The organism is Massilia sp. PWRC2, from assembly GCF_049896725.1.
In the GTDB taxonomy this organism is placed as follows: domain Bacteria; phylum Pseudomonadota; class Gammaproteobacteria; order Burkholderiales; family Burkholderiaceae_D; genus JAFCUW01.
In genome coordinates, this window is sequence record NZ_JAFCUW010000005.1 from 158299 (window position 1) to 271447 (window position 113149).

Annotated in this window: 96 protein-coding genes, 6 tRNA genes and 1 pseudogene (2 of these 103 running past the window's edge); 57 read left to right on the plus strand and 46 right to left on the minus strand. The window is 64.8% G+C overall.

All coding sequences use genetic code 11. The annotated features are described in order from the left end of the window. The 22 genes from rpoE to ACP7BZ_RS12080 form a co-directional block, all read left to right on the plus strand. A protein-coding gene (gene rpoE / locus ACP7BZ_RS11975; protein ID WP_426113352.1) for an RNA polymerase sigma factor RpoE crosses the window boundary here: on the plus strand, positions 1-534 show its 3' portion. 69 nt of this gene lie to the left of the window's left edge; 534 of the gene's 603 nt are visible here — the last part of the coding sequence; its start codon lies off the left edge, out of view; it ends in the stop codon at positions 532-534. A 78-nt stretch (positions 535-612) separates the two neighbouring features. Continuing rightward, entirely contained in the window at positions 613-1056 is a 444-nt protein-coding gene (locus tag ACP7BZ_RS11980) for a sigma-E factor negative regulatory protein (RefSeq protein WP_426113354.1), read from the plus strand. Then, positions 1053-1565, plus strand: coding sequence for a GNAT family N-acetyltransferase (locus ACP7BZ_RS11985; RefSeq protein WP_426113356.1), 513 nt, complete (start codon positions 1053-1055; stop codon positions 1563-1565). Before ACP7BZ_RS11980 ends, ACP7BZ_RS11985 begins: the two co-directional genes overlap by 4 nt. Positions 1566-1678: 113 nt before the next feature. Next, entirely contained in the window at positions 1679-3172 is a 1494-nt protein-coding gene (locus ACP7BZ_RS11990) for a Do family serine endopeptidase (protein WP_426113358.1), read from the plus strand. Next, positions 3172-3465: a glutaredoxin family protein gene (locus tag ACP7BZ_RS11995; RefSeq protein WP_426113360.1), complete on the plus strand. Its 294-nt coding sequence runs from the start codon at positions 3172-3174 to the stop codon at positions 3463-3465. Before ACP7BZ_RS11990 ends, ACP7BZ_RS11995 begins: the two co-directional genes overlap by 1 nt. A 315-nt stretch (positions 3466-3780) precedes the next feature. Beyond that, positions 3781-5571, plus strand: a complete 1791-nt coding sequence (lepA, locus tag ACP7BZ_RS12000; protein WP_426113362.1) for a translation elongation factor 4 — start codon at positions 3781-3783, stop codon at positions 5569-5571. Beyond that, the gene (gene lepB, locus ACP7BZ_RS12005; RefSeq protein WP_426113364.1) at positions 5571-6485 is read left to right on the plus strand and encodes a signal peptidase I; all 915 of its coding nucleotides are present in this window, start codon (positions 5571-5573) and stop codon (positions 6483-6485) included. The genes lepA and lepB overlap by 1 nt, the downstream gene beginning before the upstream one ends. A gap of 39 nt (positions 6486-6524) precedes the next feature. Next, the gene (locus ACP7BZ_RS12010) at positions 6525-6938 is read left to right on the plus strand and encodes a DUF4845 domain-containing protein (protein ID WP_426113366.1); all 414 of its coding nucleotides are present in this window, start codon (positions 6525-6527) and stop codon (positions 6936-6938) included. A 28-nt stretch (positions 6939-6966) separates the two neighbouring features. Further along, positions 6967-7821: a ribonuclease III gene (gene rnc / locus ACP7BZ_RS12015; RefSeq protein ID WP_426113368.1), complete on the plus strand. Its 855-nt coding sequence runs from the start codon at positions 6967-6969 to the stop codon at positions 7819-7821. Then, positions 7818-8753, plus strand: a complete 936-nt coding sequence (gene era, locus ACP7BZ_RS12020) for a GTPase Era (RefSeq protein ID WP_426113370.1) — start codon at positions 7818-7820, stop codon at positions 8751-8753. The genes rnc and era overlap by 4 nt, the downstream gene beginning before the upstream one ends. Then, on the plus strand, positions 8719-9597 hold the full coding sequence (gene recO / locus ACP7BZ_RS12025) for a DNA repair protein RecO (protein ID WP_426113372.1): 879 nt from the start codon (positions 8719-8721) through the stop codon (positions 9595-9597). The genes era and recO overlap by 35 nt, the downstream gene beginning before the upstream one ends. A 19-nt stretch (positions 9598-9616) precedes the next feature. Further along, positions 9617-10393, plus strand: a complete 777-nt coding sequence (gene pdxJ, locus ACP7BZ_RS12030; protein ID WP_426113374.1) for a pyridoxine 5'-phosphate synthase — start codon at positions 9617-9619, stop codon at positions 10391-10393. 5 nt (positions 10394-10398) lie between these two features. Next, entirely contained in the window at positions 10399-10794 is a 396-nt protein-coding gene (gene acpS, locus ACP7BZ_RS12035; protein WP_426113376.1) for a holo-ACP synthase, read from the plus strand. Between the two features lie 10 nt (positions 10795-10804). Then, positions 10805-12703, plus strand: a complete 1899-nt coding sequence (gene uvrC, locus ACP7BZ_RS12040; RefSeq protein ID WP_426113378.1) for an excinuclease ABC subunit UvrC — start codon at positions 10805-10807, stop codon at positions 12701-12703. Positions 12704-12906: 203 nt separating this feature from the next. Beyond that, on the plus strand, positions 12907-13491 hold the full coding sequence (gene pgsA / locus ACP7BZ_RS12045; RefSeq protein WP_426113380.1) for a CDP-diacylglycerol--glycerol-3-phosphate 3-phosphatidyltransferase: 585 nt from the start codon (positions 12907-12909) through the stop codon (positions 13489-13491). 90 nt (positions 13492-13581) lie between these two features. Further along, a tRNA-Gly gene (locus ACP7BZ_RS12050) sits at positions 13582-13657 on the plus strand. A gap of 73 nt (positions 13658-13730) precedes the next feature. Next, positions 13731-13806: transfer RNA gene (locus ACP7BZ_RS12055), tRNA-Gly, on the plus strand. Between the two features lie 83 nt (positions 13807-13889). After that, a tRNA-Gly gene (locus ACP7BZ_RS12060) sits at positions 13890-13965 on the plus strand. Between the two features lie 83 nt (positions 13966-14048). Next, positions 14049-14122: transfer RNA gene (locus ACP7BZ_RS12065), tRNA-Cys, on the plus strand. 132 nt (positions 14123-14254) lie between these two features. Further along, positions 14255-14584, plus strand: a complete 330-nt coding sequence (locus tag ACP7BZ_RS12070; RefSeq protein ID WP_426113382.1) for a hypothetical protein — start codon at positions 14255-14257, stop codon at positions 14582-14584. A 314-nt stretch (positions 14585-14898) separates the two neighbouring features. Further along, complete coding sequence (locus tag ACP7BZ_RS12075) at positions 14899-15717, plus strand: hypothetical protein (RefSeq protein WP_426113383.1); 819 nt, start codon at positions 14899-14901, stop codon at positions 15715-15717. Between the two features lie 182 nt (positions 15718-15899). Then, positions 15900-16085 (plus strand): hypothetical protein, encoded by a 186-nt coding sequence (locus ACP7BZ_RS12080; protein ID WP_426113385.1) that lies wholly within the window; start codon positions 15900-15902, stop codon positions 16083-16085. 66 nt (positions 16086-16151) lie between these two features. Here the strand turns inward: ACP7BZ_RS12080 and ACP7BZ_RS12085 are convergent, their stop codons facing one another. Then, positions 16152-17135 carry an aldo/keto reductase gene (locus tag ACP7BZ_RS12085; RefSeq protein ID WP_426113387.1) on the minus strand — a complete coding sequence of 328 codons (984 nt, stop codon included), beginning with the start codon at positions 17133-17135 and terminating at the stop codon, positions 16152-16154. Positions 17136-17303: 168 nt separating this feature from the next. Continuing rightward, complete coding sequence (locus tag ACP7BZ_RS12090) at positions 17304-18833, minus strand: CoA-acylating methylmalonate-semialdehyde dehydrogenase (protein WP_426113389.1); 1530 nt, start codon at positions 18831-18833, stop codon at positions 17304-17306. Between the two features lie 109 nt (positions 18834-18942). Between ACP7BZ_RS12090 and ACP7BZ_RS12095 the strand changes: the two genes are divergently transcribed. Next, the gene (locus ACP7BZ_RS12095; RefSeq protein WP_426113391.1) at positions 18943-19899 is read left to right on the plus strand and encodes a LysR family transcriptional regulator; all 957 of its coding nucleotides are present in this window, start codon (positions 18943-18945) and stop codon (positions 19897-19899) included. On the opposite strand, the gene yjfF is transcribed toward ACP7BZ_RS12095, so the two are convergent. The 4 genes from yjfF to ACP7BZ_RS12115 are packed head-to-tail and all read right to left on the minus strand — an operon-like array spanning position 19891 to position 24460. Further along, positions 19891-20874 (minus strand): galactofuranose ABC transporter, permease protein YjfF, encoded by a 984-nt coding sequence (yjfF, locus tag ACP7BZ_RS12100; protein ID WP_426113393.1) that lies wholly within the window; start codon positions 20872-20874, stop codon positions 19891-19893. The genes ACP7BZ_RS12095 and yjfF overlap by 9 nt on opposite strands. Then, a complete protein-coding gene (locus ACP7BZ_RS12105) occupies positions 20871-21965 on the minus strand; it encodes an ABC transporter permease (RefSeq protein ID WP_426113395.1) in 1095 nt (364 codons plus the stop codon). The genes yjfF and ACP7BZ_RS12105 overlap by 4 nt, the downstream gene beginning before the upstream one ends. Beyond that, entirely contained in the window at positions 21962-23488 is a 1527-nt protein-coding gene (locus tag ACP7BZ_RS12110) for a sugar ABC transporter ATP-binding protein (protein WP_426113397.1), read from the minus strand. The genes ACP7BZ_RS12105 and ACP7BZ_RS12110 overlap by 4 nt, the downstream gene beginning before the upstream one ends. Positions 23489-23497: 9 nt before the next feature. Beyond that, the gene (locus tag ACP7BZ_RS12115; RefSeq protein ID WP_426113399.1) at positions 23498-24460 is read right to left on the minus strand and encodes an ABC transporter substrate-binding protein; all 963 of its coding nucleotides are present in this window, start codon (positions 24458-24460) and stop codon (positions 23498-23500) included. A 337-nt stretch (positions 24461-24797) separates the two neighbouring features. Here ACP7BZ_RS12115 and ACP7BZ_RS12120 point away from each other — a divergent pair, with 337 nt between their 5' ends. The 5 genes from ACP7BZ_RS12120 to ACP7BZ_RS12140 are packed head-to-tail and all read left to right on the plus strand — an operon-like array spanning position 24798 to position 29371. Then, complete coding sequence (locus ACP7BZ_RS12120) at positions 24798-26453, plus strand: EAL domain-containing protein (RefSeq protein WP_426113401.1); 1656 nt, start codon at positions 24798-24800, stop codon at positions 26451-26453. Next, entirely contained in the window at positions 26450-26701 is a 252-nt protein-coding gene (locus tag ACP7BZ_RS12125) for a hypothetical protein (protein WP_426113403.1), read from the plus strand. The genes ACP7BZ_RS12120 and ACP7BZ_RS12125 overlap by 4 nt, the downstream gene beginning before the upstream one ends. Beyond that, entirely contained in the window at positions 26698-27537 is an 840-nt protein-coding gene (locus ACP7BZ_RS12130; RefSeq protein WP_426113405.1) for an HDOD domain-containing protein, read from the plus strand. Before ACP7BZ_RS12125 ends, ACP7BZ_RS12130 begins: the two co-directional genes overlap by 4 nt. Then, positions 27534-28874, plus strand: coding sequence for an HD domain-containing phosphohydrolase (locus ACP7BZ_RS12135; RefSeq protein WP_426113407.1), 1341 nt, complete (start codon positions 27534-27536; stop codon positions 28872-28874). Before ACP7BZ_RS12130 ends, ACP7BZ_RS12135 begins: the two co-directional genes overlap by 4 nt. Continuing rightward, the gene (locus ACP7BZ_RS12140) at positions 28871-29371 is read left to right on the plus strand and encodes a response regulator (RefSeq protein ID WP_426113409.1); all 501 of its coding nucleotides are present in this window, start codon (positions 28871-28873) and stop codon (positions 29369-29371) included. The genes ACP7BZ_RS12135 and ACP7BZ_RS12140 overlap by 4 nt, the downstream gene beginning before the upstream one ends. On the opposite strand, the gene ACP7BZ_RS12145 is transcribed toward ACP7BZ_RS12140, so the two are convergent. Further along, positions 29358-30659, minus strand: a complete 1302-nt coding sequence (locus ACP7BZ_RS12145; RefSeq protein ID WP_426113411.1) for an ATP-binding protein — start codon at positions 30657-30659, stop codon at positions 29358-29360. The genes ACP7BZ_RS12140 and ACP7BZ_RS12145 overlap by 14 nt on opposite strands. Before the next feature lie 145 nt (positions 30660-30804). Here ACP7BZ_RS12145 and ACP7BZ_RS12150 point away from each other — a divergent pair, with 145 nt between their 5' ends. After that, the gene (locus ACP7BZ_RS12150) at positions 30805-31551 is read left to right on the plus strand and encodes a transporter substrate-binding domain-containing protein (RefSeq protein WP_426113413.1); all 747 of its coding nucleotides are present in this window, start codon (positions 30805-30807) and stop codon (positions 31549-31551) included. A gap of 22 nt (positions 31552-31573) precedes the next feature. On the opposite strand, the gene ACP7BZ_RS12155 is transcribed toward ACP7BZ_RS12150, so the two are convergent. Both ACP7BZ_RS12155 and ACP7BZ_RS12160 read right to left on the minus strand, forming a co-directional pair. Continuing rightward, complete coding sequence (locus ACP7BZ_RS12155; protein WP_426113415.1) at positions 31574-32161, minus strand: isochorismatase family protein; 588 nt, start codon at positions 32159-32161, stop codon at positions 31574-31576. Between the two features lie 163 nt (positions 32162-32324). Then, entirely contained in the window at positions 32325-32906 is a 582-nt protein-coding gene (locus tag ACP7BZ_RS12160; protein ID WP_426113417.1) for an ankyrin repeat domain-containing protein, read from the minus strand. A gap of 328 nt (positions 32907-33234) precedes the next feature. On the opposite strand from ACP7BZ_RS12160, the gene ACP7BZ_RS12165 reads away from it, so the two are divergent. Both ACP7BZ_RS12165 and ACP7BZ_RS12170 read left to right on the plus strand, forming a co-directional pair. Then, positions 33235-33783, plus strand: coding sequence for a RidA family protein (locus ACP7BZ_RS12165; RefSeq protein WP_426113419.1), 549 nt, complete (start codon positions 33235-33237; stop codon positions 33781-33783). A gap of 134 nt (positions 33784-33917) precedes the next feature. Continuing rightward, complete coding sequence (locus tag ACP7BZ_RS12170; RefSeq protein WP_426113421.1) at positions 33918-36395, plus strand: TonB-dependent receptor plug domain-containing protein; 2478 nt, start codon at positions 33918-33920, stop codon at positions 36393-36395. Between the two features lie 184 nt (positions 36396-36579). On the opposite strand, the gene ACP7BZ_RS12175 is transcribed toward ACP7BZ_RS12170, so the two are convergent. Continuing rightward, positions 36580-36978 (minus strand): c-type cytochrome, encoded by a 399-nt coding sequence (locus tag ACP7BZ_RS12175; RefSeq protein WP_426113423.1) that lies wholly within the window; start codon positions 36976-36978, stop codon positions 36580-36582. Beyond that, complete coding sequence (locus ACP7BZ_RS12180; RefSeq protein ID WP_426113425.1) at positions 36975-38603, minus strand: flavin monoamine oxidase family protein; 1629 nt, start codon at positions 38601-38603, stop codon at positions 36975-36977. Before ACP7BZ_RS12180 ends, ACP7BZ_RS12175 begins: the two co-directional genes overlap by 4 nt. A gap of 208 nt (positions 38604-38811) precedes the next feature. Between ACP7BZ_RS12180 and ACP7BZ_RS12185 the strand changes: the two genes are divergently transcribed. Next, positions 38812-39345: a sugar O-acetyltransferase gene (locus tag ACP7BZ_RS12185; RefSeq protein WP_426113427.1), complete on the plus strand. Its 534-nt coding sequence runs from the start codon at positions 38812-38814 to the stop codon at positions 39343-39345. Positions 39346-39501: 156 nt separating this feature from the next. Here the strand turns inward: ACP7BZ_RS12185 and ACP7BZ_RS12190 are convergent, their stop codons facing one another. The 8 genes from ACP7BZ_RS12190 to ACP7BZ_RS12225 all read right to left on the minus strand — a co-directional run bounded on the left by ACP7BZ_RS12190 (position 39502) and on the right by ACP7BZ_RS12225 (position 47760). Further along, the gene (locus ACP7BZ_RS12190) at positions 39502-40305 is read right to left on the minus strand and encodes a hypothetical protein (protein WP_426113430.1); all 804 of its coding nucleotides are present in this window, start codon (positions 40303-40305) and stop codon (positions 39502-39504) included. A 52-nt stretch (positions 40306-40357) separates the two neighbouring features. Next, positions 40358-40801: a hypothetical protein gene (locus tag ACP7BZ_RS12195; RefSeq protein WP_426113432.1), complete on the minus strand. Its 444-nt coding sequence runs from the start codon at positions 40799-40801 to the stop codon at positions 40358-40360. Positions 40802-40923: 122 nt separating this feature from the next. Beyond that, a complete protein-coding gene (locus ACP7BZ_RS12200; protein ID WP_426113434.1) occupies positions 40924-41778 on the minus strand; it encodes a CsgG/HfaB family protein in 855 nt (284 codons plus the stop codon). After that, the gene (locus ACP7BZ_RS12205) at positions 41775-42209 is read right to left on the minus strand and encodes a curli assembly protein CsgF (RefSeq protein WP_426113436.1); all 435 of its coding nucleotides are present in this window, start codon (positions 42207-42209) and stop codon (positions 41775-41777) included. The genes ACP7BZ_RS12200 and ACP7BZ_RS12205 overlap by 4 nt, the downstream gene beginning before the upstream one ends. 14 nt (positions 42210-42223) lie before the next feature. Further along, on the minus strand, positions 42224-42712 hold the full coding sequence (locus tag ACP7BZ_RS12210; protein ID WP_426113438.1) for a CsgE family curli-type amyloid fiber assembly protein: 489 nt from the start codon (positions 42710-42712) through the stop codon (positions 42224-42226). 409 nt (positions 42713-43121) lie between these two features. After that, positions 43122-43736, minus strand: a complete 615-nt coding sequence (locus ACP7BZ_RS12215; protein ID WP_426113440.1) for a hypothetical protein — start codon at positions 43734-43736, stop codon at positions 43122-43124. 413 nt (positions 43737-44149) lie between these two features. Next, positions 44150-44494 carry a hypothetical protein gene (locus tag ACP7BZ_RS12220; protein ID WP_426113442.1) on the minus strand — a complete coding sequence of 115 codons (345 nt, stop codon included), beginning with the start codon at positions 44492-44494 and terminating at the stop codon, positions 44150-44152. Further along, positions 44491-47760 (minus strand): winged helix-turn-helix domain-containing protein, encoded by a 3270-nt coding sequence (locus tag ACP7BZ_RS12225; RefSeq protein ID WP_426113444.1) that lies wholly within the window; start codon positions 47758-47760, stop codon positions 44491-44493. Before ACP7BZ_RS12225 ends, ACP7BZ_RS12220 begins: the two co-directional genes overlap by 4 nt. Positions 47761-48026: 266 nt before the next feature. Between ACP7BZ_RS12225 and ACP7BZ_RS12230 the strand changes: the two genes are divergently transcribed. Both ACP7BZ_RS12230 and ACP7BZ_RS12235 read left to right on the plus strand, forming a co-directional pair. Then, positions 48027-48794: a hypothetical protein gene (locus ACP7BZ_RS12230; protein ID WP_426113446.1), complete on the plus strand. Its 768-nt coding sequence runs from the start codon at positions 48027-48029 to the stop codon at positions 48792-48794. Positions 48795-48799: 5 nt separating this feature from the next. Continuing rightward, entirely contained in the window at positions 48800-49486 is a 687-nt protein-coding gene (locus ACP7BZ_RS12235; protein ID WP_426113448.1) for a hypothetical protein, read from the plus strand. 42 nt (positions 49487-49528) lie between these two features. Here the strand turns inward: ACP7BZ_RS12235 and ACP7BZ_RS12240 are convergent, their stop codons facing one another. Next, complete coding sequence (locus tag ACP7BZ_RS12240; RefSeq protein WP_426113450.1) at positions 49529-49990, minus strand: hypothetical protein; 462 nt, start codon at positions 49988-49990, stop codon at positions 49529-49531. Between the two features lie 243 nt (positions 49991-50233). Between ACP7BZ_RS12240 and ACP7BZ_RS12245 the strand changes: the two genes are divergently transcribed. Beyond that, positions 50234-51703, plus strand: a complete 1470-nt coding sequence (locus tag ACP7BZ_RS12245; protein WP_426113452.1) for an iron-containing redox enzyme family protein — start codon at positions 50234-50236, stop codon at positions 51701-51703. 126 nt (positions 51704-51829) lie between these two features. Next, the gene (locus ACP7BZ_RS12250; RefSeq protein WP_426113454.1) at positions 51830-52495 is read left to right on the plus strand and encodes a response regulator; all 666 of its coding nucleotides are present in this window, start codon (positions 51830-51832) and stop codon (positions 52493-52495) included. 135 nt (positions 52496-52630) lie between these two features. Here ACP7BZ_RS12250 and ACP7BZ_RS12255 read toward each other — a convergent pair whose 3' ends face one another. The 3 genes from ACP7BZ_RS12255 to ACP7BZ_RS12265 all read right to left on the minus strand — a co-directional run bounded on the left by ACP7BZ_RS12255 (position 52631) and on the right by ACP7BZ_RS12265 (position 59295). Continuing rightward, positions 52631-55462, minus strand: coding sequence for a response regulator (locus ACP7BZ_RS12255; protein ID WP_426113456.1), 2832 nt, complete (start codon positions 55460-55462; stop codon positions 52631-52633). Positions 55463-55691: 229 nt separating this feature from the next. After that, positions 55692-56138, minus strand: a complete 447-nt coding sequence (locus ACP7BZ_RS12260; protein WP_426113458.1) for an Hpt domain-containing protein — start codon at positions 56136-56138, stop codon at positions 55692-55694. After that, positions 56131-59295, minus strand: coding sequence for an ATP-binding protein (locus tag ACP7BZ_RS12265; protein WP_426113460.1), 3165 nt, complete (start codon positions 59293-59295; stop codon positions 56131-56133). The genes ACP7BZ_RS12260 and ACP7BZ_RS12265 overlap by 8 nt, the downstream gene beginning before the upstream one ends. Positions 59296-59733: 438 nt before the next feature. On the opposite strand from ACP7BZ_RS12265, the gene ACP7BZ_RS12270 reads away from it, so the two are divergent. From ACP7BZ_RS12270 to ACP7BZ_RS12290, 5 genes are all read left to right on the plus strand, one after another. Beyond that, positions 59734-60381 (plus strand): ANTAR domain-containing response regulator, encoded by a 648-nt coding sequence (locus ACP7BZ_RS12270; protein WP_426113462.1) that lies wholly within the window; start codon positions 59734-59736, stop codon positions 60379-60381. A gap of 293 nt (positions 60382-60674) precedes the next feature. Beyond that, complete coding sequence (gene paoA / locus ACP7BZ_RS12275) at positions 60675-61346, plus strand: aldehyde dehydrogenase iron-sulfur subunit PaoA (RefSeq protein WP_426113464.1); 672 nt, start codon at positions 60675-60677, stop codon at positions 61344-61346. Further along, positions 61343-62299: an FAD binding domain-containing protein gene (locus ACP7BZ_RS12280; protein WP_426113466.1), complete on the plus strand. Its 957-nt coding sequence runs from the start codon at positions 61343-61345 to the stop codon at positions 62297-62299. Before paoA ends, ACP7BZ_RS12280 begins: the two co-directional genes overlap by 4 nt. A gap of 5 nt (positions 62300-62304) precedes the next feature. Further along, positions 62305-64506 (plus strand): aldehyde oxidoreductase molybdenum-binding subunit PaoC, encoded by a 2202-nt coding sequence (gene paoC, locus ACP7BZ_RS12285; RefSeq protein ID WP_426113468.1) that lies wholly within the window; start codon positions 62305-62307, stop codon positions 64504-64506. Between the two features lie 319 nt (positions 64507-64825). Further along, a complete protein-coding gene (locus tag ACP7BZ_RS12290; protein WP_426113470.1) occupies positions 64826-67273 on the plus strand; it encodes an ATP-binding protein in 2448 nt (815 codons plus the stop codon). Here ACP7BZ_RS12290 and ACP7BZ_RS12295 read toward each other — a convergent pair. The 3 genes from ACP7BZ_RS12295 to ACP7BZ_RS12305 all read right to left on the minus strand — a co-directional run bounded on the left by ACP7BZ_RS12295 (position 67270) and on the right by ACP7BZ_RS12305 (position 70508). Further along, positions 67270-68772, minus strand: a complete 1503-nt coding sequence (locus ACP7BZ_RS12295; RefSeq protein WP_426113472.1) for a DUF3443 family protein — start codon at positions 68770-68772, stop codon at positions 67270-67272. The two genes, ACP7BZ_RS12290 and ACP7BZ_RS12295, sit on opposite strands and share 4 nt — an antisense overlap. A gap of 35 nt (positions 68773-68807) precedes the next feature. Beyond that, positions 68808-69287: a DUF2844 domain-containing protein gene (locus ACP7BZ_RS12300; protein ID WP_426113474.1), complete on the minus strand. Its 480-nt coding sequence runs from the start codon at positions 69285-69287 to the stop codon at positions 68808-68810. A gap of 114 nt (positions 69288-69401) precedes the next feature. Further along, positions 69402-70508, minus strand: a complete 1107-nt coding sequence (locus ACP7BZ_RS12305; RefSeq protein ID WP_426113476.1) for a branched-chain amino acid aminotransferase — start codon at positions 70506-70508, stop codon at positions 69402-69404. Positions 70509-70813: 305 nt separating this feature from the next. Between ACP7BZ_RS12305 and ACP7BZ_RS12310 the strand changes: the two genes are divergently transcribed. The 3 genes from ACP7BZ_RS12310 (at position 70814) to ACP7BZ_RS12320 (ending at position 75494) form a co-directional block, all read left to right on the plus strand. Beyond that, a complete protein-coding gene (locus tag ACP7BZ_RS12310; RefSeq protein WP_426113478.1) occupies positions 70814-73042 on the plus strand; it encodes a hybrid sensor histidine kinase/response regulator in 2229 nt (742 codons plus the stop codon). A 101-nt stretch (positions 73043-73143) separates the two neighbouring features. Further along, entirely contained in the window at positions 73144-74304 is a 1161-nt protein-coding gene (locus ACP7BZ_RS12315; protein WP_426113481.1) for an ACT domain-containing protein, read from the plus strand. Positions 74305-74339: 35 nt separating this feature from the next. Further along, on the plus strand, positions 74340-75494 hold the full coding sequence (locus tag ACP7BZ_RS12320; protein ID WP_426113483.1) for an aminotransferase class V-fold PLP-dependent enzyme: 1155 nt from the start codon (positions 74340-74342) through the stop codon (positions 75492-75494). A gap of 69 nt (positions 75495-75563) precedes the next feature. Here ACP7BZ_RS12320 and ACP7BZ_RS12325 read toward each other — a convergent pair whose 3' ends face one another. The 7 genes from ACP7BZ_RS12325 to ACP7BZ_RS12355 form a co-directional block, all read right to left on the minus strand. Beyond that, on the minus strand, positions 75564-76949 hold the full coding sequence (locus tag ACP7BZ_RS12325) for an FAD-binding oxidoreductase (RefSeq protein ID WP_426113485.1): 1386 nt from the start codon (positions 76947-76949) through the stop codon (positions 75564-75566). A 70-nt stretch (positions 76950-77019) separates the two neighbouring features. Beyond that, positions 77020-78840 carry a glutathione-regulated potassium-efflux system protein KefC gene (gene kefC, locus ACP7BZ_RS12330; RefSeq protein ID WP_426113487.1) on the minus strand — a complete coding sequence of 607 codons (1821 nt, stop codon included), beginning with the start codon at positions 78838-78840 and terminating at the stop codon, positions 77020-77022. After that, positions 78830-79465, minus strand: a complete 636-nt coding sequence (locus tag ACP7BZ_RS12335) for an NAD(P)H-dependent oxidoreductase (RefSeq protein WP_426113489.1) — start codon at positions 79463-79465, stop codon at positions 78830-78832. The genes kefC and ACP7BZ_RS12335 overlap by 11 nt, the downstream gene beginning before the upstream one ends. Before the next feature lie 67 nt (positions 79466-79532). After that, positions 79533-79667: a hypothetical protein gene (locus ACP7BZ_RS12340; RefSeq protein WP_426113491.1), complete on the minus strand. Its 135-nt coding sequence runs from the start codon at positions 79665-79667 to the stop codon at positions 79533-79535. Between the two features lie 186 nt (positions 79668-79853). Continuing rightward, positions 79854-81407, minus strand: a complete 1554-nt coding sequence (locus tag ACP7BZ_RS12345; protein WP_426113493.1) for a diguanylate cyclase — start codon at positions 81405-81407, stop codon at positions 79854-79856. Between the two features lie 202 nt (positions 81408-81609). Next, positions 81610-82338, minus strand: a complete 729-nt coding sequence (locus tag ACP7BZ_RS12350) for an SOS response-associated peptidase (protein ID WP_426113495.1) — start codon at positions 82336-82338, stop codon at positions 81610-81612. A gap of 71 nt (positions 82339-82409) precedes the next feature. Continuing rightward, a complete protein-coding gene (locus ACP7BZ_RS12355) occupies positions 82410-83645 on the minus strand; it encodes a pyridoxal phosphate-dependent aminotransferase (RefSeq protein WP_426113498.1) in 1236 nt (411 codons plus the stop codon). A 149-nt stretch (positions 83646-83794) separates the two neighbouring features. On the opposite strand from ACP7BZ_RS12355, the gene ACP7BZ_RS12360 reads away from it, so the two are divergent. From ACP7BZ_RS12360 to ACP7BZ_RS12370, 3 genes are all read left to right on the plus strand, one after another. Next, positions 83795-86122, plus strand: a complete 2328-nt coding sequence (locus ACP7BZ_RS12360; RefSeq protein ID WP_426113500.1) for a heavy metal translocating P-type ATPase — start codon at positions 83795-83797, stop codon at positions 86120-86122. A 37-nt stretch (positions 86123-86159) separates the two neighbouring features. Continuing rightward, positions 86160-88724, plus strand: coding sequence for a transglycosylase domain-containing protein (locus ACP7BZ_RS12365; RefSeq protein WP_426113502.1), 2565 nt, complete (start codon positions 86160-86162; stop codon positions 88722-88724). A 198-nt stretch (positions 88725-88922) separates the two neighbouring features. Beyond that, positions 88923-89288 (plus strand): hypothetical protein, encoded by a 366-nt coding sequence (locus ACP7BZ_RS12370; protein ID WP_426113504.1) that lies wholly within the window; start codon positions 88923-88925, stop codon positions 89286-89288. 116 nt (positions 89289-89404) lie between these two features. Here ACP7BZ_RS12370 and ACP7BZ_RS12375 read toward each other — a convergent pair whose 3' ends face one another. The 3 genes from ACP7BZ_RS12375 to ACP7BZ_RS12385 form a co-directional block, all read right to left on the minus strand. Further along, positions 89405-90367, minus strand: coding sequence for a cation diffusion facilitator family transporter (locus ACP7BZ_RS12375; protein WP_426113506.1), 963 nt, complete (start codon positions 90365-90367; stop codon positions 89405-89407). Between the two features lie 225 nt (positions 90368-90592). Continuing rightward, positions 90593-91849: a DEAD/DEAH box helicase gene (locus tag ACP7BZ_RS12380; RefSeq protein WP_426113508.1), complete on the minus strand. Its 1257-nt coding sequence runs from the start codon at positions 91847-91849 to the stop codon at positions 90593-90595. Between the two features lie 57 nt (positions 91850-91906). After that, positions 91907-92050 carry a hypothetical protein gene (locus ACP7BZ_RS12385; protein WP_426113510.1) on the minus strand — a complete coding sequence of 48 codons (144 nt, stop codon included), beginning with the start codon at positions 92048-92050 and terminating at the stop codon, positions 91907-91909. Positions 92051-92281: 231 nt separating this feature from the next. Between ACP7BZ_RS12385 and ACP7BZ_RS12390 the strand changes: the two genes are divergently transcribed. The 4 genes from ACP7BZ_RS12390 to ACP7BZ_RS12405 all read left to right on the plus strand — a co-directional run bounded on the left by ACP7BZ_RS12390 (position 92282) and on the right by ACP7BZ_RS12405 (position 96564). Next, on the plus strand, positions 92282-93535 hold the full coding sequence (locus ACP7BZ_RS12390) for a sensor histidine kinase (protein ID WP_426113513.1): 1254 nt from the start codon (positions 92282-92284) through the stop codon (positions 93533-93535). Then, positions 93532-94329, plus strand: a complete 798-nt coding sequence (locus ACP7BZ_RS12395; RefSeq protein WP_426113515.1) for a LytR/AlgR family response regulator transcription factor — start codon at positions 93532-93534, stop codon at positions 94327-94329. Before ACP7BZ_RS12390 ends, ACP7BZ_RS12395 begins: the two co-directional genes overlap by 4 nt. A 151-nt stretch (positions 94330-94480) precedes the next feature. Continuing rightward, positions 94481-95041 carry a hypothetical protein gene (locus tag ACP7BZ_RS12400; RefSeq protein WP_426113517.1) on the plus strand — a complete coding sequence of 187 codons (561 nt, stop codon included), beginning with the start codon at positions 94481-94483 and terminating at the stop codon, positions 95039-95041. Between the two features lie 203 nt (positions 95042-95244). Next, on the plus strand, positions 95245-96564 hold the full coding sequence (locus ACP7BZ_RS12405; RefSeq protein WP_426113519.1) for an NAD(P)/FAD-dependent oxidoreductase: 1320 nt from the start codon (positions 95245-95247) through the stop codon (positions 96562-96564). 31 nt (positions 96565-96595) lie between these two features. Here the strand turns inward: ACP7BZ_RS12405 and ACP7BZ_RS12410 are convergent, their stop codons facing one another. Continuing rightward, positions 96596-97336 carry a sensor histidine kinase gene (locus ACP7BZ_RS12410; RefSeq protein WP_426113521.1) on the minus strand — a complete coding sequence of 247 codons (741 nt, stop codon included), beginning with the start codon at positions 97334-97336 and terminating at the stop codon, positions 96596-96598. Positions 97337-97527: 191 nt separating this feature from the next. Here ACP7BZ_RS12410 and ACP7BZ_RS12415 point away from each other — a divergent pair, with 191 nt between their 5' ends. Both ACP7BZ_RS12415 and ACP7BZ_RS12420 read left to right on the plus strand, forming a co-directional pair. Then, positions 97528-97983 (plus strand): hemerythrin domain-containing protein, encoded by a 456-nt coding sequence (locus tag ACP7BZ_RS12415; protein ID WP_426113523.1) that lies wholly within the window; start codon positions 97528-97530, stop codon positions 97981-97983. A gap of 129 nt (positions 97984-98112) precedes the next feature. Next, entirely contained in the window at positions 98113-98511 is a 399-nt protein-coding gene (locus ACP7BZ_RS12420) for a hypothetical protein (protein WP_426113525.1), read from the plus strand. Positions 98512-98586: 75 nt separating this feature from the next. Here ACP7BZ_RS12420 and ACP7BZ_RS12425 read toward each other — a convergent pair whose 3' ends face one another. The 3 genes from ACP7BZ_RS12425 to ACP7BZ_RS12435 all read right to left on the minus strand — a co-directional run bounded on the left by ACP7BZ_RS12425 (position 98587) and on the right by ACP7BZ_RS12435 (position 103614). Next, positions 98587-99567, minus strand: coding sequence for a diguanylate cyclase domain-containing protein (locus ACP7BZ_RS12425; RefSeq protein ID WP_426113527.1), 981 nt, complete (start codon positions 99565-99567; stop codon positions 98587-98589). A gap of 204 nt (positions 99568-99771) precedes the next feature. Further along, entirely contained in the window at positions 99772-102642 is a 2871-nt protein-coding gene (locus ACP7BZ_RS12430) for an ATP-binding protein (RefSeq protein ID WP_426113529.1), read from the minus strand. Between the two features lie 138 nt (positions 102643-102780). Beyond that, positions 102781-103614, minus strand: a complete 834-nt coding sequence (locus tag ACP7BZ_RS12435; protein WP_426113531.1) for a response regulator — start codon at positions 103612-103614, stop codon at positions 102781-102783. A gap of 370 nt (positions 103615-103984) precedes the next feature. Between ACP7BZ_RS12435 and ACP7BZ_RS12440 the strand changes: the two genes are divergently transcribed. The 3 genes from ACP7BZ_RS12440 to ACP7BZ_RS12450 all read left to right on the plus strand — a co-directional run bounded on the left by ACP7BZ_RS12440 (position 103985) and on the right by ACP7BZ_RS12450 (position 106954). Then, positions 103985-104215 carry a hypothetical protein gene (locus tag ACP7BZ_RS12440; RefSeq protein ID WP_426113533.1) on the plus strand — a complete coding sequence of 77 codons (231 nt, stop codon included), beginning with the start codon at positions 103985-103987 and terminating at the stop codon, positions 104213-104215. A gap of 220 nt (positions 104216-104435) precedes the next feature. Continuing rightward, positions 104436-105056, plus strand: coding sequence for a YfiR family protein (locus tag ACP7BZ_RS12445; RefSeq protein WP_426113535.1), 621 nt, complete (start codon positions 104436-104438; stop codon positions 105054-105056). After that, on the plus strand, positions 105056-106954 hold the full coding sequence (locus ACP7BZ_RS12450) for a hybrid sensor histidine kinase/response regulator (protein ID WP_426113537.1): 1899 nt from the start codon (positions 105056-105058) through the stop codon (positions 106952-106954). The genes ACP7BZ_RS12445 and ACP7BZ_RS12450 overlap by 1 nt, the downstream gene beginning before the upstream one ends. Positions 106955-107116: 162 nt before the next feature. Here ACP7BZ_RS12450 and ACP7BZ_RS12455 read toward each other — a convergent pair. The 4 genes from ACP7BZ_RS12455 to ACP7BZ_RS12470 all read right to left on the minus strand — a co-directional run bounded on the left by ACP7BZ_RS12455 (position 107117) and on the right by ACP7BZ_RS12470 (position 109079). Beyond that, a tRNA-Arg gene (locus tag ACP7BZ_RS12455) sits at positions 107117-107193 on the minus strand. Then, complete coding sequence (locus ACP7BZ_RS12460; protein WP_426113539.1) at positions 107171-107476, minus strand: hypothetical protein; 306 nt, start codon at positions 107474-107476, stop codon at positions 107171-107173. Before ACP7BZ_RS12460 ends, ACP7BZ_RS12455 begins: the two co-directional genes overlap by 23 nt. 270 nt (positions 107477-107746) lie before the next feature. Further along, positions 107747-108748: a substrate-binding domain-containing protein gene (locus ACP7BZ_RS12465; protein WP_426113541.1), complete on the minus strand. Its 1002-nt coding sequence runs from the start codon at positions 108746-108748 to the stop codon at positions 107747-107749. A 254-nt stretch (positions 108749-109002) separates the two neighbouring features. Further along, positions 109003-109079 (minus strand) — tRNA-Arg (locus tag ACP7BZ_RS12470). A 282-nt stretch (positions 109080-109361) separates the two neighbouring features. On the opposite strand from ACP7BZ_RS12470, the gene ACP7BZ_RS12475 reads away from it, so the two are divergent. Beyond that, positions 109362-110507: an alpha-hydroxy acid oxidase gene (locus tag ACP7BZ_RS12475; protein WP_426113543.1), complete on the plus strand. Its 1146-nt coding sequence runs from the start codon at positions 109362-109364 to the stop codon at positions 110505-110507. Between the two features lie 4 nt (positions 110508-110511). Here the strand turns inward: ACP7BZ_RS12475 and ACP7BZ_RS12480 are convergent, their stop codons facing one another. Next, positions 110512-111483, minus strand: a complete 972-nt coding sequence (locus ACP7BZ_RS12480) for an NAD(P)-dependent oxidoreductase (protein ID WP_426113545.1) — start codon at positions 111481-111483, stop codon at positions 110512-110514. Between the two features lie 181 nt (positions 111484-111664). Then, positions 111665-113149: pseudogene (locus tag ACP7BZ_RS12485) on the minus strand (DEAD/DEAH box helicase); its annotated part runs 2882 nt beyond the window's last position; the annotation flags it as partial.

Consider the following 113149-nt stretch of genomic DNA (forward strand, 5'->3'; position numbering starts at 1 on the left):
AACCTGCTTGTCGCCAAGTATCAGCGACGGCTGTTGCGGCTGGTGACGCGCCTCGTGCACGATTCAGCGGAGGCGGAAGATGTTGTTCAAGAAACGTTCATCAAAGCGTACCGGGCCCTGCGGCACTTCCGCGGTGATTCCGCATTTTATACCTGGCTTTACCGAATCGGCATCAACACGGCCAAAAACTTCCTGGTCACCCAGGGGCGGCGCACACCCACCTCGACCGAATCGGACACTGACCACGCCGAAGGCTTTGACGACGCCGACAGTCTGCGCGACATCAACACCCCGGAATCCATCATGGCCAGCAAGCAAATCGCTTTTACCGTCAATGCCGCCATGGAAGCCTTGCCGCTGGAATTGCGCACTGCCATCGTGCTGCGCGAAATCGAAGGGCTCAGTTACGAAGAAATCTCGGAAGTCATGGCCTGTCCCATCGGCACGGTGCGCAGCCGGATATTTCGTGCACGCGAAGTGATCGCGGAAAAATTACGGCCGTATCTGGAGTTGACGGGAGAAAAGCGGCGCTAGTATTACAATGCAAATGCAAGCTTGGCAATTATCATATTGGCAATGGTTCGATTGATCCTGGACGTGATGGAAATCCTGATGGACGCACACAAAAAAATTCGCGAACACATCTCAGCCCTGAGCGATGGCGAACTGTCGACGAGTGATCTGGAACTCGCCTCGGCAGCGCTGCGCTCGGCCGACGGAGAACTGGCCTGGCTGGCCTACCACCGTATCGGCGATGTGCTGCGCGGCCAGCAGGCGCCCGAGTTTTCGCCGGGATTTAACGCGCGACTGGCTGCGCGACTGGCCGGCGAGCCGGTACCGCAGCGGCGCGCGGCCGCCGGGTCACAGCTCAATTCACCGCTCGATTCACAGCGCAATTCACAGCTCGACTCACAGCGCAATTCACAGCTCGACTCACAGCGCAATTCACAGTCTGCCTCCTTGCCCGCCGTGCAGCCTGGCGTGTCGCCGTCCACCCAGGTCGGCAGCAGTCTGTCTGCTGACGGCGCCGCCAGCGTTGTCAGTACGACTTCATGAGCGGGGGTGTCATCACGGTGCGCCCCACCGTCGCCACCGACTGGCCCGCACTCAGGCAATTGCGCCTGGCCGCATTGCTGGAGTCGCCGCATGCGTTTGGCGTTTCGCACGCCGAGGCGCTTGCCAGCAGCGACGACGCCTGGCTGGTGCGCGCCGCCGGCAGCGGGGCTGCGACTTTTTTTATGGTCTTTGACGACGATCAGGCCGTCGGTATGGCAGCCGCCGTTGCCACCAGTCCAGGTCGCCTTGGCCTGATTGCCATGTGGGTCAGCCCCCACCGGCGCGGCGCCGGCGCCGACGGCGGTCGCATGGCCGACCAGTTGATCGCTGCGATCAAGGCCCACAGCTTGAAGCAGGGCGCCCTCGAACTGACCCTGGAAGTGGCGCCCGACAACCATCGCGCGGTGGCACTGTATGCGCGCCATGGCTTTCGCTTTGTGCCGCACGTCGAGCCATTGGCCAGCCAGCCGCAGATCTTCGTGCAACGAATGGCATGGACTGCCGGCTGAACCGGGGGCGTTGGGGCTGGCGGCATCCTGGCAGCCAGTTCGCCGTGTAGGCGCGACAATAAGGCAATTTTGCCTTACCATTGAACAATGTTCTTCTCGATTTCACGGATGCTATGACCACTGACCACCTTGCCCGTCGCACCATCATTTCCACTTTGCTCTCGACTGCATTGAGCGCCGCCCTGGCGCTGGCGCCGGCCGCGCCAGCGTTTGCCGCAGCAGCCCCTGTCGCCACCCCGGTGGTCACGGGATTGCCCGACTTTACCGACCTGATCGACAAGGTGGGGCCGGCCGTGGTGAATATTCGCACCACCGAAAAAATCAAGGCGGGGCAGGGCCAGCCTGGCGAAGAAGAAATGCAGGAATTTCTGCGCCGCTTTTTTGGCCAGGGCGGGCAGGGCACGCCCGGTGCGCGTAATCCGCGCCGCCGCGCGCCCCAGCCGGAGCAGGAAATCCAGCGCGGGATCGGCTCTGGCTTCGTCATTTCTGCCGACGGCCTGATCCTCACCAATGCGCATGTGGTCGAAGGTGCCGACGACGTCATCGTCACCCTCACCGACCGTCGCGAACTCAAAGCCAAGGTGCTGGGTGCCGACAAGCGCACCGACGTCGCCGTGCTCAAGGTCGACGGCGCCAACATGCCGTTTTTACGGATCGGCGACTCGAATAAAATCCGCGTGGGCGAATGGGTGATTGCCATCGGCTCGCCCTTTAACCTGGAAAATTCCGTCACCGCCGGCATCATCTCGGCCAAGGCGCGCGACACCGGCGACTATTTGCCCCTGATCCAGTCCGACGTCGCCGTCAATCCCGGCAACTCGGGCGGGCCGCTGATCAATATGCGCGGCGAAGTGGTCGGCATCAATTCGCAGATCGCCACCCTGTCAGGCGGCTACAACGGCATCTCGTTTGCCGTACCAATTGACGAGGCGATCCGCGTGTCGGACCAGTTGCGCAAGTCGGGCAAAGTGGCGCGCGGCCGTCTGGGCGTGCAGATTGGCGAAGTGAGCAAGGATGTGGCCGAGTCGCTGGGGATGGGCCGCGCGCGCGGCGCCGAAGTGTCGCTGGTCGAAGCGGGCGGTCCGGCCGACAAGGCTGGCATCCGCACCGGCGACATCATTCTAAAATTTAACGGCACGGCCATCGAAAAAAGCGCCGATCTGCCGCGCCAGGTGGGCGCCAGCACCATTGGCAGCAAGGCCAGCGTGACAGTCTGGCGCAAGGGCCAGCAGGTTGACATCCCCGTCACCATCGCGCTGCTGGAAGAAGACAAGGCGGCCGCCAAGCCGGTGCCGAAAAAGCCGAAAGCGGAGGCGGTCGCCAATGCCCTTGGTTTGCATGTGTCGAATTTGACGGATGCGCAGAAAAAAGACATGAAGATCGATGGCGTGCTGGTCGACGCCGCCGAAGGCGCGGCGGCGCAGGCCGGCGTCAGCGCCGGCGACATGATTTTGCAAATCAATAATGTCGAAGTGAAAGAGGCCAGGCAATTTAACGAACTCGTCGCCAAGCTCGATCCGAAAAAGCCGGTGGCTCTGCTGGTGCGGCGCGACAATCCGCAAGGCGCCGCAACGACCGCGTATCTGGTCATTCGTCCCCGTTCCTGATGGTGCGGCAGCCGCGCTTTACCCTCTACAGCCGCAGCTACTGCCACCTGTGTGACGACATGCTGGCGGCGCTGCAGGCAATGGCGCCGGCCGGCCAGCCCTTCGACGTGGCCGTCATCGATATCGACAGCGACGCCGACCTGCTGGCGCGCTTCGACGAGCTGGTGCCGGTGCTGTATGGCGGTGATGGCGCCGCGCCGGGTGCGGGGCTGCGCCTGTGCCACTATGTCCTCGACCAGGCAGCGGTGAGCCGCTGGCTGCACGCGCCTGATTCGATGCGCCAGCGCGCATAATTGCGCGGTCGCAGTGGCCTCGATTGCTTAATTGCACATATTGGCCACAGCCTCGGCGGTATTAACCGGGCTTTCTACCCCGAAATCCGGTAAAATGCGAGGGTCGGAAAGGCTGGCGCCGCGTACAACGCTGAGCTGGCAGCTTCCCTCGCAGCTTTTCTCGCAGCTTCTTCGCTTGATTGGGCGCTCGTCCGGGATTGGCCATGCACATGGCGCGGCCCCGCGGAGCGCTTTTTTCGTTGCGCCGCGGGTCGCCTGATTCCGGCAATTGCGCCTGGCGCCGTCGCCTCCTCATCTTGGTCTTTGAATTTGTTAATGAACAACATACGTAACTTCTCCATCATCGCCCACATTGACCACGGCAAATCGACCCTGGCCGACCGTATCATTCAAATTTGCGGCGGCCTGTCCGACCGCGACATGGAAGCCCAGGTACTCGATTCGATGGATCTCGAACGCGAACGGGGCATCACCATCAAGGCGCAGACGGCCGCGCTGCACTACAAGGCGCGCGACGGGGTGGTGTACAACCTGAACCTGATCGACACGCCCGGCCACGTCGACTTCAGCTATGAAGTGTCGCGTTCGCTGTCGGCCTGCGAAGGTGCGCTGCTGGTGGTTGACGCCTCGCAAGGAGTGGAAGCGCAGACGGTGGCGAACTGCTACACCGCGCTCGACCTCGGTGTCGAGGTGGTGCCGGTCCTCAACAAGATCGACTTGCCGCACGCCGACCCGGCCAACGCCATCAAGGAAATCGAAGACGTCATCGGCATCGATGCCACCGATGCCGTGCAATGCTCGGCCAAGAGTGGCCTCGGCGTCGAGGACGTGCTCGAGCGCCTGATCGAGCGTGTGCCGGCGCCGAAAGGCGATCCGGAGGCGCCGCTGCAGGCACTGATCGTCGATTCCTGGTTCGACAATTATGTCGGCGTGGTAATGCTGGTGCGGGTCATCAACGGCACCCTCAAGCCAAAAGAAAAAATCCTCCTGATGGCGTCAGAATCGACCCAGCTGGTCGAATCGGTCGGCGTGTTTTCGCCGCGTTCGCAGCCGCTGCCGCAACTGTCGGCTGGTCAGGTCGGCTTCGTCATCGCCGGTATCAAGGAACTCAAGGCCGCCAAGGTGGGCGACACCGTCACCCACGCCGCCAAGCCGGCGCCGGCGCCTTTGCCTGGTTTTAAGGAAGTGCAGCCGCAAGTGTTCGCCGGCCTGTTCCCGGTCGAAGCGAACCAGTACGACGCCCTGCGCGATTCGCTGGAAAAGCTCAAGCTGAACGACGCCGCCCTGATGTACGAGCCGGAAGTATCGCAGGCGCTGGGCTTTGGCTTCCGCTGCGGCTTCCTGGGCCTGCTGCACATGGAAATCGTGCAGGAACGCCTCGAGCGCGAGTTCGACATGGACTTGATCACCACCGCACCCACCGTGGTGTACGAGGTGGAACTGCGCGACGGCAGCATCGTCAAGGTCGACAATCCGTCGAAGATGCCAGAGACCACCAAGATCCTCGAGGTGCGTGAACCGATCGTCAACGTCAACCTGTACATGCCGCAAGAGTATGTCGGTTCCGTGATCACGCTGTGCGTGGGCAAGCGCGGCGTGCAGCAAGACATGAGCTACCACGGTCGCCAGGTCAAGCTGGTCTACGAAATGCCGATGGCCGAAATCGTTCTCGACTTCTTCGACAAGCTCAAGTCGACCTCGCGTGGCTATGCCTCGATGGATTACGAGTTCAAGGAAAACCGCGCCGCCGACGTCGTCAAGGTCGACATGCTGATCAACAGCGAAAAGGTCGATGCGCTGGCCATCATCGTGCACCGCTCGAACGCCACGTACCGCGGCCGCCAGGTGGCGGCCAAGATGCGCGAGCTGATTCCCCGCCAGATGTTCGACGTCGCCATTCAGGCCGCCATCGGCGTGAACGTGATTTCGCGCGAAAACGTCAAAGCCTTGCGCAAGAACGTGCTGGCCAAGTGCTATGGCGGCGATGTCAGCCGCAAGAAAAAACTGCTGGAAAAACAAAAAGCCGGCAAAAAACGCATGAAACAAGTGGGCTCGGTGGAGATCCCCCAAGAAGCTTTCCTGGCAATCTTACAAGTGGATGACTAATGACGCTGCAAACCATTTTGGGCAACTTCGCCCTGATCCTGTTCGTGTTGATGGTCTTCACCGGGGTGATCTGGTGCGTCGACCGTTTTGTGCTGGCGCGCCAGCGCCGCGTGGCCGCCGATGCGGCGCTCAAAGCGCTCGATGCCCGTAACGCCCGCCTGACGGCCGAGGGCATCAAGGCCGACAACAGCAACCGTGCCGCCATCGAAGCGGCGATCCTGCGCCAGCCGACCTGGGTCGAGTATTCGGGCAGCTTTTTTCCCGTGATCGCCCTGGTGTTTGTCTTGCGCTCCTTCCTGTATGAGCCGTTCAAGATTCCATCGTCGTCGATGGTGCCGACCTTGCTGATCGGTGATCTGATCTTGGTAAACAAGTTCTCCTACGGCATACGCCTGCCCGTATTGAACAAGAAAGTCATCGAAGTGGGCGACCCCCAGCGCGGCGACGTCATGGTGTTTAAGTATCCAAAAGACATGACCCAAGATTACATCAAACGGGTCATTGGCGTACCGGGTGATAAAATCAGCTATGAAAACAAGCACTTGACGGTCAACGGCAAGCCGGTCGAGTACGCAGCGATGGACGACTACCTGGAAGAAGAAAGCCTGGAGTTGCGCCAGCAATACAGCGAAGCGTTGCCCAATACCACGCACCGCATCCTCACCATGCGCAGTCGTCGCGCCTTCGATCCGTCCCAGGTTGACAACTTTCCGCATCGCGATGCGTGCATTTATACCGAGGAGACGTTTACTTGCACCGTTCCTGAGGGCAATTACTTTATGATGGGCGACAACCGCGACAACAGCGCGGACAGCCGCTACTGGGGCTTCGTTCCCAACAAGAACATCGTGGGCAAGGCATTTTTTGTCTGGATGAACCTGGGGAATTTCAAGCGCATCGGTAGCATTCATTGATTCATTGATTCATTGACTCATCTGGTAAAGGGGTATTTGATGCACACATCGACCTTGCTTGTTTCCCTGCGCAAACAGCGTGGTATTTCGCTGACGGGCTTGATTTTCGTGCTGGCCTTGCTTGGCTTCATCGGCGTGACGGGCATGAAAGTATTTCCAGCTTTGCTCGAATACAAGTCATCGACCGACGCCATCAAGGCAGCCAAGGCCACCAATGGCACGCCGGAGGAGATGCGTCAAAGCTTTAACCGCTTTGCGGACATCAATCGCATCGACTCGATTACTGGCAAGGATTTGCTGATCAGCAAGGAAACTGGCGACACGGAAGTCAGTTTTGCCTACCAAAAGAAAATTCCCCTGTTCGCCAATGCGAGCCTGCTGCTCGACTTTGCTTCTACCACCGCCCGCAGCGGCATCAACCCGGCGGCGGCGGCAGCGGCCGATCCCAAATAGAAACCTGGAATAAGCGACACTGATCACGATGAATTTAACGTTATTGCAATCCCGCTTGGCTTACACGTTCCAGGATGCTGGCCTGTTGCAGCAAGCCTTGACGCATCGCAGCCACAGCAGCTTGCATAATGAACGCCTCGAGTTTCTGGGTGATTCGGTGTTGAACTGCGTGGTCGCCTCGGTGCTCTACGAGCGCTTTGGCAGCATCGACGAAGGCGACCTGTCGCGCCTGCGGGCCAATTTGGTCAAGCAACAGTCGCTGTATGAAATTGCGCAAAAGCTGGAACTGTCGCAATTCCTGCGGTTGGGCGAGGGCGAGCTCAAATCGGGCGGCTTTCGGCGCCCGTCGATCCTGGCCGACACCCTCGAAGCGCTGCTGGGAGCGATTTTTCTCGACAGTGGTTTTGAGGCGGCGCGCACGGTGATCCGGGCGTTTTATATCCCCATTCTCGATTCGGTCGATCCGCGCACGCTGGGCAAGGATGCCAAAACCCTGCTCCAGGAATTCTTGCAGAGCAAGAAAATCTCGCTGCCCACTTACAATGTCGTCGCCACCCATGGCGCCGCCCACAGCCAGGAATTCGAGATCGAATGCCTGGTGCCAAAACTCAATATCCAGGTCTACGGCCGTGGCGGCAGCCGCCGCGCGGGCGAACAGGCCGCCGCCAAGCTGGCGCTGGAAGTGGCGGAGCAAGCCCTTCTGAAGAGCCCGGCGGCAGCGCGCAAGGCCAAGCCCCGTGCGGCCCAGCTCAAGCTGGCCGGTATTGCCACCATCCAGACCGACGGCGCCGTCGACAGCACCCCCGAGCCCAGGCCCAAAGCCCACGGCAACATCGACGGCAAGACCGCCCCACACCCGCATCCAGAATCGAAGCCGGCATGAACACCTCCAGTACTGACACCAGCAATACCAGCAACCCCGACAGCAGCACCGATAACTTCCGCTGTGGGTATATCGCCATCGTCGGCCGTCCGAATGTGGGCAAGTCGACCCTGATGAACGTCTTGATCGGCGCCAAGGTGTCGATCACCTCGCGCAAGGCGCAGACCACGCGCCACCGCATCACCGGCATCCAGACCGTCGACGATGCCCAGTTTATCTATGTCGACACCCCGGGTTTTCAGACGCGGCACTCGAACGCGCTGAATAAAACGCTCAATAAAACCGTCACCAACACGCTCATTTCTGCCGACGTCATTTTGTATCTGGTGGAGGCGGGCACCTTTGGTCCGGCCGATCAGCAAGTGGTCGACCTGTTGCCCAACGAAGTGCCGGTGATCCTGGTGATCAACAAGTCCGATCGCGTCAAGGACAAGGCGGCGCTGATGCCGTTTGCCCAGCAGATCGCCGCCAAGCACAATTTTGCCGCCATCGTCCCCGTCTCGGCCAAGCTGCGCTTCCAGGTCGACGCCCTGCAGGAAGAAATCAAGCGCCGGCTGCCGGAGAACGCGCCCATCTTCGGACCCGATGACATCACCGATCGCAGCGAGAAATTCCTGGCTGCCGAAATCGTGCGCGAAAAAGTGTTCCGTCTGGTGGGCGATGAATTGCCCTACACCAGCACAGTGATCATCGAACAGTTCGAACAGGAAGGCGACCTGCGGCGTATTTTCGCCGCCGTGCTGGTCGAGCGCGACACCCATAAAGCCATGTTGATCGGTAATAAAGGGGCGCGCCTGAAAGAGATTTCCACGCAGTCGCGGCTGGATATGGAAAAATTATTTGGCGGCCCCGTGTACCTGGAAATCTGGGTCAAGGTGAAGTCGGGCTGGGCCGATAATGAAGCGGGCCTGCGCGCCTACGGTTACGAATAAAGCGAGCAAGGCCGTGGCCACGCGCCTGGACCAGAGCGCTGCCGGCGCTGCCCTGACCGTAGCCCGGACGGCCACCACGGCCCCGCTGGCCGCAGCGCCAGCGCCGCCACGGCGGCCCCGCGCGCTGCCGCGCGACCGCATCAATGGCCAGCCTGGCTTTGTCCTGCACAGCTACCCGTACAAAGAAACCAGCCTGATCGTCGACCTGTTCACGCGCGATTTCGGCCGCATCGGTGTGGTCGCCAAGGGCGCCAAGCGGCCCCATTCCAAGCTGCGCGGCGTACTGCAGACCTTTCAGCCGCTGTCGAGCTCCTGGAGCGGGCGCAACGAGCTGCGCACCCTGATCGACGCCGAGTGGGTCGGTGGCATGTTGCCGCTCGAACGTAACGCCTTGCTGTGCGGCTTTTACCTCAATGAACTGCTGGTCAAACTACTGGCGCGCGACGATCCCCATCCGGCCCTGTTCGACCAGTACGTCGATACCCTCAATCAGCTGGCCCACAATGAACCGGCACAAGTGGTCTTGAGAAAATTCGAACGGGCCTTACTTAAGGAGACAGGGGTCGCTGCCAATCTGTCCCGTTGCGCGCCGTCTGGCGAAGCGGTGGTGGCGGGGGTGGAGTACGTCGTCGATCCCGAGCGCGGGCCGCGACTGGCCGCGGCGGCACCGAGTGGCTGGCCGGTAGTCGATGGCCGCACTCTGCTCGATATCGAGGCCAACCGCTACGAGGAGCCGCAGACCCAGGCGCAAAGCAAGTTGCTGATGCGTTTTCTGCTGGCCCACCAGCTCGGTGGCGCTCCCCTTAACACGCGCCAGATCCTCATCGATTTGATGCAGCTTTAACGACCATGAAAGAATCACCATGAGCTTTCTTCAGCCTGCCGGCGCCGTCATCGACCTCGGCGTCAATATCGACCATGTCGCCACCTTGCGCAATGCCCGTGGCACCATCTATCCGGATCCGCTGCGCGCGGCCCTGCTGGCCGAGCAGGCGGGCGCCGACGTCATCACCCTGCACCTGCGCGAAGACCGCCGCCACATCAAGGATGCCGATGTGATCGCCATCCGCCCGCAGCTGATGACGCGCATGAACCTGGAAGCGGCAGTGACCCAGGAAATGATCGATTTTGCCTGCACGATCCGCCCCCAGGATGTCTGCCTGGTGCCGGAGCGGCGCGAAGAAGTCACCACCGAGGGCGGGCTCGACGTGGTGCGCTATTACCGCCAGGTGGAGGCGGCCATCAAGCAGCTGCAGGGCGAGGGCATTCGCGTGAGCCTGTTCATCGATGCCGATGAAGCGCAGATCAGCGCTGCCGCCGAACTGGGCGCAGCGGTGATCGAATTGCACACGGGGCGGTATGCCGATGCTGACGGCGCCGTGCTGGCTGCCGAACTGGAACGGATCCGTGTCGGCGCCCGCTTTGCCGTCGCCCGCGGCCTGAAGGTCAATGCGGGGCACGGCCTGCATTACAGCAATGTGCAGGCGATCGCTGCGCTGGACGATATCGGTGAACTCAATATCGGTCACGCCATCGTCGCCCATGCGGTGTTTGCCGGTTTTGAAAATGCGGTGCGCGAAATGAAGGCGATCATGGTAGCGGCCCGGCTCGGCCTGCACGCGGGCAGGATCGGCGGGTGAGTGCGATGGCGATTTACGGCATCGGCACCGACATCGTGCAGATCGGCCGCATCGAAGCGGCGCTCAGCCGTAACGAGCGCTTTGCCGAAAAGGTGCTGGGACCGCAGGAGCTGGAAAAATTCAGCCGGCGGCGCGCCAAGAATGCCTTGCGCGGCCTGCGCTTTCTGGCGACCCGGTTTTCTGCCAAGGAAGCGTTTTCCAAGGCGATCGGTCTGGGCATGCACATGCCGATGACCTGGCGCAGCTGCCAGATTCTCAACGAAGCCGGTGGCAAGCCGGTGATCGTTTGCAGCGGTGCCCTTGAACAATTTATGCAGCAACAGCAGCTCAGTGCCCAGGTGACCATCAGCGACGAGGCCGAATACGGCGTCGCCTTCGTCATCGTCACCCGCCACGGCTGAAGAGGAAAGCATGTCCGACGTCCCAGAAATTGCGCCGGCGCCGCCGGCCGCTGCCAGCGCCGCGCCCGCCCCCCGCGCACAGGTACTGGCCACGGTGGCCAAGCTGCCCGCGCTGCCGGGCGTGTACCGCTATTTCGATGCCAATGATGCGGTGCTGTACGTCGGCAAGGCGAGGAATCTGAAAAACCGCGTCTCCAGTTATTTCCAGAAAAATCTGTCGAGTCCGCGCATCGCCCTGATGGTCGAGCGCATCGCCCGGCTGGAAACGACGGTCACGCACAGCGAGGCCGAAGCGCTGATTCTCGAATCGAACCTGATCAAGACGCTCAAGCCGCGCTACAACATCCTGTTTCGCGACGATAAATCGTATCCCTATTTAAAAATCACCGGCGGCGCCGTGCCGCGCATGGCGTATTACCGCGGTGCGCTGGACAAGAAGAACCAGTATTTTGGACCCTTTCCCAGCGCGTGGGCGGTCAAGGAATCGATGCAAATCCTGCAAAAGGTGTTCCGCCTGCGCACCTGCGAGGACAGCGTCTATTCGAACCGCACGCGGCCCTGCCTGCTGCACCAGATCGGCCGTTGTAGCGGGCCGTGCGTCAAGTTGATCGACGAAGCCGATTACCAGCGCGACGTCGACAATGCCGGTAAATTCCTGCGCGGCCGCCAGACCGAAGTGATGGCCGACCTCGATGCCAAGATGCACGGCTTTGCCGCCGAGCTCAAATTCGAGCAGGCCGCCGCCGTGCGCAATCAGATCCAGTCGCTGGCGCGCGTGCTGCACCAGCAAAGCATGGAAACGACCGGCGACGCCGATGTCGACATCATCGCCGTGGTGGTGCAGGGCGGACGCGCCTGCGTCAACCTGGCCATGGTACGCGGCGGCCGTCACCTCGGTGACCGCGCCTACTTTCCCACCCAGGTGGCTGAGGCGATTGGCGAAGAGAGCATCGACGTCGAAGTGGTGGCGGCCTTCATGGCCCAGCATTACACCGACAAATTCATTCCTTCCTGCCTGATCCTGAACATCGAGTTCGACCAGCCGGCGCTGATGGTCGCCCTGCAGGAGCAGTGCGGGCACCGCATCAACCTGATTTTTCAGCCGCAGGGGCAGCGCCGCCAGTGGCTCGAGCTGGCGCAAAAGAACGCCGATATTTCGCTGGCCCGCTTGCTCTCCGAACAGGGGTCGCAACAGTCGCGCACGCGCGCGCTGGCCGAGGCGCTGGCGCTGGACGGGGCCGACCTCGACAGCCTGCGCATCGAGTGTTTCGACATCAGTCACACGATGGGTGAAGCGACCCAGGCCTCGTGCGTGGTATTCCACCACCACGCCATGCAGAACGGCGAATACCGGCGCTACAACATCAACGACATCACGCCCGGCGATGATTACGCTGCCATGCGCCAGGTGTTGATGCGGCGCTATGAAAAAATCGCCGCCGCCATGGCCACCGGCGACGCCGTCATGCCCGACATCGTGCTGATCGATGGCGGCAAGGGCCAGATTGAAATGGCGCGCCAGGTGTTTGCCGAGCTGGGCCTCGACATCAGCCTGATCGTCGGCGTCGCCAAGGGGGAGGGCCGGCGGGTGGGCCTGGAAACCTTGCTGTTCGTCGATGGCCGGCCGGCGCAGGAACTGGGCAAGGAATCGGCGGCGCTGATGCTGGTGGCGCTCATTCGCGACGAGGCGCACCGCTTCGCCATCACCGGCATGCGCGCCAAGCGCGCCAAGACGCGCCAGACCTCGCGCCTGGAAGAGATCGAGGGCATCGGCGCCAAGCGCCGCCAGCGCCTGCTGGCGCGCTTTGGCGGGCTGCGCGGGGTGGTCGACGCCAGCGTGGAAGACCTCACTTCGGTCGAGGGTATCTCGACGCAACTGGCGGAAGAAATTTATCGTCAGCTTCATTGAAGACCGCCGCTGCGCCCGCCAATGGCTCGTGCGAGTGCGCTGTACAAGCGCGAACTGGTTTAAACGGCAAGAGCGCGGTAGACTAGCGGCGCAAGCGTTTTCAACAATCATCGGCTCACCTAGTCGTGCGGCGGCGCAGCATGCCGCGATGTCGCCGCGAGCCACGTTTTTTTGCTTTTCGTACCGCTCAACCAGCTCACCCTATGCCTTTTAACATTCCCATTCTGCTGACCTGGCTGCGGGTTGCCCTGATTCCCCTGGTAGTTGGCGTCTACTACCTGCCGATCCACTGGCTGCCGCGCTCCGACCAGGACCTGGCCGCCACTCTGGTGTTCATCATTGCCGCCGTCACCGACTGGTTCGACGGTTTCCTCGCGCGCCGCTGGAACCAGACCTCCGCCTTCGGCGCCTTCCTTGACCCGGTAGCCGACAAGCTGATGGTCGCCGGCGCGCTGCTGGTGCTGGTCCATCTCGACCGTGTCGACCATTTCATTGCCTTCATCATCATCGGCCGTGAGATCGCCATTTCCGCCCTGCGCGAGTGGATGGCGCAGATTGGCGCCTCACGCTCGGTTGCCGTCAGTTCGCTGGGCAAGATCAAGACCGCCATGCAAATGACGGCCATCCCCATGCTGCTGTTTCACGACATCGTCTGGGGTTGGATTGACACCCAGTTGCTGGGCGAAGCATTCATGATTGTCGCTGCCGTGCTAACGGTATGGTCGATGTTTTATTATTTGCGCCTGGCGTGGCCGATGATCAAAGAGAAGGGCGGCGCCCCGCTGTAAGAGGCGGGCGGCGGCCGCCAAAAAAACATCGGCGGCCATCGCCTTGACAGCGCTGTCAGATGATCTATAATGCGTGCCTGTTGTGACGAAGCGGGAGTAGCTCAGTTGGTAGAGCGCAACCTTGCCAAGGTTGAGGTCGAGAGTTCGAGACTCTTCTCCCGCTCCAAAATAACAGAAACGTTGTACAGGTTGTCCTTGGAAATAAACATCTTTTCTGCGATAATCGTTGTCTTGCAAATGCGGGAGTAGCTCAGTTGGTAGAGCGCAACCTTGCCAAGGTTGAGGTCGAGAGTTCGAGACTCTTCTCCCGCTCCAGTGTTTTTACTGGTGCGTATGCAAGATAAAAATGTGGTAAGTGTAGTAAATAAAATAAACGAAGTAAATAGTTAGGCTCCAATGCGGGAGTAGCTCAGTTGGTAGAGCGCAACCTTGCCAAGGTTGAGGTCGAGAGTTCGAGACTCTTCTCCCGCTCCAGAATTCTACAGAGGGAAGCCTGGCTTCCCTTTTTGTTGAGGCGCGCCAAACAGGGCGTTTCATATGCAGTTAGTATCATCTCTGGCGAGGTAGCAAAGAGGTTATGCAGCGGCCTGCAAAGCCGTTTAGACGGGTTCGATTCCCGTCCTCGCCTCCATAAAATCAATGACTTAGCTGATTCTGAGCTAGTCTGAGCAGGGTTGGCACCACACGAAAAGTGTGGTGCACCATACCCCAAACAACCATTTGGTCGTTCACCCGCTCCGCTGGCAGCCATACCATCGGGAGTATGGCGTCGATCAAAAAAACTCCCTCCGGCAGTTTCCAGATCAGGATCACCAGCAAGCTGTTGCCGAAAGCTTGCTGGGCGACCTTCGATACGTATGAACAGGCCGACAGTTATGCCCGGCAGCTCGAGGGCTTGCTGGCGCAGGGCGTTGTCCCGGCATCGCTGCTGACGACGAACAGGAGAGCGCGCGAAACATGGAGTGTGCCCCGCTGCGTCGCCAAGTACATCCGCCACAATGACGTGCCCCTGTCCGACGTGAAGCTGCTCGACACCGTCGTGCCAACGATGCAGATGCTGAACACTTCCGGACTGACGTACGACTGGGCCTAGGCCTGGGTGCGCCAGATGAAGCGTGAAGGCAACCTGGCGCCGTCGACTATCCGCCACCGTGTCGGCGCGCTGTCACGCTGTTTTGACTGGCTCACGCGCAAGCACGCGGAGTTGCTGCCGCAAAATCCGCTGAAATTGCTCAGGCGCGGTTACCTACTCGGACGAGGACCGGCGCCATCTGGAGGCCCTTGGAAGGGTCGCCAAGCACGATGTGGAGCGAGACCGCAAGAGCATGCTGGGGAGCAGGTTTATAGGGGCAGTGCTTGTCATAGCGCTTGGACCCGGCGTCAAACCACGACAGGCAATCGCTGGCGATGACCGCACACAGCGCCGTTTTGTTACTGCACGGATTGCACGAAAAATGTAACCGCGTTCCCATGCGTGCTGATTTGACAGCCGCGCGCGCGAATACGACGATGGAAACACAGCGGCGCCTTCGCGCCTTGCACCAGCAACGCCAATTCACCACAGTCGATGCAGTCAACTTCGGGGAGCCGCGCATGAGCAACGATCCGTTCATTGAAATCATCAATCAACTGCTGCAAGGCCTGGTCAGCCAGCTCAATGGCCAGCTCGGTGCGGCCATACGGGGGGGGGACCCTCTCCAGAACGTTGCATCGGGCTCGGCCAGCATCGGCATCGGCACGGCACATTATGCCGTGTCCCACCTCACCGGCGTGTCGTCGGTGCAGCTGCAGGATATGGTTGTCAGCAAGCTGACGCCGTCTGCCACCAGCATCACCGGTGAGCTCAACTTCCACGCGGTACTGACCAGCGCGCTCGCGGCAAATGCCGGCGGCGACCTGCGCGTGCTGTTCGCCAACCCCGGCATTTCAGGCAGCCTGCGCATCGACAATCCCACTGTCGCCGGCAGCGCGGCGTTCGAGGCGTCGGTCAACGGCGACCAGCTGTGCCTGAACAGCGTCTCTGGCATGAGCGCCCATTTCAGTTACGGCAGTGCCAGCATCTGGATCAACGGCCTGGGTCCTCTCAACCACCTGCTCGCGCCGCTGGAAAACCTGATTCTCGATGCAGCCAAGGGCGCCATCGGCGACTTGATCTCGTCGCAAATCAACAGCCTCGTGGGTGCGCAGATCAGCAGCTTGCTGCCGCATCGGGTGACGATTCAATGACGCTGCGCATCGAACCGCTGGCCCGCAGCCCTGGCAGCGCCGACCCGCGATCCGGCGAGGCAGTATTGCAAGTGGCGCTGGCGCCCCAGCAGCGCTTCAACTGCTGCTGTGGCTGTATCACCTGGGCGCCGCCGGCGGTTTATAGCGATACCTTATGACGGTAAGAGACGCTGGCTTGGCGCATGCGATACCCCGACCTGGCCAACGCCGATGGGGCGGCGCTGGCCAATCTGCTCAAGGGCCTGGGCGCGGCGGCCGCCGAAGTGCAGAGCGCATTGGTGGCGATCGGCTACACCCTGGCGCAGGTGAAGGACTGGGTTGGCGCTGCCTTTGGCTGCGCCGTCAACCAGGCGTCCAACCTGCTGTAATGAGGGCCGCTGGCGGCCATCAGCATGCGTAGCGAGCGCACACCGCCAGCGACGCGCAGCTGCGGTTCAGTATGGCCCGCGAATGGCGTCATGCACATCGCTGCGGTAGAGCGCGGCCAGCGCCTGCTGCAGGGCCGCCGGCAGGGGCGCCACGCTGGCAGCGGCAACGTTGGCGTGCACCTGCTCGGGCCGGCTGGCACCGGGGATCACCACCGAGACGGCCGGGTGGTCGAGAATCCAGCGCAGCGCCATCTGCGCCATGGTCATCCCGGCCGGCACCAGTGCGGCCAGCTGTTCGGTGGCGGCGATGCCCGTTTCCAGGGGCAGGCCGGCAAAGGTTTCGCCGACGTTGAACAGGGCGCCGTCGCGGTTGAAATTGCGGTGGTCGTCGTCGCCAAAGGTGGTGCTGCGCGTGATCATGCCGCTTAGCAGGCCGCTGGCCAGCGGCAGCCGCACGATGATGGCCACCCCCTGCGCCGCCGCACGGGGCAACAGGACCTCGGCCGGTTTTTGGCGAAAGATGTTGAAGATGATTTGTAGCGAGCTCAGCTCGCTTTGCTCGAGGCATAGCATGGCTTCATCGACCGACTCGACGCTGGCACCCCAGCGGCGGATCAAACCGGCCTGCTGCAGCTCGCGCAGCCAGTCGAATACGTGGCCCTGGCGCAGCACCGCGGTGGGTACGCAGTGCAGCTGGGTCAGGTCGAGGCAGTCGAGCTGCAGCCGTTCGAGCGAGCGCAGGGTGGCTTCGCGCAGCGCCTCGCGGGTGTAGTGGTCGGGGTAGATGCCGGCGCGGCCGAGCTTGCTTGCGACGACCAGGCTGCCATCGCGCTGCTGTTGCAAGAAACGGCCGATCGAACGCTCGCTGGCGCCATCGCCGTAGACATCGGCGGTGTCGATGAAGCGCACGCCACTGTCGTACGCTGCTTGCAGGATGTGTTGGGCGATATCGTCGTCCCAGTGCTTGTTCCAGCCGCCGCCCAGCTGCCAGCAGCCCAATCCAATTTCTGGCACGCGCAAGCCGGCGCGGCCCCAATTTCGCTGTTGCATCACTCCCCCCCAGGGTTGCCGTGTTATTTAAAAAGATAAGATTACCTGAACGATAATTTGGCGGGAAGGGCCGATGCATCATGTAGGGATGCACAAATGCGACAGGCACCGTGCGGTGTCTGTCGCATTGTTGCTTAAGTCAATCGTATTACTGACCAGACAGCGCCTTTATTTCGATACCGGCATGGCGAAGTCAGCACCCGTGCGGATGCCATTCGGCCAGCGCTGCATGACCGATTTCTGCCGCGTGTAAAAGCGCACGCCATCTTCGCCATACGCGCAGGTGTCGCCAAAGTTGCTTCGCTTCCAGCCGCCGAAGCCATGCCAGGCCATCGGCACCGGCAGCGGCACATTGATCCCCACCATGCCCACTTCGATGTGGCGGGCAAATTCGCGCGCCGTGTGGCCGTCATTGGTGTAGCAGGCCACGCCGTTGGCAAATTCATGGGCGTTGACCAGCGCCACCGCCTCGTCGAAACTGGCCACGCGCACGCAACTGAGCACGGGTCCAAAGATTTCTTCGCGGTAGATGCGCATGTCGGCGGTCACATGGTCGAACAGCGTCGGGCCCGTAAAAAAGCCGTCTTCGCAGCCAGCCACCGTGAACTGGCGGCCATCGACCACCAGCGTGGCGCCTTCGGCGACGCCGCTGTCGACATAGCCTTCGACGCGCAGCTTCGCTTCGCGGGTCACCAGTGGCCCCATTTCGGCGCTGCCATCCATGCCGTCGCCCACCTTCAGCAAGCGCGCGCGCTGCGCCAGCAGGGCCACCACCTGGTCGCCGATGGCGCCCACCAGCACCGCCACCGAGATCGCCATGCAGCGCTCGCCCGCCGAGCCGTAGGCCGCGCCCATCAGGGCATCGACTACCTGCTCGGGATCGGCATCGGGCATCACCACCATGTGGTTCTTGGCGCCGCCCAGCGATTGCGCGCGCTTGCCGTGGCGCGCCGCGCCTTCCTGGATGTATTGGGCAATCGGCGTCGAGCCGACAAAGCTGATTGCCTTGACGTCAGGGTGTTCGAGCAGGGCGTCGACCGCCGTCTTGTCACCCTGGATGACGTTGAAGACGCCCGCTGGCAGCCCCGCTTCGGTGAGCAGGTCGGCCATGAACAGGGCGGCGCTGGGATCGCGCTCGCTGGGCTTGAGAATAAAGCTGTTGCCGGCGGCGATGGCGATGGGGAACATCCAGCATGGCACCATGCACGGAAAATTGAAGGGGGTGATGCCGGCGACCACGCCGAGCGGCTGGCGCAGGGTCCAGTTGTCCATGCCGGTGCTGACCTGGTCGGTGAAGGCGCCCTTGAGCAGTTGCGGAATCCCGCAGGCAAACTCAATGATGTCGATGCCGCGCGAGACTTCGCCCTGGGCATCGGCAAACACCTTGCCGTGTTCGGCCGTGATGATCGCCGCCAGCGTGTCGCGCTGCTCGTTCATCAGTTGCAGGAAGCGGTTCATCACGCGCGCGCGGCGGATCGGGGGCATGTCGCCCCATTCGCGTGCGCTGGCGCGGGCAATCCGCACGGCGTCGTTGACTTCGTCGGTGCTGGCCAAGGCCACCTGGCGCGCGACCGCGCCGGAGGCCGGGTTGTAGACCGCCTGCGTGCGCCCGCTGCTGCCAGCGATGCGCTGCCCGCCCACGTGGTGGCCGACCAGGGCGTCGCTGGTGTACGGTGTGATCGATGTGCTGCTGTTCATGGCGCGGTCCTGTCAGTCAATGTGAATACACTATTCTGCGAGCTGGGACGAGGCTGGTCAATCCGGTTACACTTGATTCATTGTTCGCTTGAACTTGACAATCAACGCCATGGAATCCAAACAAATTGCCGCCCTGTGGTTGCATATACACTCGCTCGGGGTGCTCGCCGCCAGTGGCACCTTTACTGCGGCGGCGCAGCGCCTCGGCATCACCAAGTCGGCCATGAGCCTGCGCATCGCGGAACTGGAACGGGGCGCCGGGGTGGCACTGGTCCAGCGCACCACCCGCAGCGTGCGCTTGACCGAGGCGGGCCAGCAGCTGGTCGACGCCACCGTCGCCCCATTTGCCAGCATCGAGCATGGCTTTGCCAGCGTGCGCGACCTGGCGGCCGCGCCCAGCGGGGTGCTCAGCGTGACCGCGCCGGTAGCGCTGGGACGCCAGCAACTGGTGCCGCGCATGGCGGCGTTCCTGCGCCAGTATCCGCAGGTGCGCATCGAACTGGAGTTGTCCGACCGCTTGAGTTCACTGGCGCGCGATGGCTTTGATTTGGCGATCCGCCATGCCGATGTCGCCCCCGATACCCACGTCGCCTGGACCCTGTGCGACAGCGCCGCCGTGCTGGTCGCTTCGCGTGCCTATCTGCGCCAGCACGGCACGCCCGCCGCGCCGGCCGACCTGGCCGATCACGCCTGCCTGCCATATCTGCGGCGCGGCGATACCCCCAGCTGGCGTTTCGAACCGCTGCGCGGCAAAGGTGCCCACGTCAGTGTGGCGGTCAGCGGCGTCTTTTCGACGAATAACAGCGAAGCGCTGCGCGATGCCGCCCAGGGTGGCCTGGGGATTGCGCTGCTGCCCGACTTTAGCGCGCAGGCGGCGCTGGCCAGCGGCAAGCTGGTGGCGCTGCTGCCGGGCTGGCGGCCGGTGGGGGCGTTCGGGCAGCGCCTGTTTGCACTGCGTCCCTACAGCCAGTACGTGCCGCGCGCGGTGCGCGCGTACGTCGACTTTCTGCGCGCCGAACTGCAGGACGGTTTTGTCATGCCGGCGTCGCCGGCGTCCTCAAGCTGACGGTTGGCTGGCGCCCAGCAGGCGCTGCACCACGCAAAACACAAACAGCAGGGCGCCGATGACGATCTTGGTCCACCACGAGCTGAGGGTGCCGTCGAAGGCGATCAGGGTTTGTATGACGCCCAGCACCAGTACCCCTGACAGGGCGCCGGCGATGTATCCATAGCCGCCGGCCAGCAGGATGCCGCCGATGACCACCGCCGCAATCGCATCGAGTTCGGCGCCATGCGCATGCAAGCCATAGCCCGACAGCATATAAAAGGCGAACAGCACACCGGCGCCGGCCGCGCACAAGCCGCTCAATCCATACACCAGCACCCGCGTGCGGCCGACGGCCATGCCCATCATCAGCGCCGACTGCTCGCTGCCGCCGATAGCGTAGACGGCGCGGCCGAAGGCGCTGTATTGCGCCAGCCAGACGGCGCCGGCCAGCAGCAGCAGCGCCACCAGCGCGCCGGGCGAAATAAAACCGCCCGGCAGCGCCAGCTGGCTGCGCGACATGGCAACGAACAGCGGGTCGTCGATGGTGATCGATTCGATGCTGACCAGGTAGCACAGCCCGCGCGCGAGGAACATGCCGGCCAGCGTGACGATGAACGCTTGCAGCCGAAAATAATGGATCAGCGCTCCCATCGCCGCGCCAAAGCCCGCCCCCAGCAGCAGCACCACGGCGATCACCAGCGGCGCCGGCCAGTGCGCTACCTGCAGCAGCGCCGCGCACAGCATGGTCGCCAGGGCCAGCACCGCGCCCACCGACAGGTCGATGCCGCCCGAGAGAATCACAAAGCCCATGCCGACCGCCAGCAGCACCAGGTAGGCATTGTCGATCAACAGGTTGTAGAGAACCTGGCTGGACAGAAAACCAGGGTAGGCGAGGCCGCCGGCGATGACGATCACCAGCAGCAGCAGCAGCGTCACCAGCGAGGTGAAATACGCAGAAGCGGGCCAGGCGCGCACGCGGGCGAGGGCGTTCATGACACGCTCCCGGTCGTCAACAGATGGCGCAACTGGGCCGACTGCGACAGACACACCAGGAACACCACCACTGCCTTGACCACCATGTTCACTTCGGGCGGCACACCCAGCGCGTAAATCGTATAGGTCAAGGTCTGGATGATCAGCGCGCCGATCACGCTGCCGCCCAGGCTGAAACGGCCGCCCGCCAGCAGGGTGCCGCCGAGGGTGACGGCGAGGATGGCATCGAGTTCGAGCAGCAGGCCGGCGTTATTGGCGTCGGCGCTCTTGATGTTCGAGCAGATCATCAGGCCGGCCACGCCGGCGCACAAGCTGCAAAAGAGGTAGACGAAAAAGGTCAGGGCGGCGGTGCGCACGCCGGCCAGCCGCGCCGCCACCGGATTGAGACCGATCGCCTCGATGAACAGGCCCAGCGCGGTTTTATGCACTAGCAGCGCGGTCGCTGCCAGTACCACGGCGACGATCGACAGCGAAAACGGCAGGCCACCCAGATACCCGCTGCCGATAAAAAAGAACGGTCGATAGTAGACGGTGATGATCTGGCCGTCCGACAGCAGTTGCGCCAGCCCGCGTCCGCCCACCATCAAGATCAGGGTGGCGACGATCGGTTGCAGCTTCAGACCGGCCACCAGCAAGCCGTTCCAGGCACCGCACAGCAGCGCCGCGCCGAGGGCGGCGGCCAGGGCCCAGCCCATTGGCACGCGGCTGGCAGCGCCGCTGGCGCCGCCGGCCACCATGGCGCCGCCGATCAGCATGGCTGCCACGCTGCCCGACAGGGCGACCACGGCGCCCACTGAAATATCGATGCCGCGCGTGGCGATCACCAGCGTCATGCCGATCGCTGCCAGCATCAGCGGCGCGGCGCGGTTGGCGATGTCGATCAGGCTGCCGTACAGGTGGCCATCGCGGATGGTCAGGTCGAAAAAGCCGGGCACCAGCAGCAGGTCGATCAGCAGCAGCGCCGCCAGCGCCACCAGCGCTCGCGCCAGCCGGTGCTGCAGGTGGCGTGACGCGCTTGCAGTCCAGCCGGCGCTGAACCTGGCAGTCCATTTCGCCAAGGTGCGTGGCTGGCTCACGACGGCGCCGCTCATGCCGGCTGCGCCGCGATGGCGTGCAGCACGCTCGATTCGTCGAGCTCACCGCGCACATAGCTGCCGCGCGCCTGGCGGTCGCGCAGCACGATCATGCGGTCGGACCAGCGCAGCACTTCCGGCAGTTCCGACGAAATGAACAGCACCGCCATGCCGTCGCCGCACAGGCGGCAAACGAACGCCATGATTTCCAGCTTGGCCTGGACGTCGATGCCGCGCGTCGGTTCATCGAGAATCAGCAGGGCAGGGGCGGTCGCCAGGGCGCGCGCCAGCAGGGCTTTTTGCTGGTTACCGCCCGACAGCGTGCCGATGGGCGTATCGATGCTGGCAGTCTTGATGCCGAGGCGCTCGACATACTCGCGCGCCAGCGCCTGCTGGCGGCGCAGCGGAATCGGCCGCAGCATGCCGCGCTTGGCTTGCAGCGCCAGCATCAGATTGTCGCGCACCGACAGTTCGAGGATCGCCCCTTCGCGCTTGCGGTCTTCCGAACAGAAGCCGATACCATGTGCAATCGCTTCGCGCGGCGCGGCAAACGGCTGCGCGCGGCCATGTATGTCGATGCTGCCGCCATCGGCGCGGTCGGCGCCGAACAGCAGGCGCGCCGTCTCGGTGCGGCCGGAGCCGAGCAGGCCGCACAGGCCCAGCATCTCACCGCGGCGGATGTCGATATCGAGTGGCGCCAGCATGCCTTTTTTTGTCAGGCCGCGCGCGCGCAGCAGGATCGGCGCCGCGTCGCTGCCAGCGGCTGGCGCAAAACCCGGTAAGGCCGGCGTCAGCGGCGCCGCCACCGTTCCCACCATCTTGTTCACCAGCGCCAGCCGGGTCAGGTCACGGACGCGGTATTCGCCTTCGCGCTCGCCATTGCGCATGACGGTGATGCGGTCGGAGATGGCGTAGGTCTGTTCCAGAAAATGGGTGACGAACAGGATCGCCATGCCTTGATCGCGCAAGCGGCGCAGCACGCCAAAGAGCAGCTGCACTTCGGCTTCATCCAGGCTGGAAGTTGGTTCATCGAGAATGAGCACGCGCGCCGAGGTGGCCAGCGCGCGGCCGATCGCCACCAGCTGCTGTAGCGCCAGCGGTAAGCGCGCCAGCGGCGCGCTGACGTCGATGTCGAGCCGCAGCTGCGCCAGCACGATGCGTGCGTGGCGCCGCATGGCGCCCCAGTCGAGCATGCCGAAGCGGCGCGGATAGCGGCCGATGAACAGGTTTTCGGCGACCGACAGGTTGGGGCACAGGTTCACTTCCTGATACACGGTGCTGATGCCGAGCGCCTGCGCCGCTTGCGGCGAACGGGGGGCGATCGGCACGCCATCGAGCAACATGCTGCCGCGCTCGGGGGGGGACAGACCCGTGAGCACCTTGATCAGGGTCGATTTGCCGGCACCGTTCTGTCCCATCAGCGTGTGCACTTCGCCGGCATACAGGTTCAGGCCGGCGCCAGACAAGGCTTGCACGCCGGGAAATTGCTTGTCGATGCCGGCCAGCGCCAGCACGGGCGCTGCCTGGTGGGGCTGAACCATGGCAACGCCTCAGTAGCGGCGGTTGGGAAATTCCCTGGCGGCCTGCTCGGCTGGGAACACCCCCTCGACCACGGTGATGCGTTTCGGCACGGGTTTGCCGGCCACCACATCGCGGGCAATTTGCATCAACTGCGGACCCAGCAGGGGATTGCACTCGATCGTCACATTCAGTTTGCCCGCCATCATTGCCTCGAACGCCCCTTTGACGCCATCGATGGAAATGATCAGGATGTCCTTGCCCGGCTTCATGCCGGCTTCTTCGATGGCCTGGATGGCGCCGATCGCCATGTCGTCGTTGTGGGCATACAGCACATTGATGTTGTTGCCCTGCGCTTTCAAAAACGCCTCCATCACTTCCTTGCCTTTGGCGCGGGTAAAGTCGCCGGTCTGCGAGCGGATGATGGTCAGATTCGGATTGCCCTTGATGACTTCGGCAAAGCCGGCCTTGCGGTCGATCGCCGGCGCCGAGCCGACCGTGCCTTGCAGCTCGACGATATTGTATTTCTTGCCCGGCGTTTTGGCCGCCTGCTGCAGCAGCCAGCGCGCCGCCAGCCGGCCTTCTTCGACGAAGTCCGAGCCGATGAAGGTGGTGTAGAGCGACTTGTCGGTGACGTTGACGGCGCGGTCGGTGAGGATCACGGGAATCTTGGCGGCCTTCGCTTCGCGCAGCACCGTCTCGAAGCCCGACTCGACCACCGGCGAAAAGGCGATGACGTCGACCCGCTGGGCGATAAAGGAGCGGATCGCCTTGACCTGGTTTTCCTGTTTTTGCTGGGCATCGGCAAATTTCAGGTTGACCCCGTCCTTGCCGGCGGCCTCCTTGATCGACGCCGTATTGGCCGTGCGCCACTCGCTCTCCGCGCCCACCTGGGAAAACCCCATGGTCAGCGGGGTAGCGCCCAGTGCGGGCAAACAGGTGGCGGCGGCAGCGCTGGCGGCCAGGCGCAACATCGTTCTGCGGGTAACTACCATGGTGTGTCTCCTTTATTTTTTGTACAACAATCTTAGGAGGCCGCCCGATCACCGTCCAATCACAATTTTCGCCGGGTGGATGCCACTTCCGGTATCGGCGTGCTTTTTTGCACGCTGCCACTGGCAGGCGAAAAATCGCGTCTTGATGGCTGGTTGAGGCAGCTAAAAACCCGAACAGTGACTTTTTGTTGTACTGACCCGCTTCAATTCGTGGCTTTTGAGCAACAATTGGTGGCTTGAAGACACCCATTTATCGACAGGGCTGGCATGATGATTGTTCAGCAAATCAGGGCGGGCCAAGGGCATCGCCTGGTTTGTAAAATCAACGGGACATCCAATGCGGGCAGCGCAGCAGCAGGTCGCAATCGAATCGAAGGCCGCTGCCGCGCTGCCGGCGGCGTGCGAGCCGCTTGCGCAAGCGGACCTGTGTCTGCGCTATGAGCCGGTGGTCGGTTTGCACAGCGGTGCGCTCGACAGCCTCGAAGTGCGCGTGGGCTGGCAACATCCGCAGCTGGGACTGCTCTCTGCCGCTCAGTGCGCGGCGCAGGCGCGCGCCGGCAGATTGCCGTTGCCGCCGCCGGCCTGGATGTTGCAGCAATTGTGCCGCGATCTGCAGGCGTGGCGCCGGCAGGCCCATCCCACCTTGCGGGTGGCGCTCGACCTGCTGCCGGACGAATTCTGCGATCCCCTGTTCGGGCCGGCGCTAATCGAGATGCTGGTGTGCTTCGACTTGCCAGCCGATGCGCTGACGCTGGAAATGAATGAAGCGGCGCTGGCCCATGCTGGTTCGCAGTGCGCGGCGCGGCTGGCGCAGTTGCGTAGTCTGGGCCTGTCGCTGACACTCGACGAGTTCGGTAGCGGACCGGCGTCACTGCGCAATTTGCGCTGCGATGCCTTCGACGCCGTCAAGATCGCCGCTGATGTGGTCAGCGCCGCCGCTGCCGACGGCATGGACGGCGCCCTGTGGAGCGCCGTCATCGCCATGGCGCACCAGCTGGGCATGAAAGTGGCGGCCGAAGGAGTGCAGACGGCCGCCCAATGCGCTTTTCTCAGTCACCCTGTGCGCCATCACCAGTGCGACCAGCTGCAGGGACCGGTTTTTTCCGGCCCCCTGTGCGTGGCCGAACTGAACCTGCTGCTGGCCAGCGGGCGCACGCTGGCGCCGCAATTTTTACACACGCGCACGCGGGCGCGCCGCCTGATGCTGGTCGATGACGAGCCGAATATCCTGGCAGCGCTGCAACGGCTGCTGCGGCGCGATCAATACCAGATCGTGCTGGCCAACAGTGGCGCCGAAGGTCTGGCCATGCTCGCCGCCAACAGCGTCGATGTAATCGTTTCCGACCAGCGCATGCCCGGCATGCTGGGGGCCGACTTTCTACGCAAGGCACGCGCTATCTGCCCGGACAGCATCCGCATAATGTTGTCCGGTTATACGGAACTGCAATCGGTCACCGATGCCGTCAATGAAGGGGCGATCTTCAAGTTTTTGACCAAGCCATGGGACGACGAACAGTTTCGCGGCCATATTGCCGAAGCTTTCAGGATCAAGGAAATCGCCGATGACAATCAACGCCTGCACTTCGAGGTACGCAGCGCCAACCATGAACTGGCGGCGGCCAACCGCAAGCTTGAACAGCTGTTACGCGAAAAGCAAGAGCAGATCAGCCTCGACGAAATCACCCTGAATGTGGCGCGTGAATTGATGCAGCATTTGCCGCTGCCCATCATCGGCCTCGATGACAGGGGCATGATTGCCTTTCTCAATCGCAGTGCCGAACAGCTGTTGTCGACTGCCGGCGCACTGCTGGGCAAGGGCGCGGCGCTGGTGTTGCCGTACCTGTTGGCCGATGGCGCCTTGGCTGGCGCAGCATCGAGCCACCGCACCGACATCGCTGGCACGGCATATCGCGTGTTGCACTATAGGATGGGTCAATGCTCGGCCTCGCGCGGCAGTCTGCTGGCCCTGATCAGCGACAACGGCACGCCATGAACGAGCCACTGCCGGCCAGCGCCATCGCGCCCGATCGGGCCGCCTGCGTCGGCGCCAGCATGGCACCCATGACAAACGCGGCGGCGCCGCTGGCCACGCTACAGCTACAGCAACAGCAACAGCAACAGCAACAGCAACAGCAACAATTGCTGCGGCTGGCGCACCTGTTTCGCCACCTCGACGGCGACCCCGCCGCCGCGCTGCTGCTGCAGTGCCTGCGCCACTACCGCTGCAAGGACCTGCCATGATCGACCCCAGCGCCGTCAGCGCCCGCGTGGGCGAACTGCCCTGCCTGCCGCAGCTGGTGATGGAGCTGCAGCAAAGCATGCAAAGCGATGACATCGATGCCCACGCGCTGGCGGCGCGCATCACGCTCGACAGCGCGCTCGCTGCCAAGATTTTGCAACTGGCCAATTCGTCGTTCTATGGCGTATCCAACAGGATCACCACCGTGCAGCAGGCCGTCTCGGTGCTGGGCTTTCACAGCATCCGCACCTTGTTGACCACCTGCTCGATCACCAGCAGTTTTACAGCCGACGAGGCCGGTGCGCGCCATTTCACGGAGTTCTGGCGCCATGCGATTGCCACCGCCGTGTGTGCGCGCGTGCTCGCCCCGCACCTGGCACTGCCTGCCGAAAACGCCTTCACGGCCGGCTTGTTGCACGATATAGGGATACTGGTGCTGGTCACCGAGTTCCCGGTCGAATACCAGCAGGTGCTGGCCTACCGCAAGGCGCACGACAGTCTGCTGATCACGGCCGAGCTGGCCGTGCTGGGCATCGACCACGCGCGCGTCGGTTGCGCGCTGGCTGCCCACTGGCGCTTTCCGGCGGCGATCGAAGATGCGGTCGGCGGCCATCACCAGGACGGCTTTGCCGGCCAGCCGCTGACCCTGACTGGCTTGATCTGCCTGGCCAGCATCGTCGCCCACGCGCTCGACCTCTCTGGCAGCGACGCCGAGCAGGTGCCGCCGCTGCCGCTGCTGTTGTGGCAGGCGGTGCCCTTGAGTGACAGCGGCTGGCAGCAGGTGTTTGCTGACATCGATGCCCTGTTCGATGAGCTTTGCCAAATGTTGCTGCCATGAGCGCCGCCGCGTCCTTGCCCTTGGCCGTGCCGGCGCCGAGCGCGGGCGCGGTGGTGCTGTGCGTCGACGACGAGCCAAATATCCTGTCGTCGCTGCGCCGGCTGTTGCGCGGCCAGGGTTACCGCATCTTGCTGGCCGAGAGCGGCGCGGCTGCCCTCGCCATCCTCGAACAGGAGCCAGTCGACGTCATCATTTCCGACATGCGCATGCCGCAAATGAATGGCGCCCAGCTGCTCGCCAGGGTGTGCGCCCGCTGGCCCGGCACCATGCGTCTGCTGCTGACCGGCTATGCCGAAATCCAGGCGATCCAGGATGCCATCAACGAGGGAGAGATCTACCGTTACATTACCAAGCCGTGGGTCGATGTCGACATCCTGCTGGTGGTGCGGCACGCCCTCGAACGGCGTCAGCTGGAGCAGGAAAAAGCGCGGCTGGAAGCGCTGACGGTGCAGCAAAATGATGAACTCAAGGCGCTCAACCAGAGTCTCGAAGCGAAGGTGGAAGCGCGTACCCGGCTGCTCAAAGCCCAGCATGAGGCGACCGTGGCCGCTAACAAAAAGCTGCACCACAACTTCGTGACGACGATTAAGATTTTTTCAAGCATGATCGAGCAGCGCTCCCAGTCTGTCTCGGGCCATACGCGCCAGGTGGCCGAGCTGGCCGGCCAGATGGGCGTGGTGCTGGGCCTGGCGCCACAAGAGGGCCAGGACCTGGCGATTGCGGCCCTGCTGCACGACCTCGGCAAGATCGGTTTTAGCGACGCCCTGCTGAGGACGCCACTGACGGCCCTGCACGGCGAGACGCTGGGACAGTTTCGCAAGCATCCCGTGCGTGCGCAAGAGTTCCTCATGCCGCTGGAAGATTTGCGCGGCAGCGCCGCCATCTTGCGCTGCCAGCTCGAGCGCTTCGATGGCAATGGTTTTCCCGACGGTCTGGCCGGCTTTGCCATCCCCATCGGCGCCCGCATCCTGGCGCTGGCCATCGATTACTACAACCTGCAGCAGGGCGCCATGGTGCAGCGCCACCTGCGTGCCGACGAAGCCCTCACCCTGGTCCTCGACGCCAGCGGCAAGCGCTACGACCCGCAGGTGGTGGCGGCGTTCCGCCAGGTGGTCCAGGGCCAGGAGAGCAGCGTCAGCGCGGACGTCGAGATGCTGTCGGGCGAACTGCTGCCTGGCATGGTGCTGGCGCGCGACCTGCTCAATCGGGAGGGCCTGATGTTGTTAGCCAATGAACACGTGCTGGACGCGCACATCATCGAGCAAGTCCGGGATTTTGAAAGCAAGAGCCGCTGCCGGCTGGCGATCTGGGTACGCACCACGAAGGGGCAAGCATGAACAAAATCTTGTTGGTCGACGACGACGCCGGCATCTTGAGCGCGCTGCAGCGCACCTTGCGCCAGATGTTCCTTGGCCAGTCACTGCAAATTGAAACCTTCACCAATCCCATCGATGCCCTCAACCGCATCTGCGTGTGCGATTTCGACCTGATCATCTCCGATTACATGATGCCGCAGCTCAGTGGCGCCGAACTGCTCGAAGCGCTCAAGGAAGTCGCCCCCGACACCGTGCGCATCATGCTGTCGGCGTCGAGCGACTTTAGTACCGTGCTGAGCACCATCAATCAGGCGCAGGCGTTCCGCTTCATGCTCAAACCGTGGGACCCCGTCGAGCTTGAACTCAATGTGCGCCAGGCGCTGGCGCTGCGTGCCAGCCTGATGGCAGGCAAGGCCAGCACTGACACGCCGCAGCAGCGCGAGGCGGCCCGGCTGGAAGCGGAAGAGCCGGGCATCATGCAGGTGCGGCGCGATGCGGACGGTGCTATTTTGCTGTAACTGCCAGCACCGGCAGGTGCACCGTAAAGCGGGTGCCCACGCCCAGTTCCGAGGCGACCTCGATACGGCCGCCGTGGCGCTTGACGATGCCGTACGACAGCGACAAGCCCAGGCCAGTGCCGCTACCGACCGCCTTGGTGGTAAAGAACGGTTCAAAGATGCGGTGCAGGTTTTCCGGCGCAATGCCGCTGCCATTGTCCGCCACCTCGATCCACACCCAGCCGTTGGCCGCACCGGTGCGCAGGCTGATGACGCCATTGCCATGCATGGACTGGGCGGCGTTGACCAGCAAATTCATGAACACCTGGTTCAGTTGCGACGCCAGGCAGGTCACCGGTGGCAGCACGCCATACTGCTTGTCGACGCGCGTCTTGTATTTGATTTCATTGCTGACGATATTGAGGGTGCTGTCGAGGCCCTGGTGGATGTCGGCGACATGCCACTCGGTTTCGCCAACGTGCGAAAAGTCCTTGAGCGCTTCGACGATGTCCTTGACGCGCTTTAAACCGTCCATCGATTCGCGGACCAGGTCGACCACATCGTCTTTCAAAAAGGCCAGATCGGCCTGCTGGCGCAGGGCCGCCAGTTGCGCCGCCAGTTGCGGATGGGGCGCGGCCGCCAGTTCGTAGTGATCGATCACGCCGAGCAGGGTATCGACATAGTTTTTCAGCGAGCCCATATTGGAATTGACGAAGCCCACCGGGTTGTTGATCTCGTGCGCGATGCCGGCCGCCAGCTGGCCGATCGAGGCCATCTTTTCTGCCTGCAGCAACTGCTCATGGGCACTGCGCAACTCGCCGATCAGGGCTTGCTGTTCGGCCCCCTTGATCTTCAAATCTTCTTCCATGCGCTTGCGCATGGTGATGTCAGTGAGCGAGCCGATCACTTCGAGCGGCAGGCCTTGGTCATCGCGGATCAGGCGCAGGGTGTCGTGCATCCACAGGTAGCTGCCATCGTGGATGCGGAAACGGTAATCGTAGCTGCGCTGGCCCTCGCTGAAAATGAGCGCCAGGCTGGAAAAGATATTCGGTGCATCGTCCGGATGGATATGATCGAACCAGAAATTCGGGTCTGCCAGCATTTGCTCGGGGCGGTAGCCCAGCACGTTGACGGCGTTTTTGCTGACGAAGGTCATTTTGAAGTCGCCGCTGGGGACGGTGCAATAGATGATTGCCGGCGTATTGTCGATCAGATATTGTAAGCGTGTCACCGGCGATGCTTCTTCCGCCGTGCGGCCCGATTTGACGGCGGGCGCCGGGGTGGATAGATCGAATTCTTCAAATTGCATGCCGGTTACCTCTCGCTGCAGATGCCTGTTTTTTATAGGGCCAAGCCTGACTTGACTATACTGCAGTTGGCTCGGCCGGCTGTGGTTTTCCCAGTTGTTTTTGCAGCGCTGTGCCTGCACTTTCACCCTTGACGGAGTCTCATCCATGCTACTCGCCTGCCCGGCGGCCCTGCGCGCCGCCTTCGCTCCCACCGGCGTACTGCGCGCCGCCATCAACCTGGGCAACCCGCTGCTGGCGCGGCGCGCTGATGGCGACGCTGCCGGCGCAGCCAGCGGGGTCTCGGTCGACCTGGCCGGGCAGCTGGCGCGCCTGCTCGAGGCCCCGCTGGAACTGCTGCTGTTCGATACCGCCAGCGGCGCGGTCGAGGCGGTATCGACGGCGCAGGCAGACCTTGGCTTTTTTGCCATCGACCCCTTGCGCGCTGCCCACATCGCGTTCAGCCCGGCGTATCTGTTGATCGAAGGGTTTTATCTGGTGCGTCAAGGGTCGCCGATCAGCAGCAATGCCGAGGTCGATCGTCCGGGACAGCGCGTGGTGGTGGGCAAGGGCAGTGCCTACGACCTGTATCTGACGCGCACCTTGCAGCAGGCGCAGATCGAGCGTGCGCCCAGCTCGCAGGAGGTGGTGGCGACGTTTCTCGCCGGCGGCGCCGGGGTGGCGGCCGGCGTCAGGCAGCAGCTCGAGGCGGACAGTGCCGGCATCGACGGCCTGCGCCTGCTCGGGCAGCGTTTCATGGTCATCGAGCAGGCGATGGGGGTGCCGAAACAGCGTGGCGCCGAAGTGGCGGCGTGGTTGACGCAGTTTGTTGAGCAGATGAAAAGCAGCGGTGCGGTGGCGCAGGCGCTGGTGCGCCATGGCGTCACTGGTGCTGTGGTGGCGCCGGCGGCCTGACCTGGTTGCCACCCAGTTGCAGCTACGCCGCTACCACCTCGCGGCACATCACCGCGCCGCCTGCCTGCATGCGGGCAATCGCGCGCGCGCCGTCGCCGGCCTGCACATCGACGGCGCGGATGGCATCGACCAGCAACCCCACCTCAAAGCTTGCCGCCAGGGCGTCGAGCACGGTGTGCAGCACGCAGTAATCGGTGGCCAGGCCACCGACGAAGACGCGGCGCACGCCTTGCGCGCGCAACTGCTCGGCCAGGTCGGTGCCATCGAAGCCGGAATAGGCATCGCGGTCGGCAGTGGTCGCTTTCGAGACGATGGTGGCGCCAGCCGCCGACAGCTGCAGGGCGGCGGGGAAGGCGGCGCCCGTGCTGCCAGCGAGGCAGTGGGGGGGCCAGATGCTTTGCTGGGCATGGAAGGAACAGTGATCGGCCGGATGCCAGTCGCGGGTGGCGAACACTGGCAGCGCGTGCGTGGCAAACGCCGCTATGGCGTCGTTGAGGACGCCGATGACGGCGTCGCCATCGGCCACCGCCAGCGCGCCGCCGGGCAGAAAGTCATGTTGCAGGTCGACGATGATGAGGGCATCGCCGGCTTGGGGGCGAACAGATTGCATGGTCACTCCAGGTCAAATCAGGGTAGGGGGCTGTAATGCCGCGCTGTGATGCCGCGCTGTGATACTGTTTAGCTGATAAAAAATGGGACAGGCGAGGTCGCGCCAAACGTGGCCCATTTCTGTATTCGCTCAAGCGCGCGGCCGACGGCGCCAGCGTCAGCGCTTATGTAATCGCACCGCCCAAATCATACCCGCCTGCGGGCAACTGTGCATGCGCCGCCAGCGCCGCTGCCGTCTGCTGCGCATGCATCTTTGCCGCCAGGCTGTGCGCCGTCATGCCGCGGCTGTCGACGGCGTCGACCCGGGCGCCGTGGTCGATCAAGAGCTGCAGCAGGTCGACCCGGTTGAACATCGCCGCCATCATCAGCGGCGTCTTGCCATCGGGGCTGTTGCCATCGACGGCAGCGCCGTGCGTCAGTAGCAGGCGGGCAATTTCCAGATAGCCCTTGTAGGCCACGCCCGCCAGTGGCGTCTGGCCCTGGTCGTTGGCGACGTTGGCATCGGCCCCCGCCTGCAACAGCACGCGCACGGTGTCGAGGTGGCCGTGGTAGCTGGCCAGCATGATCAGGCTGTCGCCTTTTTCATTGCGAAAATTGACCGGCATGCCTTTGTCGATCAAGCCGTCAAGGCGCGCGGCATCGCCGGCGCGCACCAGCGCAAAAATCTGGCGGATCACGTCAAGGGTGGCGGCGTCCATCGGCGCTGGCTCGCCGTCGGTGGCAGTGCTGGGGTGGTCGGTTTGCATGGTTCCTCATTCGATCTGGTGGCGTTGACAGCGTAAGAGGGCGGCACGGCGGCGTCGGTGCGACGGCGCACCCTGTTGACAAAGACATCGCGCGCAGCGTTGTCTCTGTGACTTCATTTGGTGCGGCGCAATATTAAATTGGTGCAATTTTGCCAGGGCATCCACAGCGCGGTCGCGCACGCACAGCGCCACCCGAATGGCGCACTGCACTGTTGATCATCAGGCACGCATATTGCTTTGAAAGAATTGCCTGCGTTTTTTTAGCGCGGTGCAGCGAGTTTCCTGCCATTCGTGCGGGTCCGTTCATGCTCGATTAAGAGGACTTTTCATGCGTATTTCCGTTCTACAGAAACAGATCTTCACTGCAGCCCTGGCCAGCACCTTGTCCGTCTTGAGTAGCGCGGCGCATGCCGAGGAAATCAAGCGCACCGGTATTGCCAATTCGACCTTCCCCATTTCGCTCACGGTCAGCGTGCCGGCCAACAGCCGCCTGGTGTTCGTCAGTGGCACCCTGGCCGATGTCGCCAATGCGGACGCGCCCAAGGGTTCGATCGAATCGTATGGCGACACCCAGACCCAGACCACCTCGATCCTCAACAAGATCAACAAACTGCTCGCCGCCGAGGGCCTCAGCCTGGCCGATGTGGTCAAGGCGAATGTGTTCATGGTGGGCGATCCCAAGCTCGACGGCAAGATGGATTTTGCCGGCCTGAATGCCGCCTATGGCCAGTTTTTCGGCACCCCTGCGCAACCGAACAAGGCGGTACGCACGGCCTTGCAGGTGGCGGCGCTGCCGATGCCGGGCGGCCTGATCGAAATCGAGATGATCGCCGCCAGGGCGCTGCCAGCAGCGGCGGCGCACGCACGCAAAAAATAAGCGCTCGCTGCCGGCGTCCGTCACGGCACAGGTGGCCGCAATCAGCAACGTAACACCACGCATCCATCCCGCCAAGCCGGGAGGGATCCGTGCAAGCCAAAATTTTGATGAAGTCCACGACCAGGAGCCTTACCATGTCGCAAGCCAATCCCCGTCGCACCGCTGTTTCGCTGGCTGTCGCCAGCGCCTTTGCCATCATGTTGCAAGCAGCCCCCGCCAATGCCCAGCAGCTGGCGATGGCCAGCACGGCGGCGCCAGGCGCCGCCAATCCTGACGTCAAGGTCGAGGCCGTGATCGTCACCGGCACCCGGGTCGGCGGCCTCAAGGCCATCGACAGCGCCTCGCCCATCCAGGTGCTCGATTCGACCTCGCTCGAGCGCACCGGCCAGCCCGACCTGATCCAGGCGATGGCGCAAAACCTGCCATCGTTCACCGCCCAGGCGTTCGGTGGCGACGCCGCCAACCTGACCCTGTCGGCGCGCTTGCGCGGGCTGTCGCCGAACGACACCCTGGTGCTGGTCAATGGCAAGCGCCGCCACACCACCGCCAACCTGGCGGTGCTGGGCGGCCCGTACCAGGGCGGCGCTGCAGCCGACCTGAACTACATTCCCGTGTCCGCCATCGACCACATCGAAGTGCTGCAGGATGGCGCCGCCGCCCAGTACGGCACCGATGCGATCGCCGGCGTTGTCAACATCATTCTCAAGAAGGACACCAGCGGTGGCAGCGTCACCACCAGCGCCGGCCAGTACTTCGACAAGGGCGGCCGCACCGGCGACATTTCCCTCAATGCGGGTTTCGCGCCGGTCGACAAGAGCTTCGTGAATTTTTCGCTCGAGCATAAATACCACGCCAACAGTGACCGCGGCGGCATCGATCCACGCGTCATCGATGCGGCCAACCTGGCCGCCTCGCCGATCCTCAAGACGGTGCCCGGCTATCCGTATGTGAACCACATATCGGGTGACGCTGCCTATCACCTGACGATCGGCTCGATCAATGCCGGTATCGATCTGACCCCGGATACAGAACTTTATAGCGTGCTGACCTACGGCCAGAAAAAAGCCGCCGCCTATGAGAACTACCGCATGCCGAGCCGCCTGCCCAAGCTGTTCCCGCTGGGCTTTTCACCGAAGGAAGCGATCAAGGAAACCGATTACCAGTTCACCGCCGGCATCAAGGGCACGATGGGCGAATGGAACTGGGATCTGTCGACCACCTATGGCAAGGATGACGTCGCAGTGGGCGTGCTGGGCAGTGCCAACGTCTCGCTCTACAATGACACCGGCGCCACGCCCTATGATTTCCACGCCGGTGATTTCATCGCTTCGCAATGGACCACCAACCTCGATATCGGCCGTGGCTTCAATGTCGGCTGGAAGAGCCCGCTGAACGTCGCTGTGGGTTACGAGCACCGCCGCGACACCTACGAAATCGGCGCCGGCGATGCCGCTTCGCGCTACAAGGAAGGGTCGCAGTCGTATCCTGGTTTTCTGTTGACCGATGCCGGCAGCCACGCGCGCGACAATAACGCCGTCTACGTCGACGTCGCCGGTTCGCCCGTCGACAATCTGAAACTCGATGCCGCCGCCCGCTATGAAAAATTCAGCGACTTCGGCAGCGCCAGCGTCGGCAAGATCACCGGTCGCTATGATTTCAGCCCGGTCGTCGCCGTGCGCAGCACCATCAGCAACGGTTTCCGCGCGCCCACCATGGCCGAGCAGTACTACTCGGCCACCAATGTCTCGCCGACTTCGGCGTTCGTGCAGCTGGCGCCCAATTCGCCGGGCGCGGCGCTGGTGGGGGTGAGCGGCCTGAAGCCTGAGAAATCGCGCAACTACAGCCTTGGCATGGTGCTGCATCCAACGCCGGCGGTGTCGCTGACGGTCGATGCGTACCAGATCAGCATCAGCGACCGCATCGTCGGCAGTGGTGCCGTCTACGGTTCCGGCGGTTCGGTCAATTCGCCGGCGGTGGTGGCGGCCATCAAGGCCAATGGCAATGTGCTCGATCCCACCGTCACCCAGACCGGCATCAACATCTTCTCGAATGCCGTCGACACCCGCACCCGCGGCGTCGAAGCAGTGCTCTCGACCAGCAGCAAGTATGACGATATGGGTCGCATCGATTGGTCGGCCGCCGGCAGCTACAACAGCACCACCGTCACCGCCATCAACCAGGCGCCGACCCAGCTGCGGCCGCAGTCGCTGCTTGACCAGGCCGCCATTTCGGACCTGGAAACAGCCTCGCCGAAGTTCCGCCTGAACCTGGGTGCCTTGTGGAAAATGGGCATGTGGTCGGTGAACCTGCGCGAATCGTTTTACGGTTCATCGTCGGAGTACGGCACGGAAGATGGCGGCGCTTACTTCAAGACCAAGATCACGCCAAAATACATCACCGATCTGGAAGTGAGCGCCCGTGTTACCAAGGGATTGACGCTGTCGGTGGGCGCCAACAACCTGTTCAACAAATACCCGAACCAGGTCAGCTCGCAGTTGCTGGCCGCGCAACGGGCAGCGCTGGACAATGCGGCGGTGACGATCTACCCGAGCTTCTCGCCGATTGGCATCAATGGCGGTTATTACTATGCACGGGCGAGCTATGCGTTTTAAGCGGCAGTGAGCGGTGCGAGCGCCCCTGTGGTTCGGGGGCGCCCATAAAAAAAGCGCCAGAGCCTGGCGCTTTTTTTATGGGTTGTCGTCGACCCGCGCTTGCGCGGTGAGCACGTTGGGTCAAAAAATGGGACTGTCACTTTTGCGGTGCCAGTCCCACGGTTGCCAGCCAGCGCCCCAGCGCTCAGTGAATGATCGTGCCCTTTTCCTGCGTGCTGGCGGCCAGCGCCGCACCCTCGCGCACCGTGCTTGCCTGCGCGCCGCTGATGGCGCTGGCCTGATTGCCCCAGGCGCTGCGCGCATAGCTGAGCACGGCCGCCAGCGCATTGTCGTCGAGCGAGCTGGCAAACGCCGGCATGCCGGCGCGGCCCTTGAGCACGGTGGCAATCACCAGCGCGGGCTCACCCTGCAGATACACATTGGCCTTCAGCGCCGGGAAGGCGCCGGGGATGCCAGCGCCGCTGGCCTGGTGGCAGGCGGCGCAATTTTTGGCAAACAGCATCTTGCCGTCGACCGCGGGGCCGTCGGCCTGGGCCCAGCGAGCAGCCAGGCCCACCACCATCATCAGTAGCGCGCGCTTCATGCGGCCGCTGCCTGCGCGCTCAGGCGCTGGTGGATGCGCACCATCTGCTGCCAGCTCGATTCGATGGCGCCGGCCTGCCAGCCACCCAGGTGACTCATGTGCTCGCCCGCCAGCAGCGTGCGCTGTTCACCCTCGACCAGCACGGGGTAGGCGTTGGCGCGCGCTTCTTCGCTCCATTCGGCCCAGCCGCCCAGGTTGTACTTGACGCGGTGCCAGGCCACCGAAAAAGACGACTCATAGTTCTTGCGGTACTGGCCCGGGAAGATTTTTTCGCCGGCGGCAACCGCATACTCGGTGCGTTCAGCCAGCGACAGTCCCGACAGTTCGGCCGCATCGCCGCCAAAACTGTAAAAGCCCAGCAGGGTGCCCTTGCGGCCCTGCCAGTTGGACGACGGCAGCGAAATCAGATTGATGCCCTTGGTATCGGTGTAGACGTGGCCACCATAAATGCCGTCGTCTTCTTCCCAGAAGCGGCGGCCCATTTGCAGGCCGATCTTGCACACGGGGGCGTAAGCGGCGCCCTGCATGGCGGTCTTGAACTTGGCAGAAAAATCGGTGTCGACCTGGCGCAGGACGGACAGGGGCAGGGTGCACAGGCAGAAGTCGCCCTTGACCACGCTGGTGGCGCCGGTTTTCACATCGCGCACACCGACTTCGACGCCATCGCTGTGGTTACGCAGGCTGAGCACTTCGGTGTTGTAGCGGATCATCTTGCCGACCCGTTTTTCAAAGGCTTTGGCGATCGCATCCATGCCGCCCACCGGTTGCAGCATGGTCGCCTGCTGGGTAAATTCATGCACCGAGTGGTACATATGGCCCAGCTTCGACTGCAGCAGGTCGGAAAAGCCCAGCGGATCGCTCGGCACGCCCGGACCGGGGCTGATGCCGGCGCCCGGGTTGATCTTGAAGCCGCGCCCTTCGGTACCGCGGTAGCGCAGATCCTTGCGCGACAGATAGCCTTCGTTGACCAGGTAATCGATCAACAGCTGCTTGTCGGCGGCGCCCACCTGCTGGTCCATGGCGCCACTTTGCACGCCCTTGGCCAGCAACTCGTCGACGTAGCCGCGCATATCCGCCTTGACTTCAAACTGGCGCAGGCGCTTGCCGCGCAGGGCGCCGGCGGCGTTGTCGTTGTAGACGTAGGCGGCGTCGTTGTCGTTGTTAAACAGTTCGAGGGGGATGCCGAAGCTGCTGGTGTAATGCAGGGTCGAGCGGTGGTTGAAGGGAATCCGCCACGGGCCGAAATTGATGTACTGTCCCTTCTCAAAATTACACACCTGCTTTTCGCCGCCCAGCTCTTCCAGCACGGTGCCGCTGCGCGCGGTCTGGCAACGCCCGCCGGCAAATGCGCGCGCTTCGATGACCTTGCAGGTGTAGCCCAGTTTGCTCATTTCGTAGGCCGCCGTCATGCCGGCCAGACCGGCGCCGAGGATGACGATGGTCTTGCCCCTGCCACTGCCCGATAGCGGCGGCGGGGCGTCGTGCCTGGAAGCGATGTCCATGCCCCAGGCTTTCATATTGGCCAGCAAAAAGCCGCTGCCACCCACAGCCAGCGCCTTGGCCAGGAAATGGCGGCGCGACGGCGCTGCCTGGAGGTCGAGCAGGGAAGGAGGGGACGAATTCATGGGCACCTTTGAAAGTATGAGCGACGTAAATACGACGCTGCAGTGAGCAGCTGACGTGAATACTGCAGCAAGAGCCGTGCCACACCGGGGGCGGCTGAAAGGCGGTGTACTGCACTGCAGCAGTGCAGGCTACAGCGGCTGCCGCGCACTACAATGGTGGCTGACCGACCGTAGCGGACCTTGTATGCCACCCACCCAACGACAAAACATGCTCGCAGGCGCGCCCTATCAGGCCGACGACCCGGAACTGCAGCTGGCAGCGCGGCGCGCCTGCAGCCTGGCCAGGCAGTACGAAAACGCCTATTACGACAACCCTGAGGCTGCCCGCGCGCTGCTGACCGAACTGCTCGGTGCCGTGGGCGAGGGCGTGCACATCAAGCCGCCCCTGTTTGTCGATTACGGCAGCGCGATTACCATCGGCGCCGGCACCTTCGTCAATTACGGCTTGATGGCGCTCGACGTTGCGGCGATCACCATCGGCGCCGACGTGCAGATCGGCCCGAATGTGCAACTGCTCACGCCCACCCACCCGCTCGATCCGGTGGCGCGGCGCGCCAAATGGGAAGGGGCCAGGCCGATCGTCATTGGTGACAATGTCTGGCTCGGTGGCGGCGCCATCGTGCTCGCGGGCGTGACCATCGGCGAGAACAGCGTGGTGGGCGCGGGCGCGGTGGTGACGCGCGATGTGCCGGCCAATGTGGTGGTGGCGGGCAATCCGGCGCGGATCTTGCGGGAACTTTGAAGACCACCCTGGGGAAGCAGGCACAGCGCCGGCGCTGGTGCGCACGTCAACTGGCCGGGCCACGCAAAGCATGGCCCGGCACTGTGCGCTCTCCGGCGCTCACCGGCGCTCAACGAGCGCCTGCGCTAGCCGTCATGTTGCCGCTGCTGGCGAAGCTTAGTGCTGGTTGATGTATGCAACCAGGCTCGAGCCGTTCTGGTTGACATTCGCGTTGTTCACGCCGGCACTGGTGCCGAGCATGCCTTGCACCACGCTGGCGTAGTTGCTGTTGCCATTCTGCAGAACCGAGGTGGCATTGTAGGTGCCGCTCTGACCGACATTGGCGATGTTCGAATTGCCCAGTTGGACGACATCGGCAGCCAGATCGGACCCGGCCGACTGCAGCAGGGAAGCCGTGTTGCTGGAACCGTTCTGGTACAGGTTGACGCGCAGATTGTCCATCGTATCGCTCAGCGTTGGATAAACCGCGGTGGTCTGGGTAATCGAGGCGTTGTTGTACGAACCGACTTGGGTCGAATCGACGCTCGAATGATCTGCCACGGAGGTGACACTGACCGTATTGTTATTGCCGCTCTGCGTCAGGCTCTGGCGGCTGTAGTCGGAATCGTTTGCGACGATGGCGGCAACGTTGCTCGAGCTGCCGTACTGGTTAATGCTGCTACTCGAATTCCACGAATTGACCTGGACGTCGGTGGCCGTGTTGGCCGAGCTGCTTTGGCTGATGGTGGCGGTGTTGGCCTGTTGTCCCCAGCCTCCCGTCAATTGCTGGATCGTCGCCGAGTTGGAATCAGCGCTTTGAATGATGGTGCCCGCGTTGTTGGTAACGGACGACTGCTCAATCGTTGCAGTATTGCTGATGCCGGTCTGACTGGTTGTTGCAGTATTTGAGGTCTGGGCAAATGCGGAACCGGATGCCACCGAAGCTGCAGCGACGACCAGGATAATCAGATTCTTTTTCATTTTAGTTTCCCATTAAATAATAAGGGCTTACAAATGGCGGCGAGTCAGGCCCTCAATACTGAATCACCGTTGCCGTATTGCGATCGCCATACTGGCGAATCACGGCGGTCAAACCACTCGATAGCTGGGTTATTGTTGCGCGATTAAAATTTCCCACTTGTTCCACCAGTGCCCGGTTGGCATTGCCATATTGGGTCACGCTGGCAGTATTGTTATTTCCACTTTGAAGCATCATCAAGACATTGCGCTCGCCAGCCTGCGCAATGCTGGCGCTGTTGGCCCAGCCGTCCTGGTGGACCCATAACTGATTGGCATTGCCCGCTTGCGCTGCAAACAAAAGGTGATCGGTACCGCGCTGTTGCACAATTGCGCGCTGCGCCGCACCCTGCTGATCGAGGCGTATTTCCGATTGCAATCCCAATTGCGATAATTCCGCATAAGCACCGCCGGCCACCACCTGCATGAACTCAGCTGGCGGTAATTCCAGCGATGGCATCAGATCAGTCGCGCCAACCGACCGCGCATACAAACAGCACAGCGCGATCAGTACGCCACCGCGGGTGGGCGACAATCGCCGCGCATGCTCGGCGGCCAGCCTGGCAGGCGGGTGACGGTGCATCACTGGACTTTCACCGGCTCGCCGGCGGGATTGTCGTTACTCGCTTGCAGTATGTATTCTTGTAAAACGGGCTGATTCCAGTCCGACTCATTTTTCAGCGACCAGGATTTGTCACGCAAGCCCTCGACGATCATGTGGATCACCGCCGCTTCGATGGCTTCCTTGACACACAGTTGCGCCGGTTCATTGCGCGTCATGCCTCCCTCGAGCTCCACCAGGTCCTTGAAATTGACGAATTTGAAAACACTCGGATGGATTTCGTAGGAATAAATGGTCTTCGTGGTCGACACGCTGTGAAGGATCTGACCGCCGCGAATGTCGACCGTGCGCAGGTTGACGGTGACCTGGTCGACCCGGTATTGCGTGCTCAGGCCAATGCCCAGGTAGCGCGCAGCCAGACCGCCCGTGCGGACATTGCTCTCGTAGGCGGTGATTCCGCCTTCCACCAGAATCGAGGCCGCCAGCAGGGCGGGAAAACCGGCCGGCGGCGCGTCCTTGCCGGGCGCCGGTTCAAGCGCCCGCACGATCTTGCGCTCGGTGAGCAAGTCTTGCAGATTTTCTCTTTCCACCGGCGTGAACCAGCGCGAATCTTTGAGCGCCTTGATCAGGATGGCGCCACCGCCCTGGGTAACCGAGGTCGAAAACGAGCTGTCGGGCGCCGGTTTGTATTGCCCGGTTTGGTCGCGAAAGCCGTACACGGCCGCCAGTACTTTTCCTTTCGGCAGCGGCAGACTGCGCAGATTTTTGCTCGTCGGTGTGGCCGGCGTCAGCACGGCGGCCGACTTGTCGGCCGTCGCCGGTGGCGTGCTGGCGCAACCGCAGAGCAGCAGGCCCGCCAGCAGCAGCGCCCTCATTGGCTCACCTGGAACGAGGTGGACAGGCCAGTGGCCTTGTCGGTGGTGGTAATTTGCAGCAGGCCACCACCGAGGTCGAGAATGGTGATGGAGAAATTTGCCGTCTCTACCGTACCGGGCACCAGCTTGCCACCGGCCGAAATCTTGCTGCCGGTGGCCGCGGCCAGCTGACTGAGAATCGAACGCTCCAGCATGCTGTTAAATTGTTGCAGCGGTGTTTGCGCCAGCGTGCCATTCGAGGCCGCGGTCGGTGCCGGATGCTTGTTGGTGGCCGATGCCGAATTTAACAGAATCGATCCATTGACCGGATTGCCGCCAAAGGAAGGATTGGTGGGCACGTACACCAGATCGGTCGCCAGGCTTGGCGTACAGATTGCAGTGACTGTCAATGCCAGGATCACCACCGCCGGGTTAAGCATCGTTTCAAACACGTGTATCTCCTTCATCAAATTTCATCTGCGGCGATGTCCTGATCGCGCATGAGTAATCGCTGGACATCGACATTCATCATGTTTTCATAGACCTGTTCTACCGCCTTTTCGCTCATCGCGCGAATGGCCAGGTGCGACGGCGGCAAGGCGGCCTGAAAAATCCTGCGCTGCGCATATTCAACCCACACCTGGCTGCCGCTTCTGGCACTGACCCGTTCGTGAATCGAGATTAAATACTGATCGCTTAGCGCGTTATCACGCCAGTACGCAACAAAATTGCGGAAGAATGCATGGCCAAAACTGGAAAACGTTTGATCGACCACGATGCCGCCAAATGCTGGTAGCGGACTGGCCGCTTTGCCGGTCGCTGGCGCGGCCGCATTCGCTGGTCCAGCCAGCAATGCCGCCAGCATCGCGATCGATAAGCCGGATTCTGTTAAATACCATCGCCGCATGTTTGTTTCGCCCAGGTGAATACCGCACCATTCAAGCGTGCCTGTCATTTAATGTTTATGAGGCTAATTTTTTATAGGCCAGGTGCCCGGCCGGTTTAATCTGGGTGCTGTCAATTACACATCATGGGGAGAAAATGTAACATGCAATTTACATGGAAAAAATATTTTTTTATAAGGTGTATAAAACGCAACGCACGCCGGATCAAATAATGTTGCATTGTATTAAAATAAAATTATTAAAATAAATGTTAAATTGAAATTATCCGGCCGTCTTATCATTTATTTTCTTATGGGTAATGCATTGGGATAATAATCGGCTGGCGTGTGCGATCGGTTTGAAGTTGATTGCAGGAGGGGAATTGAAAACGGCCCGGGGCGGGGCCGTTTTGGCGCAGGGGCCGGTTTGAGGCGGGCGAGTTGGACTGCAGCGGCGCTGTCGGCCGCGACCGGCAGGCAATTACATGGGCGGCACCACGCCATCCTTTTCCACCACGATGCGCCCGGCCTTCATGCCGCTGGCACCGTCGGTGGCGATCACAAACACTTTTTTGCCGACGATCAGATCGGCGCGGCTGGCCGCCGCCATGGTCACCACCGGCGTGCCGGCCGGTACCGTCACTTCCTTGACGCCGCCTTTGTAGGCCAGTTTTAAGGTGCGGCCATTGACGCTGTCGAGCGAGGCTTCGACGTTGGCGTTGGTCATCATGCTGCCTGGCAGCAGGTCCCAGGCGTAGTGGCCTTCCCCAGTCCCGCGCGCCGTTTCCGGAAACACCAGCACTTCGACCGCCTGCAGGGTGCCGTTCGGCCCGGTCTTGGTGGCAGTGCCGATGTAACTGTCTTTTTTGATGTCGGCCAGTTGCAGGTTTTTGACGGCGCTGATGGCCTGATCGGCGGCCAGCGCCAGCTTGACGGTTTCTCCCTCGCGGCTGGTGACCGTGATGCTGGCGGCGTCGACGGCGGCAATCTGGCCGCGGATACGCACGGGGGCATCGGCAGCGTTACTGCTGATTACGACAGCGCCCAGCAACAGCGCAGCGCCCACGCGGGCGGAATGAAAAGGCATACGGCTCATGGTGGCTCCAAGAAATAAATGGGGGATTTGATGGGATAGCCTTTTGACGATAGCAGAATGTCGATTTTGAGGTGCGGCCAGCGCGTGCGGTCAGCGCTCTGTGCGTCGCTGGGCTTGATCGCTGGGGTGGGATCAGGCAATCGTACCGCTCAATCTCAGAGCTGGCCGTGAGTATGGCTACCCAGCGGCCAGAGGATGCATCACGCTGGCGTCAGCTTCCCGGCGATCAGTACCGGCTCGACCGCCGGGCAATTGCGCTTAGGGATGGGGACCGTTGAGACCTTCTAGGTCTGTATCCTGGTTCACCGGGAGGGCAAGGGCGCAGTCTTGCACGTTGGCATCGACGTCATCGGAAACAGGGCCAGGTACCGGACACGCGATCGCCCTGCGTCTCACCTGCCGCATTCGCGGTCTTATACGTGCGGTCCATTGAGAATTTCGGGATCGGTGTCCAGCGTGACGCTCGCACCGCGATGGACAGCCCTCTGCACGATGACCACCGAGAAGCTGTCGGTGGTATTGCGCGGACCACCGGCGTCGGCAATGGTAAATTCGGTGGGGCTGATGATCTGAAGGTCGCTGAACGGCGCGCTGTAGCTGATGGGGCCAAATGCCCAGCCTTCGGTGTCGAGCGAGAACTGCAGGATGCCCGACCCCGGCAGGATGGCCGGCGACGGATTGTAATAGGCAGTGTAAAGGCCGTCTTCTTCGGTGACGGTGACACTGACGGGAACGATGCTGGGGTTGTCATTGCTCATGGTGCGCCTTCCTTGTTAGTGGAGTGGATCGTCAGGTAGCTGACGAAATGCGATTCTTCGTACTTCATGTTTTCCAGCTGCTTGCGTTGCATGGAAACCTGTGCGCCAAGTCCAGCGCAGATACTTGCTTCTACCCAGGGCGCAAGGACCTCATAGTCACCGCTACGGGGTTTGCTCGGCTCGAGTACATCGCGGGCCTGCTGGCACAGCGCGCGGCTGGCCTTGACGCTGTCGGCCAGGCTGGCCTTGAGCATTAATGCTTCCGCATACGTCTTGGCGATCGCCCGGTCTTCGGGCAACTTGGCATTGATCGCTTCGAGCGTGTGCAAGGCTGGCGCCAGGATGGCTGCCGCGGCGAATGCCTGCCCGCGGCGCATTTTCAATGCCGCCTGCCGCACGCGGGCGACGGCCGACAGACGCGCCAGATTGGGCTTGGCCGGCTCGCGTGCGGCCGATTTGTCCAGTTGCTCCTGCAGTGCAATCCACTGACGCAATGTGGCGTCATCGTCGTCGCTCACACTCAGGCGCATGACCTCGACCGATTGCAGGTGCGTGAGTACATCGACATTGCTCGCATCGCCGTTCACGATGGTTCTTAGCAAAGCGGCCGCGCGCGTGTAATCGTCGCGTGCCAGCGCGCGCCGTCCCAGCGCTTCGTTGATTTCACCCTGGTGCGACAGGGCGAAACCATAGCGCTGCAGCCAGCCGGCGTTGGCCGGGGCGGCGTTGTGCAGCCGGCCCATGATCTCGGCTTCCCGCTGATAAAGCTCGCGGGCGGCGTCGAGCTTGCCCAATTTGGCCTGGGCGCTGGCTTGCCACGACAGGCTGTTGGCCAGATCGGCGGCCAGCTTGTCGTTATCCGGCGTTCGCTCGAGCAGCGATGATTTGAGGGCGACAGAATGGGCAAATTCGTCGACCGCCATGGCCGTCTGTCCGCTGCTGAGCGCCGCACTGCCCAGGCTGCTGTGCGCATACGATTGTTCGACAATGCCATCGCTGTCGGCGGGCGCTGCCGCCGCCTGGCGGTCGGCGAATTCGCGGTAAGCGGTGAGATAGCCGATGGCTGCCGGCCAGTCGCTGCGTTCGAAGTGGATCTGCCCCAGCCAGAACGCATTGGCACCGGCGCTTTTGAGCAGCGCCGCGTCGTGCGGCGCTGCCGCCAGCTGGCGGCTGAGAATAGCGCGGCCCAGCAGCAGTGCCGCTTCGGCGCCGGCGCCGTCGCCGCGTGCCATTTTTACTTCTGACAGCACTTGCAGCGCCTTGGCACGCTGCGCCAGGGCGGCGCCGCTCGCTTCGTGGCGGCCATCGGCCAGGTAGACCAGCGCGCGGTTGCTGACGCTGTCGAGCAGGTCGAGGCGTCCCAGCGGACGCAGCCGTTCGACAAAATCGCCCAGCATAAAACTCATCAAGCCTTCCGCTTCGTTGCGGTGCTGCTCCGCTTCGCGCTGGGCGGTGCGGGCGGCAATGCTGAGGACGCCGGCCAGCATGGCCAGGCCGAACAGCATCACCAGCATGATGATGCGCACTGTTTCAGCGCGCCGTACCCGTTCCAGCGAGGCATCGATATAAGCCGCCGTCAGCGGCTCGAGCCCCAGTGCGCCGTCCTGGCGCAACAGCCGGGCCTGATTGGCCTGCAGGCCGCGCGGCAGCAGCAAATCGCGGCTGCGGCCATGCTCGGCCCAGCGCACGGCGCTGGCGGCGATGCGGGTGCGCACCTGTAAACTCTGGCGGTGGCTGTCGACCCACTCGACCACCCGCGGCCAGCGCCGCAGCAGCGCTTCGTGGGCCAGGCCAAATACCGCCGTGCCGGACTGCAGGCTGCTGGTAAACAGGCGGGCGTCGACCAGCGCCTTGACCAGGTCTTCAGCCGCCGTCGACGCCAGCGCTGACCAGGGCGCCGGTCGCGCCGTCACCGCCAGCTCGTCTTCGGCCACCTGCACCAGCAGCGAGAGCACGTGGGGCAGGGCGGCCATCTGCACCGCCGACAGGCTGGTCAGTACCTGCTCGGCACGCGCGCCGATGGCGCCATCGATGCCGCCGAGCTGCTGGTAGACCTCGAAACTGAGCACATTCTCCGGCGTGCGCTGGCGATACAACTCTTCCAGGCAATATTGCAGCAGAGGCAGGGTATCGGGCCGATCGCGCGCGGCGGCGCACAATTCATCGTCGAGGGCGGCGCCATCGCTCTGGCGTACGCCAAAGCTCAGGCCAGCCGCACGCGCCGGGTGGCGCACCATCTGGGCGATTTCGGCGCCGCTGGGGGCGGCGACATCGATATGGCCGCCGGTCGCCTTGAGCGCCATGAGCACACCAATGCTGGCCAGGTGCGGATAAAAATCGTTGCGGCACGCGATCAGTACCAGCACGGCGCCGCTGGTGGCGAAGCGGTCAAGCAGCTCGACAAAGGCCTGGCGCACGATCTCGTCGAGCGCCGCATGGCGCAGCAGCGCTTCGAAGCGGTCGATGAACAGGGCGCAGCGGGCGCCGCTGGCGGCCGCTGCCTGCACCAGCACGGCGATCACGCCGGCAGCGCCGCCAGCCTGGGCCAGCCGCTGGCCCAGGCTGGCGGCGCTGTCGTTGGCAAACAGTGGCAGGCCGGCGCCCGTCTCGGCATCGAGCAGGACGCTGCCAAGAGCCTGGAACAGGTCCGATTTGGCCAGATCGGCGCAATCGAAATACAGGTTGTTGTGGAGGCGCAGATTGACTGCAGCGCTGCCATCGAGCAGGCGGGCGAGCACGCCGGCGCGGATCAGTGAAGTCTTGCCGGAGCCGGACGGCCCTAGCACCAGCACCATCGCGCGGCCGGCGCGCAACTGGCTGTCGACGGCGCGCAAGACCGCACTGCCGCCGTCGGCACGGCCGAAAAATACGGCGCTGTGGCGTTCTTCAAATGGCGCCAGGCCACGAAACGGCGTTTCGTTCAGCCAGGTGGCTTCTGGCACTTCATTGCTGCGCACCAACTCGGCGACGGTCCGGTAGCCGCGCTTGCGGATCGTTTCGATATACCGCGGTGCGCTGCTGGAATCGCCCAGCACCTTGCGTAACTGGGCAATCGTTTTATGGACGGGATTGTCGCCGCCAATATTGCTTCCCCAGCAAGCAATCAATAATTTCTCCGGTGCAACCACTTCGCCGCCGTGCGCCGCCAGCGTCACCAGCACGTCCATCGCGCGCGGTTCCATCTGACGTTGCTGGTCGTCTTTGTAAATCGAATTGCTGGCCGGATCGACCAGCCAGTCGCCGAAGCGAAAGGCGACCGCGGTCATCGGGGGGTGGCGTTCATCGCGCATTTAGTTTCTTTTTCTCAATGTTGCTCAGTGTAGCTGATGGATTTTGCTTTTCGCAACTTTTATTTGGTGTCAACTTGCCGGTTTTTTGTTAAATATAAATTGAATTAATTCAACAGCTTAGGCGCCGGAAGGTTTCCGGAAGGTTATATTTGGTCGATCGGACTACAGTGACACCACGGTTGCAGAATAGCCAGGGCCCCTCCGGCCCAGCTTCTGTCCGATATAGCGGAGCAGCAATGTTGATGACGACCGAACACCTCACAGCCGACGCCGCCAGCAGCGCCGACGAGGTAAAGATTGCATTAATGAAAGTTTTGCTAAGCAGCGATTTCAGCCGTGCCCAAAGAATGCGCGAGTTGTTACGCTTTCTGGTCGAGCAAAAATTGGCAGGATCACAACGTGAAACCCACGAATATGCCGTTGGCATCGAGGTGTTCAAGCGCAACCCCGCCACCTATAACACCTGCAACGATCCGATCGTGCGGGTCCAGGTGGGGCGCTTGCGTGACCGGTTGCGTGCCTATTACGCCGACGCCGGCCGTGAGGATCCCATCCGTTTCACCATTCCCATCGGAAGTTATATGCCGGAGATTGCCTTGATGGCTCCCCCATCCCTGCCATCGCCGCCCGCCACGGCGGCCGCAAGTATTGCACGGCATTACCTGCTGGCGCACTGTGCGCTATTGTATTTTGATAATGATGCCTACGGTCTGGCGTTTACCCGCGGTCTCAACGAAGAATTGGTGCACCAGCTCTATTGCGCCTTCGGTGCCACCATCGTGCCGCACACCGGCGCCCGTCTGAGCGCCACTGTCAGCCATCGCCTCGAGGGCAGCGTGCGCATCGATGGCGACATGGTGCGACTGGCCCTGCGGCTGGTCGATAACAGTGCCGGCAGCATGGTGTGGTCGCAGCAGTTCGACGGCCGCGCCGCCCTGTCGATCGAGTTGCAAGACCAACTGGCGGCGGCCGCCTGCGCTGCCCTCAACCAGTATTTTGCCCACGGATGAGCGCCATGAAACTGGCGATCCTTCCTCTCGTCCGGCGCGCTGCCCTTGCTCCGAGCAATACGGCGGCACCGGCGGCACCGGCGGCGGCCAGGCTGGCGCAGGCTGCCGTCGTGTTGAAGCTACAACAGCGTCTGCAGCGCAGCGCTGCCACCGACATTGTGTTGTTCAAGAAAAACTCCGCTGCCGCTGCCGGCACCGTCGTCATTGCCTGGCGGGTGCTGCGCTGCAGTGCCGGGCAAGATGTCGAGGTGCTGGTGCCGTTTACCCAACAGTGCGCGGTGCGGGTGGCGGCTGTCGATGGCGCCATGCGCGCAGCACCCGGTGGCCAGCTGCTGCAGATTGCCAGCCCGGTAGCGGACCAAAACGGCCAGACTTGGTCGGCGCTGGTGGCCAATCTGTTTGGGGTCCGCAATGACACCGCCGCGCCGTGGCTGGAGGTGCTGCTGTACAAGGATGGCCGCCTGCTGTGCCGCCATGCGGTGTTGGCGCCAGGGGCGACGGCGTTGTTTGAGGTATTGCCATATCTGCATGTGGCCACCTGCTGCGGCCTGGCCGAGGGCGATCCCATCGATGCGGCGACGCTGGCTTCGGCCACCCGCATCAGTCTGCTAGGTTTGCGCAGCGCCACGCTCGAGTTGCACGATCGGGCAGGGCACGCTCAATTCCTGCTCGGTCAGCAGCGTTTTAGCTAAACGGCCCTCCCGCCAGCAACGGCTGGGCGGCGGCCGGCAAAGTCAAGCCGCATTGCGGCTGCCCTCGCATGCGTTCTGGTCAGCAGCGCTGGGCGTTAGCGAAGCGAGCCATAATTGGCCGCGCGCGGTGATGGTTTTATTGGTGGCGTTGAAAAAGCCGCTGGAAGTGAGCCAGCGCTCAACGTCAGCGACCATGGCCGGCTGGCCACCGGCGCGGGTTTGTTCCAGCGCGGCGATGCAATCGGCTTGGAACAGCGCGCGCGCCCCCGTCTTGGTCAGTTGCACCGTGCCGGAACCGAGCCGAATGACCAGCTGCAAATCAAATACCTGCCTGGCCAAGGCCGTGGCTTGCTGCGCGGATTGCTGAGTGAACGGCTGCGCTGATTGCTGCGTTGATTGCTGTGTTGATTGCTGCCCCGGCGGCGCCGACGCTGCCGTCGCCAGCGTGCTGCCTGCTTCGTCGAGCGCGCGCAGCAGCGCGATGATTTCCTTGCTCAGTCTCATTGTTCTCACATATGCCAAGCCGGCGCAGCGACCGGAATGGCGGTATTTTACTGTGGGCGAAGGTCGCTGCCCAGCCGGATTCCAATCGTGCGCCCCCCATGCTGGCGCCTGTGTTTCAAGGGAAAATTTTAGAATTAACACCGCTGTGGTGTTTCGCCTACACGCACAGTGGCGGTGCGCTGATCCGGCCGCGCCGGGCGGGGCCCGATAATGGTGCATCGAAATTATTGTCAGTAATCAACCATGCTTCCAGCGCTCATCGACCTGCCCGTCAGTGCCAAGTCCGATTTTGACCCTGCCGATATGACTGCGGGCGCCGCCAGCGGCACGCCCGGCGCCGGGCCGGTGCAGACCCTGTATGCTCATCTGCGCGTGCATCCTGCCGGCGCCGGCGCCGACGCCGTGGCCTGGCTGCACGGCCAGCTGGCGCAGGCGCGTGCGCTCGACGACGCCCTGCCCGTCGATCTGGCCGATCTGGAGCAGTGGATCAGCGCTCAGACGGCACAGGTGGGCGCCCAGTATCGCAGTTACCTCGGGGAGCGCAAGGCCGGCGCGCCGCGCCGATACTTCGCCAGCCGTTCGCATGCCCTGCATTTTTTGAAAGCGGTGGGACCGACCAAGCTGGTCGATGGCGCCTGGCTGTACGGCACACTGGCGCACTGGGGCGACGCCCGCTTTTTGGGCCTGATCCGTACCTACCTGGAAGAACTGGGCGACGGCGTGCCAGCCAAAAACCACGTGGCCCTGTTTCAGAAACTGCTCGACACCCATGCGATCAACGACTGGCAGGGACTCGATGACAGCCATTTCGTTCAGGGCGCCATTCAACTGGCGCTGGCCCACCATGCGGACGCCTTCCTGCCCGAGATCATCGGCTTTAACCTCGGCTACGAGCAATTGCCCTTGCACCTGTTGATCTGCGCCTATGAACTCAATGAATTGGGCATAGACCCCATGTACTTCAGCTTGCATGTCACCATCGACAACGCCGATTGTGGTCACGCGCGCAAAGCGGCGCAGGCGGTGCAGGCATTGCTGCCGCAACTGGGCGGCCGCGCCGCCTTTGTCCGCCGCATCCGCGACGGTTACCGGCTCAACGCACTGGGCGCGAGTACCTTGTCGGTGATCGAGGACTTCGATCTGGAGGAGGAGCTGATTGCCATCTTGCGGGCGAAAAGCCGCCACGGTCAGAACATGCATGCGGATTATTGCCGGCTGGCAGGCCGATCCATCAACGACTGGCTGGCCAGGCCCGAGCAGATACCGGCCATGCTGGCGGCAATGGCCAAGGGCGGCTGGATCGCACGCGGCCAGGCCGCCGAGCAAAGCCGCTTCTGGCGCTTGTTGCAGGGAACGCATGCCACCATGTTCGGCGTGTTCAGCGACTACGAGCAGCAGGTGTTGCGCGACTGGATCGAAGACGCCCAGGTGCAGCCGGCGCGGCTGGTATCGCACCGCGCGCAGATGCGCGCCATCGAGCAGCTGGGCGGCGTCAGCGCGCGGCCGGCGACGCCGCGTGCCATCTGGCGCCATGCGCTGCAGGCCAGCGCGGGCGCGGCCAGCGACCTGCACCTGCTCGAACAACACATTGCCGAGCTGCCCGATAAAGCGGCCGCCATGGACACCTTGCGACAGCTGATGGCGCCGCAGCTGCACGCGAGCCCGGTGGGGTTGATGGCCACGCGCCTGTTTGGCCGTCTGCTGGCGCTGTGAGCCGGTGCTTGTAAAATTTGGTGATTAACGACACATAACCATGCGATAACAACTAGATTCCAATATGCGATAAAAATTGATTAGAATGTGTCATCGCGTCGCACATGGCGCCCTCGTGGAGTAATGATGTCGATTCAGGACCAACCGCAAACCGTCACCCTGCTACTTATCGATGACCATGAGCTGTTTCGTTTCGGCGTCAGGGCATTCATGCAGCCGCATCCACACATTCACGTGGTGGGCGAGGCCGCCGATGGCGTCAGCGGCCTGGCGCTGGCACGCCAGTTCCAGCCGGCGGTGATCCTGCTCGATTTGCAAATGCCCGACCTGAGTGGCCTGCAGCTGCTGGCGCAGCTACGGCGCGAGTGTCCCGCCTCTGCCGTGCTCATGCTCACCAGTTCGGATGACGCCAGCGATCTGGCCGACGCCCTGCGCGGCGGCGCCTGCGGCTACCTGCTCAAGAGCGCGGACGCCGATTTCCTGGTGCGTGCCGTTGGCCGCGCCGCTGCCGGCGAAGTGATCGTCGCCGAAGCGATGACCTCGAAGCTGGTGGCGCAATTGCGCGTGCCAAACGCCGCGGTGGCCGACCTGGCCAGCCTGACCCCGCGCGAAAAACAGATCTTACGCCGCCTCGCGCACGGCGAGAGCAACAAGGTGATCGCCCGCACGCTCGATCTGGCTGAAAACACGGTGAAGATTCATGTCCAGCACGTGCTGCGCAAGCTCTCGCTCAGCAGCCGCGTGCAGGCGGCGGTGTTTGCGGTGGAAAATGCGGCGGCGCTGGGGGTATAGCGCGGGGGGGCATGGCTCCATGCCGGAGTGGCTTTTTTGGGCCGGACAGTCAGGCACACGGGGACAGGTAAGTTCGCTCCAGCCGCCGCCGGCGGCCGATTGCGCCTGCGTGGCGGCAGTCAAAATCAAACCGCGTCACTTGACGGCGTAGCGCGCCATCATCTGCTGAAACTCGTGCGCCCGAAACGGTTTTGACAGGTAGTCATCCATGCCGCCGGCGATGCATTTTTCGCGGTCGCCTTCGAATGCATTGGCGGTCATGGCGATGATGATCGAGGCGGCGCTGCCGCCCTGCTCGCGGCGGCGGATGTGGGCCGTGGCCTCCAGACCACCCATTTCCGGCATCTGCAAGTCCATCAGGATGACGTCGAAATGCGCCTGCGCATGGATGGCCAGCGCCTCGATGCCATTGCTGGCGATGCTGACATCGTGCCCCCACTTGTTTAGCAGGATGTGCGCCAGCTGCTGGTTGAGTTCATTGTCTTCCACCAGCAGCACCCGCAGGCAGCGCGTTGGCGCGCTGGCGTCAACCGTCGCCAGCGGCGGGCGGCGCTGGCCCAGCAGCTGCTGCAGGGCGGCGCGCAGGGGCGCGCGCTGCGGCGGTGCTGGCAGGCAGGCGCCGATGCCCAGCCGCTGCTGCCGCTGCGCGTCGCCAGCGGCGGCGGCCGACAGCATCAGCACCGGCACCTGGCGCAAGGCGCTCGAGGCCAGCGCCAGCGCGGTATCGAAGCCATCCATCAGGGGCAGGTCGTCATCGATGACGATGAAGTCGACCGTGGCGTCGCTGTTGGCGGCGCACCACGCCAGCGCGTCCGGGCCGCAGCGCTGTTCGATGACGTCGCCGCCGCCTTCCACCAGCTCGCGCAGCAGCGCGGCGCTGCTGGCGCTGGCCTCGATCAGCAGGACGGTGCGGCCGGCCAGGCTGGCGTCGGCGGCCACCCGCGCGGCGCCGGCGCCAACGGCGACCGGCAGCGCCAGCTCGAGGCAGAAACTGCTGCCACGTCCGACCTCGCTGTCGACGCTGATGCTGCCGCCCATCAGGCCGGCCAGGCGGCGCGTCAACGACAGCCCCAGACCGGCGCCGCCGAAGCGGCGGCTGGCCGAACCGTCGGCCTGGCGGAAGGCGTCGAAGATGCTGGCCTGCTGCTCCGGGGCGATGCCGATGCCGGTATCGCACACGGTAATGCTGACGCGCTCGACGCCATCGGCCGCCGCGCCGAGCGCGCGCACCCGCACCTGCACCTGCCCGGCATCGGTGAACTTGACGGCATTGCCAATCAGGTTGACAAGGATCTGGCGCAGGCGTGCCGGGTCGCCCAGCACGCACGGCGGCAGCGCCGCATCGATGTCGAGCAGCAGGGCGATGCAGTGGTCGGCGGCGCGCGCGGCCTGCGCCTGCAGGCTCTCGCGCACCAGTTGCGCCAGATCGAAGGGCACCGCCGCCAGCTCGATGGCGCCGCCCTCGATGCGCGAGAAATCGAGGATGTCATCGATCATCGCCAGCAGGGCGTCAGCCGAACCGTGCACGATGTCGAGATAGCTGCGCTGCTGCGCCGTCAGCGTCGATTCGAGCACCAGTTCGGTCATGCCCATGATGCTGTTGATGGGGGTGCGGATTTCGTGGCTCATATTGGCGAGAAATTCGCTCTTGGCCCGGCTGGCTGATTCGGCCGCATCCCTGGCCGTCTGCAGCGCCTGCGCTACCGCCTTCTGTTCGGTGACGTCGGTCAGGCTGCCGGTGACGCCGCTGCAGACACCGGCGTCGTCGAATTCGGCGCGCGCATGCGCTTCGAGATAACGGCGCTGGCCGTCGCGCGTCAGAAAGCGCATCAGCTGGCGGCCGCTGTCGCCATTGCCGGCGACGATGCCGGCAAAGCCGGCCAGCGCCGCTGCGCGCGCGTCCGGATCGAGGTAATCGCTAAACGGCTGCCCCAGGCTGGCGGCGACCTCGAAGCCGGTGATGGCGGTCCATGCCGGATTGAGAAAATGCCAGCGGCCGCTGGCATCGACCTGGAACACCACTTCGGACAGGCTGTTGACGACCTCGCGGTACTGGCGTTCGCTGACGGCGATTTTCTGCGCCAGGCGCTTGCTGGTACTGATGTCGGTGCGGATGGTGATGAACTGGTAGGGCTTGCCGGCGCCATCGAGAAACGGCACCACGGTGGCGTCGACCCAGTAGGGCAGGGCGTGCTTGGTCAGGTGGCAGATTTCGCCATGCCAGACAGCGCCGTTGCGCACGGTGGCCCACATGCTGTCGAAATAACTGCGCGGATGCAGGGCCGAGTTGATGATCGATTGGGGCTGCCCCAGCAGCTCGGCGCGGGTGTAGCCGTTGATGGCGCAAAAGCGGTCGTTGACGTGGACGATGCGGCCATCGATATCGGTGACGCTGACGATCGCATGCTGGTCCATGGCGAAACGGTGATTGGCCAGATCGGTGCGGCGGCGTGCCTGCAGCTCGACCAGCTCCGGGATCAGCGCTGACCAGCCATCGAGGTCGTCGTCGACCGGCACCCGCGGCAGCAGGTCGCCATGCGCCGCCAGCGCGGCGGCGGCCGCGCGCAGCGCCTGCATTACGCGCTCGCGGCGCGCCAAATCGGCCGCCAGGCGGGCATTGGCCGTACTCAGTTCGGCGGTGCGCGCATGCTGGCGCCGTTCGGCTTCCAGGTCGGCCTGATGTTCGGCGTGGCGCAGGCTGGCGTCGAGGCCCTCGAACAGCTGCGGCAGACCGCGCAGCAGGGTGGTCGCTAGCGCGCTGGCGGCGCCAGCGGCGCCGGCGATTGCCGCGATGCCTTCAACGCCTTCAACGCCTTCAACGCCTTCAATGCCCTCGAGCGCCGTGTGCAAGGCCGCCGCCGACTCGATACCACAGCACTGGCGCAGCAGGCGCGCCAGCGTGGTGTGAAGGTCAGAACAGTCGGCGTTTGCCGCGGGCAGCAGTACGGTGGATGGGCGCAGATCCATACGATAGGTGCGAAGGTCCACTTCAGGCTTTGTCGGTGGTGGGCCGCTCATCATCGCTTGCACTGGCTGCCGGCATGGGGGCGGAACGCTCGCGCAGGGCGGCCTGAGTCCGGCGCAATCACCGCGCTGACCGACCACCCCCTGCAGCTGCTAGGTTGCCATAGACCGAGGCGCTTGCCAGTCCTGAGCCCGCACTAGTCATTTCGGATGAGCTATCCCGGGGCCGTCCTTACTGCGCCAGTGCCGCCTGCATTTCGGCCAGTACCGCCTCGATCAGCTGCTCGCAGCGGCTGACCTGGGACGCCGTCGGCGCGCCCTCGAGCAGCGTCTGTTCGAGGCCCGCCAGTGCGAGCGCCAGTTCGGTGGCGCCAAAAATGACGACGTTGCCGCGCATTTCGTGCGCCATCCGGCCGGCGCGCGCGTGGTCAGCGCTGGCGATGGCTTCGAACAGGGCGTCGCGGGCGGGCGGGGTGGCGCGCTGGAACATGCCGATCAAATGGATGAAGGTGGCAGTGTCGTTGCCGATGGCGTCGAGCAGTGAACGGGGATCGATGTGCTGGAAAGCGTGGGCCATGTGTGAAGGTTGTGGTGAAGGTGCTGGTTGAAATGCGGGGACCGCCAGCGCGAGCGGGGTGGGCGCCATCGCCAGCGGCGCCGCTGCCAGCGTGTCAGCCATGCAGGGGCGCGCCTTGCGCGGCAGCGGCGTGGATGTCGGCGCTGGCGGCGCTGGCATCGACTGCATCGCCGGCCCTGGCGGGGTCCGGGCTGCGCGCGCTGGCGCCGCTGACCGTGACGGTTGCGGCGTCGCTCTGGCAGTCAGGCTCGCGCTGGCGCAGCGGCTCGCCCTGCAGCCCGGTCAGGCGGCGAATCAGGGCGATGGTCAGCGGGATGTCGAATGGCTTGGTAATAAAATGGCTCATGCCCGCTTCGCGCGCGGCGTCGTGATGGGACTGGAAGGCGCCGGCGGTCAGCGCCACGATGGGCAGGTTGGCAAAGCGCGCTTTGGCACGCAGGCGGCGGGTCGCCTCGATGCCATCCATGACGGGCATCTGCACATCCATCAGCACCAGGTCGACCTCGTCGGGGTGCTGGTCGAGCCAGGCCAGGGCGGCGCCGCCATCGTCGGCCAGGGTCACGCTGGCGCCCTGGTCGGACAGGATGCGGCGCGCCACCTCGCGGTTGATTTCACTGTCGTCGACCACCAGCAGGCGCAGGCCGGCCAGCTGCGCCGCCGCCCCTTTGACGGCCAGCGCGCCGACCTCGATACTGGCGCGCTGGCGGCGTGCTTCGATGACTGCCTGATACAGCGTCGAGGCGGTGAGCGGCTTGGTCAGCACCGCATCGATGGCGCCGTGACCACCACCGGGCAGGTGGCAGTCGGCGTTGAGCGAGGCCACTGCGAAGGTACTGGTGAGCAGCACCAGCGGGCAGGCGCTGGGGCCGACAGCGGCGCGGATGGCGCGCGCCGTGTCGACGGCGTCGCCTTCGCATTCGAGCACGATGGCGCTGGGCAGGGTGCCGGCCTGCTGGCGCCGCCGCAGCGCTGCCAGCAGTGCGCTGCCGGCCGCGCAGTCGGCGTCCGCAGCGCCAGCGGCGCTGCTGTTGGCGGGCGCGTGCACGCTGTCGACCTGCCAGCCCAGCGAGCGCGCCACCTGGGTGCAGTTGGCCAGCACCAGCTCGTTGCTGGCGGCCGCCATGATGTCCAGTTCGACCTCGTGCGGCGCGCGGTAGGCGAGGCTGGCGGCGACCGCCGGCATGCACTGCACCGGGATCGAAAACCAGAACACGCTGCCGACGCCGACCGTGCTGCGCACGCCGATCTGGCCGCCCATCAGCGCCACCAGCTGCTTGCAGATATTCAGGCCGAGGCCGGAGCCGCCATAGCGCCGCGTGGTCGAACTGTCGGCCTGGGTGAAGGGGGCGAAGATCGATTGTTGCTGGTTGGCGGCGATGCCGATGCCGCTGTCGCGCACTTCGAAGGTCAGTTCGAGGCGGTCGCCCTGTTGCGCACCGGCCAGCACCGCCAGTTCAACGCGTCCGCTGGCGGTAAATTTGATGGCGTTGCTGGTCAGGTTGACCAGCAGCTGTTCGAGGCGCAGGGCGTCGCCCATGATGCTGGCCACCTGGCGCGGCAGCGCCTGCACCAGCAGCACCAGCGGCTTGTCGGCCACCGCCACGCCCATGGTGGCGGCGACGTTGTCGATGACGTCCTGCAGGGCGAACCAGCTGCGGTCGATGGTCATGGCGCCCGCTTCGATCTTGGAGACATCGAGGACATCGTTGATGATGCCCAGCAGCGAGCGCCCCGAGCTGCGGATCTTGAGCAGCATGGCCTCGGCATCGCCCCCCAGGTCGGACTGTTCGAGCAGGTAGGCCAGACCGAGGATGGCGTTCAGGGGGGGGCGGATTTCGTGGCTCATATTGGCCAGGAACTCGGCCTTGCTGCGGCTGGCCGCTTCGGCCGCATCGCGCGCTTCGAGCAGGAAGGCTTCGGCGCGTTTTTGCGCCGAGATGTCCTGGGTGAAGATCAGGGTGGCCGGGCCATCGCCCAGCTCGACCCGGGTGGTGGCCTTGTAGACCGGAATGCGGCCGCCGTCGCTGCGCAGGCCGACCGCTTCGAAATGCTGTTCAGTCGGCGAATCGGCGCCGATCAGTGCTTCTTCGTGCCGCAGCAGGGCCAGCGATTCCGTTGCCAGCATGGCGCGCCACGGCAGGCCGGCCATGGTCTCGGCGGGTGGATGGCCGTGCAGCAGCTTGTAGCGCCGGTTGGTGTAGACAAAGCGGCCGGCGCGCAGGATCGCCACCGCCACCGGCGCCTCTTCGATCAGCGTGCGAAAGCGCGTTTCGCTGTCGCGCAGGGCGTCCGACTCGCTGCGTTCATGCAGGCGGTCCTGGGCCAGCCGGCGCAGCAGGCGGCGGCGGCGCTGGCTCCAGGCCAGCGCCAGCGCACTGCCCGGCGCGGCCAGCACGATCAGCACGGCGAACAGGCGCGCCTGCTGGTCGAGCGGTGCCACCACGGCGTTGGCGTCGCGGCTGATCGACAGCACCATCGAATGGTCCATGCCGACGTTGGCCGGGGCGATGGCGTGGTGGATCGTCAGTGGCGCCAGGCCCTCCAGCAAGGGCAACGCGCGCGCGGCCGGTGGCGCCATGGCATCGCCGAGGCCGCCGCTGGCGCCACTGATCTCGACAAACGGCCGGCCGTCGGCAAACGCCACCGAGGCGCGAACGTCGGCGGCGTACATCAGCGTGCGCAGCATGCCGGCAAAATAGCGCGGCGCCAGCACCGCTGTCACCACGCCCTGGAAGCGGCCATCGCGGCCCGGTACCATGCGGCTGGCGGCGACCACGATGTCGCCGCGGATCGAGCGAAATGGCGGCGACAGATAAAAGGTGGCGGGATCGCCCTGCAGGCGCGGCACAGTAAAGTATTCGCGCTGCGAAAAATTGCGGCCCAGCAGGTCCGCGGGGACGCCGGCCACCACCACGCCGCTGCCATCCATCACGGTCACCGCGCGCACGCTGGGCATCGCTTCGGCCAGCGCGGTCAGGCGCATGCTGATGGCAGCGGTGTCCAGATGGGCGGGATCGACCAGGCGGTCGCGGATGACGCCGGCGAGCGCCTGGTTGACGGCGACCAGGTTCAGGCTGATATCGTTGGCGACGAAATTGGCGAACGTCTCGATGCGTTCGTGCTCAGCCACCAGCAGGCGCCGCGTTTCGCTGGTGTGCCAGGCCACCGCGCCAGAGACCAGCGTCAGCATGATCACGCCCCATGCCAGCCATTCGGCCAGCGGGCGTTTCCAGATGGGCGGGGCGGTTGACATCATCATGGCAGCGTAGGGACCCCTGGGTGACTGCTTGTCGATCAATGCCGCGCGAGGACGGCGATCCGTTGCGCGCGAAGCATGGTGGCACAACGCCGTAATGGAGCGAGCTTATCCATGGCGAATCATACAAGTCTTGTGACGCAATTTGTCAAATAAAATAACATTGCCGTTTTGATCTATGCTGGCTTTCCCCGGGCTTGCGGGCGTCTGTGCGACGTGCCGTTTCCCTTCATCGCGCTGCGGGCTAGCTAAATAATAGCCCCATCGTGTCGTCGCGAGCGTACAAATTTTTCAATCGGTAACATTTGATCGTGATTTTTGTTACTTTTAGTACACATATTGGCAGGCGCGCAGGCAGGCGGTGGCGGCGGTGGGGCGCCATGTGGGGGCGCGGCGGCAGCCAATCGATTATGATGGGGCCACTTTGACCCTGGAGCTCGAATGACCGACGTGTTGCCTGCCGAGCCATCGCGGCGCCTGATCTTACTGGTCGACGACGACATCCACCTGCTCGCCCTGCTCAGCAAGATGCTGCAACTGGCCCATTACGATGTGCGCATCGCCACCTCGGCGCCGATGGCGCTGAGCATGCTGGCCGATGGCGGCCGCGAGCCGGATCTGGCCATTCTCGACATTCAGATGCCTGGCATGTCGGGTCTCGAATTGGCGCGGCTGGTGCGCGCCAATTCGCCGGTGCCGTTCCTGTTCCTGTCGGCCAGCGACGCCGAGGCTTCGGTGCGCAGCGCCATCGAGCAGGGCGCGGTGGGTTATCTGGTCAAGCCAATCGAACTGAACCAGTTGCTGCCCACCGTGATCGCCGGGCTGGCGCGCGGCGACGAAATCCGCGGCCTGCGCGACAATGAAGAGCGCCTCGGCCAGGCCCTGCAGACGGGCCGCGAAACCGGCATGGCGGTGGGCGTGCTGATGGAACGCTACCGGCTCGACCGCGAAATGGCGTTTCGCATTCTGCGCGACCAGGCCAGGTCCTCGCAACGCAAGCTCAACGACGTCGCCCGCGAATTGCTCGATGCCGGCGAGTTGCTCAACAGCTTCAACCGGCGCCTGCCGGAAGTGCCGCGCAAGCAGTAAAAGTTCAGGGAAAATCCCCAAAAGTCTACGGTGTTAATCAAATATTGTTAATGCAGTTACACTGCGCTTCGATCGTCCGCGCGATCGTGTGATGGTCCGATTGCCTGCATGCCCTATTTGCCGTACTTCAAAGAGACTTGACCATGCCGCACCTACAGCATGCCGCGACCGCTTGTTCGCCATTGCCAACGCCCGCCCAGCTGCGCCGTGATCGAGCGCCGCTGTCTGCGTTCTTGCCATCTGCGGTGTTGCCATCTGCCGTTTTGTTACTTTCCGCCAAAGGACGTCCCCCCATGAACCATCTCAGCGATCTCACACTCACCCGTCGCGACCTGCTCATCGCCGGCGCCCTCACTGCCGGCGCCAGCGCAGTGCCGGCGCTGGCGGCCGCACCTGCTGCTGCTGCTGCTGCCCCTCTGCCAGTGGCGCCGACGCCGCCGGTGATGGGCAAGGTCAGCCTGCGCATCAACGGCAAGCAGCAACAGTTGCAGGTCGATACCCGTACCACCCTGCTCGACCTGCTGCGTGAAAACCTGCAGCTGAGCGGCACCAAGAAGGGCTGCGACCATGGCCAGTGCGGCGCCTGCACGGTGATCGTCGATGGCCGCCGCATCAATTCCTGCCTGTCGCTGGCGGTGATGCACGAAGGCGCCGAGGTCACCACCATCGAAGGGCTCGGCACCCCCGACAAACTGCATGCGATGCAAGCTGCCTTCATCAAGCACGACGGTTACCAGTGCGGTTACTGCACGCCTGGCCAGATCTGTTCGGCGGTGGCGGTGATTGAAGAGATCCGCCAGGGCTTGCCCAGCCACGTCAGCGGCAGCCTGGTGGAAAAGCCGCTGCTCTCACCGGCCGAGCTGCGCGAGCGCATGAGCGGCAATATCTGCCGCTGCGGTGCCTATTCAAACATCATCGATGCGATCACCGAATACGCCAACGCCACGCAAGGAGGCAAAGCATGAAAGTCTTTACTTACCAGCGCCCCGGCGCTGCCATGGATGCCGTGGCGGCCGCCCGTATCCCTGAATCACGTTTTATCGCCGGCGGCACCAATCTGCTCGACCTGATGAAACTGGAAATCGAAACGCCGGCCCACCTGGTCGACGTCAACAGCCTCGGCGGCGGTCTCGACAAGATCGACGCGGCGCCGAACGGCGGCCTGCGCATCGGCGCACTGGTGCGCAACACCGACCTGGCGGCCGATCCACGGGTGCGGCGCGATTATGCTGTGCTGTCGCGCGCGCTGCTGGCGGGCGCTTCGCAGCAACTGCGCAACAAAGCCACCACCGGCGGCAACCTGCTGCAGCGCACCCGCTGCCCGTATTTCTACGACACCAATATGGCGTGCAACAAGCGCCAGCCGGGCAGCGGCTGCGCCGCCATCGGCGGGTTTACCCGCAACCTGGCGGTGCTGGGCGCCAGCGCCGATTGCATTGCCACCCACCCCAGCGACATGGCAGTGGCAATGATGCTGCTCGACGCCAGCGTCGAAACCTTGACCCCGGCCGGTCAGGCGCGGGTGATCCCGATCGCCTCGTTGTATCGCCTGCCAGGCAACACCCCGCAGCACGAGACCAATCTCGAGGCCGGTGAACTGATCACTGCAGTGACCCTGCCGGCGCCGCTGGGCGGCACCCACATCTATCGCAAGGTGCGCGACCGCGCGTCGTATGCGTTCGCGCTGATCTCGGTGGCGGCGGTGGTGCTGCCCGACGGCAGCGGGCGGATTGCGCTCGGTGGGGTCGCCGCCAGGCCGTGGCGGGTGGCGGGGGCCGATGCTGCAATGAAAAACGGCGCTGCTGCCGTTGCCACGCAGCTGCTGGCCGGCGCCAGGCCGACCGAACAGAATGCTTTCAAGCTCACGCTGGTGCAGCGCACCATCGCGTCCGTGCTCAACGATGCCAAGAAAGGCTGATCGCGATGAAATTCGATACCCCCGCAAGCACCAATCCCATCGACCAGTTAAAAGTCATCGGCAAACCGCTCGACCGCATCGACGGCCCCCTGAAAACCAGCGGCAAGGCGCCGTACGCTTATGAACAGCAGCCGGCGCAGCCGGCCAAGGCGGCCTACGGCGTGGTGGTTGGCGCCGCCATCGCCAAGGGCCGCATCGTCAGCATTGAACTTGCTGCCGCCGAGCGCGCGCCGGGCGTGCTGGCGATCGTCACCGCCGCCAATGCCGGCAAACTGGGCAAGGGCAACATGAACACCGCCAAATTGCTCGCCGGTCCCGAGGTGCAGCATTATCACCAGGCTGTCGCCGTGGTGGTGGCCGAGACGTTCGAGCAGGCCACCAGCGCCGCCGCCCTGGTCAAGGTGCATTACGCTGCCGCCAAGGGCGCGTTCGACCTGGCCCACGCCAAGGCGGCCAAGCCGGCCATCAAGGAAGACAAGCAAAAGCCCGACAGCAAGGTGGGCGACTTCGCAGGCGCCTTTGCCAGCGCCCCGGTGACGCTCGACGCCAGCTACAGCACGCCTGACCATTCGCACGCCATGATGGAGCCGCACGCCTCGCTGGCGCAGTGGGATGGCGACAAGCTGACCATCTGGACCGCCAACCAGATGATCGCCTGGGGCGTCGGCGACGTGGCGCGCACGCTGAACGTACCGAAAGAACATGTACGGCTGATTTCGCCGTACATCGGTGGCGGATTCGGTGGCAAGCTGTTCGTCCGCGCCGACGCCCTGATGGCGGCGCTGGGTGCCAAAGCGGCGCGGCGGCCGGTCAAGGTGGTGTTGCAGCGGCCGCTGATTGCGAACAACACCACGCACCGTCCCGCCACCATCCAGCGCATCCGCATCGGCGCCACGCGCGACTGCAAGATTACTGCCATCGGTCACGAATCGTGGTCGGGCGATCTCGAGGGTGGCGGGCCGGAGGAAGCGGTCGCGCAGACGCGCCTGCTGTATGCCGGTGCCAACCGCATGACGGCGATGCGCCTGGCCGTCCTCGATCTGCCCGAAGGCAACGCGATGCGCGCGCCGGGCGAAGCGCCCGGCTTGATGGCGCTGGAAATAGCGATGGATGAAATGGCGGAAAAGCTGAAGATCGACCCCATTGAATTTCGCCTCATCAACGACACCAAGGTCGATCCTGAAAAGCGCGAGCGCCGTTATTCGCAGCGCCAGCTGATCGAGTGCATGCGGACCGGCGCCAACAAATTCGGCTGGAGTGCGCGCAAGGCCCCGGGCATGGTGCGCGACGGCCGCTGGCTGGTGGGGATGGGGATGGCGGCAGCGTTCCGCAACAACATGACCATGAAGTCGGGCGCCCGCGTGCGCCTGGGCGCCGATGGCATCGTCACGGTGGAAACCGACATGACTGACATCGGCACCGGCAGCTACACCATCATCGCCCAGACTGCCGCTGAAATGATGGGAGTGACGGTGGCGCAGGTGAGGGTCCATCTGGGCGACTCGGCGTTTCCGGTGTCGGCCGGTTCGGGTGGCCAGTGGGGCGCCAACAGTTCGACCGCCGGTGTCTACGCCGCCTGCGTCAAGTTGCGCGAGCAGGTGCTGCAAAAACTGGGCATGCCGGCCGATGCGGTGTTCGCCGATGGCAAGGTGGCCGGCGCTGGCAGGCAGGCCAGCCTGGCTGCCGCCGCCGCTGCTGGCGAGCTGGTGGCGGAAGACGTGATGGAATATGGTGACCTCGCCAAAAAATATCAGCAGTCGACCTTTGGTGCCCACTTTGTCGAGGTGGGGGTCGATATGGCCACCGGCGAGACGCGCATTCGCCGCATGCTGGCGGTGTGCGCGGCCGGCCGTATCCTCAATCCAAAGTCAGCGCGCAGCCAGGTGATCGGCGCGATGACGATGGGCGCCGGCGCCGCCCTGATGGAAGAACTGGTGGTTGACCACCGGCACGGTTTTTTTGTGAACCATGACCTGGCCGGTTACGAAGTGCCGGTGCATGCCGACATGCCGCACCAGGATGTGATCTTCCTCGACGAAACCGATCCGATCTCGTCGCCGATGAAGGCGAAGGGCGTCGGCGAGCTGGGTATTTGCGGGGTGGCGGCGGCGATTGCCAACGCGGTGTATAACGCCACTGGCGTGCGCGTGCGCGATTATCCGATTACGCTCGACAAGCTGTTGAAGGATATGCCTGCGTACAGCTAAGTTCAAACCGATCGTCAGCCTCGAAAACCGCAGCCGCCGCCAGGCGCTGCGGTTTTTTACGTCTGCCGACGAAGCACAATGGGGACAGGCGCCGAAGGTGCCAGCGTGGCCCGGCCAGTCTCCCCTCCGGCGGCGCCAACTCCAGCCATGGTAAAGTGAACAGTCGTACCTGCCTCCAAGCGTGCCTTTCCTTCCAAAAATCATCTGGCTTCGCCAGTGATTTTTAGCTGACTATTCGTGCGCCTCTAAGCCGGTGTTCCCCTTCGCCTCTCACCTTAGTCCAAACAAAAGTAGGTTTTCACTTTTGTTTGAATTGCATATGTTCAAATCCAGCCGCATCGCCACCCTCGCCGCCATCTTCCTCGTGCTCGCCGTCATCGCCACCTTCGGCGCGGCCATCTGGATTGCGCGCACCCAGGCCGTCGATGAATGGCAGCAGCAGGTCGATAACCTGGCACTGGTGCTGTCCGAGCAGACGGCGCAGGAAATCAAGTCGGCCTTCATCGTGCTCGACAGTATTGCCGAGAGCATGCAGGGCGACGATATTTTTACCGACCAGCAGATGCGCGAGCGCATGGGCAGCGCCGCCTGGCACGCCAGCCTGCGCGACAAGATTTCCGGCCTGCCGCAGGTGGACGTCGCCACCGTCGCCGCCGCCAATGGCGACGTTGTCAACCTCACGCGTACCTATCCGCCGCCGCAGCCAGCGATCAATCTGTTCGACCGCGAGTATTTCCAGGCCCATGTGCAGCATCCCGACCTCGGCATGTACATCAGCGCGCCGGTGCGCAACCGCAGCAATGGCCAGTGGACGTTTTACCTGAGCCGGCGCCTGAGCGGCCCGAATGGCGAGTTCCTCGGGCTGGCGCTGGTGGGCTTTTCCAGTACCATCCTGGCCGATTTTTATCAAAAGATCAGCCTGGGCGAGGGCGCCACCGTGGCCCTCTACCGGCGCGACGCCATGCTGATGGCGCGCTGGCCGCACGAGGACGCCGGCATGGGCCGCATCGCCGGACGCATGCGCGGTGCCGGCGGCGGCGCCTGGCTGGCCAATATCGATGCTGTCGCCAAGCGGGCCGCGCGCGCGGGCGCGCTGCCGCGCGTGGGGGCATCACGGCTGATCGACAAATTTCCGCTGCTGATACACGTGAGCGTCACCGACCAGTTGTACCTGGCCCAGTGGCGGCGCTTTTCCGCCGCGCTGGCGCTGGCGGGCACCATCAGCGTGCTGGCCATCCTGGCCGCCTTCCTGGTGCTGATCCTCTCGCTCAAGCGGCGCGAGCACGACATGGAAGAAATGCGCGACCTCAAGGCCGTGGCGGAGGCGGCCAACCGCGCCAAGTCGGCCTTCCTTGCCATGATGAGCCACGAAATCCGTACCCCGCTCACCGCCATCATCGGTTTTGCCGACATGTTGGGCCGCGACGGTCCGGCAGCGCAGCGGCGCGACAGTGCCGCCGTCATCGCGCGCAATGGCCACCACCTGCTCACCATCATCAATGACATCCTCGACATCTCGAAAATCGAGGCGGGCCGCCTGCAGTTCGAGCAACTGCCGTTCGCGCCACTCGAGGTGGCCAATAGCGTCGCTGCCATCATGGCCGGCCAGGCCGCGGGCAAGGGTATCGATTTTCGGCTCGAAGTGACCACCCCGCTGCCGGCGCTGGTGCTGGGCGACCCCACCCGCTTGCGCCAGATCCTGTTCAATTTGTGTGGGAATGCCGTCAAGTTTACCGAGCATGGCAGCGTGCAACTGGCGCTGGCCTACGACGTTGCCAGCGAGCGCCTGCTGTGCCGCGTCACCGACAGCGGCATTGGCATGAGCGCCGACCAGCTCGCGCTGCTGTTTCAGCCGTTCACCCAGGCCGACAGCGCGGTGGCGCGCAAGTATGGCGGCACCGGTCTGGGCCTGTACCTGGTCGAGCAGCTGGCACTGCGCATGGGCGGCGCCGTGCGCGTGAGCAGCACGCCCGGGCGCGGCTCGGTGTTCGAGGTGGACATGCAGGCGCACTGCGCGCCCGGCGCCGGCTGGGTCGAAGCGACGGCATCGCCACCGGCAACTGCGGCAGCAACAGCAGCAGCGCCGCGGCTGCACGGCCACCTGCTGCTGGCCGAAGACAGTGTCGACAACCGCCGTCTGCTGGGCGCCTTTCTCGACAGCCTGGGCTTGAGCCACGAAGCGGTCGACAACGGCGCCCACGCCCTCGAACTCGGTTCCGCCAAGCACTTCGACCTGATTTTGATGGACATCCGCATGCCTGTGCTCGATGGGCTCAAGGCCACCGAAGCGTTGCGTGCGCGCGCAGTCGACACCCCCATCATCGCCCTGACCGCCAACCTGATGCAGGAAGACCTGGCGCGCTACGCTGCCGCAGGCTTTGATCGCAGCATCGGTAAACCCATCGATTTTGCCGCCCTGGGTGCCGCCATTGCCAGCCTGCTGGGACAGGCGTCGCCAGCGCTGCCGGCGGCGCCGGCGGGCCATGCCGGCATGGATGCGGCGCTGGCCGAGATCCGTGCCGATTTCACCGGCTCGCTGCCAGCGCGGCTGGCGCAACTGGCGGCGCTGCTCGACACCGGGGCACTGGCCGAGGCGGCCGAGCTGGCCCACCAGCTGCGCGGCGCCGGCGGCTCGTTTGGCTATCCTGCCTTGAGCCGTGTGGCGCGGCTGGTGGAGACCGCGGCCGACGCCGGTGATGGCGCCGGCGCCACGCTGGCCTTGCAGCAGTTAATGGCGCTGCCAGAGCTGGCGGGGATTGCTGGTTAATACGCCCAGTAACCGCGCACGTTGCCATTCTCCAGTCCGACAAATACCTTGCGACCGAAGAAAAACGGCAAGCCCCAGTCGAAGGCATTGCCGCTGTTGCGCACCGATCCGCTGGGGCCGCCGACGTAGGCCGCGTGGATGGGGGCGCCCAGCGCTTCGACGTTTTCAATGCTGAAGTTGATCACGCGCGAGGCGCTGCCGTCGGCAGCGACGGTGGTGGCGCTGAGCAGCTGTTCGCCCGGCGGACAATAAAACCCTTTCGAGATGGTGCAGGCGGTGAGGGTACTGTCATTAAAAAACAGGCCGTTCGAGCCACTATCGATGAAGCTGGCGTTCATCGTGACGCCCTTGTAGACGGTGCTGAAGGTACCGGTGCTGCTGGCGCGCAGCGTGGTCTCACTGGTGATGGTGTTGTTGGCCGCCGTATTGATACCAAACACCAGGCTGCCATCGACGGTGGTGGCGCCGCCGCCGGCCACTGCCGGCAGGCGCAGCAGCACCCCATTATTATTGACGGCAAAGCTGGCCACCGGGTTGCTGACCTGGCTGGCCAGCGGCATGCGCGAGGCCACGCAGCTGGCGCCGGCGCAGCTGTAATAGCTCGCGCTGATGGCGTTGTTGACACAGGCGGCGCCGCAATCCTGGCGCAGCAGGCCGACGCCGAGGATACCGTTGGCGCCCAGCGCTGCCACACTGCCGATGTTGCTGCCGACGGCAGAGCAGCTGGCCGGCGTCGCCGCCACCCCACCCGGTGCTGCGCCGATCAATTCAATGGGGATGGCCGCTGCCTGTTCGCCGCCCAGCTGGAGGTCGGCCAGCACCACCGCGCCCCAGGCGTAGCCACCGACAAACTGGGCACATTCGCCGGCCGCGGCGCCGGACGGCGTTGCCACTGCGGGCAGACCGAGCGCCAGCGCCGCTGGCGCCAGCAGGCGCAAGCCGTAGGAGCCGGTGTCAAGCAGCACATGATCGATGGTGGCGCAGGTGCTGGTGCCGGGCCGGCACAGCGTCACGCTGACGTAGGGCAGGTTGATCTGGTTGCTGGCGCCGGCCGGGCCGCCGTCGACCACGATGGCCAGCGTGTTGTTCAGAACCGGCGCATTGATCACCACGCTGGCGCTGGCGACAGTGGCGCCGCAGGTGAGGGTGTAGGTGGCGGTGCTGGTGCTGGCGCTGCCGAAGCCGGCTGACGGCGCCGCCGCCGTCAGCAGCGCGCTGCCGCTGGTGGCTTGCTGGCCCGACCAGGCACCCGATGCGCTGCAACTGGTGGCGCCGGTATTTTGCGCGTTCCAGCTAAGGGTGATGGCCTGGCCAACGGTGAGCGCGGCCGGGCTGGCGCCGATGGTCAGCACCGCGGTTGGCGTCGGCGTTGGCGTTGGCGTCGGTGCTGGCGTCGGCGTCGGTGTCGGCGTCGGCGTCGGCGTCGGTACGGTGGTGGTGGTGGTGGTATTGCCGCTGCCGCTGCCGCCTCCGCACGCTGCCAGGATGGCCCCGCTCATCAGCATAACCAGCAGGGCCAGTAGCCTGCGCGCCTTCATTGGAACGCTCCGGTATCCCAGCCGGCCGGCAGCGCGCCCGGCAGCCAGGCGCGGCCCGACCAGGCGCGCATGTGGCCGCCTGACTCGATGACGACGTCGGCGCTGGCGACGCCCACATGGCCGCGTCCGCGCTGCTGGCCAGCAGCGGTGGCCGCCGTCAGGGTGACGAAGCGCTCGCCCAGCAGGGTGCGCAGATCGGGCAAAAACGGACCGCTCCAGCTGACGGCGAACACGGCGCCGCTGGCTCCGACGTATTCGCGCACCACGGTACCGCTCTCGAGCGTGGTTTCACTGACGCTGTAGGCGGCGCTGACCGGCCCCGCGCTGGCGGCCGCGAGCGCACTGAGCTGGCGCGCGGTGCGCGCACCATTGCTCAAATCGGACGGCACGCTGCCAAGGGCCGCATGGGCGCACGGCGCAGTGGCCAGGGCAGTCACGACAGCAAGGTCGGACAGCAATACAGACAGCAATCGCATACAACGCTCCGCAGGAGGACGACAGAATGTCACAGCCTACCGTAAACATGATGCAAAGCACCTTTACTTGCGTTTATGCAGGCTGTTTTCGCTTCATGGTGCGGTCCGTTGGCGTCACTTGCCGGCGACGGTGTGCATCCAGCCGTGGGTATCGGCCACGCTACCGTGCTGAATGCCCAATAGGGCCTCGCGCAGGGCCATGGTGACGCTGCCGTTTTCGCCGTGGTTGATGGTCAGCTCGAAGCCGTTGGCCTTGACGTGGCCGACCGGGGTGATGACGGCGGCCGTGCCGCAGGCGAACACTTCGGTCATGGCGCCGCTGGCGATGTCGGCGCGCCACTGTGCCACCGACAGGCGGCGCTCTTCGGCGGCATAGCCGAGGTCGCGAGCGATTTGCAGCAGGCTGTCGCGGGTGATGCCGGGCAGCAGAGTACCGGTCAGTTCGGGAGTGACGATGGTGGTGCGGCCGCCTTGCTGGTAGACGAAGAACAGGTTCATGCCACCCATTTCTTCGACGTACTGGCGTTCGACGGCGTCCAGCCAGACGACCTGGTCACAGCCTTTTTGCTCGGCCTGGGCCTGGGCCACCAGGCTGGCGGCGTAATTGCCGGCGCACTTGGCTTCACCGGTGCCGCCGGGCGCGGCGCGTACGAAGTCTTCGCTGATCCACACGGTGACTGGCTTGACCCCTTTGGGAAAGTAAGCGCCGGCGGGCGAGCCGAACAGCACGAACAGGTATTCGCTGGCCGGTCGCACGCCCAGAAACGGGTCGGTGGCGATCATCAGCGGGCGCATGTACAGGCTCTCGCCGATTTGTTGCGGCACCCATTTACGCTCAAGGTCGATCAGGGCATCGGCCGCTTCGAGGAACAGGTCGGGCGGCAGCGCCGGCATGGCCAGGCGGGCGGCGCTGCGGTTGAAACGGGCTGCGTTTGCTTCCGGGCGGAAGGTGGCGACGCCGCCGTCGGGCTGGGCGAAAGCCTTGAACCCTTCAAAAATGGCCTGACCGTAATGCAGCGACGAGCACGACGGATCGAGCATGAGCGGACCGTAGGCCTTGATCTCACCCTGCTGCCAGGCGCCGTCACGGTAGGCGATGACCGCCATGTGGTCGGTGAAGGCGCGGCCGAAACTGAGCTTGCTCATGCGCTCGGCCCGCGCGCCGTCATTCAGGGCGGTGGCAGATGGGGTGATGACGAGGCGGGATGGGGACGGTTGCATGCTTTCTCTCTGTATCGGGGTAAGTGGGAGCGACAGCCAACATTTTAGCGCAGCCAGCTGGCGGCGGCGCCGCCGACGCTGCAATCGGCCGTTTCAGCGCTGCGCTCGGCTAACTACAATGGCGTAGCGAGGTGCTAGTCATGTCGAAGTAGTTCGCTTAAATACGCTGCCGATGGTACGTATTCCTTGGTTGTGTGACCACTAGTTGATCACTCGCCGGGGTATAGTAGGCGCTCGGCCGAGCCGCAACGCTGCCTGGTACATCCCTGGTTGCCTTCGTTCACCTCTTTTATCTTACCGGGGCCATGTTTCGATCCGTCTCGCTGACCCTGCGCCAGCTGCTGTTCTTGTTGACTTCGCTTGGATTGCTGCCGATTGCCGTCATCGGTGCATGGGGCATCCACGCCGCCGTCGCCCGTCAGCAGGCTGACCTGTCGCACTCGATCCAGGCACTGGCGCGGGCGCTGGCCAGCGCCGTCGATGCCGAGCTCGACACCACCTTGCAATCGGTGCGGGTGCTGGCCGCCAGCCACGCGCTTGCCACCGGCGACGTTGCCGGCTTTTATGGTGTCGCCCGCACCGCCATCAACAGCCAGTCCGACTGGCGCGGGGTGATCCTCACCGACAGCAGCGGCAAGGTGCTGTTCAGAACCAGCGAGCCGCTCGGCACCGCCAACCAGAGCATCAATGACATCGACAGTTTGCGGCTGGCCATGAGCAGTTTGCGGCCGGTGGTGGGCGGCATTGCAAGGGGGCCGGGCGGGCGGGCGGCGGTGCCGATCCGGGTGCCGGTGGTGGCCGACGGCCGCCTGCAATATGTGGTCACGGTGGCGCTGGCGCCCGACCGCATGCTGGGCATTTTGCGCAACCAGAAAGTGCCGTCCGAGTGGCTGGTGTCGGTGGCCGATGCCCACGGCCTGCGGGTGGCGCGCACGCGCGACCAGGACAGTACGGTGGCCACGCGCGTGAGCGACAACCTGGGGCGCCTGATGCAGCGCGGTGCGCTCGAGGCCACTGGCGTGACAACCAACGCCGACGGCGTCGAAATGCTGACCACCTACAGCACCGTGCCCAAGCACGGCTGGGCGGTGGCGATCGGCGCGCCCACCGCGCGTTTTCGCGACGTCTTGTGGGCCACCCTGGGCGCTTACGCGGTCGCCATCGCGCTCGCCTTGTCGCTCTATATTGCGCTGGTGGCCGCCATTGCGCGCCGCCTGGTCGCCTCGATCGACCATTTGAGAGAGCAGACCGCACGGCTGGGCCGCAAGCTGCAGCCGCAGATGCTGCCCAGCCGGGTGCGCGAAGTCAATGAGATCGGCCACAGCCTGCTGCGCGCGGCCCACGAACTCGACGAAGGCGAGCGCCAGCGCGAGGCGCTGGTGGCGTCGCTCACCGATGCCCTGGTGAGCGCCGAAAAAGCGGCCGCCACCAAGGACAATTTTCTGGCCGTGCTGGGCCACGAACTGCGCAATCCGCTGGCGCCGATCGTGATGGCGCTCGACCTGATGGATATCCGCGCTGGCAACGAGTGCCGGCGCGAACGCGACACCATGCGCCGCCAGGTTAACCACATGCGCCGGCTGGTCGACGATTTGCTCGATGTTTCGCGTATCACCCAGGGCAAGCTGACCATGTCGCACGAGCCGGTCAACCTGTCGCAGGCCTTGCGCCAGGCCATCGATGCGGTGCGGCCGGCAATGGACAGCGCCAACCGCAGCTTTGTCGAGTCGATCGACGAGGTCTGGGTGGTGGGCGATGAAACCCGGCTGGTGCAGGTGGCCATCAATTTGCTGGCGAATGCGCTGCGCTATGGCGGGACGGCGAATGTCACGGTCGAGCTGGTGCGCCGCGACGGCAACGCCGTGCTGGCCGTGATCGATAGCGGCGTTGGCATGGAGCCGGACACGGCGGCGCTGATCTTTCAGCCGTTTTACCAGGCGCCACAGCCGCTGGCGCGCTCCTCCGGCGGGCTGGGACTGGGGCTGACCATCGTGCTATCGATCGTCGAGTTGCTGCAAGGCAGTGTGCGCGCCTGCAGCGCCGGGCTGGGGCAGGGGAGCCGCTTCGAGGTGGTGTTGCCGGCGGTGGCGCGACCGGCACCGGCGCACCCGGCTCCAGTCGATGCGCCCGTTCCCAGCGGGCGCCGGATCATGATCGTCGACGACAATATCGATGCCGTCCACACCGCCGCCGAACTGCTGGCGCTGATGGGGCACCAGGTGCGCACTGCCAGCGATGGCAAGGGCGCCATGGCGCTGCTGCAACGCATGCAGCCGGACATCGTCATCCTCGACATTGGTTTGCCCGACATCGATGGCTTTGAGCTGGGGCGCAGTGTGCGGCGCCATGGGTTCCGCGGCACCATGCTGGCACTGACCGGTTATGGTCAGGAAAGCGATCGCCACAAGGCACTCGCCGCCGGTTTCGACCAGCACTTGAGCAAACCGGTCGACGTTGCCGAGCTGCAGCGGGCGATCGGCGCTGCGCACCGGCGCGACCGCGCCGCCGCCGAACGGATGGACGCGTGGCCCTAAGGCCGCCTGCCGCCTGCCGCTTGCTGCTTTGGTGCCTGCTCGCAAGACCAGGCGCTTCTTTCTGGTATCCTGCAATCCCGTTAAGTTGAAGGACATGGTCGATGAAAGTTGCATTGGTGGGTTCCCGTTTTTTTGCCGCTTCCGTGCTGGCGGCCCTGAGCGCCGAAGTTGGCATTGAGTTCATCGGCGTGGTCGCCCCCGCCGAGGACGACCGCCTGGCCATTGCTGGCCGCGCCGCCGGCCTGCCGGTGCACGTGCTGGCCGATCCGCGCACTGTGCCGGCCGAGGCCATTCCCGATGGCTGCGACCTGATCATCGCCGCCCACACCCATGCGCGCGTGAGTGACGCCGCGCTGGCCAAAAGCCGGCTCGGTGGGGTCGGCTACCATCCGTCGCTGCTGCCGCGTCACCGTGGCATTGCTGCGGTCGAATGGACCATCCTCGAGGGCGACCCGATCGCCGGCGGCTCGGTCTACCACCTGGCCGACGGCTGGGATGCCGGCGCCATCGCGGCGCAGGACTGGTGCTTCGTATTAAAAGGCGAGAATGCGCGCCAGTTGTGGGAACGGGCGCTGGCGCCCATGGGCATTGCCCTGCTGGCCAAGGTAGTGCACCAGTGCCGCGTCGATGGCGTGCTGCCGGCCTTCCCGCAAGATCAGCGCTTTGCCACCCAGGCCAAGATGATCCGCCGCTCGGTGGTGCTGACCGAAGACGCCGCCCCGGCCACCGTGCCGCTGGTGGTGACGGTGGTGGGCGCCGACCGCCACGGCATTGTCAGCATGCTCGCTGAACGGGCCCAGCGCTATGGTGCCAACTGGGCCGCCAGCCGCATGACGCGGCTGTCGGGCGAGTTTTCCGGTACCGTCCACTTTGACGTGCCGCGTGAACACGCTGACGCCCTGGTGGCGTCGCTCAACCAGCTGGCCTCGGCCGGCTTGCAGGTGGTGATCGCCAGTCGCGGCAGCGCGCAGGTGCCGGCCAGCCTGCGCTGCTTCGAGCTGGAACTGGTGGGCGAAGACCGCGTCGGCATCGTCAGCCGCCTGACCGGCATGCTGGCCGAGCGGGGCGTGAGCATCGAGAGCATCCATACCGACATCATCCGCAACGGCGTCTCCGGCAACCAGACCTTCAAGATCGGCGCGCGCCTGCTGGCGCCGGCTGCGCTGGCGGTCGATGCGCTGCGTACGGAACTTGGCACCCTCGCCAGTGATCTGATGGTAGACATTGCGCTCGATGAGCGCGCCGATACACCGACCGAATAAGTCAGCAATCACCTTAAAAACAAGCGGAGACAACCATGCCAGGCCTGCTGCCAAATGTCGATCCGGATGGACTGGTCGAATTTTCCGTGGTGTATTCTGACCGCGCCCTCAATCACATGTCGCAGCAGTTTCAGGGCGTCATGCGCGACATTGCCGCCACCCTGAAAACGGTCTACCACGCCCACTCTGCCATCGTGGTGCCGGGCAGCGGCACCTTCGGCATGGAAGCGGTGGCGCGCCAGTTTGCCACCGGCCGCGATTGCCTGGTGATCCGCAATGGCTGGTTCAGTTACCGCTGGACGCAGATTTTCGACATGGGCGGCATCGCTGCCTCGTCGACCGTGCTGAAGGCGCGCCCGCTCGAAGCGCGCCACCAGTCGCCGTTTGCGCCGGCGCCGATTGCCGAGGTGGTGGCAGCCATTGCCCTGCAGCGGCCAGCGGTGGTGTTTGCACCGCACGTCGAAACGGCGGCCGGCATCCTGCTGCCCGATGATTACCTGGCGCAGGTGGGCGCTGCCGTCCATGCGGTGGGCGGCTTGTTCGTGCTTGACTGCATCGCTTCGGGCGCCATGTGGGTCGATATGGCGGCCTGCGGCGTCGATGTGCTCATCAGCGCGCCGCAAAAAGGCTGGAGTGGTTCACCGTGCTGCGCGCTGGTCATGCTCAGCGAACTGGCGCGCGCGCGCATCGATGCCACCACCAGCACCAGCTTTGCCTGCGATCTCAAAAAATGGCTGCAAATCATGGAAGCGTATGAGGGCGGCAGCTACGCCTACCACGCCACCTTGCCCACCGACGCCCTGACGCGCCTGCGCGCGGTGATGCTCGAGACGGCCGCCTACGGTTTCGACAAGGTCAAGGCCGAGCAGCAGGCGCTCGGCGATGGCGTGCGCACGCTGCTCGCCGCCAAAGGGTTCCAGAGTGTTGCCGCGCCCGGTTTTCAGGCGCCTGGCGTAGTGGTCAGTTATACCGATGACGCCGCCATCGCGTCAACCAAAAAATTCGTCGACGCCGGCGTGCAGATTGGCGCTGGCGTGCCCTTGCAGTGCGATGAGCCAGCCGATTTCAGGACCTTTCGGATCGGCTTGTTCGGGCTGGACAAACTGCATCACCGGGAGCGGACCTTGCAGGTGTTTGCCCAGGCGCTGGAGACGGTGCAACAAACTGAACAGCAGTCATCGGCTGCTTGACAACGGCGCAGGCCGGAGGGGGACTGGCACCGCGAGGGTGCCAATCCCATGCCTCCCATGCCTCCCGAACTACGCCGGCGCAATATTCTGATTCGACCTGAACAGATTATGCGGATCGACCTGCGCCTTGATTGCCCGCAGCCGCGCATAATTGGGGCCATACGCATCGGCAATTCGCTGCCCCTCATCCTCCGTCAAAAAATTCACATACACGCCGCTGGCAGCAAACGGCGCCGCGTGGTGGAAAAATTCGCGTGCCCAGCCGATGCAGGCGGCGTCGTCCTGCGCTTCGAGCCAGCGCGCATGGACATTCATCGCCCACAGCGCGCTGCGGCTGGGGTAAGCGGTGGCGCCGGGCGCCGGCCGGCTGGCGGCGCCACCGAGCAGGCCAAGGAAAATCTCGCAGTGGGGTGACGGCAGCTTGCCGGCGTAATCGACGACTACATCGATGGCGCCGTCCTCGAGGCGGTCGAAATTGAGCGATTTCCAGTAATTGCGGGCGCCCGGCGTGAGCAGGGGATCGAAGCTCTGTTGCCAGGCGCCATACGGTACCGGCCCGACGTGCTCGCCGACCACCGTAGCAAAGCCGCGCACGGTGCCCAGCAGCTCGTCCAGCGCCGCCACGGGCAGGGTGGAAAACAGCACCAGCGCCAGGATCGGCTGGCCATGCCAGTGCGGCGGCAGGAAGGGCAGCGGCGGCGCCAGCCGCAACACCGCCCACACCGACAGCGCATCGTCCATGCCGGCCACCAGCTGGCGGTAATGCGCCAGCACCGCTTTCGCTTCGGCCAGCGGAAAGGCGATCATCCCGGCAGTCACTTCCGGACCCACCTCGTGCAAGTCGAATTCGAAGCGCGTGAGCACGCCGAAATTGCCGCCACCGCCACGAATCGCCCAGAACAAGTCGGCGTCGTTGGCGCCGTCGATGTGCAGGCGGCGGCCGTCGGCGGTGACGATGTCGGCCGCCACCAAGTTGTCGATGGTCATGCCGTACTGGCGGCTGAGCCAGCCGAAACCGCCACCGAGCGTCAGACCGCCGACCCCGGTGGTCGAGTTGATGCCCAGCGGCGTGGCCAGGCCCCACGCTTGCGCTTCGTGGTCGAAGTCGCGCAGGGTGGCGCCGCCTTCGACGGTGGCGCGGCGGCGCGCCGCATCGATGTGCACGGCGCGCATGGCCGACAGGTCGATCACCAGGCCGTGCTCGCACAGGGCGCTGCCGGCGATGTTGTGACCGCCGCCGCGCACCGCCAGCGGCAAGCCCTGCTGGCGCGCGGCATCGACCGCTGCCGCCACATCGGCGGCGCCGGCGCAGCGCACGATCAGCGCCGGATGCTTGTCGATCATGGCGTTCCACAACTGGCGCGCGCCGTCGTATTGCGGATCGTCGGCGGTGAGTATGCTGCCGCGCACGGCGGCTTTCAGTTCATTGATTTGCTGACGGCTAACGGTGTCCATGGGGTCCTCCTTCCGGGTCACCCTTTCAGGATAGCGGGCCGGCGTGCCGATGCAAGCGGGCCCGGCGCCGTCAGTCGGCGCTGCTGCCGTCGTTCCAGCTATCCTTTTCCAGCTTGAGGGCGGCCAGGTCGCGCGCGAACATGGCATCGAGTTCTTCGCGCGACTGCTTGGCCATCGAAATGTACTGCTCCTGGTCCTTGTAAAACGGGTAGACCGCCTGCAGCGAGGCGATGTTGTGCTGCCGGAACTTGTGGGCCGCCTGGCGCGCGTGCCAGGCGCCAAAGCCCAGGTGGCGCAGCACGCTGCGTCCCAGCTGCAGGGCCGATTCGAACGTTTCGCGTTCGACGATGGTGACGCCGCGGTCCATCAAGTCGTACAGGTGGGTGACGTTGCGCGCGCGCGCCATGATGGTCAGATCGGGAAAATGCTGGCGCACGGCGTCGACCAGTGCCAGGCTGTCTTCGATGCCATCGATGGCCACCACCAGCGCGCGCGCGTGGCCGGCACCGGCGGCGGTCAGCAGGTCGATGCGGGTGGCGTCGCCATAAAACACTTTCATGCCGAATTTGCGCAGCAGTTCGATCTGGTCGGGATCGTGATCGAGCACCGTCAGCGGCACCTGGTTGGCGCGCAGCAGGCGGCCGATGATCTGGCCGAAGCGGCCGAAGCCGGCGATGATGACGTGGTCCTGCTGCGTTTCGATGATGTCGGCCTTGGCCTTTGTGCGCTCTTCGCGCCAGCGCGGCGCCAGCACGCGGTCGTGCAGCAGCAGCAGCAGCGGGGTGGCCACCATCGACAGCGTCACCACCACCACCAGGATGGCGGCGACGGCGGCGCTAAACACCTTGGCGGTGGCGGCCGCGCCGAACACCACGAAAGCGAACTCGCCGCCCTGCGACAAAATGAACGCAAACAGTGCCTGCTGGCTGCGCGGCACGCCAAACGCCTTGCTGAGCAGGTACAGCACGCCCGTTTTAATGACCAGCAAGCCGGTCACCAGCGCGGCGATCAGGCCCGGCTGGGCCAGCAGCACGCCAAAGTCGACCGACATGCCGACCGCCGTGAAAAACAGGCCCAGCAGCAGTCCCTTGAATGGTTCGAGGTCCGATTCGAGCGCGTGGCGGTATTCGGAATCGGCCAGCAGCACGCCGGAGATGAAGGCCCCCAGCGCCATCGACATGTCGATCGACTGCATCAACAGCGCAATGGCCATTACCAGCAGCAACGCAAAAGCGGTAAAGATTTCGCGCAGGCCGGTGGCGGCGATGTAGCGCAGCACCGGCCGCACCAGGTAACGCCCGCCCAGCACCAGCGCGGCCAGTACCAGCACCACCCGCACCCCGCCCAGCAAGCCCTCGCCACTGCCCTCGGCGGCAGCCACGCCCAGCACCGGCACCAGCGCGATCATGGGAATCGCGGCGACATCCTGGAACAGCAGGATGGAAAACGACGCCGAGCCGGTCGGCGTTGCCGTCAGGTTGCGCTCGCTCAGGGTGGCCAGGGCAATCGCGGTCGACGACAGCGACAGGCCGAGGGCGGCGATCAGCGCCACCTTCCAGTCGATGCCGGCGAGCAGGGCGGCGCCGGCCAGCGCCATGCTGACGGCGCCGACCTGCGCACCGCCCCAGCCGAAGATCGGCCTGCGCAGGGCCCACAAGCGCTTCGGTTCGAGCTCCAGGCCAATCATGAACAGCAGCAGCACCACGCCGAACTCGGAAAAATGCAGGATGTCCTGCACTTCGCTGATCAGCCCCAGCCCCCACGGGCCGATGGCGATGCCGGCGATTAGGTAACCGAGCACGGCGCCCAGACCGAAGCGCTTGGCGATCGGTACCGCCAGCACGGCGGCACCGAGGTAGACCACGGCGTTGATGAGAAAACTAGATTCCATCAATGGCTCCGGTGGCGGTCGGCATCGCTGCGCCGGCCAGCTGGCGCAGCTGCGCCGTAAATTGCGCCACGTGGGCGTCGACGGCGGCGTTGTCGATGTCGTGCGCGGCGTACAGCAGCAGCGGTTCGAGCCAGCGCATGCCGCACACGTGCGCCGCCTGCTCGAACGGCGCCAGGTAGTCGCGCAGCGGGCGGCGGTGGCGCCCGCCTGGCGCAAAGTCGGTGGCGGCGCTGCCGCAGCTGGCCACCAGCCAGCAGCGGCGCGCGGCGCCACTGGCGGTGGGCTTGAAGCGCTCGCGCTGCCAGGCGTCGTACAACACGGCGTCGAACCATTCCTTGAGCAGGGCCGGGGCGCCATACCAGTGGACGGGAAACAGCAGCACCAGCACCTCGGCGCGCGCCGCCCGCGCGCGCTCGCGGACGACGTCGATATCGAGATCGGGGTAGGTCTCGTAGAGGTCGTCAAGGTCGACCCCATCGATCCCGCTGGCGGCATCGGCCAGCCTGCGGTTAATGCGCGAGATGCGCGGATTGGGGTGGGCGTACAGCACCAGCACGGTCGGCTCGACGGCGGCGCCTTCAAGCACGGCGATGGCGGCCGCGGGCGGCGGGTTGGAAGGGGGCAAGGCCGGCTCCTGGCAGGGATAAGGGGGCTATTTTACAAGGCGCAGGCGTGAGCGCCGCGCTGCGATGTCAGCGCGCGCGCGCGGGCCAGCGCCGCCACAGCATGACAGTGGCGGCGACACCTGCGACACCGGCGACGACGAGCAGGGCGGGGGCGCGCCACGGTGATGCGCGGCGGGTGGGCAGGATGGTCATCGGATGCATGGCGGATCTCGCAAAAATGGGGGCCTCAAAGGAGGGCAACACGCCCTGCGCCCTCTGCCGCAGGGGGACGGGCAGCGCAGGGTGCCTGTTCCATGTGTGCGTGACGGCACCACATCGCTGCAGGGCCGCCGTTGTTGCCGCTTTTGACAATGTTTAGTGTAGCAGCGTCGCCCGGCAGGCGGCGCATCACAGCGCCGGCGCCGCCGCCGCCCGGTTGCGCCCCGCCGCCTTGGCATCGTACAAGGCCTGATCGGCTGCTTCGACCAGCAGGCGCGCCGACTGCAGGCGGCCTGGCTGCATGACGGCGACGCCGGCGCTGACGGTGATGCTGCCAAACGGACTGGCGCGGTGGCCGATGGCGCGGCCCGCGAGCTGCGCGCGCACCGCTTCGGCAACGGCGAGGGCGCCGTCCAGGTCTGTGTCGGGCAGCAAGATAACGAATTCCTCGCCGCCAAAGCGGGCGCCCAGATCGGCCGCGCGACGCAGGCTGGCGCCGATGGCGCCAGCGACCTGCTGCAAGGCGGCGTCGCCTTCCACATGGCCATGCTGGTCGTTGTAGCGCTTGAAATAATCGACGTCGAGCATGATCAGCGCCAGCGCGCTGCCGTCGCGCACGGCGCGCTTGAATTCGTGCTCAAGGCGCTGGTCGAAATGACGGCGGTTGGGCAGAGCCGTGAGGCCATCGGACAGCGCCATCTGTTGCAGCCGCGCATTGCTTGCTTCAAGTTCGCGCTTGGCGCTGCGCAGCTCGGCCTGCAGCCGCTCACGCCGTTTCAGCTGGCCGATCATGGCGCCGCCCGGGATCAACAGCGCCGCCAGCAGGGCCGCGGTGCCGGCCGCGCCGAAGAAGGCGGCGCGGCGCCAGCTCTCGAGCACATCGCCGCTCGACAGGCCGACGCCGACCACCAGCGGATAGTCGCGCAAGTGTTCGTAATAATAACGGCGCTGCACGCCATCGCTGTCGGTGATGCTGACGGGGATGGCGCTGCGCCCCTGCGCCTGCCAGCGCCAGAACAGCGTTTCGGCGGCGGCGCCCGCTTCGAGCTGGCGGGCGTCGAACGGCCGCCGCATGAGGAGAACGCCATCGTCGCCCGCCAGGGCGATCACCCCGGCGCTGCCGATCTCGAAGCGTTCATAATAATTGCGGAAATAATCGTGGCCGATGGTGGCCAGGACGACGCCGGCGAAGGTGCCATCGGCGTGTTGCAGGCGGCGCGACACCGGAATGATCCAGGCGCCGCTGGAGCGGCTGCGCACCGGCGCACCCACCCGGGTGGCCAGATCGGCGTGCTGGCGGTGATAGAGGAAATAGGCGCGGTCGGCGTTGTTCATCGGTGGCGCCGGCGCCGTTCCGGCAAGGGCGGTGGAGCCGGGTAAGGAGTTGGCCAGCCAGCTGCCATTGGCATCGTAAATGAACAGGCCCTGCAAGGCCGCCGTTCGTCCCACCATCATCACCAGGTAGGCGCGCAGGCGGGCGCTGTCGCCGGCCAGGCCACCATGGTCGATCTGTTCGACGGCGCCGGCGAGCACGCTGTCGACCTGGGCGAACAGGCCGTCGGCATGATCGGCCATGGCGCGCGCCATATTGCCGGCGGCGATGCTGGCATCGGCCAGCGCCTCCTGGCGCGCCCGGTAGATGCTCCAGCCCTGCACGGCCGACAGCGACAGGCACACCAGCAGCAGAAATACGCTGGCCAGCGCCACTGCCGAGCGCGGACGGGATCGGCGCGGCGTTTTCATGGGCGCTGGCGAAGGTGGCGAAGTCGACGGCAAAACATGACCATGGTGGACGATCGTTGATGCGATGTCGCCCCGCCGTTGCAGGGGCGTGGCTGTATGCTACCGCAGAACAGTGACAGTCCGTGACAATTGCTGTGCCGAACGCCGGTTTAGCTTGTCAGGCCGCCGCCGGCCAGGTCCGCCAGGTCGATGGCTTGTTCGCTTAGAACAGCGACGCCGTCGTGCTGGTGGTGGCCTTGGTGCGCGCGGCCAGCCGGGCGGCGGCGGGGGCGGCGGCGGCCACCAGCCTGTGCGCCGGCCATGGCTGATAGACGGCGCGGTCATTGACCAGCGCCCCTTCCAGCCACGGGCGCACTTGCCCGCCGTCGAGCAGAACCAGCATGCGCTTTTCATCGCCTGGCTTGTGAAAGCGCTGCATCAGCGGGTGGCCGTCAGCGTTAATGGTCAGCATCGAGAACGATAGCAGGGGCAGGCCGTCGGCGCCGCCTGCCTTGGCTTCCCAGATGCCGGCGATGGCAAGCGGCTGGCCATCGGCGCCGGCAATCCGCCAGCGCACCGGTGTGCCCGTTTCATAGCAGGGCTCATAAAAATTGTCAGCGGGGATCACGCAAAACTGGTTGCGCTTCCACGCGTTGCGAAACGACGGCTTGCTGGCCACCGTTTCACTGCGCGCATTGTAGGTCTGGCGCGCCAGTTTTTGATCGGCCCAGTGCGGCACCATGCCGAACATGGCTGGCAGCGCTTCAATGCAGCCGGCCGGCGTGGGTCCCTCGTGCACCTCGCGCAGGATCGGCGCGCGGTAGCCGGGAAAGGCTTCGGCCGGATAGTCGAAAGCGGCCACCTGCAGCGCAGTCAGGCCAAATAGCGCATGTTCGAGGCTGCGGTGCTCGCTGATGGCGTCGAGCCGGCTGGGGGTGTAATTGGCGCACATAGAATGTTTTAAGCAAATGGACAGGGTAGCGACGATGCAGCCGATTCTACCCGCCCCACGCTTGCCGCGGCTTACTGTTGCAGCAGCTGTGCCAGCCGGGCGACGGCCTGTTCGATGCGCGGCAGGGCAGTGGCGTACGAAAAGCGCACATGGCGTTCGGGCGCGGCATGACCGAAGTCGGCGCCAGGGACGATCGCCACGCCCGTCTGGCGCAGCACCGTCATGCAAAAGGCGGCGCTGTCGCCCGCATCGGGGTGGGCCAGGGCGCTGATGTCGGCATATATATAGAAGGCGCCGTCGGGCATCACGGGAATCATAAACCCCAGTGCACGCAGGGCCGGTACCAGGTAATCGCGGCGGCGCTTAAATTCCAGGCGGCGCGCTTCGTAGGTGGCCAGCGAAGCCGGGGTAAAGCAGGCCAGCGCCGAATGCTGGGCGATGGTCGACGGACAGATGAACAGGTTTTGCGCCAGCTTTTCGAACACCGGCACCAGCGCATCGGGCACCACCAGCCAGCCCAGGCGCCAGCCCGTCATATTGAAATACTTGGAAAAGCTGTTGACGGTAATGACGTCGGCGTCGTACCGCAAGGCAGTCTCGGGCGCCGCATCGAAGGACAGGCCCTGGTAAATTTCATCGACGATGGCAACGCCGCCGTGGGCGCGCACGGCCGCCAGCATGTGTTCGAGCTGCGCGGCGGTCATCGAGGTGCCGGTGGGGTTCGACGGCGAGGCCACCATCACGCCGCGCGTGCGTGCGCCCCAGCGCTCGTCGATGTCGGCGGCGTCGAGCTGGTAACGCTGGGCCGGTCCCGCATCGACCAGCACCGGGGTGCCGCCAAAGGCACTGACAAAGTGGCGGTTGCAGGGATAGCAGGGGTCCGGCATGAGAAATTCATCGCCGTCGCCGACCATGGCGGCGCAGGCCAGCAGCAGGCCGGCCGAGGCGCCGGCGGTGACGACGATGCGGCGCCGATCGATGGCCAGGCCGTAAGTGCTGGCGTAGTGGGCGGCGATGGCGTCGCGCAGTGCACCGAGGCCGAGGGCATCGGTGTACTGGGTGGCGCCGGCACGGATGGCGGCGACGGCCGCTTCGGCGACGTCGCCCGTGGCGGTAAAATCGGGCTCGCCCACGCTCATGCTGATGACGTCAACGCCGCCGCGCGCCAGTTCGGCGGCGGCCTTCACCACTTCCATGACGTGAAACGGTTCGATGGCGTGCACCCGCGCGGCCACCTGCAGGGCGCGTTCTTCGGTCGCGCTGGTGCTGTCAAGGTGGGGTAAAGACGCTGCTCGCTGCTCTGTCATGCTGATCCCTGCGATAGTCAAAAAAAGTAACGGAATGTTACACCATGCCGCGCGGCGCCGTCAGCTGCGCAGGCGCCGTGGCCTGCCGCGCTGGCAGCGGCGCAAACAGTGTAAGCTGGCCCGATCATCACAGCACGAACGGCTTTACCATGCAATCGACCCTGACGCCTGTCTCTGCCGCCATCAGTGGTGAGGTGCACACCATCACCTTGCGCATCGGCGGCATGACCTGCGCATCGTGCTCGGCGCGCATCGAGCGGGTCCTGCGCAAGGTGGCGGGGGTGCGCGACGCCAGCGTCAACCTGGCCACCGAAAAAGCCACCGTGCGCGTGCTTGCCGGTGTCACGGCAGCTGGTCTGATCGCCGCCGTCGACAAGGCCGGCTACAGTGCTGCCGATGCTGATGCTGATGCCGACGCTGCCGCTGCTGACGCATCGGCGGCGACCCTGGTTGCTGGCGCCGGCGCGGCGGCGCCGCGCTGGTCGCTGCCGGCATGGTGGCCGGTGGCGCTGGCCGCCGTGCTGTCGCTGCCGCTGGCCGCGCCGATGCTGGCGGCTCTGCTGGGCCTGCAACTGGAGGTGCCGGGCATGCTGCAATGGGCGCTGGCCACTCCCGTGCAATTCTGGCTCGGTGCGCGCTTTTACCGCGCCGGCTGGGGCGCCGTGCGCGCCGGCGCCGGCAACATGGATCTGCTGGTGGCGCTGGGCACCAGCGCTGCTTACGCCCTGTCCGTATATCTGCTGCTCAGTCACGCTGGCGGCCACGCCGGCAGTGACGCCGGCAGTCAAGCGCCGCACCTGTATTTCGAGTCGTCGGCGGTGGTCATCACCCTGGTGCTGCTGGGCAAGTGGCTCGAGGCGCGCGCCAAATTTCAGGCGATCTCCGCGATCCGCGCGCTGCAGGCGCTGCGTCCGGACAGCGCGCTGGTGCGGCGCGGCGGCGTCGAGCTGACGGTGGCGCTGGCGCAGCTGCGGGTGGGCGACCTGATGGTGGTGCGGCCAGGTGCGCGCGTGCCCGCCGATGGCGTCATCACCGAAGGCAGCAGCGCCCTTGACGAAGCGCTGCTGACGGGCGAGAGCGTGGCGGTGGCGCGCACGGTGGGCGGCCGGGTGGCCGGCGGCGCCGTCAACGGCGACGGCCTGCTGCTGGTCGAGGCCAGTGCGGTGGGCGCCGATACCATGCTGGCGCAGATCATCAAGCTGGTTGAAGACGCCCAGGCGGGCAAGGCGCCGATTGCGCGCCTGGTCGACCGGGTGGCGGCGCAGTTCGTGCCAGTGGTGCTGGTGATTGCCGTCGTCACCTTGCTGGGCTGGGGGTGGCGTGGAGACCTGAGCAGCGGCAACTGGCAGCAGGCGCTGCTCAACGCGGTGGCGGTGCTGGTGATTGCCTGCCCGTGCGCGCTGGGACTGGCCACGCCCACCGCCATCATGGCCGGCACCGGGGTGGCGGCGCGCTACGGCATCCTGATCAAGGACGCCGCCGCGCTGGAGACGGCGCATGCGATCGACGTCGTGGTGTTCGATAAAACCGGCACCCTGACGGTCGGCAAACCGGTACTGCTGCAGCTGGTGGTGACGGACCAGTCGCTGGACGACGCCGCACTGCTGCAGGCGGCCTGGTCGGTGCAGCAGTACAGCGATCATCCGCTGGCGCTGGCCGTGGTGCGCGCCTGCGTCGAGCGCGCGCTGGCAGCGCCCGCCCCGGCACAGGCGGCGCAGGCGCTGCCGGGGCGCGGCGTCAGTGCGCAGGTCGGCGACGCCGTGCTGTACCTGGGCACTGCCGCGCTCATGGCCGAACTGGGTTTGACGGTGGGGCCGGCACCGGCCGGCCTGACAGTGGCGTGGCTGGCGCGCGGCGGCAGCGCGGCTGGCAGCGACGCGGGCAACCAAACAGGCGCAGCAGCGCAGCTGCTCGGCATGCTGGCCTTCGGCGACGCCGTGCGGCCCGGTGCGCGGCTGGCGGTCGAGCGCTTGCGCGCACTGGGTATCCGCAGCGTCATGCTGACCGGCGACAATGCCGGCGCCGCCGCCGCGGTCGCCACCGCGGTTGGCATCAGCGACGTCCATGCGGGGGTGCTGCCGGCCGCCAAGCGCGCCGTCATCGACGCCCTGCGCGCCGGCGGCGCCCGGGTCGCCATGGTGGGCGACGGCATCAACGATGCGCCGGCGCTGGCGGCGGCCGATGTCGGCATCGCCATGGCCGGCGGCACCGACGTCGCCATGCACACGGCGGCGATCACCCTGATGCGGGCCGAGCCGGCGCTGGTGGCCGATGCCATCCTGATCGCCCGCCGCACCTGGCGCAAGATCGGCCAGAACCTGGGCTGGGCCTTCGTCTACAACCTGGTCGGCATTCCGCTGGCGGCGTTCGGCCTGCTCAATCCCGTGCTGGCGGCGGCGGCGATGGCGGCCAGCTCGCTGTGCGTGGTCGGCAATGCGCTGCTGCTGCGGCGCTGGCGTCCCGCTGCGCTCGACTGAGGGTTTTGCTGTCGCTCGGATATACTCGCCGCTTGCGATGTCAATTCAACTTGGAACAAGTACAGTGAACGAATTCTGGAAGCGCCAGCAGGTCCGCCTTGCCCACGCCGTCAACGGCACCCGCGGCCGCGCCGAAGAACGTTATGCGCACGCGCACGGCTACCTGATGCGCCAGAGTCCGCGCCGGCGGCGGCTGCTGCTGGCCTTGTGGGGGCTGCTGGCGCTGCTGCTGCTGTTGCTGGTGTACGTGCTGATCTTGATTCCCGTCACCCCCGGCATCAAGGACCTCAAGCAGGCACGTGCGGCGCGCGCGACCGTCATGGTATCGGCCGATGGCAAGGAGCTGGCAAGTTTCGACCAGGGTTTGCAGGAGCGCGTCAAACTGGCGCAGATCTCGCCCAACGTCATCAATGCGCTCATCGATACGGAAGACAAGCGCTTTCGCGAGCACCACGGTATCGATGTGCGGCGCACGCTGGGCGCGCTGCTCTACAGCCTGCGCGGCGATGCCCAGGGCGGCTCGACCATCACCCAGCAGCTGGCGCGCAATATGTTCCCGGAAGAGATAGGCCGCTCGCGCAACCTCAACCGCAAGCTCAAGGAACTGATCACCGCCCTCAAAATCGAGTCGACCTACAGCAAGGACGAGATTCTCGAAGCCTATCTGAACACCGTGCCGTTTCTGTACAACACTTTCGGCATCGAGATGGCGGCCCGCACCTATTTCGATAAATCGGCGGCCCAGCTCGACATTCTTGAGGCCGCCACCCTGGTCGGCATGCTCAAGGGTACCAATTACTACAACCCGGTGACCAATCCGCAGCGCTCGCTGGTGCGCCGCAACGTGGTGCTGGGGCAGATGGTCAAGGGCGGTCACATCAACGCCGCGCGCTACCAGCAGCTGGCGCGGCGTCCCCTGCGTGTGCACTTTAGCCGCCAGGCCGAGCGTCCCGGCACCGACAGCCATTTCACCGCCTACGTGCGCAAGTGGCTGATTGATTGGGCCGATGAAAACGACTACAACCTGCAGCTCGACGGCCTGGTGGTGCACACCACGCTCGACTTCGGCCTGCAGCGGGCCGCGCTGGCGGCGGTCGAGCGCCAGGCCAACGCGCTGCAGGCGGTGGCCGACGTCGAATGGAGCCAGGCGGGGGTGTCAGGGGCGACCACGATCGGCGCCTATGCCGCCGTGCGCGGCGGCGTCAAGCCGTTCCAGTATTTCTGGCAAAGCCACCCGGCACTGGGCGACGCCTTCGTGCGCGAAACGGGCGACTACCGCAAGGCGGTCGATGGCGGTGAGGCGCCGGCAGCGGCGCTGGCGCGGTTGAAAAACGACCGCACCTTTATCGCCAGTGTGCATGCCGTCAAGTCGCGGCTGGAGGCGGGCTTTGTCGCCATCGACCCGGCCAGTGGCGAAGTGCGCGCGTGGGTGGGCAGCCGCGATTTTCAGCGCGACCAGTTCGACCACGTGGTGCGCGCCGCCCGTCAACCGGGCTCGACCTTTAAACCGATCGTCTACGGTGCCGCGCTGGAAAAAGGCTTGCTGCCCGAGCGGCCCTACCGCGACGCCGTCATGAACATCAAGGCGGGCGACGGCACCGTGTGGCGGCCGACCGACATGAGCGGCACCACTGGCAACACCATGACCATGCGCGACGGCCTGGTGTTTTCCAAAAATACCATCACCGCGCAGGTGATGCAGGACACCGGCCTGCCGGCCATCATCAGCCTGGCCAAAAGCCTGGGCATCAACCAGAGCAAGCTGCAATCGGTGCCCTCGCTGGCGCTGGGCACCAGCCCCGTCACCCTGCTCGAGATGGTCAATGCCTACGCTACCATTGCCGCCCAGGGCGCGTATCACAAGCCGATGTTCATCAGCCATATTACCGACCGCGATGGCAAGGAAGTGGCACGCTTTGTCGCCGCCGCGCCGACCCGCGCCATGTCGCAGGCGGGCGCCGTCACGCTGATCGACATGATGCGCGGGGTGATCAACCGCGGTACCGGCACGGCCATCCGCAACCGTTTTGGCATTACGGCCGATGTGGCCGGCAAGACCGGCACCACGCAAAACAATGCCGACGGCTGGTTCATCCTGATGCACCCGAACCTGGTGGCCGGTGCCTGGGTGGGCTTTAATGACAACCGCGTTGCCATGCGCAGCAGTTACTGGGGGCAGGGCGGCCACAATGCGTTGCTGCTGGTAGGCGACTTTTTTAAGAATGCGCTCGATACGGGCAAGCTCGATGGCGCCGCGCAGTTTCCCGGTGCACCGCCGCGGGCGGCGCCGCACCAGCAGCCGGATGAAGAGATCATCGAAGAGGGCGGCGACATGCAGGCCGATGGTGCGCCGGCGCCGCAGCAAGCGGAAGACGGCGGCCAGCAGCAGGATGCGCAAGAGCGCTCGGACGACCGCGCCGTGCGCGAACGCGACGCCGAAGTCGACCGCCAGATTCGCGAAGAGCGCCAGCAACAGCTCGATCGACTGCAACAGCTCGATCGACTGCAACAGCCCGACCGACAGCAGAGTGAGCGCCAGCAGATCGAACGGCAGTTCCGCCAGGAGCGCCAGATTCAGGACGGGCCGCCCGCCGATAATTGATGCGACGCCCCAAAAAATGGCAATATTAACCATGCTGAATGGAGGCTGTTATTGTCATTGCGGCAAGATTGCTCCCCGTGTCGTGAAAACAACGTCAATAGAATAGATCGAATGACACAATAAGTTTTTCTTGGGAATGATTGGACGCATGGGTTAAAGTTGTTCGATTATAAATTCGAGCGCGCGATTGGAGTGGTCATGTTGTCACAATTGTTCAGCCGCAAACCAAAGTACCAGTCGCTGGTGGCCGCGCGCGCCGTGACCGTGATCGACAAGGTCATTTATGACGTTGGCATCGACGCGCTGGTGGGCGGCACCTTCGTGCTGGACAAAAAATTCCGGCTGCGCTTCGTCGGCGCGCCCATGCAATTGAACGCGCAGGTGCATGCGGCGGTCAAAGTGAGCGAGATTGCTGAAGCGGCCCTGTTTCGCGGCCTGGGCTACGATGAGCCGATCGCGTCGACCACCCTGAAGCAGCATGCGGCGGTGCTGGCGCAAGCGGTGGTGCGCGAACTGGGCACGCGCTCGCCTGCGTTCGGCGCGCTGCCGGCGACGGCCGGCTAAGTTGTTAAGTAGGTTGCCAGCTAATTTGCTAACTAAGTTGCCAGCTAAGTTGCCAGCTAAGTTGCTAACTAAGTTGCTAACTAAGTTGCTAACTAATTTGCTAACTAAGTTGGTAACTAAGCAGCCGGCTTGCCCGCCAGCGACGAGCGCAGCGCCGTCGATTCAAAGTACATCGTATGAATCGATGGATTGTGGGTGTTGACGGTGCGCTCGAGCCGTTCGATGGCGCGCTCGACCTGGTCGATGGTCATACCCCGTTTGAACTGGACGGCGGCGGTCAGCAGGATGTCGCTGGGCCCGAGCTGCATGCTGGCCAGCCGGCCGACGCTGTCGATGGCGTCGTCGGCATTGATCACTTCGCGCAGGCGGGCAGTGGCATCGGCGCCCATGCTCTCGCCCACCAGCAGGGCGCCGGTCTCGCGCGCCAGGGTAAAGGCGGCGCCGATGAGCAGCAGGCCGATCACCACTGAAGCGGCGGGGTCCCAGCGCGGCTCGCCCGTCCACTGCGCCAGGCTGATGCCGGCGGCCGCCACCAGCACGCCGAGCAGGGCGGCGCTGTCTTCGATAAACACGGTAAACACGGCTGCATCCTTGCTGGCACGCACCGCCTGCCACAGGCTGGTGCCCGCCTTGCGGTAGGTATTGAGGCTCAGGCGCGAAACGTTCCAGCTATAGCCCTCGAACAGGAAGGCCACCGCCAGCACCAGGTAACTCCAGAACGGGTCGTGCAGCGGTTGCGGATCGAGCAGCCCGTGCACGCCGTGGTTGATCGACAGCCCGCCGCCCAGTGAAAACACGGACAGCGCCACCACCAGCGCCCAGAAGTAAATTGATTTGCCGTAGCCGAACGGGTGCCTGGCATCGGCCGCTTTGGCGCTGCGCCGTTCGCCGATCAGCAGCAGCACTTCATTGCCCGTATCGACCGCCGAGTGAATGCCCTCGGCCATCATGGCGGCGCTGCCGGTGATGGCGGCGGCAATGAACTTAGCCAGCGCGATGCCGAGGTTGGCGGCGACGGCGGCGTAAATGACTTTTTTGGTGGCGGCGGCCTTGTCGGTGGCCGTTGGGGGCGATGCCATGCTGGCCTTTTGTGCTTGCGAAAGGCACAACTATACGCAAGCGGGGCAAAGGCGGTAGCACGCCACGCAGCTGGACTACCGGTGCCGTTCAGATCAGCAAACAGGGGACCGGCCACTGCCGTGCCAGTGCCCTGCTGCGGGCGTCACGGTGGCGCATGCAGCAGGGGGACTGGCGCGCAGGCGCCTGTCCGATTTTTCTTCATCAATCCAGATAAAAAGTGCTTGTTACTTTTGTTTGACGAATCGGACATCGACCTGCATCACCGGCGCGTTCCCCGCCACTTTTGCCTTCTTTGGCTTTTTTGGTTTCTTGACAATCTCCCCCCGCGTATCGGTCAGCGGCACCCGGTGATCGGGCGCAAAGCCGGCCTCCTCGACCCGCCGCAGGGTCTGGCCGGTGAGCACTTCGATGGCGGCCAGTTGCACCACTTCATCGGCGCACACCAGCGATACCGCTTCGCCAGAGGCGCCGGCACGGCCGGTGCGGCCGGTGCGGTGCACATAGTCTTCGGCGACGATGGGCAAATCAAAATTGACCACCAGCGGCAGGTGGTCGATATCGAGCCCGCGCGCGGCAACGTCGGTGGCGACCAAAATGCGCGCCTCGCCCGCCTTGAAGCGGTTCAGCGCGCGCAGCCGCGCCGGCTGCGGCTTGTCGCCGTGGATCGAGTCGGCGGCAATGCCGTGCGCCGCCAGCGTGTCGACCAGCTGGTCGACCCCCTTGCGGGTCTTGACGAACACCAGCACCTGGTCCCAGCGGTTTTTCTTCAGCAGGTGCATGAACAGCTCGGGTTTGCGCTTTTTATCGACCGCCACCAGCCACTGGCTGATCGCCTTGACGGTGGTGTTGGGCGCGCTGACCTCGATCTGCACGGGATCGGCCAGCAGCTGCGCCGCCATGGCGCGGATCGGCGCCGAAAAAGTGGCGGAAAACAGCAGCGTGCGGCGGCGGCTGGGCAGCAGGGCGAACAGCGTATCGAGCTCGCGGGCAAAACCCAGATCGAGCATGCGGTCCGCTTCGTCGAGCACCAGGGTGGCCACCTGGTCGAACTTGACGGCGTTCTGGCGCTGCAGATCGAGCAGGCGGCCGGGAGTGGCCACCAGCACATCGAGCCCCTTGCGCAGCTTCATCATTTGCGGATTGATACTGACCCCGCCGTAAGCGACGGCGGTGCGCAGCGGCAGATTACCGCCGTAGCTGACGAAACTGGCGTGCACCTGCTCTGCCAGCTCGCGCGTGGGCACCAGCACCAGTGCGCGCACGCAGTTGGGGCTGACCTGGCCGGCCAGGGTCAGCATCTGCAAGATCGGCAGGGCAAAGGCGGCGGTCTTGCCGGTGCCGGTCTGGGCGGCGGCGAAAACGTCGCGCGCGGCCAGCACGGCGGGGATGGCCTGCGCCTGCACCGGGGTCGGCGTGCGGTAAGCAAGCGCATCGAGGGTGCGCAGCAGCGGGTCGATCAAACCGAGAGAAGCAAACGACATGGACAGCCTGACTAAACAATGAACAGGCTGCAGTTTACCCTTGTTCGGGCCGCCGGCCTAGACCAACGACGCCGGCATCACGGTGGGCTTGACGGGTTCGTGGCGGTCGCGGCAAGCGCCGAGGCTGGTCAGCGCCAGGCAGGCCAGCAGCACGCAGGCGGCCCGGCGCCGCCTGGCATGGCGAAAGTGGACAGCGGTCATGGCAGCCTCCCGAGCGCAACAAGCCATCATAGGGCAGGCGCAGGCGCGCTGGCGCGCGCCAGGCGGGCAGTGCGTGATTGACGGCAGCACCTTGATTTTTGCCCGGGCGGTCGGCAGAATCGCTGCTTTTCAGCCCCTTGGTCGGCGTACCGCCCGTTTCATCGGAAAGCGCCAATGGCGGCCAGCGCTGCTCGCTAACATGGGCCATCTTCACTCACGCAGGGATCGACCATGTTTGCCAGCATCTTCTTCATTGCCCGCCTGACCTTTGCCTGGCTGCTGCTGTACCTGATCACGGCCATCTTCACCCACGAAATTTTTTTCCGCCACAGCAGCAATGACGGCGTGTTTGTCGCCTTCGGCGCGCTGGTCGGCGCCATCATCATCACCGGCGCCTTTTCGCACGTCAACCGGGTGCGCCTGATTGCCGGTGCGCTCAGCGTCGCCGCGCTGTCGCGCCGGCAGCGCCGCCAGGTCGAACTGCCGCTGGAAGCGGGCGAGGCGTTCGACCTGGTGGAAGCGGCCATGCGCGAGCTGCCCGGCGTGCGTGCGCTCGACTCGGCGCGCGACAGCCTGCAAAGCCGGGTGCACATCACGCGCGGCAATCCGTATCCGGGCGAGACCTTGTCGTGGCCGTGGCTGACCCGGCTGCACAGCCTGCACAACCAGGTATCGATGACGGTCACGCCGAACGGCGACGCCGGCAGCGTGATGCTGATCTGCGAGCCGGAGCGGGCCGCCTGGACCGACTGGTTCTTCATCGATTACGGCACCAACCTGGAAAACGCCGAAGCGCTGTCGCGGGCGCTTGCGCGGCGGGTGGCCGAGCGGCGCCGCAGCGAAAAGGCGGCGGCGGCCCAGAGCGCCACTGAAAAAGCGCTGACGGTGGCCAAGCTGTCGCTGCTGCATGCCCAGGTCGAGCCGCATTTTTTGTACAACACCCTGGCCAGCGCCCAGCTGCTCACCCGCAGCGACCCGGCCAGTGCCGATGCCATGCTCGGTAACCTGATCACCTATCTGCGCCACTCGCTGCCGCGCACCGGTGACGACCTGTCGACGCTGGGGCAAGAACTCGAGCGCGCCCACGCCTACCTCGACATCCTGAAAATTCGCATGGGCGCCCGCCTGCAGTTGCAGATCGACGTTGCCGCCCACCTGCGCAGCATCGGCATGCCGCCGATGATGCTGCAAACGCTGGTGGAAAACGCCATCAAGCATGGGCTGGAACCGCAAAGCGGTGGCGGCACCGTGTGGATACTGGCGCGCGAACTGCCGGCTGACGCCGTGATGCCGCGTGGCGGCGTGGCGGTGACGGTGGCCGACGATGGCCGCGGCTTTTCCAGCGAGGGCAGCGGCACCGGCATCGGCCTGCGCAATATACGCGAGCGCCTGCAGCTTGCCTACGGCGAGGCGGCGTCGTTCGACATCGTCGCCAATTTCCCGGCCGGGGTGGCCGCCACCATTCGTCTACCGGTGGCGCCGTGACCGGCGCGCTCATTGGCATACCCAATGCCAGCTTTCGCTGCGTGGTCGCCGAAGACGAAGCGCTGCTGCGCGCAGAACTGGTGCGCCAGCTGCAGCTGGCCTGGCCCGCGCTGCAGGTCGTCGCCGCCTGCGAGGATGGCGCTGCCGCCCTCGAAGCGATCGCCGCCCACCAGCCGGAGGTGGCGTTTCTCGACATCCGCATGCCCGGTCTGTCGGGACTGGAAGTGGCGGCAGCGCTGGCCGAGTGCAGCCCGCGCACCCAGGTGGTATTCGTCACCGCCTACGACCAGTACGCCATCGATGCGTTCGAGCGCGGCGCCGTCGACTACCTGCAAAAGCCGGTCGACCCGGCGCGCCTGGCGGCCACGCTGCAGCGCCTGCGCAGCCGTGCGGCCACCGGTGGCGCCGATGCGGCGCAACTGGCGGCCATGCTGGCGCAGCTGGGCGCACAGGCACAGCTGACTGCGCCGCCGCTGGTGTGGCTGACCGCCAGTGCCGGCCTGGAGACGCGCCTGATCATGGTCGAGGACGTCGCCTATTTTCAGTCCGATTCGAAGTACACGGTGGTGATGACGGCGGCCGGCGAAGCGTTGCTCAAAAAACCCATCCGCGCGCTGCTCGAGGTGCTCGATCCGGCCATCTTCAAGCAGATTCACCGCTCCACCATCGTCAACGTAAAAGCGATCTCATCTATTAGCCGCGACGACGCCGGCAGGGGCGTGCTGAAGCTGAAAACGCGGCCGGAAACGCTGAACATCAGCCAGCCGTTCATGGCGCTGTTTCGCGCCATGTGAGCGCGATACCGTTGTTACTATGTGTAACAACAGTAAGCATGGTGCCTCAGCGTACAGACACGCTCGCCGGCTCTGTTACAGTCGTCCCATTGTCGCTGGCAAACCGGCTGTCGGACTCGCTGTCAGATTCACCATGCAAAGGATCATCACCATGACTACTTCTTTACCTCAAGCGCGCTTGCGGCGCGCCGCCAGGGCCGCACTGGCGCTCGGCGCCACGCTCGCCTTCGCCCTCGGTGCGGCTGCCCCTGCCGCCGCCCAGGTCAGTATCAATGTCGGCCAGCCGGGGTTTTATGGCCAGCTCAATATCGGTGGTTTCCCGCCGCCGGTGCTGTACTCGCCGCAGCCGGTGGTCATCGAGCGCCAGTATGTGGGCGCGCCGGTGTACCTGCGGGTGCCGCCCGGCCATCGCCGTCACTGGGCCCAGCATTGCGGCCGCTACAACGCCTGCGGCCGCCAGGTCTATTTCGTCCAAGATAGCTGGTACAGCAATACTTACGTTCCACGCTACCGCGAGGGCCATTACCGCGAACGTCCGGTGGTGCGCGAGAATTTTTACCGCGAGGCACCGCGCCCGCAATTGCATGACGAGCGCCGCGAACACATGCGCGATGAACGCCGCGACGAGCACGGTGGCGGGCATGACCGTGGCCGCGAGCACGGCAATGAAGGCCGGGGCGATGGCAACGGTCGAGGTCGCCACGGCGACTGACCGCTGAGCACACTGGCGCCCGCTCCCTGCCGCAGGCTGCGGCGTGCCTGCCCGGCGGCGCCTGTTTTTCCTGGGCCATGTCGCCGGGAAGCTTTTAGTTGCCGCGGGCGTGTAGACTGTTGGTGGGTGTGACTGTGTCGCACACACCATTTTTTTTATACGTTTTTTATTCATTGTTATCGTCTGGTGTGAAGGAGTGTTGCGTGCGTAGCGAAATCGTCGTGGTCGGTGGGGGAGCAGGCGGCCTGGAGCTGGCCTGCAAGCTGGGGCGCAAGCTCGGTGCCGGCAAGGTGTCGCTGGTCGACAGCCGTCTGTATCACATCTGGAAGCCTTCGCTGCACGAAGTGGCCGCCGGTACCCTGGACATTCACCAGGAGGGCTTGTCGTACCAGATGCTGGCGCACGATAACGGTTTTACCTTTATCTATGGCGCCATGACGGCGCTCGACATCGCCAGCAGCCGCGTCACGGTGGCCGCCATCGGCAGCGCCGACGACGAGGTGCTGCCCGAACGCAGCCTTGAATTCGGCAAGCTGGTCATCGCCGTTGGCAGCACCTCGAATTACTTTGGCGTGCCGGGCGCGGCCGAAAATACCATTTCGCTCAACGCCACCGAAGACGCCGAGCACTTCCGCCTGAAATTGCTGCGCCTGATGACCATGGCCGACCAGCGCCGCGCGCACCCGCCGGCCGCCACCGAGCTGCGCAGCGGCAAGGACAGCGTCGACATCGTCATCATCGGTGGCGGTGCCACCGGGGTGGAGCTGGCGGCGGAATTGCGGGAAGCGAGCAATATTTACGCCAGTTACGGATTCGAGCGCCTCGATGCCCTGCGCGATGTCCAGCTCACCCTGCTGGAAGGGGCGCCACGCATTCTCTCGCCGCTACCGGCCAAGGTGTCCGATGCCGCGCTGGCGCTGCTGCATGAGCGCGCCATCAAGGTGGTCACCGGCTGCAAGGTCACCGCCATCGGTCCCGCTGAAGTCACCGATGCCGACGGCAACCGCTATCCGGCCGACCTGTGCGTGTGGGCAGCAGGGATCCGCGCGCCCCAGTGGCTCGCTGCGCTGGGCTTGCCGACCGGACGCAATGGCCAGATCGAGGTCGACCAGCGCCTGCAGGTGAAAGGCGTGGCCAATGTGTATGCGCTGGGCGATTGCGCTGCCTGCGTCGATGCCAAAGGGTTGACGGTGCCGCCGCGCGCGCAGGCGGCGCACCAGCAGGCAGCTTATCTGCTCGACTGCTTCGTGCGCCAGCAAAAGGGCCAGCCGGCGCCGGCCAAGGGCTATGTCTACACCGACTACGGTTCCCTCGTTTCGGTTGGCAACAGCACCTCGGTGGGCAGCCTGATGGGTGCCTTGCAGGGCTTTAACTGGTTTGTCGAAGGCATGTTTGCGAGAATGATGTATGTGAGCCTGCACCTGATGCACCACCGCGCCGTGCTGGGGACGGTGCGCACCGGTTTGCTGGCGCTGGCGCGCTTCCTGATCCGCCGCACCGCGCCGCTGGTCAAGCTGCATTGAGCCGGCAGCCCTGCAGCGGCCGCCGCGGCGCTCAGTGTGGCGCGTCGCCGGCGGGCGGCGAGCTGCGTGGCAAAATCAGCGTCACCCAGGTGCCGGGCAGCTGGTCGGGGGCGGCCTGCGCCCGCAGGCTGCCGCCCAGGTAACTGGCGCGTGCCTGCAGCGCGCGCAGGCCGTGGTGCGCGCGCGCGAAGGCGTGCTGGCCGATACCGATGCCATTGTCGCGCACCGTCAGCATCACCTGGTCGCCATCATCATCGACAATCACGTCCACTTCGCTGGCGCTGGCATGGGCGATCACATTTTGCAAGCCTTGTTCCAGCGCGGCCATCAGCAGCGCGGATTGCTCGATGGGATAGCTGCTGTCCTCGTCCGGCAAGCTCAGGCGCGCGACCAGCCCATGCTGCTCGCGGAACTGGGCCAGCACCTCGCTGATCGCGGCGTGCAGGCCGAGAAACTCCAGGCTGTCGTTCCACAGGCGCCGCTGCATGTCGCGGTTGGTGCTGATTATGTTCATCAGCAAGGTTTTCATTTGCGCACTGCGATCGAGCAGGGCCTGCTCCCTGGGTAGCTGCTGGGTCAGCAGGGCCAGGTGCATGGTCAGCGCCGTCATCGATGAACCGAGGTTGTCATGCAACTGGCGGGCCAGCTGACGGCGCTGCTGGTCCCACTGTTGGCTCAGGTGGCCGAGCAATTCGCGCACATCGTCAGCCGACCCGGCGCCTGCCTGCGACAGCGCGGGCAAATCGCCTGGGGGAGGGGGAGATGTGCTCATGTTTAGGCCTGAAAGAATGATTCCCGATGATACAACAGTGCGCCTGGGAACGGCGCGCTGGCCATGTTAGCTGCCGCACAGTCAGGCGGTGCAGTTTTCTGGATGATACAGCGATGGCAATTCGCCAACGTTGTTTTATCCTCTCACCGTCTCATCCTCTCACCCTCTGACCACTGGACCCGGGAACTACCATGACCAAGCCTGCTGATGCCATCGCCCTGTTGACCGCCGACCACGCCCACGCGCGCGCCCTGTTCAAGCAATATGACGCGCTGGGCGAGCGCGCCTTTGTCACCAAGAAAAACATCGCCTCCGACCTGTGCAAGGCGCTGACGGTGCACGCGCAAATCGAAGAAGAAATTTTCTATCCTGCCTTGCGCACCCAGGGCAAACCCTTCCACGACATGCTCGACGAGGCCGCAGTCGAACACGGCGGCGCCAAGCAGCTCATTGCGCAGATCGAGGCGATGGCGCCGCAGGATGATTTGTACGACGCCAAGGTCAAAGTGCTGGGCGAGCAGATCGACCACCATGCGAGCGAGGAAGAAGATGCGATGTTCCCGCTCACCCGCAAGACGGCGCTCGACCTGGTGGCGCTCGGTGCGCAGCTGCTGGCGCGCAAGGAAGAATTGATGGCGACGGCATAAGCGCTTTGACGGCGAAGTCCGGGCACTGTACGCTGACGCACAGTCACCCGGACGCTTACATGCGATAGTGGTTTTTTGTCCTGTTCTCCGGCGCGGAGTAACGGGTCTGCCACCCTGAAAGGACACCTCATGAATATCCAGGCGATCGTCGATACATCGTTTCATAGCAAGTCATTCCGCGAACTGGCCGAAGCCCCTGTCAGCGCCCTGCGCGGAGTGAGCGCGTCCGATGCGCGCGCGCTCAGCCTGGCCTTTGGCGTGAACACCATCGGCGAACTGGCCAAGCTCGATTTTATCAAGTGGGCCACCGCCATCCAGACGCTGGCGGAAGTGGAAAACGATACCCCCGCCGAGCTGGCCCGGGAAATCCTGCTTGACGATGCCGTTGAAATGACGTTTCCTGCCAGCGATCCGATTTCCGTCGATGCGGGCGTGACCCGCATCGAGGTGCCGCCTGAAATGGTCGATGCTGCGCGCGACCATCAGCATGCGGCGCAGATCAAGGCCAACGGCGCCAAGGGCAAGTAAGCGCGCAAGACCTGACAGGCCAGCAAAAAGCCAGCTCGCGCTGGCTTTTTGTTACGTAGCAACAGCCGTCCACCGTCAGTTGCGCACCGGCTCCTTGCTGCCGCTGGTCGCATGCCCGCCAGCCGGGTGCGATGAAGTGGCGCAAAAGCGGTTCTTGCCGCCGCGCTTGGCTTCATACAAGGCGTAATCAGCGATGCTGATGAGCGCATCGACCGTTTCGGCATCGTCCGGATAAATGCTGATGCCGATGCTGGTCGACAGTTTGAGCGTGAGGTCGTTGATAAAAATTTCCTCTGACACCGCTTCGACGATTTTTGCCGCCGGTCCCTGGGCATCGGCCAGGCCGCTCACTTCGCTGAGCACCACCATGAATTCGTCACCGCCCAGGCGTGCCACGGTGTCTTCCTTGCGCGAGCAGTCGAGCAGGCGCGCAGCGATGGTCTTGAGCACTTCATCGCCGTAGGCGTGGCCATAGGTGTCGTTGATCGCCTTGAAACCGTCGAGGTCGATGTACATGATCGCCGCCTTGTGGTGGTTGCGATTGGCGTGCTGCAAGGTGGTGGCGATGCGGTCTTCCAGCAGGCGCCGGTTGGGCAGGCCGGTGAGGGCGTCGTGCAGCGCCAGTTCCTGCTGGGCGCGGCTGTACTGGGCCAGTTCGCGGTAGAGCAGCCGCACTTCGAGCATATTGTGGATGCGCTTGTGCACTTCGAGCAGGTCGAACGGCTTACTAATGAAATCGCGCGCGCCCGCTTCCAGCGCGGCAATCTTGAAACTGGGCTGGGCGGTCAGCGCCAGCACCGGCAGGTAGCCGCCGTGCTCGATTTCCTTGAGACCCTTCATCACCTGAAAACCGTTCAGGCCCGGCATTTGCAGATCGAGCAAGATCAGGTCGTAATTGTGCTGGCGGTGCAGCGGGCACACTTGTTCGGGCAGCATGGTCGAGCTGACACAGGTGTAGCCTTCCGCGCGCAATATCTCTTCCATCAACTCGATATTGTCAGGCGAATCGTCTACAACCAGTATTTTTGCGTTAAGGATGTCTTCTCGGCTCGGCATGCGGTGATCTCTGTCAGTGCGCCCCCCGTTCCGGCGCGGTGGACGGCAGGTTGGCGGCTCGACAACGCTGCCAACCATAATTTTTCATCAAGACTGGCGCCGGTCCAGCGGAACATCCGCAACTGTAGCAAACCCTTTTATATTTCTTGTAGGACAGTCACTCGCAGCACGGTAGGAGCAGTGTGAACGCGCTGTTGGCGCTGGTCAAGTACGCTGCTGCTGCAGGTCTGCCACGGTGGCGATCAACTGGGTCGGCTCGACCGGCTTGGAAATGTGGGCGCTAAAGCCCGCTTCGAGTGCCCGCAGCCGGTCTTCCGAGCGGGCAAACGCGGTCAGCGCCACCGCTGGCACAGCGCCGCCCTCGGCGCGTGGCAGGGCGCGCACGGCGGCCAGCAGGGCAAAGCCATCCATATCGGGCATGCCCAGATCGCTGATCAAAAGATCGGGCGGCGCGGCGCGCAGTGCGGCAAGGGCGGCGCTGGCGCTCGAGGCCGTATGCACCACGGCGTTGCAATCGGACAGGATGCGCTTGATCAGGTCGCGCGCATCCGGTTCGTCGTCGACCACCAGCACGCTCATGCCGCTCAGGTCGCGCAGGATGATGTCGGGGGTCAGCGGCGACGGCGGGTTGTAGCGCGCGCGGTCGGAACGGGCGGCGATCACTTGCGGGGTGGCGGCCGGCAGCTCGACGGTAAAGCAGGCGCCCTGCTGTTCGCCCTCGCTGGCGACGGCGACAGTGCCGCCGTGCTGCTCGATGAGGTGCTTGACGATCGACAGCCCCAGGCCGAGGCCGCCATGCTGGCGGGTGGTCGACGAGTCGCCCTGGCGGAAGCGTTCAAACACATGGGTGAGGAACTCGGGGGCGATGCCGGCGCCGCTGTCGCGCACGGCAATTTCGACGTTGGCGCCGAGTGGCCGCACCAGCACCTGCACCAGGCCGTCGCGCGGGGTGAACTTGATGGCGTTCGACAGCAGGTTCCAGATCACCTGCTGCAGCCGGGCCGGGTCGCCGGCGATCATGCCGGTGGCGTTGTCGTAGTCTTTTTCGAGGCGGATATTTTTCGCTTCGGCGGCCGGCCGCAGGGTGTCGATGGCGGCATCGATGAACACCGATGGGGCGATGGTCTGGATGTCGAGCATCACCTTGCCTGAAGTGATGCGGCTCATGTCGAGCAAGTCTTCGATCAGCTGCGCCTGGGCGCGCGCATTGCGCTCGATGGTTTGCAGGCCGCGCTGCAGGTCGTCGGCGCCACGGGTGCCGCGCCGCAGCACCTGGGCCCAGCCGAGGATGGCCGACAGCGGCGTGCGCAGCTCGTGCGACAGGGTGGCCAGAAATTCGTCTTTCATATTGCTGGTGCGCTCGGCTTCGGCGCGCGCGCGCCGCTCGCTTTCGAGCAGCTCCTTGCGCTCTTCGGCGGCGTGCTGGGCCGCCTCGTACAGCCGGGTATTGTCGATCGCCACCGAGGCCTGGGCGGCGATGCCGCCGACGATGCGTTCGGTACGCTCGGAAAAAATACCGGTCTGCGGGTGGCCGAACACCAGCCGTCCCACCAGTTCGCCCGAGCGCGACACCACCGGCACCGCCAGATAACTGCGCATGGTGGGCGCCGCCAGCTCGATGCCGGCGGGCGCCCTGAAGCGCGCATCGATGGTGGTGTCGTTCGAGCGCAGCACGGCGTCGCGCGCGCCCGGGCCCGGTGACGGCGGCAGGATGCGCGCCAGTTCATCGCAGGTGGCGCCGGCGCGGGTGGTGACGGTGAAGGGGGCGCCGTCGCGGTCGCGGCCGTTGTAGAAGAAGGCCCCGCAGCGGGCGCCGCTGATGCCGGTGGCGGCGTCGGTGACGGTTTGCAACAGCGAGCGCAGGTCGCGCTGGCGCGCCAGCGCGCTGCCGGTGCTGTTGAGCAGCTCGAGCACGTTCGATTCTTCGCGCAGGGCTTGCTGGACGCGCTTGACCTGGTCGACGTCGGTATTCGTGCCGAACCAGCGCACCACGTGGCCGAGGCGGTCGCGCACCGGATTGACGCGGGTGAGGAACCAGCGGTACTGGCCATCGGCACCGCGGATCGGGTATTCCATGTCGAACGGCTGGCCGGTGCGGATCGACTCGTGCCAGCGCTGCAGCACCAGCGGCAGCACGTCGGGATCGACCACCGATTGCCAGCCCCAGCCCGACATCCGTTCGAGCGCGCTGCCGGTGTATTCGTACCAGCGTTCGTTGAACCAGACGATGTCGCCATCGGCTTGCGCCATCCAGGCCAGCTGGGCCACCGAATTGGCCAGCGCGCGCAGCACCTCTTCGCTCTGACGCAGGGTGTCTTCGGCGCTTTTCCTGGTGCTGATGTCTTGGGCCACGCCGGTCATGCTGAGCAGGCGTGCGCCGCTGCTGCCGCCGTTGCCGTCAGCGGCCAGGTCGGCGCGGCCGACCACCGAAATCCAGCGCAGCGCCTGCCCCGGCACATCGATGCGGCATTCGATATTGAGGTCGCCGCCGACGCTGGCGGCGCGGCGCAGTTCGGCGTCCACCATCGGCCGGTCGAGCTGGTACACGCGTTCCTGCAAGCGCTCCCACGGCACTGCCGCTTCGGCGTCGAGGCCGAACAGTTCGGCCGCGCGCGCGCCCAGCGTCACCTGGCGCAGCGCGGCATCCCAGCGCCAGTCGCCCAGCCGTCCGGCCGCCAGCGCCGCCTGCAGACGGCTGCCGGCAGCGAGCCGTGCTTCTTCTTCGGCGCGGCGCGCGGTGATGTCCTGGAAGCGGCACACCATGCCGCTGCCATGCGGCGCGCCATGCAGTTCGAACCAGCGCTGCAGGCGCAGGTGCTGAAACACGCAGCAGCAACTGGCGCCGGCCTGGCCGACGGCGCAGGCGTGCTTGATGCGGACGGCGGCGGCAGCGTCAAGGCCCACCGATTGCCACAGCACGCTGCCGGCGTCGCCGACGATGGCGGCAGCGGCGTGGTTACGCCACACTACCTGCCAGCTGGCATCGACCGTGCAGACACCGTCGCCCAGGTGCTCGAGAATGGTTTCGAACTCGGCGCCGCCAGCGGCAGCCGCGGCGCGCTCGGGCTGGGTCATCGGGCGGCGCCGGCGGAACGCTGGCGCACCAGTGGGGAGGAGCTCATCAGATACGTCGCGATCATGGTGGTTGGCTGCCGGCCCATGTCGCGGGCCGCTGTCGGTCGTACGATTCTAGCGCAGACGAGGGCGCCGTATTCACACGCTTGCAGCGGCTGCCGCGAGGGCGTTTTGTAACTGCTCGATCTCGTATGGTTTTTGTAACGACAAGTAAGGAAATTCAATTTGGCGTAACAGCGCGTCGCCATAGCCGGAGGCGAAAATCACCCGCAGCGAGGGATCGCGCGCGCGCGCGCGCCGCGCCAGTTCGACGCCCGACATGCCAGGCAGGCTAACGTCAGTAAACAGCACATTGAAATTGCCGCCGTCGAGCAACTGTAGGGCCCCCTCGGCATGGGCGACGCCGGCATTGTCGTGACCAAAGGCACTGAGCATTTCGCATACCAGAAATTGCGAATCGAGATTGTCTTCGACTACCAGGATGCGCAGGGCGCTGCCAGCGGCGGCGCCAGCGCTGGTAGCGGCAGCAGCGGTGGGCGGCGCCAGCGCGCACAGCACGCCGCCCACTGCGCCATCGTCCTGCAGCAGGGGTGTGAAATGCAGGTCGGCTTCGTGCGCCAGCGCGCTGCCGGCAAACTGCAGGGAACGGCGCCGCAGGTGCGTGGCCACGCCGCTGAAGGCCTGGTCGACGCTGTCGCGGGCGGCGGCCAGCGGCACCGGCAACAGCGCCGGCACGTTGCCGCCCGGCGCCGCCGGGTGGCCGGCGCCGGCCAGCGCGGCATACGCGCCGTTAAACAGCACCGCGCGCTGCGGCCCCCAGCACAGCAACATGGGCAGCGGCGTATTGAGCATGATGTCGACCGTCAGCCGCAGTGCGCTCGGCCAGCTGGCGGGGGCGCCAACGGCGCTGCGCGACCAGTCATGGTTGGTGGACAGGGCGGCCATGGTGGCCAGCGATACGGCGTCAAGCATGGGAGTGCGCGTTCAGTCGGGCTGATACGAATGAAAGAAAAACTGCATCGTACACGAAAGCGCCAGCTAATCCGGGCACGCCAGGCGCTTGCCCCGCTGCGCCGCCGTCCTGCGCCGGGTTGCTGCGCCGTGTTACTGCGCCGTCGTTCTACATCGGCAGGCAAAAAAAAGCCCGCTACGGGAGCGGGCTGAATCTATTTTCTTGGAGGAGAATAGAGGAGACAGGTGCTATATTGTTGCATCGCAAAAGATTTGGCCAATTTTTGTTCGTGATGAGAGATATAAGCGCCACGCATGGCGCCTCTTTTTACGGCGGCCGGCGTCCCCGAGGCGCCCCTACTTGAACGAACAACGGCAAAGGTAAACAGCCATGGTCAGCGTGGTCCGGCACCGCAAGGTCAATATCGTCCAGCTCGACGCCGACGAAGCGATTGCTTGCCATTGCCAGCCCGGCGATATCGCCCTGGTGGCCGGCAGCACCGGCTGGTCGCTGCATTTTCTGACGGCCGACGGCGCTGTCGAGAGCTACGAGACTCCCTACGCCAGCCAGAAAGAGGCGCTGTGGGCAGCCAAGGCCGCTGCCGAATTCGGCTTTTCCTGAGCGCATGGGGCAGGGCGCTGCGGCTGCCGCATTGGCGCTGTCAATTGAACGCCAAATGTCCTCTTGGCAAGTTATCATTACGCATATTCACGCCCGGCCCGCGCCGGCAAGCACTTGAGGCGCGTGTGATGGTCGCCGGCAACACCTATTTAATATCCGCTATGTTGAAACGCCCGCTTGTTGGCTCCGTTGTTCCCTGTCGTTTGCCGCGGCCTGGCGCATGACACTCAACCATAGCGATAACCCTGGCAGTGTCGCCGACCTGTGCCGCCGTCTGCCCGGGCTGCCCAAGTGGCTGCTGCTGGCGGTGCTCACGGGCATGCTGGCGCCAGCGCTGGGGCGTCAGTATGAGCATGGCGGCGCCAGCCTGGCGCTCGAGCGCAGCGTCAAGGCGGGCTTCCTGACCAAGTTCCTCAGCTATGCCGAGTTTCCGCCGCACGCCTTTGCCGGTCCCGGCGCCGCCCTCGTCATCGGCGTGTACGGCGCCGATGCCTTGGCCCATGAAGTGGGGCGCATGGTTGCCGGCCGCACCATCAACGGCCGCCCGGTCAGCGTGCGCCTGCTGCATGAGAACGACGAACCGGTGGCCGTGCACCTGTTATTTGTGGCAGGTACCGACAGTGCCATGGTCACGCACATATTGCAGCAGTGGTCGCCTGCGCCGATACTGCTGGTAAGCGAATGCAGCCATGGCCTGCAGGCCGGCAGCGCCATCAATTTCAGGGTCATCGAGCACCAGGTGCGTTTCGATGTCGCCGTCGACGCTGCCGAAAAAAACAGTATCAAACTCAGTTCGCGTCTGCTCTCCGTCGCCAACCACGTCATTAAAGGAGTACCGTGATGCCGACGCACGATAGCGGTTCGGTCCGCAGCAAGCTCATTATCATGGCAGTGTCGACCACCTTCGTCGCCCTGCTCGCTGCCGCCATCGCCATGCTGTTGTACGACCTGCGCACGTTCCAGCAATCCGGCGTCGACGACCTGACCACCCAGGCCGACATCATCGCCGCCGTCACCGCGCCGGCGCTGGCCTTTAGCGACGCCAAGGCGGCCGCCGAAAACCTGGCGGTGCTGCGGGTGCGCCCGCAAATCGTCGCCGCCGCCGTCTACACCGCCGCCGGCACCCGCTTTGCCTCCTATCTCCAGCAGCAGTCGCAGGAACTGCGCTTTCCGGTGCAGCCCGGGCCGCCCGGTTCGCGCATCGAGTATGGCGAACTGGTGGTGGTGCGCACCATCGTCGATCACGGCGAACTGCTCGGCAGCGTCTATCTGCGCACCCGCTATGACCTGGTCGGCCGCGTGCTCAGTTATGCCGCCATCCTCGGCGTGGTGATGCTCGCCGCACTGGTGATCGCCGCGCTGGTCGCGTCGCGCCTGCAGAAAGGGATTACCGGGCCGCTGCTGGCGGTTACCAATGTGGCGCGCGAAGTGATGGCGCAGCGCGATTTCACGTTGCGCGTGCCGGCCAGCGAGAAGGGCGAAATCGGCGTGCTGGTGTCGGCGTTTAACGACATGCTGGCCGAAATCGGCCGCCGTTCGCACGCGCTGCAGGAAGCCAATTTGACGCTCGAGCACGAGGGCCAGGTGCGCCACCGCGCCGAACAGGCGCTGCTGACGGCCGACCGGCGCAAGGACGAGTTTCTGGCCACCCTGGCCCATGAACTGCGCAATCCTCTGGCGCCGATTCGCACCGGCCTCGATATCCTGCGCCTGCGCAGCGGCGACGCCGTCGCCACCGAGCGCGCCACCGACATCATGGAGCGCCAGCTGCGCCAGATGGTGCGGCTGGTCGACGATCTGCTCGACGTCTCGCGCATCAACACCGGCAAGTTCGCCATCAAGATGGGCCGCGTCGAATTGAAGGCGGTGATCAATGACGCCCTCGAAGTGGTGCGCTCGTATATCGAACTGCATGGCCATGAACTGGTGATCGATCTGCCGGACCGCCCGGTGTTCTTGAATGGCGACGCCACCCGGCTGGCGCAGGTGCTGTCGAATCTGCTCAACAATGCCGCCAAATACACCAACCGCGGTGGCCGCGTCAGTCTCGGCGCGCGGGTCGACGACAAGACGCTGGTACTGACGGTGACCGACACCGGCATCGGCATCGCCCCCGACATGATCGCCAATGTATTCGAAATGTTCGTCCAGGTCGATTCCACTCTCGAGCGCACCAATGCCGGCCTGGGCGTTGGCCTGTCGCTGGCGCGCCGGCTGGTCGAACTGCACCATGGCACCATCGTCGCCACCAGCGCCGGTATCGGCCGCGGCACCGAGTTCACGGTGCGCCTGCCGATCGTGGTCGAGCCCGAATTGCCCACCAAGGCGATGCCGGCGGCGTTTATCAGTGCCGAGACGTACCGCATCCTGCTGGCCGACGATAACGTCGACTTCGTCAACAGCATCGGTGCGCTGCTCTCGGCCATGGGCCACAGCGTGGTGATCACCCACAACGGCCCGGATGCGCTGACGGCGGCGGCGCGCTTCTGTCCCGACTTCGCCTTTCTCGACATCGGCCTGCCGCAGATGTCCGGCTACGACCTGGCGCGCGGCATCCGCAAGCTGTCGAACGGGCCGATGACACTGCTCGTCGCCGTCACCGGCTGGGGGCAGGAAAAGGACCGCCAGCTGGCCTTCGAGGCGGGCTTCGACCACCACATGGTCAAGCCGGTGCGCTTCGAGCAGATCGAGGAAATTCTCAGCAACCGGGCGATTGAAAAGAAGGCGACGCGCCTGTAAGGGGCAGCCGGGGCGTTGCCGCCGCCTGATCGGCCCCGGTGAAATGCGGGTGGGATGCGCGGCAGGGGTGTCTCGCCAGCGGCAGGCAGCACCCCATCGGCACAATAAAAAACACCCCGCAGATTGCCCGGCGGGGTGTTTTTCTTTACTACTGACGAATTTTGGTGCGGCTGGCAGGAATTGAACCCACGACCCCTTGGTTCGTAGCCAAGTACTCTATCCAACTGAGCTACAGCCGCGAAAGGCAAGATTATAGCAGCGGTTTTGCATAAAGCCAAGGTGTAAGCTGTGGAATCCCGATTGCCGGCCTGAGCATGCCGGCTTGATCACGCCGATGCGCCCGGCGGACAGGCTGTCGATGCTGCCGGTGCGCTCGCTCAGCCGTTTGTGCTCGAGTGTGGCCGGTAGCTGCTGCTTGGCCAGGCGGCTGCGCTGCATGGGGTAGGGCGCATACACGCTGCCGATATCGGCGCCACCATGTGCCTGCAGGGTGGCGAAGCCGCGGACCGGATGGTGTCGCATGGTTGACCATGCGACACCTCCTTGCAGGCCGCTGCTGCCGGCTGGCAGCTGCTACGCCAGCGCGCGAACATCCACAGTTCATGCCCGACGGCGCGCTGGTGCGCCCTGGTCGTCGAGGCGTGCGCAATACGGTAAATGGATGCATTGCACATGCTTCTCAACGCATGATGGCAAGTTGACGGCGCTGTTCGGCCTGGGGATGGGCCGAACAATTCATTTACATGAGGCATTCGGCGCAGCCGCGGGCATCACCTCGAGGGCCGGCTCCAGTTAGCGCGTCACTGGCGCATAGCCCGGGTGGCTGAGCATGCGTGTGCCGACCGCTGCTGCCAGCGCCGCCACCCGCGCATCGTCGGCCAGTGCGACGCGGCCCGCCAGGTAATAGGTTTCGGTGCCGACGGGTATAAAATCGACCGCCAGGCCGGCGGTGGCGGCCTTGACGGCAAAGCCAACATCGGCAGCGCCCGCCGCCACCGCCCGCACCACCGCCAGGTGGGTGAATTCTTCCTGGCGGTAACCGCTGATGGCGGCGACATCGATGCCGCCGGCGCTGATCAAGCCATCGAGCCAGGCGCGGGTGCCGGACTGTTGCTGGCGGTTGATCAGGCGGATGCCGGCACGGACCAGGTCAGCGACGCCGGCGATGCCCAGTGGATTACCGCTGGCGACGACAAAGCCCAGTTCGCGCTGCATCAGGGGGCGCACAAACCAGGCTGGATCGGCGCGCAGGGCGGCGATGGTGGCGTCATGGCCGTGGTCCGGGTGGGGGCCATGAAAACCGGCCAGGTCGGCCTTGCCGGCACGCAGGCCGTCGAGCGCCTTGCCCGAGCCCATGGTGCGCACGGCCCAGCCATCTAGCACGCCGTCCTGCACGCAGTCGGCGAGCGCCACGTCGTGGCTGCAAAACAGGTTCAGGGGCGCCGTCGCCCCCTTGAATACTTGCTCGAGCCGGCGTTGGGCGGCGGCCAGCTCGGTGCTGCTGCCGGCGGCGATGGCGGCGCGCACGGCATCGACCGTGGCGAGCAGGGCGCTACCCGCTTCGCTGAGCAGGCTGCCATGGCCCTTGCGCTTGACCAGCAACTGCTGGCCGAGCAGCGTTTCCGCGCTGTCGAGCTTGCCCCACACGCTGCGATACGACATGTGCAACTGGTCGGCCGCCGCCTGCACGGTGCCCGACGCTGCCACCACCGCCAGCAGGTCGGCGAGGGCGCCGACGTCCACCGTCACGCCGTCGACGACCCAGTCCAGGCCTATGCGCAGATGCAAGCTCATATATGTGAATTCACTTTCCTATTGAATATGCAACCGTAATTCATTACACTCGCGCTGATCAACATGTCCCCACCCGTGGGGAGTGCTTGACCAATTCCTGTAGGGCCTTTTTGCGGGTGGGGGTGCGCCCCCGCCCGCTTTTTTACGTCGGCGTGTTTTGCCGCAGCCTGTTGAGGTCTTGCCTGCAAACAGTATGGACGAAAAAAAGACCTGGTCGGCTGGCGCCTTCCAAGTCTCTTTTCTACTACACATTCTGGTGCGGCTGGCAGGAATTGAACCCACGACCCCTTGGTTCGTAGCCAAGTACTCTATCCAACTGAGCTACAGCCGCTTGAAGCAAGCATTCTAACAGTTTCGCACTATATCCGGAAGACCAAAATTTCTGATCAAGGAACAATGTGACCGCCTGGTGTGCCGTCGCGCTGCTTTGCGACGGTACCGGAGAGCGTGCATCTCCGAAGAAGCCGCATTTTACTGGCTCGTTGCGCTCTTGTCCAGCGCTGGGCAGCGCGATCCGCACTTTCTTTCAAACAATGCTACAGCCGGCGACAGATGCGTCTGCCTTCAGCCATTCTGGTAAATTAAGCACCTCATTCTCAGGGAGCTGCGTTTCATGACCATCATCACGACCATCGAAGATTTGCGCGTTCTGGCCAAAAAGCGTGTGCCGCGCATGTTTTACGATTACGCCGATGCCGGTTCGTGGACCGAATCGACTTACCGCGCCAACGAATCGGACTTCGCCAAGATCAAATTTCGCCAGCGCGTGGCGGTCAACCTGGAAAACCGCAGCCTGCGCAGCACCATGGTCGGCCAGGACGTGGCCATGCCGGTGGCGCTGGCGCCCACCGGCCTGACCGGCATGCAGCACGCCGACGGCGAAATTCTCGCCGCCCGCGCCGCCGAAGCGTTCGGCGTGCCATTTACTCTCTCGACCATGAGCATCTGCTCGATCGAAGACGTCGCCGCCCACACGACCAAACCGTTCTGGTTCCAGCTGTACGTGATGAAGGACCGTCCCTTCATCGAGCGGCTGATCGAACGGGCGCGCGCCGCCAACTGTTCGGCGCTGGTGCTCACGCTCGACCTGCAGGTGCTGGGCCAGCGCCACAAGGACATCCGCAACGGCATGACAGCGCCGCCCAAGCTGACCATCGCCAATATGCTCAACCTGGCCACCAAGCCGGCCTGGTGCCTTGGCATGCTGGGCACCAAGCGCCGTTTTTTTGGCAATATCGTCGGCCACGCCAGCGCCGTCTCCGACATGTCGTCACTGTCGGCGTGGACCTCGCAGCAGTTCGATCCGGCCATGTCGTGGGCCGACGTCGAATGGGTCAAGCAGCGCTGGGGCGGCAAGCTGATCATCAAGGGCATCATGGATGCCGAAGATGCCCGCCTGTGCGTGGCCAGCGGCGCCGATGCCCTGATCGTCTCCAATCACGGCGGCCGCCAGCTCGACGGCGCCCAGTCGAGCATCGAAGCGCTGCCGGCCATCGTTGATGCCGTCGGCAGCCAGATCGAAGTGCACATGGATGGCGGCGTGCGCTCCGGCCAGGATGTGCTGCGCGCGCGTGCGCTGGGCGCCAAGGGCGTGTATATCGGCCGGCCGTTCCTGTATGGCCTCGGCGCCGCTGGTGAAGGGGGCGTGCGCAAGTGCCTCGAGATCATCCGCAACGAGCTCGATGTGACGATGGCCTTTTGCGGCCTGCGCGACATCGAACAGGTCGACCAGAACATCCTGCTGCCGGGGACCTTTTAGTTTTTTACAGCTGCACTGGCGTTAGCAAAGGCTGGCCGGCAAAGTGCGCGCACAGATTGTCGAGCGTGAGCTGGCCCATGGCGTGGCGGGTTTCCACTGTCAGGCTGCCGATATGGGGCGTGAGCACCGTATTGGGCAGCGCGCACAACGGTCCCGGCACGTGCGGCTCGTCTTCAAAGACGTCGAGCGCGGCGGCGCCCAGGCGGCCATCGGCCAGCGCCGCCACCAGCGCCGCCTCGTCGACCAGCGCGCCGCGCGCGATGTTAATCAATACCCCCTGCGGGCCCAGCGCGGTGAGCACCTCGGCATCGATGGCGTGCAAGGTGGCGGCCTTCGCTGGCGCCGCCAGGATCAGGTAATCGCTGCGCGCGGCCAGTTCGAGCAGCGAGTCGGCGCGGGTGGTGGTGCTGCTGCCCGCGCTGCCAGCCTCGATGGCGCGCGGCTGGTAATACACGGTCTGCATGCCCAGCGGCTGCAGGCGGGCGGCAATCGCCTGGCCGATGCGGCCAAAGCCAAACAGGCCGGCGGTCTTGCCGCGCAAACCGTGCGCCGGTTGCAGGCGCACGCCGTCAGCCCAGTCGCCCCGTCTTACATACGCATCCATCGCCGGCAGGCGCCGCTGCGCCGCCAGCAGCAGCAGCAGCGCCAGGTCGGCGACGTCGTCGGTGAGCACGCCCGGGGTATTGGTGACGGCGATGCTGCGCGCAGCGAGGGCCGCCAGATCGATGCGGTCGACGCCGACGCTGTTGACCACCACCACTTCGAGCAGGGGCAGGCGGGCGATCATGCCGGCGTCTAAACCAATCGGCCCCACCGTCCACACCGCGCGGATGCGCGCGGCGACGGCGTCGATCACGCTGTTTTGCTGTGCCGGCGGGTGCTGCCAGACGTGATGACAATTAAATTGCGCCTCGAGCTGCGCCATGACGGCGTGCGCGGGACTATTCGCAAAAACGAGAACGTCAGGCTTGGACATGGCGGGACGGCGCGCGGCCGCGGTGACGGGGGGAGCGGCAATTATAGTCCGCTAGTCCGCTAGGCCGCCAGACCGATAGACCGCCTGGCCGCTGCTGCGCGCCGCCGACGAACGGCGGGACGGTCGGTCGGTGCGCGCAGGGCGCCAGCGCGGCCCCCTGCAGCGCCACCCGCGCCGGCTGGCGCCCCAGCAGCCGGGCGTGCAGCAGCGCGCGCTGCGCGCCCGGTTCGATGTGCCAGCCGATGGTGCCGGCGACGATGGTGACCACCGCCACGCCGTCGCGAAACAGCACGCGGTTGCCCGCCACCGCCGGCACTTTGGCGCCGCTGAGCAGGGTGCCACACAGATTGAGCGGATCGACGCCGGACACGCATACCAGGGCGCCGTCGAGCGGCCGGCGGCGCACCGCGCGCAGCAGCGGCAGCGCTTCCGGCAGGGCGAACTGGGCGCCCGAAAAGCCCGCCACGAAGCGGCCGCCGCGAATCTCGCCGCGCGCTTCCAGACGGTGCAACACGGGCAGCAGTTGGCGCCACGATGGCAGCCACCCCGCTTCCCGTTCGAGCAGGCGCCAGAACAGCACGCCGTAGCGGCGCAGCAGGGTCAGCGCCACGTGTTCGAGCGTGTCAGGCGAGAGCCGCTGGTGGCCTGTCGATGCTGCTGCAGCGGTGCTGTCGCTGGACGGTTCGCTGTCTGCCCGCCGCACCAGCGCCCAGCGGCCCGCTTCTTCCATGGTGGGACCGGCACCGCGGCGGCGCGCGTTGCCTTTGTGATGCGACGCGCGGGCGGCGGCCGGCTGCAGCATGGCGCGCATACCGCCAAAACTGTCGGCATGGACCAGTCCCGTCGCCACCAGTTCGCCCAGCGCCTGTTCCAGTTCGACCGGCAGCATGTGGGCGTCCATTTGCAGCTCATCGAGGAACAGGGCGCCGTCGCGCTGCAGGGTGGCCAGCACGCGCGCGGCGCGCGCAGACATTTCTGGCTTGGCGGCCGCTGGCGGCAAGCCATGCCACAGCGCCAGCCGGCGACGCGGCAGCAGCACGATGGGGGTGCTGCGCACGGGGCCAGCGGCGGCGCTGCGCGGCGCGCCCAGCCGCGTCCACACCAGCTTGCCGGCGCGGCACAACTGGTCGAGCCAGAGGATCGAATAGTCGCGCAGGCGCAGCGCCAGCACATCGCTTTCCCAGGCGCCGGCGGCCGCTTCCCAGCCCTCGAGCTGGGCCAGCACCAGCGGCAGGGCGTCTTCGCCTTCGAGGGCAGTGGCGGGAGCCAGGTGCTGCCAGTCGAACAGGAAGCGCATGAAGTCGGCCTGCTCGACCGGTTCGATTTCGCGCCGCAGCCGCTTGATGGTGTAGCGGTGGATGCGCGCCAGCAGGTGGCGCTCGCACCACTGTTCGACCGCGGCGCCGGGGGTAAAGCGCCCACGCAGCACATAGCCTTCGCCTTCCAGCCGGGCCAGCGCGATCGCCAGCGTGCCAGGCACCAGTGCCAGCGCGGTGGCGATGGCCTCGAGGGTTTGCGGGCCGAAGCCGGACAGGCGTGCGCGCAGGATCTCGACCAGGGCGGCGTCAAGCTCCCATGGCTGCTCGTCATTGCCGCGCTGGCTGGGCGCAATCACCAGCGGCGGCGTGGTCTGCGCTTCGGGCCAGACGGCGCCCACGCAGTCGAG

Excerpts from the sequence above, each read along its gene's own strand:
- ACP7BZ_RS12475 (WP_426113543.1), top strand. The coding sequence starts at position 109,362 with ATGACCATCATCACGACCATCGAAGATTTGCGCGTTCTGGCCAAAAAG.
- ACP7BZ_RS12270 (WP_426113462.1), top strand. The coding sequence starts at position 59,734 with ATGACCGACGTGTTGCCTGCCGAGCCATCGCGGCGCCTGATCTTACTG.
- pdxJ (WP_426113374.1), top strand. The coding sequence starts at position 9,617 with ATGAGCTTTCTTCAGCCTGCCGGCGCCGTCATCGACCTCGGCGTCAAT.
- ACP7BZ_RS12370 (WP_426113504.1), top strand. The coding sequence starts at position 88,923 with ATGTTGTCACAATTGTTCAGCCGCAAACCAAAGTACCAGTCGCTGGTG.
- ACP7BZ_RS12090 (WP_426113389.1), bottom strand. The coding sequence starts at position 18,833 with ATGAACAGCAGCACATCGATCACACCGTACACCAGCGACGCCCTGGTC.
- ACP7BZ_RS12280 (WP_426113466.1), top strand. The coding sequence starts at position 61,343 with ATGAAAGTCTTTACTTACCAGCGCCCCGGCGCTGCCATGGATGCCGTG.
- ACP7BZ_RS12235 (WP_426113448.1), top strand. The coding sequence starts at position 48,800 with ATGAAACTGGCGATCCTTCCTCTCGTCCGGCGCGCTGCCCTTGCTCCG.
- ACP7BZ_RS12145 (WP_426113411.1), bottom strand. The coding sequence starts at position 30,659 with ATGCAATTTGAAGAATTCGATCTATCCACCCCGGCGCCCGCCGTCAAA.
- lepA (WP_426113362.1), top strand. The coding sequence starts at position 3,781 with ATGAACAACATACGTAACTTCTCCATCATCGCCCACATTGACCACGGC.
- recO (WP_426113372.1), top strand. The coding sequence starts at position 8,719 with ATGAAGCGGGCCTGCGCGCCTACGGTTACGAATAAAGCGAGCAAGGCC.
- ACP7BZ_RS12460 (WP_426113539.1), bottom strand. The coding sequence starts at position 107,476 with ATGCGACACCATCCGGTCCGCGGCTTCGCCACCCTGCAGGCACATGGT.
- ACP7BZ_RS12300 (WP_426113474.1), bottom strand. The coding sequence starts at position 69,287 with ATGCGATTGCTGTCTGTATTGCTGTCCGACCTTGCTGTCGTGACTGCC.
- ACP7BZ_RS12445 (WP_426113535.1), top strand. The coding sequence starts at position 104,436 with ATGACACTCAACCATAGCGATAACCCTGGCAGTGTCGCCGACCTGTGC.
- ACP7BZ_RS12170 (WP_426113421.1), top strand. The coding sequence starts at position 33,918 with ATGTCGCAAGCCAATCCCCGTCGCACCGCTGTTTCGCTGGCTGTCGCC.
- ACP7BZ_RS12130 (WP_426113405.1), top strand. The coding sequence starts at position 26,698 with ATGATCGACCCCAGCGCCGTCAGCGCCCGCGTGGGCGAACTGCCCTGC.
- ACP7BZ_RS12190 (WP_426113430.1), bottom strand. The coding sequence starts at position 40,305 with ATGAAAAAGAATCTGATTATCCTGGTCGTCGCTGCAGCTTCGGTGGCA.
- ACP7BZ_RS12450 (WP_426113537.1), top strand. The coding sequence starts at position 105,056 with ATGCCGACGCACGATAGCGGTTCGGTCCGCAGCAAGCTCATTATCATG.
- ACP7BZ_RS12175 (WP_426113423.1), bottom strand. The coding sequence starts at position 36,978 with ATGAAGCGCGCGCTACTGATGATGGTGGTGGGCCTGGCTGCTCGCTGG.
- ACP7BZ_RS12375 (WP_426113506.1), bottom strand. The coding sequence starts at position 90,367 with ATGGCATCGCCCCCAACGGCCACCGACAAGGCCGCCGCCACCAAAAAA.
- ACP7BZ_RS12350 (WP_426113495.1), bottom strand. The coding sequence starts at position 82,338 with ATGTGCGCCAATTACACCCCCAGCCGGCTCGACGCCATCAGCGAGCAC.
- ACP7BZ_RS12325 (WP_426113485.1), bottom strand. The coding sequence starts at position 76,949 with ATGGACACCGTTAGCCGTCAGCAAATCAATGAACTGAAAGCCGCCGTG.
- ACP7BZ_RS12085 (WP_426113387.1), bottom strand. The coding sequence starts at position 17,135 with ATGCAACAGCGAAATTGGGGCCGCGCCGGCTTGCGCGTGCCAGAAATT.
- ACP7BZ_RS12360 (WP_426113500.1), top strand. The coding sequence starts at position 83,795 with ATGCAATCGACCCTGACGCCTGTCTCTGCCGCCATCAGTGGTGAGGTG.
- paoC (WP_426113468.1), top strand. The coding sequence starts at position 62,305 with ATGAAATTCGATACCCCCGCAAGCACCAATCCCATCGACCAGTTAAAA.
- ACP7BZ_RS12080 (WP_426113385.1), top strand. The coding sequence starts at position 15,900 with ATGCGATACCCCGACCTGGCCAACGCCGATGGGGCGGCGCTGGCCAAT.
- ACP7BZ_RS11990 (WP_426113358.1), top strand. The coding sequence starts at position 1,679 with ATGACCACTGACCACCTTGCCCGTCGCACCATCATTTCCACTTTGCTC.
- ACP7BZ_RS12195 (WP_426113432.1), bottom strand. The coding sequence starts at position 40,801 with ATGCCATCGCTGGAATTACCGCCAGCTGAGTTCATGCAGGTGGTGGCC.
- ACP7BZ_RS11985 (WP_426113356.1), top strand. The coding sequence starts at position 1,053 with ATGAGCGGGGGTGTCATCACGGTGCGCCCCACCGTCGCCACCGACTGG.
- ACP7BZ_RS12305 (WP_426113476.1), bottom strand. The coding sequence starts at position 70,508 with ATGCAACCGTCCCCATCCCGCCTCGTCATCACCCCATCTGCCACCGCC.
- ACP7BZ_RS12265 (WP_426113460.1), bottom strand. The coding sequence starts at position 59,295 with ATGATGATGTCAACCGCCCCGCCCATCTGGAAACGCCCGCTGGCCGAA.
- ACP7BZ_RS12225 (WP_426113444.1), bottom strand. The coding sequence starts at position 47,760 with ATGACCGCGGTCGCCTTTCGCTTCGGCGACTGGCTGGTCGATCCGGCC.
- ACP7BZ_RS12380 (WP_426113508.1), bottom strand. The coding sequence starts at position 91,849 with ATGTCGTTTGCTTCTCTCGGTTTGATCGACCCGCTGCTGCGCACCCTC.
- ACP7BZ_RS12290 (WP_426113470.1), top strand. The coding sequence starts at position 64,826 with ATGTTCAAATCCAGCCGCATCGCCACCCTCGCCGCCATCTTCCTCGTG.
- ACP7BZ_RS12315 (WP_426113481.1), top strand. The coding sequence starts at position 73,144 with ATGAAAGTTGCATTGGTGGGTTCCCGTTTTTTTGCCGCTTCCGTGCTG.
- ACP7BZ_RS12420 (WP_426113525.1), top strand. The coding sequence starts at position 98,113 with ATGAATATCCAGGCGATCGTCGATACATCGTTTCATAGCAAGTCATTC.
- ACP7BZ_RS12070 (WP_426113382.1), top strand. The coding sequence starts at position 14,255 with ATGGCGTCGATCAAAAAAACTCCCTCCGGCAGTTTCCAGATCAGGATC.
- ACP7BZ_RS12345 (WP_426113493.1), bottom strand. The coding sequence starts at position 81,407 with ATGAAAACGCCGCGCCGATCCCGTCCGCGCTCGGCAGTGGCGCTGGCC.
- rnc (WP_426113368.1), top strand. The coding sequence starts at position 6,967 with ATGAATTTAACGTTATTGCAATCCCGCTTGGCTTACACGTTCCAGGAT.
- ACP7BZ_RS12440 (WP_426113533.1), top strand. The coding sequence starts at position 103,985 with ATGGTCAGCGTGGTCCGGCACCGCAAGGTCAATATCGTCCAGCTCGAC.
- ACP7BZ_RS12135 (WP_426113407.1), top strand. The coding sequence starts at position 27,534 with ATGAGCGCCGCCGCGTCCTTGCCCTTGGCCGTGCCGGCGCCGAGCGCG.
- ACP7BZ_RS12125 (WP_426113403.1), top strand. The coding sequence starts at position 26,450 with ATGAACGAGCCACTGCCGGCCAGCGCCATCGCGCCCGATCGGGCCGCC.
- ACP7BZ_RS12120 (WP_426113401.1), top strand. The coding sequence starts at position 24,798 with ATGCGGGCAGCGCAGCAGCAGGTCGCAATCGAATCGAAGGCCGCTGCC.
- ACP7BZ_RS12185 (WP_426113427.1), top strand. The coding sequence starts at position 38,812 with ATGCTCGCAGGCGCGCCCTATCAGGCCGACGACCCGGAACTGCAGCTG.
- ACP7BZ_RS12430 (WP_426113529.1), bottom strand. The coding sequence starts at position 102,642 with ATGACCCAGCCCGAGCGCGCCGCGGCTGCCGCTGGCGGCGCCGAGTTC.
- ACP7BZ_RS12105 (WP_426113395.1), bottom strand. The coding sequence starts at position 21,965 with ATGAGCGGCGCCGTCGTGAGCCAGCCACGCACCTTGGCGAAATGGACT.
- ACP7BZ_RS12385 (WP_426113510.1), bottom strand. The coding sequence starts at position 92,050 with ATGACCGCTGTCCACTTTCGCCATGCCAGGCGGCGCCGGGCCGCCTGC.
- ACP7BZ_RS12220 (WP_426113442.1), bottom strand. The coding sequence starts at position 44,494 with ATGAGCAATGACAACCCCAGCATCGTTCCCGTCAGTGTCACCGTCACC.
- ACP7BZ_RS12435 (WP_426113531.1), bottom strand. The coding sequence starts at position 103,614 with ATGCTTGACGCCGTATCGCTGGCCACCATGGCCGCCCTGTCCACCAAC.
- ACP7BZ_RS12155 (WP_426113415.1), bottom strand. The coding sequence starts at position 32,161 with ATGCAATCTGTTCGCCCCCAAGCCGGCGATGCCCTCATCATCGTCGAC.
- ACP7BZ_RS12150 (WP_426113413.1), top strand. The coding sequence starts at position 30,805 with ATGCTACTCGCCTGCCCGGCGGCCCTGCGCGCCGCCTTCGCTCCCACC.
- ACP7BZ_RS12310 (WP_426113478.1), top strand. The coding sequence starts at position 70,814 with ATGTTTCGATCCGTCTCGCTGACCCTGCGCCAGCTGCTGTTCTTGTTG.
- ACP7BZ_RS12075 (WP_426113383.1), top strand. The coding sequence starts at position 14,899 with ATGACCGCACACAGCGCCGTTTTGTTACTGCACGGATTGCACGAAAAA.
- pgsA (WP_426113380.1), top strand. The coding sequence starts at position 12,907 with ATGCCTTTTAACATTCCCATTCTGCTGACCTGGCTGCGGGTTGCCCTG.
- ACP7BZ_RS12010 (WP_426113366.1), top strand. The coding sequence starts at position 6,525 with ATGCACACATCGACCTTGCTTGTTTCCCTGCGCAAACAGCGTGGTATT.
- ACP7BZ_RS12400 (WP_426113517.1), top strand. The coding sequence starts at position 94,481 with ATGACTACTTCTTTACCTCAAGCGCGCTTGCGGCGCGCCGCCAGGGCC.
- ACP7BZ_RS12410 (WP_426113521.1), bottom strand. The coding sequence starts at position 97,336 with ATGAGCACATCTCCCCCTCCCCCAGGCGATTTGCCCGCGCTGTCGCAG.
- ACP7BZ_RS12245 (WP_426113452.1), top strand. The coding sequence starts at position 50,234 with ATGCTTCCAGCGCTCATCGACCTGCCCGTCAGTGCCAAGTCCGATTTT.
- ACP7BZ_RS11995 (WP_426113360.1), top strand. The coding sequence starts at position 3,172 with ATGGTGCGGCAGCCGCGCTTTACCCTCTACAGCCGCAGCTACTGCCAC.
- ACP7BZ_RS12095 (WP_426113391.1), top strand. The coding sequence starts at position 18,943 with ATGGAATCCAAACAAATTGCCGCCCTGTGGTTGCATATACACTCGCTC.
- kefC (WP_426113487.1), bottom strand. The coding sequence starts at position 78,840 with ATGGAATCTAGTTTTCTCATCAACGCCGTGGTCTACCTCGGTGCCGCC.
- ACP7BZ_RS12340 (WP_426113491.1), bottom strand. The coding sequence starts at position 79,667 with ATGCATCCGATGACCATCCTGCCCACCCGCCGCGCATCACCGTGGCGC.
- ACP7BZ_RS12160 (WP_426113417.1), bottom strand. The coding sequence starts at position 32,906 with ATGCAAACCGACCACCCCAGCACTGCCACCGACGGCGAGCCAGCGCCG.
- ACP7BZ_RS12165 (WP_426113419.1), top strand. The coding sequence starts at position 33,235 with ATGCGTATTTCCGTTCTACAGAAACAGATCTTCACTGCAGCCCTGGCC.
- ACP7BZ_RS12365 (WP_426113502.1), top strand. The coding sequence starts at position 86,160 with ATGTCAATTCAACTTGGAACAAGTACAGTGAACGAATTCTGGAAGCGC.
- paoA (WP_426113464.1), top strand. The coding sequence starts at position 60,675 with ATGAACCATCTCAGCGATCTCACACTCACCCGTCGCGACCTGCTCATC.
- ACP7BZ_RS12260 (WP_426113458.1), bottom strand. The coding sequence starts at position 56,138 with ATGGCTGACACGCTGGCAGCGGCGCCGCTGGCGATGGCGCCCACCCCG.
- ACP7BZ_RS12115 (WP_426113399.1), bottom strand. The coding sequence starts at position 24,460 with ATGGTAGTTACCCGCAGAACGATGTTGCGCCTGGCCGCCAGCGCTGCC.
- ACP7BZ_RS12110 (WP_426113397.1), bottom strand. The coding sequence starts at position 23,488 with ATGGTTCAGCCCCACCAGGCAGCGCCCGTGCTGGCGCTGGCCGGCATC.
- lepB (WP_426113364.1), top strand. The coding sequence starts at position 5,571 with ATGACGCTGCAAACCATTTTGGGCAACTTCGCCCTGATCCTGTTCGTG.
- ACP7BZ_RS12140 (WP_426113409.1), top strand. The coding sequence starts at position 28,871 with ATGAACAAAATCTTGTTGGTCGACGACGACGCCGGCATCTTGAGCGCG.
- ACP7BZ_RS12390 (WP_426113513.1), top strand. The coding sequence starts at position 92,282 with ATGTTTGCCAGCATCTTCTTCATTGCCCGCCTGACCTTTGCCTGGCTG.
- ACP7BZ_RS12215 (WP_426113440.1), bottom strand. The coding sequence starts at position 43,736 with ATGAGCCGTATGCCTTTTCATTCCGCCCGCGTGGGCGCTGCGCTGTTG.
- ACP7BZ_RS12425 (WP_426113527.1), bottom strand. The coding sequence starts at position 99,567 with ATGCCGAGCCGAGAAGACATCCTTAACGCAAAAATACTGGTTGTAGAC.
- ACP7BZ_RS12255 (WP_426113456.1), bottom strand. The coding sequence starts at position 55,462 with ATGGATCTGCGCCCATCCACCGTACTGCTGCCCGCGGCAAACGCCGAC.
- yjfF (WP_426113393.1), bottom strand. The coding sequence starts at position 20,874 with ATGAACGCCCTCGCCCGCGTGCGCGCCTGGCCCGCTTCTGCGTATTTC.
- ACP7BZ_RS12180 (WP_426113425.1), bottom strand. The coding sequence starts at position 38,603 with ATGAATTCGTCCCCTCCTTCCCTGCTCGACCTCCAGGCAGCGCCGTCG.
- acpS (WP_426113376.1), top strand. The coding sequence starts at position 10,399 with ATGGCGATTTACGGCATCGGCACCGACATCGTGCAGATCGGCCGCATC.
- ACP7BZ_RS12480 (WP_426113545.1), bottom strand. The coding sequence starts at position 111,483 with ATGTCCAAGCCTGACGTTCTCGTTTTTGCGAATAGTCCCGCGCACGCC.
- ACP7BZ_RS12230 (WP_426113446.1), top strand. The coding sequence starts at position 48,027 with ATGACGACCGAACACCTCACAGCCGACGCCGCCAGCAGCGCCGACGAG.
- ACP7BZ_RS12250 (WP_426113454.1), top strand. The coding sequence starts at position 51,830 with ATGTCGATTCAGGACCAACCGCAAACCGTCACCCTGCTACTTATCGAT.
- ACP7BZ_RS12415 (WP_426113523.1), top strand. The coding sequence starts at position 97,528 with ATGACCAAGCCTGCTGATGCCATCGCCCTGTTGACCGCCGACCACGCC.
- era (WP_426113370.1), top strand. The coding sequence starts at position 7,818 with ATGAACACCTCCAGTACTGACACCAGCAATACCAGCAACCCCGACAGC.
- ACP7BZ_RS12240 (WP_426113450.1), bottom strand. The coding sequence starts at position 49,990 with ATGAGACTGAGCAAGGAAATCATCGCGCTGCTGCGCGCGCTCGACGAA.
- ACP7BZ_RS12295 (WP_426113472.1), bottom strand. The coding sequence starts at position 68,772 with ATGAGCGGGGCCATCCTGGCAGCGTGCGGAGGCGGCAGCGGCAGCGGC.
- ACP7BZ_RS12210 (WP_426113438.1), bottom strand. The coding sequence starts at position 42,712 with ATGACAGGCACGCTTGAATGGTGCGGTATTCACCTGGGCGAAACAAAC.
- ACP7BZ_RS12355 (WP_426113498.1), bottom strand. The coding sequence starts at position 83,645 with ATGACAGAGCAGCGAGCAGCGTCTTTACCCCACCTTGACAGCACCAGC.
- ACP7BZ_RS12200 (WP_426113434.1), bottom strand. The coding sequence starts at position 41,778 with ATGAGGGCGCTGCTGCTGGCGGGCCTGCTGCTCTGCGGTTGCGCCAGC.
- ACP7BZ_RS12465 (WP_426113541.1), bottom strand. The coding sequence starts at position 108,748 with ATGAGCTTGCATCTGCGCATAGGCCTGGACTGGGTCGTCGACGGCGTG.
- uvrC (WP_426113378.1), top strand. The coding sequence starts at position 10,805 with ATGTCCGACGTCCCAGAAATTGCGCCGGCGCCGCCGGCCGCTGCCAGC.
- ACP7BZ_RS11980 (WP_426113354.1), top strand. The coding sequence starts at position 613 with ATGGACGCACACAAAAAAATTCGCGAACACATCTCAGCCCTGAGCGAT.
- ACP7BZ_RS12320 (WP_426113483.1), top strand. The coding sequence starts at position 74,340 with ATGCCAGGCCTGCTGCCAAATGTCGATCCGGATGGACTGGTCGAATTT.